93 protein-coding genes and 6 tRNA genes (1 of these 99 only partly in view) are annotated in these 115,343 nt (G+C 40.0%); 52 read left to right on the top strand and 47 right to left on the bottom strand.

Features of this window, described 5'->3' with window-relative positions; genetic code table 11:
* Both F1644_RS16645 and F1644_RS16640 read right to left on the bottom strand, forming a co-directional pair.
* On the bottom strand, window positions 1-836 hold the 5' portion of the coding sequence (locus tag F1644_RS16645) for a 2-oxoacid:ferredoxin oxidoreductase subunit beta (protein ID WP_087420809.1). 181 nt of this gene lie to the left of the window's left edge; the window shows 836 of its 1,017 coding nt (coding positions 1-836); its start codon is at window positions 834-836; the stop codon falls past the left edge of the window.
* A 2-nt stretch (window positions 837-838) separates the two neighbouring features.
* On the bottom strand, window positions 839-2,683 hold the full coding sequence (locus tag F1644_RS16640) for a 2-oxoacid:acceptor oxidoreductase subunit alpha (RefSeq protein ID WP_087420808.1): 1,845 nt from the start codon (window positions 2,681-2,683) through the stop codon (window positions 839-841).
* Window positions 2,684-3,076: 393 nt separating this feature from the next.
* Between F1644_RS16640 and F1644_RS16635 the strand changes: the two genes are divergently transcribed.
* The gene (locus tag F1644_RS16635) at window positions 3,077-4,615 is read left to right on the top strand and encodes a mechanosensitive ion channel family protein (protein ID WP_209279494.1); all 1,539 of its coding nucleotides are present in this window, start codon (window positions 3,077-3,079) and stop codon (window positions 4,613-4,615) included.
* Between the two features lie 60 nt (window positions 4,616-4,675).
* The gene (gene corA, locus F1644_RS16630; RefSeq protein WP_118305292.1) at window positions 4,676-5,737 is read left to right on the top strand and encodes a magnesium/cobalt transporter CorA; all 1,062 of its coding nucleotides are present in this window, start codon (window positions 4,676-4,678) and stop codon (window positions 5,735-5,737) included.
* Window positions 5,738-5,792: 55 nt separating this feature from the next.
* Here corA and F1644_RS16625 read toward each other — a convergent pair whose 3' ends face one another.
* The 24 genes from F1644_RS16625 to F1644_RS16510 form a co-directional block, all read right to left on the bottom strand.
* Entirely contained in the window at window positions 5,793-6,107 is a 315-nt protein-coding gene (locus F1644_RS16625; protein WP_087420806.1) for a DUF3467 domain-containing protein, read from the bottom strand.
* Between the two features lie 64 nt (window positions 6,108-6,171).
* Window positions 6,172-10,416 carry a DNA-directed RNA polymerase subunit beta' gene (gene rpoC, locus F1644_RS16620; protein WP_087420805.1) on the bottom strand — a complete coding sequence of 1,415 codons (4,245 nt, stop codon included), beginning with the start codon at window positions 10,414-10,416 and terminating at the stop codon, window positions 6,172-6,174.
* A 73-nt stretch (window positions 10,417-10,489) separates the two neighbouring features.
* Window positions 10,490-14,302: a DNA-directed RNA polymerase subunit beta gene (rpoB, locus tag F1644_RS16615; protein ID WP_118305291.1), complete on the bottom strand. Its 3,813-nt coding sequence runs from the start codon at window positions 14,300-14,302 to the stop codon at window positions 10,490-10,492.
* A 93-nt stretch (window positions 14,303-14,395) separates the two neighbouring features.
* Window positions 14,396-14,773, bottom strand: a complete 378-nt coding sequence (rplL, locus tag F1644_RS16610) for a 50S ribosomal protein L7/L12 (RefSeq protein ID WP_018339636.1) — start codon at window positions 14,771-14,773, stop codon at window positions 14,396-14,398.
* Window positions 14,774-14,815: 42 nt separating this feature from the next.
* Window positions 14,816-15,334, bottom strand: coding sequence for a 50S ribosomal protein L10 (rplJ, locus tag F1644_RS16605; protein ID WP_087420802.1), 519 nt, complete (start codon window positions 15,332-15,334; stop codon window positions 14,816-14,818).
* A 29-nt stretch (window positions 15,335-15,363) separates the two neighbouring features.
* Complete coding sequence (gene rplA / locus F1644_RS16600; RefSeq protein ID WP_027200808.1) at window positions 15,364-16,059, bottom strand: 50S ribosomal protein L1; 696 nt, start codon at window positions 16,057-16,059, stop codon at window positions 15,364-15,366.
* Window positions 16,060-16,083: 24 nt separating this feature from the next.
* Entirely contained in the window at window positions 16,084-16,521 is a 438-nt protein-coding gene (gene rplK, locus F1644_RS16595) for a 50S ribosomal protein L11 (protein ID WP_027200807.1), read from the bottom strand.
* 23 nt (window positions 16,522-16,544) lie between these two features.
* Window positions 16,545-17,093, bottom strand: a complete 549-nt coding sequence (nusG, locus tag F1644_RS16590; protein WP_087420801.1) for a transcription termination/antitermination protein NusG — start codon at window positions 17,091-17,093, stop codon at window positions 16,545-16,547.
* An 18-nt stretch (window positions 17,094-17,111) separates the two neighbouring features.
* On the bottom strand, window positions 17,112-17,303 hold the full coding sequence (gene secE, locus F1644_RS16585; RefSeq protein WP_027200805.1) for a preprotein translocase subunit SecE: 192 nt from the start codon (window positions 17,301-17,303) through the stop codon (window positions 17,112-17,114).
* Window positions 17,304-17,322: 19 nt separating this feature from the next.
* Window positions 17,323-17,395, bottom strand: a tRNA-Trp gene (locus tag F1644_RS16580).
* 90 nt (window positions 17,396-17,485) lie between these two features.
* Window positions 17,486-18,673 (bottom strand): elongation factor Tu, encoded by a 1,188-nt coding sequence (gene tuf, locus F1644_RS16575; protein WP_087420800.1) that lies wholly within the window; start codon window positions 18,671-18,673, stop codon window positions 17,486-17,488.
* A 171-nt stretch (window positions 18,674-18,844) separates the two neighbouring features.
* Window positions 18,845-19,141: a ribosome hibernation-promoting factor, HPF/YfiA family gene (gene hpf / locus F1644_RS16570; protein WP_027200803.1), complete on the bottom strand. Its 297-nt coding sequence runs from the start codon at window positions 19,139-19,141 to the stop codon at window positions 18,845-18,847.
* A gap of 18 nt (window positions 19,142-19,159) precedes the next feature.
* Window positions 19,160-20,071: a tyrosine-type recombinase/integrase gene (locus tag F1644_RS16565; RefSeq protein ID WP_118305290.1), complete on the bottom strand. Its 912-nt coding sequence runs from the start codon at window positions 20,069-20,071 to the stop codon at window positions 19,160-19,162.
* A gap of 66 nt (window positions 20,072-20,137) precedes the next feature.
* Window positions 20,138-20,329 carry a 30S ribosomal protein S21 gene (gene rpsU / locus F1644_RS16560; protein WP_118305289.1) on the bottom strand — a complete coding sequence of 64 codons (192 nt, stop codon included), beginning with the start codon at window positions 20,327-20,329 and terminating at the stop codon, window positions 20,138-20,140.
* Window positions 20,330-20,671: 342 nt separating this feature from the next.
* Window positions 20,672-22,291: a PKD-like family lipoprotein gene (locus F1644_RS16555; RefSeq protein WP_118305288.1), complete on the bottom strand. Its 1,620-nt coding sequence runs from the start codon at window positions 22,289-22,291 to the stop codon at window positions 20,672-20,674.
* A gap of 2 nt (window positions 22,292-22,293) precedes the next feature.
* On the bottom strand, window positions 22,294-23,058 hold the full coding sequence (locus tag F1644_RS16550; RefSeq protein WP_158572027.1) for a DUF4843 domain-containing protein: 765 nt from the start codon (window positions 23,056-23,058) through the stop codon (window positions 22,294-22,296).
* Window positions 23,059-23,069: 11 nt separating this feature from the next.
* Window positions 23,070-24,140: a RagB/SusD family nutrient uptake outer membrane protein gene (locus F1644_RS16545; protein ID WP_317147135.1), complete on the bottom strand. Its 1,071-nt coding sequence runs from the start codon at window positions 24,138-24,140 to the stop codon at window positions 23,070-23,072.
* Window positions 24,128-24,457 carry a hypothetical protein gene (locus F1644_RS16540; protein ID WP_317147134.1) on the bottom strand — a complete coding sequence of 110 codons (330 nt, stop codon included), beginning with the start codon at window positions 24,455-24,457 and terminating at the stop codon, window positions 24,128-24,130. The genes F1644_RS16545 and F1644_RS16540 overlap by 13 nt, the downstream gene beginning before the upstream one ends.
* A 12-nt stretch (window positions 24,458-24,469) precedes the next feature.
* Window positions 24,470-27,856: a SusC/RagA family TonB-linked outer membrane protein gene (locus F1644_RS16535; RefSeq protein ID WP_158572028.1), complete on the bottom strand. Its 3,387-nt coding sequence runs from the start codon at window positions 27,854-27,856 to the stop codon at window positions 24,470-24,472.
* A 169-nt stretch (window positions 27,857-28,025) separates the two neighbouring features.
* Complete coding sequence (locus F1644_RS16530; protein WP_168044146.1) at window positions 28,026-29,147, bottom strand: FecR family protein; 1,122 nt, start codon at window positions 29,145-29,147, stop codon at window positions 28,026-28,028.
* Window positions 29,148-29,281: 134 nt separating this feature from the next.
* Window positions 29,282-30,514, bottom strand: a complete 1,233-nt coding sequence (locus tag F1644_RS16525; RefSeq protein ID WP_118305283.1) for a thioredoxin family protein — start codon at window positions 30,512-30,514, stop codon at window positions 29,282-29,284.
* 70 nt (window positions 30,515-30,584) lie between these two features.
* A complete protein-coding gene (locus tag F1644_RS16520; protein WP_118305282.1) occupies window positions 30,585-31,184 on the bottom strand; it encodes an RNA polymerase sigma factor in 600 nt (199 codons plus the stop codon).
* Between the two features lie 496 nt (window positions 31,185-31,680).
* Window positions 31,681-31,956, bottom strand: coding sequence for a tetratricopeptide repeat protein (locus tag F1644_RS16515; protein WP_118305281.1), 276 nt, complete (start codon window positions 31,954-31,956; stop codon window positions 31,681-31,683).
* 8 nt (window positions 31,957-31,964) lie between these two features.
* Window positions 31,965-33,638, bottom strand: a complete 1,674-nt coding sequence (locus tag F1644_RS16510) for a M23 family metallopeptidase (protein ID WP_118305280.1) — start codon at window positions 33,636-33,638, stop codon at window positions 31,965-31,967.
* Between the two features lie 88 nt (window positions 33,639-33,726).
* On the opposite strand from F1644_RS16510, the gene F1644_RS16505 reads away from it, so the two are divergent.
* The 3 genes from F1644_RS16505 (at window position 33,727) to rny (ending at window position 36,115) form a co-directional block, all read left to right on the top strand.
* A complete protein-coding gene (locus F1644_RS16505; RefSeq protein ID WP_087420795.1) occupies window positions 33,727-34,017 on the top strand; it encodes a hypothetical protein in 291 nt (96 codons plus the stop codon).
* Between the two features lie 2 nt (window positions 34,018-34,019).
* Window positions 34,020-34,307 (top strand): cell division protein ZapA, encoded by a 288-nt coding sequence (locus F1644_RS16500; RefSeq protein WP_027200797.1) that lies wholly within the window; start codon window positions 34,020-34,022, stop codon window positions 34,305-34,307.
* Between the two features lie 272 nt (window positions 34,308-34,579).
* A complete protein-coding gene (rny, locus tag F1644_RS16495; protein ID WP_087420794.1) occupies window positions 34,580-36,115 on the top strand; it encodes a ribonuclease Y in 1,536 nt (511 codons plus the stop codon).
* A gap of 73 nt (window positions 36,116-36,188) precedes the next feature.
* Here the strand turns inward: rny and F1644_RS16490 are convergent, their stop codons facing one another.
* Together F1644_RS16490 and F1644_RS16485 are read right to left on the bottom strand one after the other, a co-directional pair.
* Window positions 36,189-36,734: a hypothetical protein gene (locus F1644_RS16490; protein ID WP_118305279.1), complete on the bottom strand. Its 546-nt coding sequence runs from the start codon at window positions 36,732-36,734 to the stop codon at window positions 36,189-36,191.
* Between the two features lie 20 nt (window positions 36,735-36,754).
* On the bottom strand, window positions 36,755-38,203 hold the full coding sequence (locus F1644_RS16485; protein ID WP_147344502.1) for a hypothetical protein: 1,449 nt from the start codon (window positions 38,201-38,203) through the stop codon (window positions 36,755-36,757).
* 463 nt (window positions 38,204-38,666) lie between these two features.
* On the opposite strand from F1644_RS16485, the gene F1644_RS16480 reads away from it, so the two are divergent.
* From F1644_RS16480 to F1644_RS16460, 5 genes are all read left to right on the top strand, one after another.
* The gene (locus tag F1644_RS16480; RefSeq protein ID WP_118305325.1) at window positions 38,667-39,545 is read left to right on the top strand and encodes a nucleoside phosphorylase; all 879 of its coding nucleotides are present in this window, start codon (window positions 38,667-38,669) and stop codon (window positions 39,543-39,545) included.
* Between the two features lie 13 nt (window positions 39,546-39,558).
* Entirely contained in the window at window positions 39,559-40,020 is a 462-nt protein-coding gene (locus F1644_RS16475) for a DUF4293 domain-containing protein (RefSeq protein WP_087420792.1), read from the top strand.
* A 32-nt stretch (window positions 40,021-40,052) separates the two neighbouring features.
* Window positions 40,053-41,750 carry a dipeptidase gene (locus F1644_RS16470; protein ID WP_118305277.1) on the top strand — a complete coding sequence of 566 codons (1,698 nt, stop codon included), beginning with the start codon at window positions 40,053-40,055 and terminating at the stop codon, window positions 41,748-41,750.
* Window positions 41,751-41,898: 148 nt separating this feature from the next.
* Window positions 41,899-42,252: a 50S ribosomal protein L19 gene (rplS, locus tag F1644_RS16465; protein WP_027200792.1), complete on the top strand. Its 354-nt coding sequence runs from the start codon at window positions 41,899-41,901 to the stop codon at window positions 42,250-42,252.
* 164 nt (window positions 42,253-42,416) lie between these two features.
* Entirely contained in the window at window positions 42,417-44,159 is a 1,743-nt protein-coding gene (locus F1644_RS16460; RefSeq protein WP_118305276.1) for a phospho-sugar mutase, read from the top strand.
* A gap of 187 nt (window positions 44,160-44,346) precedes the next feature.
* Here the strand turns inward: F1644_RS16460 and F1644_RS16455 are convergent, their stop codons facing one another.
* Entirely contained in the window at window positions 44,347-45,768 is a 1,422-nt protein-coding gene (locus F1644_RS16455) for an ATP-dependent DNA helicase (protein ID WP_118305275.1), read from the bottom strand.
* A 185-nt stretch (window positions 45,769-45,953) separates the two neighbouring features.
* On the opposite strand from F1644_RS16455, the gene F1644_RS16450 reads away from it, so the two are divergent.
* The 31 genes from F1644_RS16450 (at window position 45,954) to F1644_RS16300 (ending at window position 84,400) form a co-directional block, all read left to right on the top strand.
* Window positions 45,954-46,598 carry a hypothetical protein gene (locus F1644_RS16450; RefSeq protein WP_118305274.1) on the top strand — a complete coding sequence of 215 codons (645 nt, stop codon included), beginning with the start codon at window positions 45,954-45,956 and terminating at the stop codon, window positions 46,596-46,598.
* 26 nt (window positions 46,599-46,624) lie between these two features.
* The gene (locus F1644_RS16445) at window positions 46,625-47,467 is read left to right on the top strand and encodes a DUF3822 family protein (protein WP_118305273.1); all 843 of its coding nucleotides are present in this window, start codon (window positions 46,625-46,627) and stop codon (window positions 47,465-47,467) included.
* Complete coding sequence (locus F1644_RS16440) at window positions 47,455-47,994, top strand: RsmD family RNA methyltransferase (RefSeq protein ID WP_118305272.1); 540 nt, start codon at window positions 47,455-47,457, stop codon at window positions 47,992-47,994. The genes F1644_RS16445 and F1644_RS16440 overlap by 13 nt, the downstream gene beginning before the upstream one ends.
* Before the next feature lie 121 nt (window positions 47,995-48,115).
* Window positions 48,116-49,102: a porin gene (locus tag F1644_RS16435; protein ID WP_087420785.1), complete on the top strand. Its 987-nt coding sequence runs from the start codon at window positions 48,116-48,118 to the stop codon at window positions 49,100-49,102.
* Between the two features lie 99 nt (window positions 49,103-49,201).
* Window positions 49,202-50,260 (top strand): phosphate ABC transporter substrate-binding protein PstS, encoded by a 1,059-nt coding sequence (gene pstS / locus F1644_RS16430; protein ID WP_118305271.1) that lies wholly within the window; start codon window positions 49,202-49,204, stop codon window positions 50,258-50,260.
* 75 nt (window positions 50,261-50,335) lie between these two features.
* Window positions 50,336-51,187 (top strand): phosphate ABC transporter permease subunit PstC, encoded by an 852-nt coding sequence (pstC, locus tag F1644_RS16425; RefSeq protein ID WP_087420783.1) that lies wholly within the window; start codon window positions 50,336-50,338, stop codon window positions 51,185-51,187.
* An 8-nt stretch (window positions 51,188-51,195) separates the two neighbouring features.
* Complete coding sequence (pstA, locus tag F1644_RS16420; protein WP_087420782.1) at window positions 51,196-52,059, top strand: phosphate ABC transporter permease PstA; 864 nt, start codon at window positions 51,196-51,198, stop codon at window positions 52,057-52,059.
* 78 nt (window positions 52,060-52,137) lie between these two features.
* Window positions 52,138-52,905, top strand: a complete 768-nt coding sequence (gene pstB / locus F1644_RS16415; RefSeq protein WP_027200782.1) for a phosphate ABC transporter ATP-binding protein PstB — start codon at window positions 52,138-52,140, stop codon at window positions 52,903-52,905.
* Between the two features lie 90 nt (window positions 52,906-52,995).
* Window positions 52,996-53,673: a phosphate signaling complex PhoU family protein gene (locus tag F1644_RS16410; protein WP_118305270.1), complete on the top strand. Its 678-nt coding sequence runs from the start codon at window positions 52,996-52,998 to the stop codon at window positions 53,671-53,673.
* Window positions 53,674-53,684: 11 nt separating this feature from the next.
* Window positions 53,685-54,368, top strand: a complete 684-nt coding sequence (locus tag F1644_RS16405; protein ID WP_087420780.1) for a response regulator transcription factor — start codon at window positions 53,685-53,687, stop codon at window positions 54,366-54,368.
* 24 nt (window positions 54,369-54,392) lie between these two features.
* Window positions 54,393-56,153 carry a sensor histidine kinase gene (locus tag F1644_RS16400; protein ID WP_118305269.1) on the top strand — a complete coding sequence of 587 codons (1,761 nt, stop codon included), beginning with the start codon at window positions 54,393-54,395 and terminating at the stop codon, window positions 56,151-56,153.
* A gap of 158 nt (window positions 56,154-56,311) precedes the next feature.
* The gene (locus tag F1644_RS16395; protein ID WP_118305268.1) at window positions 56,312-56,989 is read left to right on the top strand and encodes a NigD1/NigD2 family lipoprotein; all 678 of its coding nucleotides are present in this window, start codon (window positions 56,312-56,314) and stop codon (window positions 56,987-56,989) included.
* A gap of 172 nt (window positions 56,990-57,161) precedes the next feature.
* Window positions 57,162-57,243 (top strand) — tRNA-Tyr (locus tag F1644_RS16390).
* Between the two features lie 7 nt (window positions 57,244-57,250).
* Window positions 57,251-57,323 (top strand) — tRNA-Gly (locus F1644_RS16385).
* Between the two features lie 172 nt (window positions 57,324-57,495).
* Window positions 57,496-58,641, top strand: a complete 1,146-nt coding sequence (locus F1644_RS16380) for an IS256 family transposase (protein WP_273493712.1) — start codon at window positions 57,496-57,498, stop codon at window positions 58,639-58,641.
* A gap of 49 nt (window positions 58,642-58,690) precedes the next feature.
* Entirely contained in the window at window positions 58,691-59,899 is a 1,209-nt protein-coding gene (locus tag F1644_RS16375; protein ID WP_118305543.1) for a site-specific integrase, read from the top strand.
* Between the two features lie 81 nt (window positions 59,900-59,980).
* The gene (locus tag F1644_RS16370) at window positions 59,981-61,018 is read left to right on the top strand and encodes a BAR domain-containing protein (RefSeq protein WP_118305542.1); all 1,038 of its coding nucleotides are present in this window, start codon (window positions 59,981-59,983) and stop codon (window positions 61,016-61,018) included.
* Window positions 61,019-61,234: 216 nt separating this feature from the next.
* Window positions 61,235-62,503, top strand: a complete 1,269-nt coding sequence (locus F1644_RS16365; RefSeq protein ID WP_147344527.1) for a hypothetical protein — start codon at window positions 61,235-61,237, stop codon at window positions 62,501-62,503.
* Window positions 62,504-63,090: 587 nt separating this feature from the next.
* Entirely contained in the window at window positions 63,091-64,965 is a 1,875-nt protein-coding gene (locus F1644_RS16360; RefSeq protein WP_118305540.1) for a DEAD/DEAH box helicase family protein, read from the top strand.
* A gap of 307 nt (window positions 64,966-65,272) precedes the next feature.
* Complete coding sequence (locus F1644_RS16355) at window positions 65,273-65,470, top strand: hypothetical protein (protein ID WP_118305539.1); 198 nt, start codon at window positions 65,273-65,275, stop codon at window positions 65,468-65,470.
* Window positions 65,471-65,894: 424 nt separating this feature from the next.
* On the top strand, window positions 65,895-66,398 hold the full coding sequence (locus F1644_RS16350) for a JAB domain-containing protein (RefSeq protein WP_158581835.1): 504 nt from the start codon (window positions 65,895-65,897) through the stop codon (window positions 66,396-66,398).
* A 643-nt stretch (window positions 66,399-67,041) separates the two neighbouring features.
* A complete protein-coding gene (locus F1644_RS16345) occupies window positions 67,042-70,731 on the top strand; it encodes a BACON domain-containing protein (RefSeq protein ID WP_118305537.1) in 3,690 nt (1,229 codons plus the stop codon).
* A gap of 58 nt (window positions 70,732-70,789) precedes the next feature.
* Entirely contained in the window at window positions 70,790-71,425 is a 636-nt protein-coding gene (locus F1644_RS16340) for a hypothetical protein (RefSeq protein ID WP_118305536.1), read from the top strand.
* 36 nt (window positions 71,426-71,461) lie between these two features.
* The gene (locus F1644_RS16335) at window positions 71,462-72,151 is read left to right on the top strand and encodes a leucine-rich repeat domain-containing protein (protein ID WP_118305535.1); all 690 of its coding nucleotides are present in this window, start codon (window positions 71,462-71,464) and stop codon (window positions 72,149-72,151) included.
* A gap of 464 nt (window positions 72,152-72,615) precedes the next feature.
* Window positions 72,616-72,688: transfer RNA gene (locus F1644_RS16330), tRNA-Gly, on the top strand.
* 583 nt (window positions 72,689-73,271) lie between these two features.
* A complete protein-coding gene (locus F1644_RS16325; RefSeq protein WP_118305534.1) occupies window positions 73,272-73,865 on the top strand; it encodes an RNA polymerase sigma-70 factor in 594 nt (197 codons plus the stop codon).
* A 106-nt stretch (window positions 73,866-73,971) separates the two neighbouring features.
* Window positions 73,972-75,216 (top strand): FecR family protein, encoded by a 1,245-nt coding sequence (locus F1644_RS16320; RefSeq protein WP_118305533.1) that lies wholly within the window; start codon window positions 73,972-73,974, stop codon window positions 75,214-75,216.
* 35 nt (window positions 75,217-75,251) lie between these two features.
* Window positions 75,252-78,566: a TonB-dependent receptor gene (locus F1644_RS16315; protein WP_118305532.1), complete on the top strand. Its 3,315-nt coding sequence runs from the start codon at window positions 75,252-75,254 to the stop codon at window positions 78,564-78,566.
* A gap of 24 nt (window positions 78,567-78,590) precedes the next feature.
* Window positions 78,591-80,054 carry a RagB/SusD family nutrient uptake outer membrane protein gene (locus F1644_RS16310; protein ID WP_209279553.1) on the top strand — a complete coding sequence of 488 codons (1,464 nt, stop codon included), beginning with the start codon at window positions 78,591-78,593 and terminating at the stop codon, window positions 80,052-80,054.
* A gap of 140 nt (window positions 80,055-80,194) precedes the next feature.
* Complete coding sequence (locus F1644_RS16305) at window positions 80,195-81,217, top strand: hypothetical protein (protein WP_118305531.1); 1,023 nt, start codon at window positions 80,195-80,197, stop codon at window positions 81,215-81,217.
* Between the two features lie 12 nt (window positions 81,218-81,229).
* Window positions 81,230-84,400 carry a S41 family peptidase gene (locus F1644_RS16300; RefSeq protein WP_118305530.1) on the top strand — a complete coding sequence of 1,057 codons (3,171 nt, stop codon included), beginning with the start codon at window positions 81,230-81,232 and terminating at the stop codon, window positions 84,398-84,400.
* 122 nt (window positions 84,401-84,522) lie between these two features.
* Here F1644_RS16300 and F1644_RS16295 read toward each other — a convergent pair whose 3' ends face one another.
* Window positions 84,523-86,115 carry an ABC-F family ATP-binding cassette domain-containing protein gene (locus F1644_RS16295; protein WP_118305529.1) on the bottom strand — a complete coding sequence of 531 codons (1,593 nt, stop codon included), beginning with the start codon at window positions 86,113-86,115 and terminating at the stop codon, window positions 84,523-84,525.
* 487 nt (window positions 86,116-86,602) lie between these two features.
* Here F1644_RS16295 and F1644_RS16290 point away from each other — a divergent pair, with 487 nt between their 5' ends.
* Together F1644_RS16290 and F1644_RS16285 are read left to right on the top strand one after the other, a co-directional pair.
* A complete protein-coding gene (locus F1644_RS16290) occupies window positions 86,603-86,779 on the top strand; it encodes a hypothetical protein (protein ID WP_158572066.1) in 177 nt (58 codons plus the stop codon).
* Entirely contained in the window at window positions 86,776-87,258 is a 483-nt protein-coding gene (locus F1644_RS16285; RefSeq protein ID WP_118305528.1) for a nucleotidyl transferase AbiEii/AbiGii toxin family protein, read from the top strand. Before F1644_RS16290 ends, F1644_RS16285 begins: the two co-directional genes overlap by 4 nt.
* Window positions 87,259-87,778: 520 nt before the next feature.
* On the opposite strand, the gene F1644_RS16280 is transcribed toward F1644_RS16285, so the two are convergent.
* The gene (locus F1644_RS16280) at window positions 87,779-88,126 is read right to left on the bottom strand and encodes a HepT-like ribonuclease domain-containing protein (RefSeq protein ID WP_168044472.1); all 348 of its coding nucleotides are present in this window, start codon (window positions 88,124-88,126) and stop codon (window positions 87,779-87,781) included.
* Window positions 88,110-88,406, bottom strand: a complete 297-nt coding sequence (locus tag F1644_RS16275) for a nucleotidyltransferase family protein (RefSeq protein ID WP_013613503.1) — start codon at window positions 88,404-88,406, stop codon at window positions 88,110-88,112. The genes F1644_RS16280 and F1644_RS16275 overlap by 17 nt, the downstream gene beginning before the upstream one ends.
* Before the next feature lie 363 nt (window positions 88,407-88,769).
* Between F1644_RS16275 and F1644_RS16270 the strand changes: the two genes are divergently transcribed.
* Complete coding sequence (locus F1644_RS16270) at window positions 88,770-88,949, top strand: hypothetical protein (protein ID WP_168044473.1); 180 nt, start codon at window positions 88,770-88,772, stop codon at window positions 88,947-88,949.
* A gap of 109 nt (window positions 88,950-89,058) precedes the next feature.
* On the opposite strand, the gene F1644_RS16265 is transcribed toward F1644_RS16270, so the two are convergent.
* The 5 genes from F1644_RS16265 to F1644_RS16245 all read right to left on the bottom strand — a co-directional run bounded on the left by F1644_RS16265 (window position 89,059) and on the right by F1644_RS16245 (window position 93,101).
* On the bottom strand, window positions 89,059-89,415 hold the full coding sequence (locus F1644_RS16265) for a hypothetical protein (protein ID WP_189021508.1): 357 nt from the start codon (window positions 89,413-89,415) through the stop codon (window positions 89,059-89,061).
* A 13-nt stretch (window positions 89,416-89,428) separates the two neighbouring features.
* The gene (locus F1644_RS16260; protein WP_168044475.1) at window positions 89,429-90,268 is read right to left on the bottom strand and encodes a leucine-rich repeat domain-containing protein; all 840 of its coding nucleotides are present in this window, start codon (window positions 90,266-90,268) and stop codon (window positions 89,429-89,431) included.
* Between the two features lie 400 nt (window positions 90,269-90,668).
* On the bottom strand, window positions 90,669-91,721 hold the full coding sequence (locus F1644_RS16255) for a DUF3871 family protein (protein ID WP_168044476.1): 1,053 nt from the start codon (window positions 91,719-91,721) through the stop codon (window positions 90,669-90,671).
* A gap of 251 nt (window positions 91,722-91,972) precedes the next feature.
* Window positions 91,973-92,404 (bottom strand): JAB domain-containing protein, encoded by a 432-nt coding sequence (locus tag F1644_RS16250; protein WP_168044477.1) that lies wholly within the window; start codon window positions 92,402-92,404, stop codon window positions 91,973-91,975.
* Window positions 92,405-92,621: 217 nt separating this feature from the next.
* Window positions 92,622-93,101, bottom strand: a complete 480-nt coding sequence (locus F1644_RS16245) for a hypothetical protein (RefSeq protein ID WP_018339015.1) — start codon at window positions 93,099-93,101, stop codon at window positions 92,622-92,624.
* A gap of 285 nt (window positions 93,102-93,386) precedes the next feature.
* Between F1644_RS16245 and F1644_RS16240 the strand changes: the two genes are divergently transcribed.
* Window positions 93,387-94,781, top strand: coding sequence for a KAP family P-loop NTPase fold protein (locus tag F1644_RS16240; protein ID WP_168044478.1), 1,395 nt, complete (start codon window positions 93,387-93,389; stop codon window positions 94,779-94,781).
* Between the two features lie 20 nt (window positions 94,782-94,801).
* Here F1644_RS16240 and F1644_RS16235 read toward each other — a convergent pair whose 3' ends face one another.
* Window positions 94,802-95,737, bottom strand: coding sequence for a response regulator transcription factor (locus tag F1644_RS16235; RefSeq protein WP_168044479.1), 936 nt, complete (start codon window positions 95,735-95,737; stop codon window positions 94,802-94,804).
* Between the two features lie 932 nt (window positions 95,738-96,669).
* Between F1644_RS16235 and F1644_RS16230 the strand changes: the two genes are divergently transcribed.
* The 4 genes from F1644_RS16230 (at window position 96,670) to F1644_RS16215 (ending at window position 101,556) form a co-directional block, all read left to right on the top strand.
* The gene (locus F1644_RS16230; RefSeq protein WP_168044480.1) at window positions 96,670-97,668 is read left to right on the top strand and encodes a hypothetical protein; all 999 of its coding nucleotides are present in this window, start codon (window positions 96,670-96,672) and stop codon (window positions 97,666-97,668) included.
* A 379-nt stretch (window positions 97,669-98,047) separates the two neighbouring features.
* The gene (locus F1644_RS16225; RefSeq protein ID WP_168044481.1) at window positions 98,048-99,127 is read left to right on the top strand and encodes a hypothetical protein; all 1,080 of its coding nucleotides are present in this window, start codon (window positions 98,048-98,050) and stop codon (window positions 99,125-99,127) included.
* A gap of 90 nt (window positions 99,128-99,217) precedes the next feature.
* Window positions 99,218-99,568 (top strand): hypothetical protein, encoded by a 351-nt coding sequence (locus F1644_RS16220; RefSeq protein ID WP_168044482.1) that lies wholly within the window; start codon window positions 99,218-99,220, stop codon window positions 99,566-99,568.
* Window positions 99,569-99,714: 146 nt separating this feature from the next.
* The gene (locus tag F1644_RS16215; RefSeq protein ID WP_168044483.1) at window positions 99,715-101,556 is read left to right on the top strand and encodes a hypothetical protein; all 1,842 of its coding nucleotides are present in this window, start codon (window positions 99,715-99,717) and stop codon (window positions 101,554-101,556) included.
* A gap of 253 nt (window positions 101,557-101,809) precedes the next feature.
* On the opposite strand, the gene F1644_RS16210 is transcribed toward F1644_RS16215, so the two are convergent.
* The 9 genes from F1644_RS16210 to F1644_RS16170 all read right to left on the bottom strand — a co-directional run bounded on the left by F1644_RS16210 (window position 101,810) and on the right by F1644_RS16170 (window position 109,454).
* Complete coding sequence (locus F1644_RS16210) at window positions 101,810-104,134, bottom strand: AAA family ATPase (protein ID WP_168044484.1); 2,325 nt, start codon at window positions 104,132-104,134, stop codon at window positions 101,810-101,812.
* A 199-nt stretch (window positions 104,135-104,333) separates the two neighbouring features.
* Window positions 104,334-105,551, bottom strand: a complete 1,218-nt coding sequence (locus F1644_RS16205) for a site-specific integrase (protein WP_168044485.1) — start codon at window positions 105,549-105,551, stop codon at window positions 104,334-104,336.
* 101 nt (window positions 105,552-105,652) lie between these two features.
* A tRNA-Pro gene (locus F1644_RS16200) sits at window positions 105,653-105,726 on the bottom strand.
* Window positions 105,727-105,746: 20 nt separating this feature from the next.
* Window positions 105,747-105,836, bottom strand: a tRNA-Ser gene (locus tag F1644_RS16195).
* 103 nt (window positions 105,837-105,939) lie between these two features.
* Entirely contained in the window at window positions 105,940-106,401 is a 462-nt protein-coding gene (locus tag F1644_RS16190; RefSeq protein ID WP_046451355.1) for a hypothetical protein, read from the bottom strand.
* A 23-nt stretch (window positions 106,402-106,424) separates the two neighbouring features.
* Window positions 106,425-106,811, bottom strand: coding sequence for a hypothetical protein (locus F1644_RS16185; RefSeq protein WP_118305527.1), 387 nt, complete (start codon window positions 106,809-106,811; stop codon window positions 106,425-106,427).
* A 27-nt stretch (window positions 106,812-106,838) separates the two neighbouring features.
* On the bottom strand, window positions 106,839-107,408 hold the full coding sequence (locus F1644_RS16180; protein WP_027202215.1) for an RNA polymerase sigma factor: 570 nt from the start codon (window positions 107,406-107,408) through the stop codon (window positions 106,839-106,841).
* 68 nt (window positions 107,409-107,476) lie between these two features.
* The gene (locus tag F1644_RS16175; RefSeq protein ID WP_118305526.1) at window positions 107,477-108,484 is read right to left on the bottom strand and encodes a glycosyltransferase family 2 protein; all 1,008 of its coding nucleotides are present in this window, start codon (window positions 108,482-108,484) and stop codon (window positions 107,477-107,479) included.
* Between the two features lie 97 nt (window positions 108,485-108,581).
* Window positions 108,582-109,454 (bottom strand): lysophospholipid acyltransferase family protein, encoded by an 873-nt coding sequence (locus F1644_RS16170; protein ID WP_118305545.1) that lies wholly within the window; start codon window positions 109,452-109,454, stop codon window positions 108,582-108,584.
* A gap of 147 nt (window positions 109,455-109,601) precedes the next feature.
* On the opposite strand from F1644_RS16170, the gene F1644_RS16165 reads away from it, so the two are divergent.
* From F1644_RS16165 to yidC, 3 genes are all read left to right on the top strand, one after another.
* Window positions 109,602-111,461, top strand: coding sequence for a DUF349 domain-containing protein (locus tag F1644_RS16165; protein ID WP_087420766.1), 1,860 nt, complete (start codon window positions 109,602-109,604; stop codon window positions 111,459-111,461).
* A gap of 187 nt (window positions 111,462-111,648) precedes the next feature.
* Window positions 111,649-113,256 carry a CTP synthase gene (locus F1644_RS16160; RefSeq protein WP_370818997.1) on the top strand — a complete coding sequence of 536 codons (1,608 nt, stop codon included), beginning with the start codon at window positions 111,649-111,651 and terminating at the stop codon, window positions 113,254-113,256.
* Window positions 113,257-113,301: 45 nt separating this feature from the next.
* Window positions 113,302-115,152 (top strand): membrane protein insertase YidC, encoded by a 1,851-nt coding sequence (yidC, locus tag F1644_RS16155; RefSeq protein WP_118305525.1) that lies wholly within the window; start codon window positions 113,302-113,304, stop codon window positions 115,150-115,152.
* Window positions 115,153-115,343 lie beyond the last annotated feature (191 nt).

Below are 115,343 nucleotides of genomic sequence, written 5' to 3'. Positions count from 1 at the left end.
TGCATAGAAGGATTTTCGCTGTGAGCATCATGTACCATAATATCATCCAACGTGATACCATCCTTACCGATCTCAACAACTTTCAACTTACCGGCCTTCATATCAAACATGATACCTTTATCCTTGTTCTTTCCGAAAACCATCGGTTCGCCATGTCTCAAGATCAATTGACGCTCTTCCTTCATCTCTTTATCCGTGATAGCGGAGTGAACCCCGTCAGCAAAGATCACGCAATTCTGAAGAATTTCCACGACAGCAGTACCTTTATGACGCACACCGGCCTCGATAACTTCTGCACTCAAGTTGATATTCATATCCAACGTACGAGCGAAGAATCTTCCTTGCGCACCGATTACCAACTCTCCCGGGTTAAACGGAGTTTCGATTGTCCCGTAAGGAGAAGTTTTAGTTTTCGTACCCAACTTCGTGGTCGGAGAATATTGTCCTTTCGTTAGCCCATAAATCTCGTTATTAAACACCAAAGTGGTAATATCGATATTACGACGAATAGCATGAATAAAGTGGTTACCACCAATAGCCAAAGCGTCACCGTCACCGGAAACTTGAAGGACATTCAATTTCGGATTAGCACTTTTAGCTCCGGATGCGATAGCAGCAGCCCGTCCATGAATCGTATGAAAACCATAAGTATTCATGTAATAGGGGAAACGGGAAGAACATCCGATTCCGGAAATAACTGCCCACGATTCTTTCGGGTACCCCAATTCAGCCATGGCTTTCTGTACGGAGTTAATGATACCATGGTCACCGCAACCCGGACACCAACGAATCTCCTGGTTGCTCTTAAAATCTTTCGGTGTATATTGTTCTGCCATGATTATTTTCCTAATAATTCGGTTATTTTTTCTTTCAGCTCAACTACCGTGAAAGGTAATCCGGCCACTTTGTTATATTGATAATACGTGTAATGCGGGAATTTAGCTCTCAAATACTGAGCAAACTGTCCCAAGTTCAACTCGCAAACGATAATCTTCTTGAATTTACCAAGAACCTCATCCGTGTTCTTCGGAAGCGGGTTGATAAAGTTGAAATGAGCCAAGCTCACGTCTTTACCTTCTTCTCTCAATTCACGAACGACCGAGTACAAGTGACCGTAAGTACCACCCCATCCAACAACAAGAACATCTCCACCATCTTGATTTCCGAAAATCTCCTGTTGAGGAATACTGTCAGCGATCTTAGCCACCTTAGCATCACGTAAATCCGTCATAATTTGATGGTTTTCCGGCACGTAACTAATCTCTCCCGTTACATTTACCTTCTCCAAACCACCGATACGGTGTTCCAAACCTTTCGTTCCCGGTAAAGCCCACATTCTGGCCAAAGTCTCCGGATCACGTGCATACGGTTTATAATCATCACCTTCTTTAGCCACTCTCGGGGTAATAGAAGGATAATCTTTCAATGAAGGAATCTTCCACGGTTGAGCGCCATTACCCAAGAACCCGTCTGTCAACAGGACAACCGGAGTCATGTGTTCTACAGCTATTTTAGCAGCCCAGAAAGCATAGTCGAAACAGTTACCCGGGGTACTTGCAGCTACAACAGGCATAGGGCTTTCACCATTACGTCCGTAAAGAGCCTGCAACAAGTCGGATTGTTCCGTTTTCGTGGGAAGACCGGTTGAAGGACCACCACGTTGTACGTCAACAATTACCAATGGTAACTCCGCCATTACGGCTAAACCGGCAGCCTCGCTCTTCAAGGCCAAACCGGGACCTGAAGTTGTCGTGATGGCCAGATTACCCACGTAACTTGCACCGATAGAAGTACAAATTCCGGCAATCTCGTCCTCTGCCTGATAGGTCTTCACGCCTAAATCACGTCTCAACGCCAACTCTTGTAAAATATCAGTTGCCGGAGTGATAGGATAAGAACCGCAGAACAAAGGTAAATTCGCTTTTTCAGCAGCAGCTAGGAATCCCCATGCCGTAGCCTTATTACCGGTAATCGTCCGGTAACGTCCTTTCTCGATCTGAGCGGGAGCCACGTTGAAGTGTACAGCCAAAGCATGAACGTTAGAAGCATAGTTAAAACCACTTTCCAACACTTTCACGTTAGCACTTGCAATCTCCGGTTTCTTGGCAAACTTCTGGTTAATAAAATCTCTCGTGTGATCCACCGTACGGTCGAACATCCAGTAAATCATACCAAGAGCGAACATATTTTTACATTTAACGATAGACTTCTGATCCAGACCACTGTCTTTCAAAGCCTCTTCCGTTAAAGTCGTGATCTTCACGGGGACCACGTTATAATCTTGCAAGACTACATCTTCCAGCGGGTTTTCTTTATACCCGGCTTTTTCAATGTTCTTGTCTGTAAATGCATCCAAGTTCACGATAATCGTTGCACCTTTTTTTGCCCAACGCAAGTTAGCCTTTAAAGCGGCAGGATTCATCGCCACGAGCACGTCTGCAAAATCACCCGGAGTTTTAATGGGATCATTCCCAATATGTACTTGGAACCCGGAAACACCACCAACCGTACCTTGCGGGGCGCGTATTTCAGCAGGATAATCCGGAAACGTTGATACACCGTTTCCAAATAAAGCAGCAGCATCCGAGAATTGCTGGCCGGTCAATTGCATTCCATCTCCCGAATCTCCCGAGAAACGAATCACAATGTCTTTTTTGTCGATAACTTCTGTCTTTTCACTCATGACTTAGTTACTTGTTCTTAAATATTAAATTATAAATTATATTCTATAATATCACGCAAATTTTATGTTGTAAAACATGCGTAAAGGTAGCCAATAGAAATATCTAAACAAGTTTGTATCAGTATTTTTTTCTTTTCAGATATTGCCTTGACAATCAAGTCAGAGCATGTCAAAAAACATATTTTTCGACACAAATAAAATAAAACAATTCTAAACAACACATCTTTTTCCGTCGTTTTTCGGTTACTTTCTTGTTACGATTGAAAATTCCAGCGATAAAATCTCTTTCAATATGGAACAAAATCAGTCTTTAAATTGTATAGATAATAAGTTTTGTATAATTTTATCAAGTAAACACCTACACGGCTATAAGTTATTTAAAATACACTTACTATGAAAAACCATTTGATTCTACTCTGCCTGCTACTTGTACTGATAAGTTGTGGAAAGAAATCATCTATCACCGATTTCATTGATAATCCGGATGATTCACGAAATCCTTACACCATCAGTTCTACCCATGTAGGAACAATTGCAAGAGGTACGAACATCCATCAGCTCTACTCTATATTCCCAGCGAAACAAATCAAACTCACCAAAAACAAAGGTGGGTTCTTCAATCAGGAATTTGATGACTATAATGTGTATGATGCAAACGGGAAACTATTATTCACAGCGACTCCGGAAGTTGCCGGAGATACCAGTTCATTCATTAATCGCATCATCATCCGGGACACGTCATTCAAAACACCGGAAGGAATCGGCCTAAACTCCAACCTGGGACAAATACGGGATGCTTATCACAACATCGACTATCTTCCCGCCTCGGGAGAGATTGTTGTTTCCGTTCCGAAAGTCAGCACCAGTTTCTTAATCAACAAAGCAACTTTGGATGATTCATGGTGGGACAACAACACGAACCAAATCATAGCAAAGAACATCCCGGACAGTGCAAAGATCGACGGGGTTGTCGTATTTTGGAACACGAAAGAATCTCAGCAGATTCCAGCCGTCTTCACGGCAACATTCTGGAATGAAATGCTGACAAAACTAATTACTTGGTGTGTTATTCAACTTCCATCAATCGTGATTCTTATTATTTTATTCGTTTCATTACTCCGAGCCTTACGATTCACAACCCGAAAAATGAAAAAGCTCGCTATCAACAAAGCCTACAAAGCTGAAAATATTGACAACAACGAGGCAGAAAAACGAATTAACACACTCACAGGAATCATATATGGCATCGGAAGAATCTTCCTATGGGTAATCTTTTTGCTAATCCTACTCGGGAAATTCAATATCAACATAGCCCCTATTCTGGCCAGTGCCGGAATTGTCGGGTTAGCCGTCGGTTTCGGAGCCCAGGAATTAGTCAGGGATTTCATATCCGGTTTCTTTATTCTACTGGAAGATCAGCTACGCACCGGAGACTGGGCGGTAATTAACGGAACGGAAGGATTGGTTGAAAAAATAGAATTAAGAACCGTTACTCTACGAGATAGTTCAGGCACCGTACACATTTTCCAAAACGGGAAAATAGACACGCTCTCCAATATGACCAAAGAATGGTCTGCCATTGTCCTGCAAATCGGGATCGGTTACAAGGAAGACACGGATAATGCCGTCATGCTCATGCAACAAGTCGGAGACGAAATGTTCAATGACCCTGTTTACAAAGAAATGATGCTCGAACCCGTGGCCATCAGCGGGGTAAACGACTTTGCCGATAGTGCCGTGGTCATTCGCCTTGTTATCAAGACAAAACCCATGCAACAATGGGCCGTTGGCCGGGAATATCGCCGTCGTCTGAAAAAAGTATTCGACGCTAAAAACGTGGAATTCCCCTTCCCGTACCGTACACTAACCTGGGGTGACAGTTCTAACCCTATAAAACTGAAAATAGAACCGGCAGACTCGGACTCGAAATAACTTTTACCTTTTAGTTATTAACTTTTATCTTTTAGTTTTTAACTTTTAATTCGCACGCACATGGCCCGTTTCCTCAAAGACCGCACGAAATCACAAGGAGCCGCACCCGGCTCCCTGATCTTCATCGGCAAACAAAAAATGACGAAAAACTCCATTCAGGTGATTCAATACACTTCAGAAGGAATTAAAGAGTTCTTTCCCGAAACCATGGAAAACATTGTAAATGTAGTATCCAACGACCACATGACCTGGATCAACATTTCCGGTCTGCAAAACACGAAACTAATTGCAGACATGGGAAAGGCTTTCGATATATCTTCCTTGTTTCTGGAAGACATTCTAAACACGGATCAACGCCCCCGGTTCAGTGAAGAATCCGACCATTTATATATTATTGCCAAATCCTTCTATTTCGGTAAAGACGACGGGATTGTTCACATGGAACAACTCTCTTTTATTGTCGGTTCCCATTACCTGATCACCATTCAGGAGACAGATGCCAATTATTTCAAGGATGTAAAAAAACGCCTATACGACGGGAAAACCCGCATTCGCTCTTTCGGAACGGATTATCTCTGTTATGCACTACTGGATACGCTGGTAGATAGCTACATCATTAACCTGGAAATACTAGGAGCTGCCATAGAAGAACGCGGTAAAACAATTTTAGAGGCGGACGTTAAAGTCGTAGAAGACCTTTACCACTATAAAACAGAACTTTCATACATCCGAAAAAATGTACGCCCGTTCAAAGAAGTCACAACTCGTTTCATAAATTGTGATTCACCCTTGATAAACCAAAACACGTACACTTATTTACATGATTTGGACGATCTGGTTGTACAAGCCCAAGAAGCCATCGAGATATACTATTCCATGGTCTCCGATCAAATAAATCTCTATCAAACTAATATTGGAAACCGACAAAATGATGTTATGAAAGTGTTGACAATCTTTTCAACCATTTTCATCCCACTTACTTTCATCGCCGGTATCTACGGAATGAACTTCGAATATATCCCAGAACTAAAACACCACTACGCCTATTTTATCCTCTGGGGCATCATGGTGGTCATCACCATCACCATGCTCCTCTACTTCAAAAGAAAAAAATGGCTCTAATAATTTCAAATTTTAGATTTTAGATTTTTATCACACAATCTAAAATCTAAAATTATCAAGCTTGTCCCTGCGGTTCCAAATCCACCGGGAACATGGGAGCCATAGGGCCGCCTTCCGGTAAATTGATTTTCCCGAAATCAATCTCGAATCTCCGAACATTATCTTGTAATGCCAGTAACAAACGTTTCGCGTGTTCCGGGGTCAAAATAATACGGCTTTTCACTTCAGCCTTGGGCATCCCCGGCATAATACGGATAAAGTCAATAATAAACTCGGAGGAAGAATGAGAAATAATTGACAGATTCGAATAAGTTCCTTGTGCGACATCTCGATTTAATTCAATATCAAATTGTTGTTTTTTCTCTTCCATAATAGTCATTGGTTAATAGTTTATACAAACAATAAAGGCGCCCTGCGGCGCCTCTATCTATTCTTTATTTTTCCATCCTTTCGAGGTCCGCCTTAGAACCTACAATCAGACTTCTAAATTCTTTCATACCTGTTCCCACCGGTATCAAGTGACCGCAAATCACGTTTTCTTTCAAGCCTTCCAATGGATCGACTTTACCATAAATTGCAGCTTCATTCAATACTTTCGTGGTTTCCTGGAATGATGCGGCAGAAATAAAACTTGCCGTCTGCAATGCAGCACGGGTAATACCCTGTAATACCTGAGCTGAAGTTGCGGGTACAGCATCTCTAGCCTCTACCACTTTCAAGTCTCTACGTTTCAATTGTGAGTTAATATCTCTCAACATACGTACAGAGATAATCTGTCCCGGTTTCACCCGATCCGAATCCCCGGCTTCCAGTACGACCTTCTTACCGTAAATTGCATCGTTTTCTTCCATGAACTCACTCTTATCCACCACTTGATTCTCTAAGAATCTCGTATCTCCGGCATCTTGGATCAATACCTTACGCATCATCTGGTGTACAATGATCTCGAAATGTTTATCGTTGATCTTCACACCCTGCATCCGGTATACATCCTGTACCTCGTTCACGATATACTCCTGAACCTTAATCGGTCCCTCGATATTCAAAATATCAGTCGGGGTAATTGCACCGTCAGATAGCGGGGTTCCAGCACGTACATAATCGTTCTCCTGCACCAAAATCTGTTTTGATAAAGAAACCAGATATTTCTTCACCTCTCCGGCTTTTGATGTCACGATAATTTCACGATTACCGCGTTTGATCTTACCGTAAGTTACCTCACCGTCAATTTCCGATACAACGGCCGGATTCGACGGGTTACGAGCCTCGAACAACTCGGTAACACGCGGAAGACCTCCCGTGATATCGCCTGCTTTACCAACAGCTCTCGGAATCTTGGCAATGGTACTACCGGCAACAACCTCAGCTCCTTCCTTCACGACAATGTGGGCGCCTACCGGCAAGTTGTAACTCTTCACCGTGTTTCCTTCCGCATCATTGATACACAAAGCAGGCGCTTTCATCTTGTCACGGAACTCGATGATGATCATCTCCCTAAATCCAGTGGTTTCATCGGATTCTTCCTTATAGGTTTCACCCTCGATCAAGTTTTCCAACCCAACCGTACCGGAGAATTCGGTAATGATCAAAGCATTGAACGGGTCCCATTCGCAAAGCAATTCACCCTTGCTGATCTCCTGTCCATCCTTCACGAACAACTTAGCACCGTAAGGGATAGCATGAGAAATCAATATAATATTCGTGTTCTTATCCAATATACGCAACTCCGTCAAACGTCCTACAACCACGTCACAGGTCGTTCCGTTATCTTGCGTGTACTCAACAGAACGTAATTCTTCATACTCAACGTAACCATCATACTTCGCTTTCAAAGAGTTTTCGCTGGAAATATTTCCCGCAGTACCTCCCACGTGGAAGGTTCTCAATGTCAACTGAGTACCCGGCTCACCGATAGACTGTGCAGCGATAACCCCGACAGCCTCACCTTTCTCAACCATGCGGCTGGTAGCCAAGTTACGCCCGTAACATTTAGCACAAACGCCCTTCTTCGCCTCGCAAGTCAATACAGAACGAACTTCAACACGCTCGATCGGGGAGTTCTCGATAATATCGGCAACTACCTCCGTGATCTCATCTCCTGAAGCTACGATCAATTCACCCGTATTCGGATGATAAATATCATGCACGGAAACACGTCCTAAAATTCTCTCTGACAAAGAAGACACGATCTCCTCGTTATTCTTGATAGCCGAAATGGTAATACCTCTCAACGTACCGCAATCTTCCTCGGTAATCGTGATATCGTTCGCCACGTCAACCAAACGACGAGTCAAATATCCGGCATCTGCAGTCTTCAACGCAGTATCGGCCAAACCTTTACGGGCTCCGTGGGTTGAAATAAAGTACTCCAACACCGAAAGTCCCTCTTTAAAGTTCGCCAAGATCGGGTTCTCGATAATCTGTCCCCCGGTAGCACCTGATTTCTGCGGTTTTGCCATCAATCCACGCATACCTCCCAACTGACGAATCTGCTCACGAGATCCACGGGCTCCGGAATCCAACATCATGTAGATAGAATTGAATCCTTGGTCGTCCGCTGCCAATTGTTTCATCAACGTGGCGGTCAGGTTCGCATTCACGTGTGTCCAAATATCAATAATCTGGTTATATCTTTCATTATTGGTAATGAATCCCATGTTATAGTTCGCCATTACCTCTTCAACTTGGTCATATCCTTCTTGTAACAAATCTTGTTTGTTCTCTGGAACGATAACGTCTCCCAAGTTGAAAGACAAACCTCCCTCAAATGCCTTACGATAACCCAAATCCTTAATATCATCCAAGAATTTAGCCGTCACGTCCACACCGCAACGTTTGAACACGTCACCGATAATGTCACGCAACGCTTTTTTCGTAATCAACGTATTGATATAAGGATAATTTTTCGGGGTGAACTGGTTCAAAATCACACGACCAACCGTTGTTTTGATCATATGCCTGATCGGTTGACCGTCCTTGTCCACGTTATCAATCTTCACCTCGATTTCAGCATGCAAGTCTACGGCTCTCTCGTTGAAAGCGATAATCACTTCCTCTGGAGAATAGAACTTCAATCCTTCACCCTTCACGCCCTTTCTCGGTTTCGTGATATAGTACAAACCGAGTACCATATCCTGAGAAGGCACAGTGATAGGCGCACCGTTAGCCGGGTTCAAAATGTTATGAGAACACAACATTAAAATCTGAGCTTCCAGCACGGCCTCATTACCTAATGGTAAGTGTACGGCCATCTGGTCACCGTCGAAGTCGGCGTTGAATCCGGTACAAGCCAACGGGTGCAAACGGATTGCCTTACCCTCGATCAATTTCGGTTGGAATGCCTGAATACCCAAACGGTGCAGGGTCGGGGCACGGTTTAACAATACCGGGTGACCTTTCAACACGTTTTCAAGAATATCCCAAACGATCGGATCACGACGATCCACGATCTTCTTGGCACTCTTCACCGTCTTCACGATACCACGCTCGATTAGCTTACGGATAATAAACGGCATATACAATTCAGCCGCCATATCTTTCGGAAGACCACACTCGTGCATCTTCAAGTCCGGACCTACAACGATTACCGAACGTGCAGAGTAGTCAACACGCTTACCTAACAAGTTCTGACGGAAACGCCCTTGTTTACCTTTCAAACTGTCGGAAAGAGACTTTAACGGTCTGTTATTTTCAATCTTAACCGCGTTGGATTTACGAGAGTTATCGAATAATGAATCTACGGCCTCCTGTAACATACGTTTTTCATTACGCAAGATTACATCCGGAGCCTTGATTTCGATCAATCTCTTCAAACGATTATTACGGATAATCACCCGTCTGTACAAATCGTTCAAATCGGAAGTAGCAAAACGACCTCCGTCCAACGGAACCAACGGACGCAATTCAGGCGGTATCACAGACAACACCTTCACGATCATCCATTCCGGCTTATTAATTTCTTTACTTTCACGGAAAGCCTCTACGACTTGGAGACGTTTCAACGCCTCGTTCTTTCTCTGTTGAGAAGTCTCCGTGTTTGCTTTATTTCTTAAATCGTATGAAAGATCATCCAAATTCAAACGTTCCAACAACATGGAAATAGCTTCCGCTCCCATCTTGGCAATAAACTTGTTTGGATCATCATCATCCAGATATTGATTATCCGTCGGAAGCTTATCCAGAATATCCAAATACTCTTCTTCCGTCAGGAAATCCATCGTTTTGATACCGGAATCCCCCATGATACCCGGGTTTACAACCACGTATCTCTCATAGTAAATAACGGTATCCAGTTTCTTGGAAGGTAACCCTAACAAGTAACCGATTTTATTTGGTAACGACTTGAAATACCAGATATGAGCCACCGGAACCACCAACTGGATATGTCCCATACGCTCACGTCTAACCTTCTTCTCCGTAACCTCAACACCACAACGGTCACAAACGATACCCTTGTAACGAATACGTTTATATTTACCGCAATGACATTCATAATCCTTCACCGGACCGAAGATACGTTCGCAGAACAAACCGTCGCGTTCGGGTTTGTAAGTACGATAGTTAATCGTCTCCGGTTTTAATACAGCACCACTGGACCGTTCCAGAATTTCTTCCGGGGAAGCCAATCCAATAGCGATTTTAGTAAAATTTTTTACTTTATTGTCTTTTCTGAAGGCCATATTCTAGATTTTAGATTTTAGATTTTAGATTTACAATTACATGGATCGTAAATCTAAAATCATAAATCAACAATTATATTAAATTAACGCTCAATCCCAACCCACGAAGTTCATGCAACAACACGTTGAATGATTCCGGAATTCCGGGTGTCGGAAGAGGTTCACCTTTCACGATATGCTCGTAAGTTTTGGTTCTACCCATCACGTCGTCAGACTTCACGGTCAAGATTTCCTGCAAGATGTGTGATGCTCCGAAAGCCTCAAGAGCCCAAACCTCCATCTCTCCGAAACGCTGACCTCCGAACTGAGCTTTACCTCCAAGAGGTTGCTGCGTGATCAACGAGTAGGGTCCGATAGAACGAGCATGCATCTTGTCATCAACCATGTGTCCCAGTTTCAGCATGTAGATCACACCCACGGTTGCCGGCTGGTCGAAACGTTCTCCCGTTCCTCCGTCATACAGATAGGTGGTTCCGAATCTAGGCACACCTGCCTCGTCCGTGTATTTGTTGATATCGTCCAAAGAGGCACCATCAAAAATAGGAGTTGCAAACTTCAATCCCAAATTCTTTCCGGCCCAACCCAACACGGTTTCGAATACCTGTCCCAAGTTCATACGGGAAGGCACACCCAGCGGATTCAAACAAATATCAACCGGAGTTCCGTCAGACAAGAACGGCATATCCTCTACCCTTACCACGCGGGATACAATACCCTTGTTACCGTGACGTCCTGCCATCTTATCACCGATTTGCAATTTACGTTTCTTAGCCACGTAAACCTTAGCCATCTTGATAATTCCGGAAGGAAGCTCGTCACCGACGGTAGCGTTATACTTCTTACGTTTAATTTGTCCTTCGATCTCCTTGTACTTGATGATATAATTATGCAACAAGTCACGGATCATATCATTTCTTTGCTTATCGGTCGTCCACTTGTTCGGGTTGATTTGCAAGAAGTCCATGTTCTGCAACATCTTGTAAGAGAACTTCACTCCCTTCGGAACAATATCCTCGTTCAAGTAATTCTTCACGCCTTGTGAAGTCTTACCATTTACCAACTCGAATAATTTGTCGATCAATAAAGTAGTCAAATCTCCGACTTTACGTTGGAATTGTTCATCCAGTTCGGCCAAGAGGTTCTTGCCGGCAGCTTTCGTTTTCCGATCACTTACCGTACGCTGGAACAACTTCTTATCAATAATAACACCTTTCAATGAAGGAGAAGCTTTCAATGAAGCATCTTTCACATCACCGGCTTTATCACCGAAGATTGCTCTCAGCAATTTTTCCTCCGGACTAGGATCAGACTCTCCTTTCGGGGTAATCTTACCAATCAGGATATCTCCCGGTTGAACACGAGCCCCCACGCGAATGATTCCGTTTTCATCCAAATCCTTCGTGGCCTCCTCACTTACGTTTGGAATATCTGCCGTCAACTCTTCCAATCCACGTTTCGTTTCACGAACTTCCAGAGAATACTCGTCCACGTGAACAGATGTAAAGACATCATTCCGCACGATATTCTCGGAGATCACGATAGCATCCTCGTAGTTGTATCCTTTCCACGGCATGAATGCCACTTTCAAGTTCCGTCCGAGTGCCAATTCTCCCTTTTCTGAAGAGTATCCTTCCGTCAATATCTGCCCTTCTTCCACACGTTGACCTTTTCTCACGATCGGTTTCAACGTGATCGTCGTACTCTGGTTTGTACGTTGGTATTTCGGCAGGTAATATTCTTTCGTATCGGGTTCAAAGCTTACAAAAGCCTCTTCTTCCGTACGGTCATATTTAACAACAATTTTGCGTCCGTCAACAAAAGCGATCACTCCCGGGCCCTCTGCAACAACCTGTGTTCTGGAATCCTTGATCAAATTGGCCTCCAAACCGGTTCCCACGATCGGGGATTGCGGGGAAATAATCGGAACTGCCTGACGCATCATGTTCGATCCCATCAACGCACGGTTGGCATCATCATGCTCCAAGAACGGGATCAAAGACGCCGCGATAGATGCAATCTGATTCGGAGCAACATCGATCAGATCGACATCCTCTCCGGCTGCCAACGGGAAGTCCGCATCTTTTCTGGCTTTTACCCATTTATTCGTAAACTTGCCATCTTCATCGATAGCAGAACTTGCCTGGGCAATCACCAACTCCTCCTCTTCCTCTGCCGAATAGTAGCGTACCCCTTCCTCGGAAAGGTCCACGATGCCATTATTCACCTTACGGTAAGGTGTTTCGATAAATCCAAGATCGTTGATCTTAGCGTACACGCAGAGAGAAGAAATCAAACCGATATTCGGTCCCTCCGGCGTCTCGATCGGACACAAACGACCATAGTGAGTATAGTGTACGTCACGCACCTCGAATCCGGCACGATCTCTGGAAAGACCACCGGGTCCCAAGGCTGACATACGTCTCTTGTGAGTAATCTCGGCCAATGGATTCGTCTGATCCATGAACTGAGATAACGCATTCGTTCCGAAGAACGAGTTGATCACGGAAGACAAAATCTTCGAGTTGATCAAATCAACCGGGGTGAAAACCTCGTTGTCACGCACGTTCATTCTTTCACGAATCGTACGGGCCATACGGGCCAATCCCACGCCGAATTGATTATATAATTGTTCACCGACAGTACGTACACGACGATTACTCAAGTGATCAATATCGTCCACGTCAGTCTTAGCGTTCAACAAGCGAATCAAATATTTGATGATCTCGATAATATCCTCTTTCGTCAAGACACGGATATCCGGATCTGTTGCAAGTCCCAATTTCTTGTTTAACTTGTAACGTCCCACGTCACCCAAATCGTAACGTTTATCAGAGAAAAACAACTTGTCGATCACATCGCGGGCAGTAGCCTCGTCAGGCGGCTCCGAACTACGCAATTGCCTGTAAATATGTAATACAGCCTCTTTCTCCGAGTTACAGGGGTCTTTTTGTAACGTGTTATATATAATGGCATAATCTGCCAGATTTTGCATCTCCTTGTGAAGAAGGATCGTCTTCGCACCTGACTCGACAATCGCATCAATATGCTCAGGCTCCAGTACTGTTTCACGGTCAACGATAATCTCGTTACGCTCGATAGAAACAACTTCACCGGTATCTTCATCAACGAAATCTTCAATCCAAGATTTCAAAACACGAGCAGCCAACCGTCTACCAACGACTTTCTTCAACCCCGTACGGGAAACATTCACTTCATCAGCCAGACCGAATATTTCAAGAATATCCTTATCCGTTTCAAAACCGATAGCTCGTAAAAGAGTAGTTACCGGTAATTTTTTCTTCCGGTCGATATACGCGTACATCACGTTATTGATGTCCGTGGCAAACTCGATCCAGGAACCCTTGAACGGAATAATTCTAGCGGAATAAAGCTTCGTACCATTCGCATGAATACTCTGCCCGAAGAAAACACCGGGAGACCTGTGTAACTGAGAAACGACCACTCGCTCTGCTCCATTGATCACGAAAGTACCTTTCGGGGTCATGTAAGGAACATTTCCTAAATATACATCCTCGATAACGGTATCAAAATCTTCATGTTCCGGATCTGTACAGTACAACTTCAGTTTCGCCTTCAAGGGTGCGCCATAAGTCAATCCCTGACCCAGACACTCCTCGATCGTGTAGCGAGGCGGATCTATAAAATAGTCCAAAAATTCCAAAACAAAGTTGTTCCGAGTATCAGTAATAGGAAAATTCTCCTTGAAAACCGTGTAAAGGCCTTCATTCTTTCTGTTCTCAGGCGTGGTACCTAATTGAAAAAAGTCCTTGAAAGACTTTAATTGCACTTCAAGAAAATCAGGGTATTCCAACTGATTCTTTATCGATGCAAAGCTTATTCTATTGTTTGAATTATATGAAGACATCTATTATTTTTTTTGAACCTAAACAATCATAACAACAAAATGGTTTAGAGTCCACATGAGACTCTAAACCTGGAAAAACCAACCGGTTTTATTTTATTTAAGTTCAACTTCAGCTCCTGCTTCTTCTAATTGAGTCTTCAACGAGTTAGCCTCTTCTTTAGAAACTTTTTCTTTCAATGGAGCCGGAGCCTTGTCAACTACTTCTTTAGCCTCTTTCAATCCAAGACCGGTCAATTCTTTCACTAACTTAACAACAGCTAATTTAGCAGCACCAGCTGATTTAAGAATTACATCGAATTCAGTTTGCTCTGCTTCAGCGGCAGCAGCACCACCAGCTGCAGGAGCAGCAACAGCTACAGCAGCAGCTGCAGGTTCGATTCCGTACTCTTCTTTTAAAATGTCAGCTAATTCTTTTACGTCTTTTACGGTAAGGTTTACTAGCTCTTCTGCAAGTTTTTTCAAATCTGCCATTTCTATACTATTTAAAATTGTTTGTTTACTAAACTATAAAAATTATTCTTTTTCAGAAAGTGTTTTAACAACACCAGCGATGGTATTTTGTCCGGATTGCAATGCGGAAATAACATTCTGCATCGGTGCCTGCAACATTGCGATAATGTCCGCAATCAACTCCTCCTTAGACTTGATACTGATCAACGATTCAAGCTGATCCTCGCCAACATAAGCACATTCTTCTACGAATGCGGCCTTGAATACCGGTTTGTCTTTAGTCTTACGGAATTCTTTAATCAGTTTTGCAGGACCGTTTCCGGTGTCGCTCAACATGATCGCACTATCGCCTTTCAACGCGGAAAAAATTTCCTCGTAGTTGTTGGTAGCGTTTTCCAAAGCCTTTTTCAACAACGTGTTCTTCACTTGCACCAGTTTGATGTTAGCATCAAAGCAAGCCCGACGCAAAGCCTGAGTGTCTACCGCGTCAAGACCGGAAATGTCACTAACATACAAGTGCTTGTAAGAATTCACTTGCTCCGTCAAGGTTTCTATTACGACTTTTTTATCTTCTTTTTTCATACTACTGAAGTCCTTTTTAGATTACTACATTAATCAAGTAAAGTCTTTTGGTCTACTTGAATACCGGGACTCATCGTACTTGACAGATACACGCTCTTGATATAAGTACCTTTAGCGGCAGCCGGTTTCAATTTATTGATCACGTTCAAGAATTCTCTAGCGTTCTCCATAATCTTGTTCGGCTCGAATGTAACTTTACCAATAGAAGCGTGAATAATACCGAATTTGTCAACTTTAAAGTCGATCTTACCAGCCTTCACCTCGGTTACTGCTTTCCCGATTTCCGGGGTTACAGTACCACTCTTCGGGTTTGGCATCAATCCACGAGGACCCAAAATTCTACCAAGAGCACCTACTTTACCCATTACAGAAGGCATCGTGATGATAATATCGATGTCGGTCCAGCCGCCTTTCAATTTTTCGATATATTCATCCAATCCAACGTAATCGGCTCCGGCAGCCTTAGCTTCTTCCACCTTGTCAGGCGTACACAAAACCAAAACTCTTACTTGTTTACCGGTTCCATGAGGTAAAGTACATACACCGCGTACCATTTGATTGGCTTTACGCGGGTCTACACCCAGTCGAACGTCCATGTCAACTGACGCATCAAACTTCGTGAAAGTGATTTCCTTCACAAGCTGTGCGGCCTCGTCGATAGAATATACTTTTCCACCTTCGATCTTCGCTAAAGCTAACTTCTTATTTTTTGTCAGTTTACTCATTACGTTTGAAGTGTTACAAGTTCATTAAAAAGGTCTGTCACCGGTTACGGTTATACCCATACTTCTGGCGGTACCAGCTACCATACTCATTGCTTTCTCGATTTCAAAAGCGTTCAAATCTTTCATCTTGTCCGTAGCGATTGCTCTCACTTGATCCCAAGTGATAGAGGCCACTTTCTTACGATTGGGCTCTGCGGAACCGGATTTGATTTTAGCAACTTCCAAAAGTTGAATAGCAACAGGAGGTTGTTTTGTAATAAAATCAAACGATTTATCACCATACACCTGTATAATTACCGGGATGATCTTTCCTGCCTGCTCTTGAGTTCTAGCGTTAAATTGCTTACAGAAGTCCATGATATTGACTCCCTTAGAACCTAACGCCGGTCCTACTGGAGGCGAAGGATTAGCAGCTCCGGCTTTAATTTGCAGCTTGATAATAGCTTCAACTTGTTTTGCCATGATTGTTTTTAATCAAATAATTGTTATTCTTTTTCTACCTGCATGAAACTTAATTCGAGTGGTGTTTTCCGTCCGAAAATCTTGACAATTACTTTCAAGCGTTTCTTGTCCGTATTCACCTCCTCTATCACACCGGTAAAACCATTAAACGGTCCGTCAGTCACTTTAACTGACTCACCAACGAAATAAGGGATACTTATTTCTTCTGGTTGTTCCGCAAGTTCATCTACTGTACCCAAGATCCGGTTTACCTCTGCTTGTCGCATCGGTACAGGGTCTCCTCCTTTGGTTTCCCCCAGGAAGCCGATCACATTCGTGATGTCACGAAGTATGTGAGGGATTTCTCCAACGAGTGCGGCCTCGATCAACACGTAACCCGGATAAAGATTTCGCTCACTGCTATACTTTTTCCCGTTACGCACCTGATACACCTTCTCTGCAGGTACTAAAACCTGTGAAACGTAATCCTGAAGCCCTAAACTGGCGATTTCGTTCTCGATGTACTCCTTTACCTTCTTCTCTTTTCCTCCAATGGTCCGAAGTACATACCATCTTTTTTTCATTTCAGCCATGTTAGACCTCCAAGATTTTTAGTAAAACAAATTATATATACCGGTCACGATATGTCTGAACGAAAAATCCATTGCAAAAATGCACAACGCTATGATAACGGAAGCAATCATCACAATTGTTGCACTACTCTGGAGCTCAGACCACGTGGGCCAAGTTACTTTATTCACCAGCTCGTTATAAACATCTGATATATAACTTTTAATCTTCATTTGTTCTATATTTAATTTGCACGGGAGGAGAGGTTCGAACTCCCGACCCTCGGTTTTGGAGACCGATGCTCTACCAACTGAGCCACTCCCGTGTGTGAGCCGACCGAAGCCGGCTCATTATTTTAAATTTTAAATTTTAAATTGCGAATCTACAATCTAAAATCATTAGATCTAAAATTGTATTAGTCTAAGATCTCTGTGATCTGACCAGCACCTACAGTTCTACCACCTTCACGGATAGCGAAACGCAAACCTACGTTACAAGCAACCGGAGTGATCAACTCAACAGTGATTGTCAAGTTATCACCAGGCATTACCATCTCACGTCCTTCTGGAAGAGTGATTTCACCGGTAACGTCCAAGGTACGGATATAGAATTGAGGTCTGTATCTGTTGTGGAACGGAGTGTGACGACCACCTTCTTCTTTCTTCAAGATATAAACCTCAGCTTTGAATTTATCGTGCGGTTTAACAGAACCCGGTTTTGCCAATACCATACCACGTTTGATCTCGTCTTTGTCGATACCACGAAGTAACAAACCAACGTTATCACCAGCCTGACCTTCGTCAAGAATCTTACGGAACATCTCAACTCCGGTACATACGGTTTTCTTACCATCAGCACCCAAACCGATAATTTCCAACTCATCACTCGTGTGAACGATACCAGTTTCGATACGACCGGTAGCAACAGTTCCACGACCAGTGATAGAGAATACGTCCTCAACAGGCATCAAGAACGGTTTATCAACGGCACGTTGCGGTAACTCAATCCAGTTGTCAACTGCATCCATCAACTCCATTACTTTCTCTTCCCATTTTGCTTCTCCGTTCAAAGCACCAAGAGCAGAACCTAAGATAACCGGAGTATTATCTCCATCATATTGATAGAATGACAACAACTCACGAACTTCCATCTCAACCAACTCCAACATTTCCGGGTCGTCCACCATATCCACTTTGTTCAAGAACACAACGATTCTCGGAACGTTTACCTGACGAGCCAAAAGGATGTGCTCACGAGTCTGAGGCATCGGACCATCAGTAGCGGCACAAACTAAGATAGCACCGTCCATCTGAGCAGCACCAGTTACCATGTTCTTTACATAGTCGGCGTGTCCCGGACAGTCAACGTGTGCATAGTGACGATTTGCAGTCTGGTATTCAACGTGAGAAGTGTTAATGGTGATACCTCTCTCTTTTTCTTCCGGAGCGTTATCGATAGAATCGAATGAACGTAATTCAGAAAGACCTTTTTTTGCCAATACCGTAGTGATAGCAGCCGTCAAAGTAGTTTTACCGTGGTCAACGTGACCGATAGTACCAATATTTACGTGTGGTTTGGACCTGTCAAAATGTTCTTTAGCCATAACTCTAAAACAATTTTATTATTAAACAATTTATCTCAATAACTCAATTTCATGCAAGTAACTCGCTGTTTACCTGAAAATTACCCAGACAAGTGCGAGAAAACCCATTTAATTTGGCTTGCAAATGTACAAATTAAAAATCATATCTCACAATAAATGAGATCATTTTTCTTAATTTTCTCTTTTTTCTTTCGCTTTAACAAGTTGTCTCTTTAATACATCGTACAACTCGTCCACTGTTTCTTCAAAAGTTTTCGCATTCTTTTTAGCGAACACGTCTTGCCCTTTGACATCAACATGCACCTCGGTCAACTTATTTTCCAGATGATCGTCTTTTTCCAATTTCAACGTAACATCTATACTCATAATTCCGTCGTGATACTTCTCCAATTTCGAGAATTTCTTATTAATGAACTCCTCCAGCACTGGATTTACTGAAAAACCTACAGGATTAATTCTAATGTCCATATCGTTTCCTCCTATAATTTATGCTCGTGGGTGAGCTTGTTTAAAAATCTTCAACATCTTCTCCACAGAGTTGTGAGTGTACACCTGGGTTGCCGCCAGACTGGAATGTCCCAACAATTCTTTAATTCCCTGAATCGGCGCACCGTTATCCAACAGATGCGTGGCAAAAGAATGTCGCAACACGTGCGGGCTGCGTTTTGCTAAAGAAGTGTGTGATTCCAGTTCTTTCGTCACCAAACGATAAACGAAATTAGCATAAAGCGGCTTTCCCTTATCGGTCACGAAAAACAGATCATGCTCCCCTTCCACCACGCGGCTCCGGGCATCCAAATAACATTCAATGTCCTGTATCAACTCGGTCATGATCGGGATTTCTCGCCATTTTCCACCTTTCCCGAAAACACGAATACAACGCCGTGAAAGATCAACATTCCCAACCTTCAATCCAACAATTTCAGAACGCCTCATTCCCGTATCATAAGCCATCAACAAGATCAAGAAATCTCTTAATCCGGAAAAACCTTTCTTTTTTTCCGCATCATCCAGCGTACATTCCATATCCTCTTCCCTCACGAAAACTGGCAATCGCTTCGGCAATTTCGGTCCGCTGATATTCTCGGCGGGATTCATCTCTATCACTTTCTCTTTTACAAGGAAACGAAAAAACGCCTTTATACTGCTCAACTTACGCTTACCGGAAGCAGCACTTAACTTCCCTCTGGTACCGTTCACCCTCAAATCTCCCCTCATCTCTGCCACGACCCATTCTCTAACGAGCTTGGTCGTCACTCGAGAAAAATCCTCATTATTCCTTTCCAATCCACAAAATTCGTAGAACTGATACAAATCCGCCTTATATGCGATGATCGTATTTTCCGAATAACGTTTCACGCTACTCAAATACTTCAAGAACAATTCTATCTGCATCATTTCTACTATTTTAATAACGTAAGCAAGTTACGTTTTTTGTTTGGAAAAACAAAGAAAGTGATCGATTTATTCTTCCGCTTGTTGCAAAGATTGACGATAGACAGCCTTCATCCGGGCCATTCTATTTCTAATAGACGGTTTGGTGAAAGCCTGACGATCTCTCAGCTCTTTAATCACGCCGGTTTTTTCGAATTTTCTTTTGAATTTTTTCAGTGCTCTCTCGATATTTTCGCCTTCTTTTAATGGTACAATTATCATGATTTATAATTTAAAAAAATGAATACTTATTTTATAATAAAAAAATCCGGCAACACCATAATGTGCTGCTTACTAATTAAATATATGTATATTTTTTACTATCTCAAAAATAATTGACCACCCCCTTTCAAGCGGATTGAAGTTCATATTTAACAATTCGAAAACTGGGCGCAAAGATAAATCAATTAATCGAGATATAAAAATAAAATCTTACTTAGCCACACGAAATTATCATCGTTCTCAGTATCATTATGGATAACAAAAGAAAGCCTGCCGTTGATTGGTTTAAATTCAACAGCAGGCTAATCTGGCTGTTTTCTGTATTACATCAAAGACTTTCTCCTAAATAAACACAAAATCAGTAATTTTTCCAAATCCAGTATGCACTTGTTTCGCCGAATAATGTTCACTATCAGATCCGATATTACCCGTCGGGGCTAAATTTAATACCACAAATTCTCCGGTTCCGTCTTCCATTTCAAAAGCGATTCCCAGGCTATAAAATGTATCAAATTCATATTCGTCATAAGTACTTTTATCATCTTTCTTACATTGTCTGGCAAACTTCATCTTAACTGCTTTCCCTCCCGGATGGGAATAGATCGCAAGCGCCTGTCCTCCTTTCTTTTTAAAATCCAAACGATAAATCGTATTACCTGAACTATAAAATATAATTCCATTATATAGCGCACTAGATGCAAAACAACTATTTTCATCCAAACCACTAGGTATGTTGATTGAATAGTAACCGGTAAAATTAGGATCCATACCGTAAATTATACCATAAGGGTAAAACTCATAAATAAAACATTGCTCCTCATTTTTCGCCAAGCCATAAGCATATACATCTTCGTAATATCCATCAATACCCCCCAATAGATATCCACTACCTACCCACAAAACCTTTTGGTCAACAGGCAAATTATTAGGATCTACATCCTTTACATTCTCATCATGCTCAATAACTGCCTTGATTTTCTTTTTATTATGCGAGCTATTAAACGCAGGCTTTCCCCAAGAAGAGCTGGGCTTATTAGGTTCATAAAAAGCAAAACGATGCCCAGCCTCGTCATACAGCAAAGAGCCCGTTCCCGCTTTCGTTGCCAAAGTAATTCTCGTCATTCCGATCAATTCTGATGTTGGCTTATAAATATGCCCTCCGGCAGGCGTTTGATACAAATTTTTACCGGATATTAAAAGTGCTCCCGACCTACCGGAACCATCTGCCAAGGTAATATTTTGAAAACCAAAATCAGTTATTTGATTATAAACCATATTGCGAAGAGAATCCATCTTTTGAAAACGTTTCCATTGACAATAGATTCCAGCCTCATCAGGGTCATCCGTGAATACGGTAAACGTATTTTGATAAATCCCCGATCCATACTCCGGATAATATGTAAGATATCTCATTAAGGCAAGTGGCTTTCCGGCCAATTTTTCTCCGGTTTCAGCATAATAGGCATCCTCCTGCACCAGCATTTCACCTCCAACATACTCAATAGCTCCTAATTCCGTTTGCCCATCTTTACTATGTAACACCATCCATGCCCCATCGTAAGGTTTCACAAACTTAATTTTCGTATTTCGCCGATAGCTCAAGCCTGTTGTTTTGTCATGAACAATCAATCGGAAATAATGCTCATATTTAAAATCATCCGCTTCGGTATCCCAGCGAAAACGTAATGTACGCTCCATACTGACCGTATCATACTCCTTATGTCCCCACATCGACTCGTTTAACGTCGAATGTAACCACATAAACTCCAAATTATCCTCATCTTTCAATAAAGACTGGGATAAGTCTGGATCTAACGTAAAAACCGTATCAGTCAAATGCACAGGATATAAATCCTTCAAGGAAATCGTCAAGGCATTCACCTCCTGATAATCATAATTCCCCTTATCCTCATAACAGGCCGCCAAAAGCAGACCGATCACTATATAAAATAATCTTTTCATAATTAAACATCTAAATTAGGAAATTCTATTTCTCTACCCGTATTTTCATCAATTAAAGGCTTATTCTTAGGATCTTGTCTATAACTCTCATAATCCGTATAAAAAGAATTACCTTTTCTCAGTTCTGTAAAATTCGAACTATTCTCCCACTCATTTAAAGAGACCTCATGATAACGGGTGATCAAATAACGTATTTTTGTCTCGCTATATTCCCCCAAATAATTGCTATAATAATCTCTCCACTCCTCTTCACTTGTCCCCCATAATTTCAGACTTACCGAATCCCGAACCGTCAATCTGAATACCTGCCGCTCTGAAATTCCGGCTTCAAAATCCGACTGATCATAGTCAAACTCTAGATTCGTCGAATAAACTGTTCCTCGTGTTGCCGGACGTCTTATCTCCACACTGAATGTGGCCACACTACTATCAGCAGATACATAATAATCATCCAAAAACGCCACATCCACACCATGTTCACCAGAAGATACCGGTTTAAACACAACTCGACGAGGATAATCCGTCGTCACTCCACTGACTTTTACCCCGATAACAACTGTATCTGCTCTCAGGGAATCCCCATCCACATTAATACCGAAATTCTTATTATAGTGAAAGAAAGAAGTATCATCCGTCCAAAGCTTCCCATTCTTTCCCATAAAATTAATCTGACCACCTTCTCCGTACTCCACCATTTTATATTCCTGACAACTACACACCCAAACGATAATTGTCACCCAAAGGGTATATCTTAAAATTCTTTTCATATTCCAGTCCATTAATTCGTTTGACCAAATAAAACCTCATTTTCCGGCCACGAAAACATGTAATTACTCTCAGTCATATTTTCCAGCGGACAATGTAAGAAAGTCCGGTAGCCATGACGTTTATAAAAATAAAATAATTGTCCTTCTCCATAAAACTCTTTCCGGTACTCTTTTTCAATCTCATCCAATAGATTCTGTTCCGTACACTCCACTGGTGAAAGAGCACGCATATTCCTCACTTGATTCAGCCAGACTTCCGCATCTGCAGGCTCATCCTCACATTCAGCCATGATATAATACATTTCCGACAAGCGCACTAACACGATCGTTCCCTGCGTGGAAACCCACAAATTTTCCTGTTCATACTTTTTCATCGTGATACCATTTGTCGAATAATTAAATGCCACCCCCGGACGCACCCTTACGTCCTGCGCTCCTTCGTTATCGATATCAAACAATTCATTAAAAAAATCTTCTGATTTAATAGAATAGTGCCCGGCCAGCTTATTATCTTTATTGAAATCATCCACGTAAATAGAAAAAAGAATCTCCTTTGACCTTAGCGGATCGTTTGTATCACCTATTAAGTCAAAATAAGAACTGCTAATCACCTCGTTTGCGTATTTCTTTGCCTCGGTTTTATTCCCGACATAAAGATAGGCTCTCGCCAACAACGCTTTCACAGCATACAAGTTCATCCGTTTATGACGGTAGGTCAAAAAGCGATCACCAGCCATACTTTCCTCTTCCGACTCTTTGGTCGGGAAATCGAAATTCAAAGGATCTGTTCCGGTCAACAAAATCTCAGCAGCTTTCAAGTCTGCAATAATACTATCCATCACCACGTTCGTTGGCTGTATTACAGCAACTTCCGAATCGAACTGAGTCCGGTAGGCTATTCGTTTCGTTGCTGAATTACAATTTATCGGCCCATACATACGTAACAAATCAAAATGCAGGAATGCACGTAACCCTAACGCCTCACCTTTGATAATCTCATAATAGTTTTCCGTCGTCAACACTTGTTTCTTTGCGTCACAATAATATAGGAGGTTATTCACATTGGCAATCAAATTATACATATTTCCCCAAATTCTCTCTGTATACTTTTCCGTCTTTGTCGAGGGAAGGAATACCACAATGCATTCTGATATCCATCACTTGTTGTGTTCTGATAGCGTTGTCCTAAGACATCCATAAAACCTATCGTCAAATCTTCTCCATACAAGCTGGATTGAGCCATCTTGATATACAAACCGGTCAAGGCCTCTTTAAATCCCAACTCCCGGCTAAACAACTCTTCTTCTTCAACCATGGTCTTTGGTTCGACATCCAACCAATTCGAACAAGAAGAGAAGAAAATCATTCCCAAACAAATACTAATTATATATTTTCTCATATTCCATCATTTTTAAAATATCAAACTCAATGACATTGAAACCGAACGAGAGAATGGATAGTTAATACCACGTTCCATCTTCACGGTAGAAAAACGACAAATATCTTCCATATACATCCCGATCGTCGCTGAAGTAATTCCCAAACGATTCATCCAACCAAATTTTTGACTATCTGCCCTGTAAGACAAATTTATCGTGGAAAAATAAAATTCATTGTCATCCATCACAAAACGTGAACTTTCCTTGGTCGCCGTCTTGTAAATATTACCATCTATCGCTTTAAAAAGCACCTGATCTCCGGGTTTCTGCCAACGGCTATATAAAGCTCTCCGATCCGCATTCAAACGTAAGTTAGCATTTTCAACCTTATTAATCAATGTCGAGTTGAACACCTGACCGCCAAAATGATATTGCCCCGCTAAAGTCAGGCTAAACCCTTTATAAGTAAACGTCGTGGATATCGTTCCGGCAAGTTTGGGCTCCGTATCTCCCACCGGAACCTGATCTACTGAAGAATATTCATTCGTTAACCGACCGTCTCGTGTCAGGAATACTTCTCGTCCGGTCTGGGGATCAATTCCCATGGAACGTACAGCCCAAATAGTAGTTTGTGAATAACCGTTTTCATACCGAGGTAATGGTTTACGCTCTGCTCTTTGAGTTCCATCCTCATTCGTATCCCCATCAGCAACAGCCATTTGTTTCTCATTCAACACCTTCAATGCGTTTGAAATCTCTTCAATCCGGGATTTATTATGCGCTCCATTGACAATTATATCCCAATAAGCTTGCTTAGAAGGATCACTATAAGGCCTTACACGCAAAGATATTTCATACCCCTTATTGGAAATCTTTCCTAAATTTTCCTTCATCGTGGAGAAACCGATAGAAGGAGCCATTGAATAATCCAACAAAGTATTCTTCGTGTATTTCTCGTAATACTCCAATTTTGCACTGAAAATATTATTGAACAGGGTAAAATCTAACGACACGTTATAATTTTGAGTTTGTTGCCATTTCAAATCCGGATTTCCCAGCCCATAAATTTCCGCACCAACAACATCCGACCCCTTATAAGTCTGCATCAAATTGGAATAAGTATACATCTGTAACGACTGATAAGGTGTAAAACCCTGCGACCCGGTGATTCCATAAGTACCTCTCACGACCAGCTCATCAAATATTCTCAGATTTTGAATAAAACTTTCTTTGTCCGCATTCCAACGTACACCGGCAGACCAGAAGGGAGCATAACGATTATTCTTACCAAACTCCGAAGAAGCATTGACACTCATACTGTAGTCAACCGCATAGCGCTGTTTCCACGCGTAATTCAAGGTCATGATATAAGCCAAAGACCGAGTTGTATTCTCACTACCTGATGTATTCTCGTATTCCGCTCCCATATAAACTTCACTCAGCTTATCATTCGGAAAACCTTTCATAGACAATACATTCGACTTTGAAACATTCTCGTTAATACTGTAACTAACATTCGCCGACAACAAATGATCTCCCCACACTTTATTATAAGCTCCGGAAATTCTCAATCGATAAGTCGTATTTTCATTCTTAGTCCAATCATAACTTCCCTTTTCTGCCGGATCTTTTACCTCGTAGAAGTCATTATGTGCGGCAGATTTGAACACCTCTACTGTACCGTCCCCCCTTGATAAAGAAAAATCCAAGCTCAAACGTAAAGCCTCTATCGGCAAATACTCCACTCTCAACGCTTCCCGTAGTTGAAAACTCCGACTCTCGTTCTTAGATTCGAACAATTTGTTATAAAGTGGATTCAATATGGGTTTTGTATATTGTCCAACCCAACTATTAACCGTCTGACCATCTCCAACCCGTCCATCATCCAACACCTGCTTAATATTACCATTTTCATCCGTTTTACGGTAGTAAGGATTCACCAATGCATAATCAGAAAAACTTCCGTAAGGAGATTCCCGTGTTCCATTAGAGTAATCCACCGTCAATGAATTATTAATCATAATTTTACCATTACGGTAATTCAAATCGATTTTTCCGGTTTTTGTATCTAAATTCGTTTCCTTCATTACGCCGGGAGCCAAGTTTGCCCCTACATAAAGTTTATATCGCAAAGTCCTATCACCCCCCTCTACCGTCAGTCCGTGACGATGTGCAAAAGCAGTCTGCACCGGCTCGGCCAACCAATACGTGTTCACCCCGCTCAACACATCCTGTTTTATCTTATTATAATAACTCTGTAACCCCATATCATCCATACTCTGGTAATATCCGGCCAATTCTTCTACCCTCAACTTTTCCTCTGCGTTCATCAAATCGTAAACGCTCAAATCCGACCATTCTAACTTATAATTACCGTTGTAAGTAAACCGCAATTTTCCGGGAACCGGAGCCTTCGTTTCTACTACGACAACTCCATTGGCCGCTTCAGACCCGTAAATAACAGTCGCTGCGGCATCCTTTAGCAAGGTAATTGATTCCACCTGTTCCGGATCTAAATCCATAATAGCTGTTGCACTTACTCCTATCACGCCATCCAACACGAATAAAGGCTGATTAGGGCGACTATTAGCATCACCACGCAGCACAACCACATCATCTGACGTGTAATTTCCTAAACTAGCCTGTCCACGCATCTGAAAATCAGGCACGGCATTAGGATTGGATCCTGCTATATTGCTTACATTCATTTTAAATCCAGGATCCATCATCCCCAAAGCTTTCAAAACATTTCCAGAGGACATCTTTTTAAGCTCCTCCCCGGAGACCTGCGTTGCCGAACCGGTAAATCCTTCTTTTTTACGCATGAATATACCTGTTACCACCACTTCCTCCATCTCTTTCGTATCCTCTTCCAAAATGACATCAATCTCCGTACGAGAACCGGGACGAATCTCCTGTGATTTCATCCCAACAAATGAAAACACCAACACCACTTCTTTCATTTCCGGAATCTCCAACACCCATTTCCCATCAATATCCGTAGCGACACCCAAGGAAGTTCCTTTAATAGTTACAGTCACACCCGGTAATGGTTCTCCATTTACATCCTTCACCGTCCCCTTCAAGCTCGTCTTTTGCTGCTGCACCTCACTTTGCGCTTGCTGAAAGGGCTTTATGATCACGATTCCATCCAAGAACTCGTACGTGTACGTCTTTCCCAATAAACGTTGTAACGCCTCTTTCAACGACACGTTTTGCAAGTCCAACGATACCAGTTGATCCACGTCCACCACTGAATGTGAAAAGAAAAAATCCATTTTCGTTTGCTTCTTCAGTTGAGAGATGGCTTCAGCTAGCGAAACATTTTCCACTTTTAATGATACCGTTTGATTCTGAGCTTCAACCGCAGCCTGCAGTTGAAATACAAAACAACACATCAAAAACAAAGTTAATTTCATACTCAAAAGAATTTTTCGGCAAGGAATTTTAAGTCCAACACCATCGATTCGAAATTTATTCATATTTTTGTAATTAAAGTTTGACATCTTCCGGATGTACTTCCAAATCAGCCGGAAAATTATTTAAGCTCACCGGTATCTGTTACCAGCAAATACCGGTTTTCTTTTTTTAATTCACCACCACAGTCTGCCCCTCAACCGAGAATTTCACATTCGTCGTCTTTTCTATTATAGATAGAATTTGTTCTATCGTATAATTTTTCAGAACCACTCCTGTAAATTTTTCCTGTTTCAACTTTTCACTCACAAAGAAAAAATGCATACCATACCATCTTTCCAGCTGAGCCGCAATTTCCTGTAAAGACTCTTTCTCAAAATAAAATTTACCATCTACCCACGAAGTGTATAATGAAACATCTACATCGTATACAGACAAATGTCCATCCTTTAACCGTGCCTGCTGGTTCGGGAAAAGAATTACCCGTTTCGTCACGGCACGATCACTCACCTCTACTTTTCCATCCACCAAAGTCGTTTCATACACACCATCCACACGGTGAGCGTTAATATTAAAACGAGTTCCTAACACCTTTACGCTCATCGAACCAACTTTCACAACAAAAGGATGTTCAGTATCTTTCACAACATCAAAAAAAGCCTCTCCCTTCAAATATACTTCTCGTGTACTATCAGAAAAAGTAACCGGGAACTTCAGCTCACTTCCGGCATTCAAATGAACACAGGTACCATCTGCCAGTATTACCTGGTATCCTCCTCCGACAGGTACAGATAAAACATTATATTTTACCTTTTTATCCATTGAGACCTGTTGTTGGGTTGAATAATCCACCTTCCCTTTATTTACTTGTATTTTCCACGTGTCCTCCCGTAAGCTTACACTATCCTGTCCGTTTAACACAACTTGCTTACCATCGCTCATTCTCAATACAACTTGCAGTGAATCTTCCCGTCTTCCCTCGGTTAAATGAGCCTCAACATCTTCATTATACACCCTTAACATCCAGACACTTCCCAACATCACACCCAACATACAAGCCGCCGCACCCAAACGCAAGCCGATTCGCTGATATCTTGCTCGTCGAATCTTACCAAATGCTTTTTTATAGTCATACTTCCTACGCTTTTTCCACTCATTCTCCAGATCATCAACGAAAAAGAGCCTATGTTTCTCTACTTCTGACATTTCTTCCTTTTCCTCGTCTTCAGTAGCCTCCTTTATCATCTGCAATAACTCTCGTTGAGCTTTCCGATCTATATCTTCCCATTCCATGATTTAATTTTTTGTACTAATAAACGCAAGAATATTAAAAACGGGTGACAAGATTGAGAAAAAACAATTAAAATTCCGATGGTTATTTTCTCTTCACTTATCTACCGAACAAGAAAAATGCATAAATCAATCCATTAACTATTATTTCGGATTCGCATCAGGCGTTCATTTCTCTTTTTTTGCCCCTCCTGCATATATTGTTCCTCTTCCACTTTTGACTTGGCCGCACCCTCGGTATCCCCAATTTTAATTTGTAAAAGAGCTTTAGAATTCATCAATTTAGCCTTAGAAGAATACTCATTTGTTGACATACATAGCAAATCAATCCACTTAATACCCTCTTCTAATAATGCCTTGTCCTCACTCCGAGACAATGCCTCAAAATTACGCTGCAAATATCGTCCTTTACTAACAACACTACGGAACATATTATAACCTAACACCTCCTTCATTTTGTTCAACAATCCCCGGAAATCTCTTTCACGGACATAACCCGCCGTATAAAGGTTTGCTAACCCGGTAGGAGCTGCAACAAAGAAATCAATATTTTGCAAGTAGTCTATTAATGCCCTATTACGGCCTTCATCAAAAGCAACACCCGATTCCGGATCCCAATCTACTAATTGTCCCACAGCCACATTAATACAATACTCCAGCTTATCATCAATTACAACTTTACTTGCCACCGTATAAAATTTCGAACGATTTTCCATCACCTGCTTTAATGGGGCAGACAACGGATCTTTTACATATTGATTGATTAACCCCCATCCTTCTTTCGTCATTAATTCCTCCAGAGACAAGGTATTCAAATATTCCACCGCAACCTTATCAACTTCATCTTTCTGATACGCCGCAGCCAGCGTGGACATATAGGCTATTAAAAACTCCGCACTTCTCTCCCCCGCAGCATAACGTTTCATCATACCACGAAGATTATTTTCCCTGTCTTTCGCCTTTTCACCCTCAGCAATCAGTTCTTCAGCCTTCCGGGCCCCTACGATACAATGAGCAATTTCTTGTGTCTCGGGATCAACGAACACCAGCGTCGGAAAAGCCTTCACTCCAAATTTGTCTTTTAGCATAACACCATCGACATCCTTTTCCATGTCATATTTCGTATTCACAAAATTTTCATTAAAGAAATCCGCAACAGCATCTTGAGTAAATATCTTACTTGCCAACATCTTACAGGGCCCGCACCAGGATGTATAGCAATCAATAAAAACCAACTTCTTTTCCTTCTTGGCTTTTTTTACAATTCTTTTCCACTCTTTCGTTTGTTCAAAATTAATACTTCTATTCTGAGCATTAACACTCCATGTTACTGCTACCAACAACAGCACTAAAAAAACTAATTTTTTCATCTTTCCTATTTTAATCATTACGCCTTTAAACGCAAGAAAATTAAAAACGGGTGACAAGATTGAAAAAAAATTAGCAATCCAGAAACGACTTTAACGATTCTGGCTTATGGCCGAATAACAAGAAAAGTAGAACGGATAAATCTCCTTCATCAAAATGCTCCCTCACAAACAGATATGCTCTTTTTTTCTGTGTCTTTACAGAATTTTCACTGATTCCCAACTGAACGGCAATTTCTGCAACTTTCAATCCCTTCAAAGATGCCCGCAAAACATCCTGTTGTTGTTGAGGCATCAGAGCTAACACCTCATAAAAATGACTAATGATCTCCTCACGTAAAGCCGCAACACGAGCCTCCTCTTCATCGTCCTCAAAACTATCCGGTAAATCCTGCAACACTCGTTCCCGAGTCCATTTTTCACGCAATACACTAATGGACGCATTGTAAACGCTCTTGTACAGCCATGCGGTCAAGGATGCCAATTTAGGAAACTTTATTGGTGCATGCCACATACGAATTAGACATTCTTGGACAATATCCTCTCCCACCGCCACATCACCCGTCAATCGTTCTGCATAGCTGCATAAAGACGCATAATAATAACGATAGAGTTCTTCCCAAGCCTTTTCACTCTTCCTGTTCACTTCATCCAAGAAAGTCGCATCTCTCATATCAACACGCTAATTTTCCGACAAATATAGAAAACAAATTTGCAAGAAAAAAAAGAATCAATATCAAAGAGTGTAAAGCCAAGTAACATTGGGGAGGGAACTCGCTCGCCGCTGTCATCCCCCTTCTCATAGACTTCCCCCTCCTTACCTGCCCAACAAGTCTATTTTTCCAGATAGCTAATATACTACACCACACACTCAAATTACAAATACAATCGTATAAAAAATCAATTTTATCGAAGATAAATGCAGGACGAATGCTCTGTGGTTTAAATGAACTATCAGCAAACAACCAAGAGAAGCATAGATTGGCATAGCTTAAAGCCAGTGTAATACCAAACTTTTACCAAAGTAATAATCTCCTCACGCCCTTTCAACTCCCTTCCATCGCCCTTTCATAACCCATTCCCAATAAGCGAGCAACGGAGCGAAAAGTTGGATGAAAGAATCATGCGAGATTATTACTTCGGTATTTCAAGAGAATTACGGGGGTACATCAGGGATTCAACAAGTCCTTACAATAATAATCAAGAATCCCGTTAATCATATCCAGATAGGCCTTCGCCTTTGTATTTTCAGGATTTATACGCATCACCTCATTCAGATGGTTTATCGCTTGCGTTGTCTCCCCCATGGCATTATACACCACTCCCAGTTCCAACAGCACGAGTTCCCGTTCTCCTTCATTCTGTTCCAACATTTGCCGGAGCATGGCAATTGCACCTTCCCGATCGCCTTGTTTTGCCAGTTGTTTTACTTCTTCTATATTCATTGTTATTTCTACTTTTTATAAATATCCGTCTCAAAGGTAGCAATATTTTTCACGGCATCCTCCACCTTCAAGACAAGCCTGTTTTTTCCTTTCACGAAAACGGGTTCATTTATGTTACCTTCCAACAGGCGATTTTTCGCATCATACGCGAACAAACACCATTTTCCATTCACCTCCACCCGATAAGAAGAGATACCCGACAAGTCGTCAACCATTCGGAACCGGATTTTCTGCCCGGCCCTCCCCGTGTAAAAAATAACCGGGGCAATCGTGTCCTGACGAACCGTGTATTCACCCAACACCCGGGGGAATGCCTCAAGCCCCTCTTCCGTCCAATGGGTCTTCAAGGCAGAAAAACGATTATTTTTCTCCAGCAAACAGATCACGGACTTTTCCGGGAACTTCCCGCCAACCACCAACCGGGCATTTTTCATCAACGGGTATATTTGTTTCCCGGTAGAAAACACCTCGATTGTCTCTATACTATCTCTCAAGCGGGAAGACACCTCCGGCTTGCACACGATCGGATAGGATAAAGCATCTGCCTCCAACCACAGGGTATATTTTCCTTTTTTCAAGCTATCGTTTTGGTGATTCATCAATAATTTTTCCCCATCTGCCAATACCAATTCCCGCGAGGGAGATTTACCCCATAACTGGAACATGATCCTAGAACGATTCCCATTAATATCCGATAAATCAACCGTAACATCCACCACGCTATCTTTCTCAACCGGGATAAATCCCCCGTTCTGATTACTAACGGACAACAATTGCTCCTGATAGTTCCCAAAAGTCAAGTAAACCAAGCGGTTTTCCCTGTAATGATGAAAATCCTTCAACTCGTTAACCAAAAACGTCTGGTCAAAAGAAAGCTCGTTCATGGTCATTTTAAAGACCTCCTGTCCGTTGGTACTCACGCTCAAATCATATACGCCTAATTTGTTCCAAGAATCTTTCATGTAGTCATCAGATTGTATCCCAATCCCGACCATTCCGGCAGGCACCCCGACCTTTCCTCCCCGGAATACCCGGTTACCCGTATTTTTCACCTCCACCCGACGTGCAGCATTCCGCACCCCCTCGTTTGAAATCGGATACACGTAAACCCCTCGCACGCTCGGTCCCGTTTGATCCTTCACCGAAAGAAAACGTAAAGGATTTAAAGCACGCTCGCTTTTCGTGTCTCGCACCTCGAAATGCAAATGAGGACCACCCGAAGAGCCACTATTTCCGCTATAAGCAATCGTGTCACCCGCACGAAAACGGAGTTCATAGCCCGACATATTCTCGTCCACCTCGAATGACTCCTTATTATATTGTATATTTCTCACGACTTTCGTAATTCGGGGTACAAAACGGCTCAAATGACCATACACCGTGGTTATCCCCCCCTCGTGTTCCAGATACAGGGCATTCCCGTACCCCGTGGCAGAAACCTTTACACGTGCCACGACACCGTCTTTCACGCAAATCACCGGTAGTCCTTCCCGTCCTCCGGTTTTAAAATCCAACCCGGTATGCAGGTGCGTCGCTCTCAATTCTCCGAAATTCCCACTCAGTAGCGGAACATTTTTCAACGGGTAAAGCAACGTGTCAGTTTGCGCGCAAACATTTGATGATAAAAGAAGTAACATCAACAACAAAGCTCCAATCCCTCTCCACATTATTTTGTTTGTCATAAAAAAACCATTAAATCCATTGCAAAATTAATAACACTATTGATATTTAAAAGAAATTATTCTATCTTTGTGGTGTAAAGATTATGTTATGACAGCAAAACAAGATGCCGTTATTAACGAGCTAAACACAAAAGTTGAACGACTGATAAAACTATATATATCCTCACTGGACAAAAACAGAGAGATGGATTCAGAGATGAAAGAACTCAGGATTCAAATCGAGCGGATGAAAAGTGAGAACATGAAATTACATGAAGAAATCAAGACATTGAAGGTGGCTGCTGCTATCTCGACCGGAGAAGGAAGTTCCGAGGCCAAAAATAGAATAAGCCAACTTGTGCGGGAGATTGATAAATGTATTGCTCTTTTGAATAATTAAATATGAATGATAAACTTACTATTACGCTAAATATAGCCGGTAGGCCCTGCGTTCTGACCATAGAGAGAGAGGAAGAAGAGGAGATCAGGAAAGCTGCACAGCTGATTAATAGTAAGATTGCAAAATATAGGGAAAAGTACGCAACTGCTGATCCCGTTGATTTTCTAGCTGTTACCGCGTTACAATTCACGGTAAAGATGCTGGAGGCTGAAAGGCGAAACGACGTGGAGCCGGTATTGGACGAGGTGAAGAAGATTAGTAGCAGGCTCGACGAAGTTGTGAAAGAGTAAAAAAGAAAGAGTTCTTTGAAAAGGAAATAGATATACCCGCATTATTTCGTATTTAACTGGAAAACTCAACACTTAACCAATTAGAGTGAAGCTTAGTTAGCCAAAGACAGGCCTCAACCCTTCGGGGTTCCTTCGGGACGGTGGAAGTTTGAATCTGACGGCAGCTCTACCCGTGTCTAACAGGGGTTTTTTAAAGAAGAAATGATGCGGGTTTTTTGTATAAACAAAAAACACCAAAATATATTATATAACTATAAATTCAAGTTACGAATATGATAACAATAATAATTACCGGTGTTATTGCTCTGATAGTGGGATTCGTTCTAGGATACCTGCTAATCAACATGACCTTGAAATACAGGAGCAAAAACATCATCAAGGAAGCGGAAGCAGAGGCGGAAGTAATTAAAAAAGACAAGATTTTGCAAGCAAAGGAGAAATTCCTGCAGATAAAGGCCGAACACGAAAAACAAGTGAATGCCCGCAATAGCAAAATCCTTCTCGCGGAAAATAAGCTAAAACAAAAAGATGCCGAATTGGCTCGTAAAATGGAAGAATGTCAACGCAAGATCAAAGACGCGGAGACACAACAGGAGACGCTAGAGGCCCAAAAAGAATTACTGGAAAAGAAACACGCCGAACTGGATAAATTCAAAAAACAACAAATCGAGCAATTGGAAGCCATTTCCGGGATGTCTGCCGATCAGGCAAAGGAAAAACTCATCAGTTCTTTGAAAGACGAGGCCGAAACCGAAGCGATGTCATACGTGAACGAGATTATGGAAGAGGCAAAAATGACGGCAAACATGGAAGCGAAAAAGATCGTAGTAAAAACCATCCAACGGGTGGCCACGGAAACCGCTACCGAAAATGCCGTATCTATATTCCATATTGATTCGGATGAAATCAAGGGACGTATCATCGGACGGGAAGGACGTAACATCCGGGCGCTGGAAGCAGCCACTGGTGTTGAAATCATCGTGGACGATACCCCGGAGGCAATTGTTCTCTCCGGATTTGACCCGGTAAGACGAGAAATCGCTCGCCTTTCACTTCACCAATTAGTTACCGACGGACGTATTCACCCGGCACGGATTGAGGAAGTCGTAAACAAGGTGAAAAAACAAATCGAGGAAGAGATCGTCGAGACTGGAAAACGCACCACCATCGACTTGGGTATTCACGGGTTGCACCCGGAATTAATCCGGTTGGTCGGCAAAATGAAATACCGTTCTTCTTACGGGCAGAACTTGTTACAACACGCTCGCGAAACAGCCAACCTCTGTGCCATCATGGCCGCAGAATTAGGCTTGAACGTGAAGAAAGCAAAACGTGCCGGATTATTGCATGACATAGGTAAAGTGCCCGATGACGAACCGGAATTACCGCACGCAATCCTCGGTATGCGCCTAGCAGAAAAATACAAGGAGAAACCGGATATTTGCAACGCTATCGGTGCTCACCACGAAGAAATTGAAATGACAACGATGATCGCCCCGATCGTTCAGGCTTGTGATGCCATCTCAGGCGCACGTCCGGGAGCAAGACGGGAAGTAGTTGAGTCATACATCAAACGACTGAAAGAGATGGAAGACCTTGCACTTTCTTATAATGGAGTGGTCAAGACCTACGCCATCCAAGCAGGCCGCGAATTACGGGTAGTCGTTGGTAGTGAAAAGGTATCTGACACGGAGGCAGAGAAAATTTCATACGAGATCGCTAAAAAGATTCAGGATGAAATGACCTACCCCGGACAGGTGAAAGTCACGGTGATTCGAGAAACACGCGCTATAAACTACGCAAAATAATTACATTACCAATAAAAAAAAGAGGATTGATAATAAAATCAATCCTCTTTTCTTTTACCATATATAAATAAAATCATTTCTTCTTCGGTTGCCAGGTCTCGGCCATATCCCTATATTCATCCATATTCACGTTAATCGAATAAACAAAAAGAACACTCTTTCCAACCTGCACGCATCGGAAAGGAGGGCAATAAATAGGTATATTCATCGTGTACTTTTTACATGTCATCTTAGCTTTTTCATACACCGCTTTTGCCTCGGCTTCTGTTTCAAAACCAACCTCAATAATCCCGAACCCCTCTTGCCAATCGCCATTATCATATATTTTACCACCTAACAGCTCCACAATAAAAACATGATTGGCAGTGAAATCCACCCCTCCAATTTTCATTTTTCTCTTTATTCTATCCAATGTATTAGAAATAGTGATTCGAGATTGTACCCCATCATATAAGCCTTTTGACTTCAAGTAATTCTCCAACTCATAGGCAAAGACTGTACATTGTTTTCTCGAGACATTAAATTTTTCAGTCACACTCTTTTGCGCTTGAGAGAACAAACACGAACTTATCATTAACAATGTGACAAACAGCAGTAATTTAATCTTTACATTTTTCATATCTTACATTATTTAAATTATTAATCTTTAGGAATTAAAGGAGGTTTAACAGCCGCTTCCACATGCACTTTAAATTTACCTGATTTTGCTAACTCCTCATTTGTTTTAGCGTTCGAATATAGCAATAACTTCTCATTTAGTTCTACAAATCTAGCATTACATATACCAACACACCCATACATGCAACACCCAAACTCTGGATCTCTAGGCCCTGCATGTAACAAGTGGCCTCCAAATATTCGCCAAGCATCTCCGGCTGGACTTTCCCCACAATATGCTGGGATAAAATCACTTATGGTATAAGTCTTTTCATCCTGTAATCCTTTAACAACAGGAATATCATTTTCATATTTTACACCAAACCGTATTGCCACATAATCCACCACAACAGCATTTCCAGAATCATCTGTTCCCTCAAGGACCACATTATAAAGAGGAACATAATATTGCTCTGTTGTCGTTCCTATTCTAACGACAGCCATTTCTCCTGTTGTCGTACTTTTAATTGTTAACAGGACATTTCTTATACATTCACACGGATCTTTATGGCAATTTGGACATTTACAAGGGCCTTGGCATATAGAACAACATGTACAAGGATCTCCTGAACATTTTCCGTATGGACATTTTACTTCATCCTGCTTTGACTCGCTTCCTGAATCTCCATCAGAATTTACGATACCCTCGTTCATGTTCACAGCATAAATATCAACATCAGTTACACCATCTATCGACCTTAATTCAAGTTCTAATCGCTCATAACAAGCATAAAATATATTCATTGCTTCATCAAAAGGCATTGTCGCAGCATCTATGTAGGCACATATATAACCATCTGCACCCTTCATAGTAAAACCATACTCGGACATCGCAAATCTATATCTGGCACAAGCCGCATACTGTTCTGAAATACACCTACGATAATCCTCTTCACTATAGTAATAAAACGTTATATCACCTTCAAGGCAAAACATATGTGTATCTTGATATGAAATATGCCGTGTTAATGGCAAATCTTGTATTAAAACTTTGCGATTTTCTTCAAAATTAATTGAATATCCATTGGCTTTCCAAACAGAGAATAAAGTAGATTTCAAAAGTCCTTGTAACAAAATATTGTTTTTTGCCTCTTCTTTGCTTATAATCGTAGGAGATGTTGTTACCAAATTCTTTCCCCCATCAACTAATATGGGATAGAGCGCAATACTCGTAATTTCTTTCTCTCTCACAATCGGCACTATGTAATATGAATTTTGTGAAAGAAAGAATCGAATGGCCGCTTCATTAGGCAACGGGGTACCCATTTTAGTTACAGTTTGCCAATCAGTTTGCCAATTTTCATAAGTAGAAATTAGTGTCATAAACTGTTTCCCCTCTGAATTCAAAGGCTCCATCTCATCAAGAACATCTGTTTGACAAGAAAAAAATAGCAACTGAATTATTACTATACAGAGAAATTTCATTTTCATAAGCATCGTATCAAACTAATACATTAAAAACCTGTCGGTTCCCTAACAAAACATTCCGTATTATTGTTTTTCATAGCAACATACAGACAGAGGCACTCCCAATAGGATCATCTAACAACCGACATATTAGAGATATATGCTCGATTTTCGTCAAGGACGCCCTCGAATGAATATTGCCTCAAACAAGATACTTTTCTTTTGCATAATAACACACGCTAAATAACAAACCTCCTTACAAATATGATAATAAATATTCACTTTATAAAATATTATTAAAAATAATCATTTAACAACACTATGTATCTGCAAAATACACAAATTGCCAAACAAGCTTACACCCTATTCTGAATTGATCTACATACTAAGCATACCCCCTATCTCAACATTCCAATTTTAAATACGACTTTTTTTTGTATATCCGATGAACATCATTAAATTTGGTTGCTCAAAAAGTAAACAGTATATGGAGCCAATAAAATCATCAGAATTAATCACGAACGATGACGGGAGTGTTTTTCACCTCCACCTTCATCCCGAAGATCTGGCAAAACAAGTGATCCTCGTGGGTGACCCTTCCCGAGTAGAAATGATTGCCTCGTATTTCGAGAAAATAGAAGTCAGGAAAAGCGACCGGGAGTTCTGTACCATCACCGGATATTACAAGGGACACCGCCTGTCAGTTATCTCTACCGGAATCGGTGCGGATAACATCGACATCGTGATGAATGAACTGGATGCTTTGGTCAATATCAACTTGCACACCAAAGAAATAAACGCGGAAAAGAAAACATTAAATATAGTACGAATCGGGACTTCCGGTTCCGTGCAAGCAGATGTACCCGTACATTCATTCGTGATCTCGGAAATGAGCCTCGGCATAGACGGGGTATTGCGTTTCTACCGGGATAACGAAATGGTATGTGATGCCGCTTTCGAGGAGGCCTTTATCAATGAGTGTCACTGGACATCCTTAGCAGCCCGCCCGTACGCGGTAAAAGCATCTGACGAACTGGTGGACAAATTACACACGGAAGGCGTTACCGTGAAAGGCGTCACGTTGACGGCAAACGGATTCTACGGGCCACAGGGCCGAGTGCTTCGCTTACCGATCGAGATGCCGACAGTGAATGACGAGATTGCCCGTTTCGAATTCGGGAATTACAAAATTGTCAATTACGAGATGGAAAGTGCCGCCATTGCCGGGCTGGCCGCTCTTATGGGCCATCGGGCCACCACGATTTGCCTGATCATTGCCAACCGGGCCAACGGGGATGCCTCGGCCGATTACAAACCGCACATGAAGAAACTTATTGAATATACATTAAATTCTCTCATACGTTAATCACTTATTAATTATGATTCAAAGGATTCAAACTATTTACTTGCTCGTGGTAGCTATCATCATGACGATTCCGTTGTACGTGCCGATCGCCCAATTGCTTATCCCGAATGACGCGAGCTATAACTTTTTTACTTATGGCGTGGTTCTCATTGGAGAAAACAGCGTGCTACAAGCCCACTACTGGGCCTTATTAATCATGAATATTTTCACGATCGGGGTTCCCTTAGTGAACGTGTTCTTGTTTAAAAAACGTTTCCTCCAATTGCGTTTATGTATCGTGGAAATCATCTTATTGATCGGTGCCATTATCTTGATGTGGTATCACATCAATCAATTCGCGGACAAAATGAACGCCGAGATTCTTTATAAATTCAGCCTTATATTGCCCGTGATCTGTATTATTTTCACGTACCTAGCCATAAGGGGAATACTTAAAGACATCAAATTGCTCAAATCTTTTGACAGAATTCGATAATTATCAAAATAATCATAAACCAATAACTAAAAATGAGAAAAGCACATTTACTGGTTACACTAGCGTTAGTTTGCTGCACCACGTACACGATGGCCTGCACGAACTTTTTATTCACGAAAGGAGCAACGAAAGACGGGTCGACAATGGTCACTTATTCTGCCGACTCCCACGTTTTATACGGAGAATTGTATCACTGGCCCGCACAAGACTGGCCTGCCGGAAGTATGCTCGATGTCTACGAGTGGGACACCGGCAAATTTATGGGTAAAATCCCGCAAGTAGCCCACACGTACAACGTGGTAGGAAACATGAACGAGCATCAGCTCGCTATTTCCGAAACCACTTTCGGGGGACGTAAAGAATTGGAATCCCAAACGGGAGCTATTATAGATTATGGTAGCGCTATATATATCACGTTACAACGTGCGAAAAACGCCCGTGAGGCCATTGTGGTAATGACCGACTTGATTGAAAAATACGGTTGGGCAAGTAGTGGAGAGTCTATCTCTATCATTGACCCGAACGAAGTATGGATTATCGAAATCATCGGTAAGGGAGAAGGAGAAAAAGGAGCTGTTTGGGTAGCACGTATGGTACCGGACGGGTATGTTTCCGCCCACGCGAACCAAGCTCGTATCACGACTTTCCCGCTAGAAGGTAAAACTTCTATCTCTTCTGACAAAATGAACAAGATTTACGATCCGAATATCACCACCGTGTATTCCAAGGACGTGATCTCTTTCGCGAAAGAAAAAGGATTCTATCCTCAAGACGGGAAAAATAAAGATTTCAGTTTCTCTGATACTTACGCTCCGGTTGACTTCAGCGGGGCTCGTGCCTGTGAAATCCGTGTTTGGGCATTCTTCAATGCCGTGAACCCGGACATGGCTCAATACTGGGATTACGCCACGGGAAGAAACATTCAACGGGATAGCAAAGGTTACGCAACCAACCGTATGCCGTTATGGATTAAACCCAGCGAGAAAGTAGACGTGATGCAAGTGATGGATTTCATGCGCGATCACCTGGAAGGAACAGAACTGGATATGAGCAAGGATATGGGAGCCGGCCCGTACGAATGTCCGTACAGATGGCGTCCGATGAGTTTCAAAGTAGACGGGAAAGAATATGTTCACGAAAGAGCAACAGCAACCCAACAAACCGGATTCACATTTGTAGCACAATGTAGAAGTTGGTTACCCGATGAAATCGGAGGAATCCTTTGGTTTGGTGTTGATGATGCAGCCAGTTCCGTGTATTTCCCGATGTATTCAGCAGCCACGGAAGTACCTTTTGCTTTCGCTGTTGGTAACGGCAGCATGATGGAATTCACCAATAAAGCAGCCTTCTGGGTATTCAACCAAGTAACAAACTTCGCGTACACACGCTATAACTTGATTCACCCGGAAATTCGTGCAAAACAAGTTGCGCTGGAACAACAATACGTGAATTTCGTCCAAATGATCGATGCCGGAGCAAAAGAGATGTTAGCTCAAGACAAAGAATCAGCGATTAAATTTATCACGGACTTCTCCTGTCGCACGGGAAATCATCTGGTGGACACGTGGAGAGATTTCTACGGCTACCTGTTCTGTAAATTCATGGATGGTAACGTGAAAACCGCAATCCCGGGAGAGAAAAACCCGAAAGTGGAGCAGCCTGCTTTACCGGAATGGTATCTCCGAATGATTATCGAACAAACGGGTAAAAAACTTGAGGTGGTAGAATAAACACTACAAAATAAATATTCCGATGCTTGCATCGGAATATTTATTTTTCTACCTTTGCCACTCGATTTTGAAACGTACGTAGTCTCTTACATAAAAGACAAAAGTCGTAATACTGCGTTCGATAAATAAACTTTTTAAAATAAAGACAATGGACTTAATTAAAATTGCGGAACAGGCTTTTGCTCAAGAAAACGCTATCGAAATTCCTTCATTCAACACGGGTGATACCATTAGCGTACACTACAAAATTAAAGAAGGAAACAAAGAACGTATTCAGATTTTCAAAGGTGTTGTTATCCAAATTAAGGGAACAGGAACTACCAAGACTTTTACGGTTAGAAAAATGTCTGGTAACGTGGGCGTAGAACGTATCATTCCTTTCAATTCTCCTTACATTCATGCAATCGAGGTGAACAAGAGAGGTGTTGTTCGTAGATCCAGAATTTTCTACTTCCGTGAGCTTACCGGAAAGAAAGCAAAAATTAAAGAGAAGAAATTTTAATTTAAGCTTTAGCCATATAAAAAAGCCTCGTTTGAAACGAGGCTTTTTTATTTAAACATTTTCTCAAAATTTCTTCGTTGAAACGTAACAATTTAATTCCAAAATCCATACTATTCATTTAAGAAAATCCTAACTTTGCAAGAAGGTAAATAAAATGAGTACTTATGGAAAATAATGACATCATAAAAATAGCCAAAGCCAAAGCTGAAAAATGGTTGGACAAGGCATACGATGAAAAAACACGCGAAGAAGTAAAACGCATGTTGGAAAACACGGACACGACAGAATTGATTGAATCGTTTTACAACGATCTGGAATTCGGAACCGGCGGTTTACGGGGAATCATGGGAGTGGGAACCAACCGCATGAACATTTACACGGTAGGCGCTGCCACGCAAGGTTTTTCAAACTACATCAACAAGATGTTCCCGAATGAAAAAAAAGCCGTATGTATCGGTCATGACTGCCGTCATAACTCCCGGCTCTTTTCAGAAACAGCCGCCAATATTTTCTCGGCCAACGGAATACACGTTTACCTGTTCGAAGATTTGCGCCCCACGCCCGAAATGTCATTTGCTATCCGGGACTTAGGCTGCAAAGGTGGTGTTATTCTTACCGCCTCTCACAACCCGAAAGAATATAATGGTTATAAAGCATACTGGGATGACGGATCGCAACTCGTTCCCCCGCATGATAAGAACGTGATCGATGAAGTAAAAAAAGTACAAGTCTCGGATATTAAATTCGAAGGAGTACCGGAAATGATCACCATTTTAGGAAAAGATTTTGACAAAAAATACCTGGATAAAGTGAAAACGTTAAGTCTTTCACCGGAAGCCATACAAAAAGAACACGATTTAAAAATCGTCTTTACCCCACTACATGGAACTACCTACGAACTTGTTCCTGCCTCTTTACGTAACTGGGGATTCACGAACATTCATACCGTACCGGAGCAAAGTATTCCCGACGGGGATTTCCCGACCGTGGCATCTGCAAACCCGGAGGAACCGGCAGCTTTCAAAATGGCTCTAGACTTGGCTCGCAAAATTGATGCAGATTTGGCTATGGCTTGTGACCCGGATGGGGACCGTATTGGTATCGCCGTAAAAAATGACGCGGGAGAATGGACGCTATTGAACGGAAACCAGACCAATATTATTTTCACGGAATACATCATCCGCAGAAAAAAAGAACTGAACCAACTTAAAGGTGGTGAATACACGGTAAAAACCATCGTCACTACCGAATTGATTAAAGATATTGCAGAAAAGAATCACATCATCTGTTATGACGTGTACACCGGATTCAAATGGATTGCCGACGTGATCCGCAAAGAAGGCGGGGAGAAATTCATCGGTGGCGGGGAAGAATCCTTTGGCTATATGCCGGGAGCATTTACCCGGGACAAAGACGGGGTTTCTGCCACGTCATTAATGGCCGAAATCGCCGCTTGGGTAAAGATGCAAAATAAAACACTGTACTCTTTCCTCAAGGAAATCTACGCCAAATACGGATTCTCACAAGAGAGGATGATTTATATCGTGCGCAAAGGTTTAAGCGGGGCGCAAGAGATCAAAGCCATGATGGAAGAGTTCCGCCACAACACCCCGAAGGAGATCAATCATAGTCCGGTTGTGTTGAAAAAAGACTACCTCTCTTTGGAAGCGACCAATTTACAAACCGGAGAAAAAACGCACCTCAATTTCGAGACAAAAAGTGACGTTTTGCAATTCTTCTTGGCCGATGGTAGTAAGATTTCCGTTCGTCCTTCCGGTACCGAACCTAAGATTAAATTTTACTTTGAAGGTCGGGCCCAGATGAAAGATATGAATGACTATGAACGGGCGCAACAGGATGCGAACGCCCGTATTGATGCTATTATCAAGGATTTGAAACTTCAATAAAAAGCATAAAGGTGTCAAAAGTCATTTATTAAACTCCTCCGTCACTTCGTGCCACCTCCTCTATAAACAGAGGAGGAGCTGGTGATTTTTCCTGAAAATAGAGAGTATTTCAGCTCTCCCTCTGTTTATAGAGGGAGTACCCCGAAGGGGGGAGGGAGTTTGAAAAATGACTTTTGACACCTCTCTTTTATCCCTCCATTTCGATCATCTCATCCTTGAAATTAATCAGATATAATTTTTTGCGGGCCCGGGTAAATGCCGTGTATAGCCAACGCCAATACTCATCGTCATAAGAATCCTCTCCCAGCCATCCCGGATCAACAAATACCGCATCCCATTGTCCCCCTTGGGCTTTATGACACGTGACTGCATAGGCAAATTTAATTTGCAGGGCATTATAATATTCGTTCTCTTGAATTTTCTTAAACCGTTTTTGCTTGGAAGCAATATCCGTATAATCCTCTTCCACGGCCATATACAAGCGCCGATAATCTTCATAACTCAATGCAGGTTGTTCCGTGGTCAAGGTATCCAACATGACCCATGCCGTGATCTCTTCCTCGTAACCGTAAATACTTAGACGAGTGTTGACAAAATGGAATCCGTATAAATCCTTATATTTCCCGACCTTCTCCACAGTGGCAATATCCCCGTTTGCGATAAAATCCACCTTATCGTACTCCGCTCCCCAGAAATAATTATTCTTCACGATCATAACTTTATCCCCACTACTGAAAGCATCTTCCCGGTAAAGGATTCTGGCCCGTATCCCTTCATTAAAACGATTGGCCCGTTTATTCGACCGACAAATCACCATCGTTTCGTCCATCCCAAAAGAGCTATAACATTGATCTAACTCTTCCAGTAGTTCACTCCCACTTACCCGTACAATATCCGGAAAACCCGCTACCCGAAGCAAGAGTTTGGCAAAAGGTCCCGCCCCGATCATTTCTCGTACCCGAGTAGCATTGTACAGGATTCCGGATTGTTCCGACTGCCGCATGATATCGGTCAAATTTGCCTCATATATTTCCATCCCATAACTCACTTGTAGAAAATCAGCCTCCAAGGCCGGGCTGACATCCACGCCAATCGGGGGTAACTGGGCTGTATCCCCGATTAACACCAAGCGGTTATTCCTCCCGTTGTACACGAACTCAATCAGATCATCCAGCAAAGACCCCGTCCCAAAATTCGAATCCTGAGAACCCATTGAGATCATGGATGCCTCATCCACGAAAAAAAGCGTGTTAGCATTCCCGTTAAATCCCAAGTTGAATATCCCGACTCCCTCCTGTGCATTTTTCTGCCGGTAAATCTTTTTGTGAATCGTAAAAGCAGGCTGATGAGAATAACCGGAAAACACTTTCGCCGCTCTCCCCGTCGGTGCCAATAAAACAACCTGCTGTTCAAATTGCAGTAATGTATTCACGATGGCCGCCACCAAAGAAGTTTTCCCCGTTCCGGCATATCCTTTCAATAAAAACAAACTTTCAGGATGACGATCAAAGAGAAAAGCTAAAAAATTCTTCATTGCCGCCTGTTGCGTGGGCGAAAAATCGAATCCAAACTTCTCTTTTACAATACGTTCAAAATGTTCATTTATCATCACTAAATTTAATAGACAAAAGTGTGCTGTGATCTTTTTTTTTTTTTATATTTGCCGACACGACAATCCATTAAGGATTTGTTCACGGTATCGTCAAAAAATACCGTGTAAAGATAGGAAAAAACAGCTTAAATAATAACGAGAACTAACTTGTTTAATACATAATAAATATACTGACGAAAAAGATGAAAAAAATTATTATTCAAATTCTTTTAGCAGCTGCCGCTCTCTATCTGGGATATATGTGCTACCAAAGCGTGCAGAATCCTATTCAATTTCAGAAGTTGAAAAAACAGAGATATGATAGGGTTATCCAAAAACTGAAAGATATCAGAACAGCTCAAGATGCTTTCAAGAGTATTCATGGAACATACACCAGTAGTTTCGATTCATTAATCAATTTCGTGAAATACGATTCATTGAAAACCGTACGTTCTATCGGAGAACTTACTGATGATCAACTTGAAGAAGGTATGACGGAACAAGAGGCTCTGAAAAAAGGGTTGATTATCCGTGACACGATCAGAGTTGCCGCATTGGGACAATTATTCGGGGAGAACTATCCGATTGATGATCTTCGGTATGTTCCTTTTACTAAAAAGAAACATGAATTCTTGATGGGGACTAACATGATCTGGACGGATTCCGGTATTGAAGTACCTGTTTTCGAGGCTCGTATTTCAAACATGGTCATTTTTGAAGACTTGTTTGATGAATACGAAGATGCCATTTTGGAGGAAAACGGTGAAAGAATAAGATTAAACAAATACCCGGGATTAAAAGTGGGTAGCGTACAAGAGGCAAACAATAACGTGGGTAACTGGGAGTAATTTCCGGTTCGTAAACGAATAAATACATGCAGAGCATTTATTTTGTTGACTCCAATTTTACTTACGAATCATCTAAGAAATCGATATTATCCATCCGTTATGCAACGGATGGATTTTCATTTTGCGTGCATGATGAAACGGAAAAGCTAGTCGTGTTTGTACACGAACCCTATGCAGCGGATTCCAGAGAGGCCGCCGTGGACAGGTTAAAAAATTACGTGGTGAATGATGCGATCTTGAACCTTCGTTTCAAGAAAGTATATATCATGCCGTGTTTCAAGGAAAAACTACTGGTTCCGGGAGCCTTTTTCGACAAGGCCAATATTGCCACCCTTTACACGGTCAACCAAGAAGTAGCACCGGATGACACGATCCTCTACCACCACATAGAGGGGATAGAAGCCTATCTCGTGGAGACGGTTATTTCATCGTTTCATGATTTTGTACGGGAACATTTTTCCGTGGTTCAAATCGTGAACGGGGCATACCCTTTTATACTAGGTGCCATGGCCAAAGCACTACGAGACACGGAGCAAATCTTCCTAGACATTCAGGACAATTATTTTGATCTGTTATTTATCCGGGACTCCGGCATTCAGCTATTTAACACGTTTAGTTACAAAGCGATGACTGACATCGTGTACTTTTTATTAAATTGTATCAAAGAGTGCGGAATCAACCAGGAGAAAGCACATCTTTCGATATGCGGCCCGGCGCTCAAAGATAATAAACTGAAAGAGCTACTTTCGCTCTATCTCCCGAATCCCTATTTTGCTAAAGAACCCCTGTTAAACGGCATTCTTCACGATAAAGAATTCAACAGTTCTCATTTTACTCACTTGTTAAATCTTCATCGATGCGGATTATAAGCGGTACACACAAAGGTAAAATCATCACACCCGACAAAAATTTCAAAGCCCGTCCGACAACGGATTTTGCCAAAGAGAATTTATTTAATGTCCTCAACAATTATATAGATATTGAGGATGCCTCCGTACTGGATCTTTTTGCAGGAACGGGAAGTATCAGTTACGAATTCGCATCCCGGGGTGCAGGAAAAATAGTTTCTATCGAACTGAACTATAACCATTACGCCTTTATAAAAAAGACGGCCGTCCAATTGGGATTCAAGAATATGACCATTTTCAAAACAGACGTGTTTATCGCTTGTAAAAAACTGAACGGAACGACCTTTGACATCATTTTCGCGGACCCTCCTTACAACCTGGAAAAAATCAACGAGATTCCGGCTGCCATTTTCAATAACGATCTACTGGCCCCGGACGGAATCGCCATTATCGAACACCCCAGCACCGTGGACTTCTCCTCGGAACCCAACTTTTTCGAACACCGCCGGTACGGTAGTGTTAATTTCTCGATCTTCAAAAGACAATAAACAAACCTAATAAATGTAACATTGATGTAACGGAATCGTATTATTTAGGAAACCTTTTCAGTCTACTTTAGCTGCCGAAAACAAGAGGTATTTATTTTAATATTAACTAAAAGTTTGACAAATGAAAAGGATTTTAATTAGTGTGGTTTTAGCTGCTATTTGTTTAAGTAGTTTCGGGCAGAAACAAGAAGAAAAGAAGAAATTCCAAATCAAGGGACAACCGATTGTTACCGTTTTCGCGAACTATCATGCCGGAATTGGAAATGCAAATAAAGAATCCGGATTCGCTCTTGATCGTGCTTATCTTGGGTACCAATTCTCCTTGACAGAAAAATTAAGCGGAAAAGTTGTTTTTGACATGGGTTCCACCAAAGTTTCAGGTTCCGACCTCGAAAGAGTGGCGTATATCAAGAATGCCATGTTAAGCTGGAAGACGGGTAATTTCACGCTGGATTTCGGTTTGATCGGTTTGGAGCAATTCAACGTACAGGAAAAATTCTGGGGATACCGTTATATCATGAAATCCTTCCAAGACGAGTATAAATTCGGTTCCAGCGCAGATATGGGTATCTTGGGTAAATACAAATTTACAAAATGGCTCTCTGCCGACATCACGATCAGCAACGGGGAAGGTTACAAAAAATTGAACGGTGACAACAAATACAGGTATGCCGTGGGAGCAACAATTCTTCCCGTTAAAAATTTGACTCTTCGCGCTTATTACGATCTTGCCAGTAAGAACATTGAAGGAGACGAGACGAAAGATCAACAGAATTTAGCCTTCTTCGCCGGTTACAAACACGAGTTATTCTCCATCGGAGCTGAATACAACCAAATGTATAACACCAAGTTCAAGGAAGACAACGACCAATCCGGATTCTCCGTTTATTCTACTATCAAGCTGGAAGATCAATTCAACCTCTTCGGAAGATATGATAACCTAGGTTCCAAAGATGATTGGAGCAGTGCTGACGGACAACGAATCTTAGTAGGTGTTCAATATGCCCCGATCAAACAACTAAAAATCGCCCCGAATTTTTCCACTTGGAACCCAAGAGACGGTAAATCAAGCTCTTTCGTCTATCTAAACATCGAATTCAAGTTGTAACATTAATGTAACAAATGCGCAACATTCGTGTAACAAGATTCATCTAAACTTGCAGTGTAATAAATGAATCAGAAGACGTTGAAATTAATACTATCAGAAATGAAAAATTTATTGATCCTTATTTTAGCTATCGCTATTGCATCTTGCGGGAACTCGAAGAAGAACAAAGAGTCCGAAAGCAAAAAAATGAACATCGCTGCAGCCGGGGCTACTTTCCCCTTACCATTCTACAACCTAGCATTCAAGACCTACCAAGAGAAAACGGGTAACGCCGTGACTTACGGGGGTATTGGTAGTGGTGGTGGTATCAGAAGCCTGAAAGACAAGATTGTTGATTTCGGGGGATCGGATGCCTACCTGTCTGATGCTGAGATGCAAGAGATGCCCTACGCAACGGTACACATCCCGACTTGTATGGGAGCCGTGGTTATGGCTTACAATTTACCGGAAGTGAAAGAATTAAAACTTTCCGGAGAAGTTGTTGCCGACATCTATCTGGGCAAAATCACCAAATGGAATGATGCTAAAATTCAGGAATTAAATCCCGGAGTAACTCTTCCGGACAAAGAATTAACCCCGGTATACCGTTCAGACGGTAGCGGAACCACCTTCGTTTTCAGTGATTACTTGACGAAAGTAAGCAATGATTGGAAAGAAAACGTGGGTACAGGTAAATCATTGAAATGGCCGGCAGGCTTGGCAGCTAAAGGTAATCCCGGTGTAGCCGGAACAATCAGCCAAACCCCCGGAGCGATCGGATACGTAGGATCAGAGTACGCATTTTCTCTGAACATCCCGATGGCCCAGATGAAGAACTCTTCCGGTAATTTCATCACACCGAACACGGAAAGTATTTCCGCGGCAGCAAAAGGTGAAATGCCGGCAGATACTCGTACCATGATCACGAACTCTTCCGCACCGGACGCTTACCCCATCAGTTGTTTCACCTGGATTATCCTTTACAAGGAACAAGCTTATGCAAACAGAACCCTAGCACAAGCACAAGCAACCGTGAAATTACTCGATTGGATGTTAAGCCCGGAAGCACAAGCATTGACTACAAAAGTTCATTACTCACCCCTTCCTCAATCAGCCGTGGCTAACGCCAAAACACTATTAAACTCTATAAGTTTCGAGGGCAAAAAAGTCCTGAATTAATAAAGTTACAAGTTTACAGGTTGCAAGTTGAATCTTGCCAACCTGTAACTTGTAACCTGTAACTTGTAACTAACTATGCGTGATCTTATTTTTAAACGGCTACTCTCTATTTGTTGTATCCTGATTCTACTGATTAGTGCCGGCATGATCTATTCACTGGTCAGCGGCTCGATCCCGGCTCTCAGCCATTACGGATTCTTCCAGTTTATCGGATCAACAGAATGGGATCCCCATCCGGACAGAGAAACTTATGGAGCCCTTTCCTTTATCGTGGGAACCCTCCTAACCTCTTTTCTGGCACTTATATTCTGTATCCCATTTTCTCTGCCCGTGGCACTTTTCACGGGTGAATTCTTTCGAGGTAAAAAAATTGCCACGTTCATCAGTTCCATTATAGATTTACTCGCGGGAATTCCCTCGATCGTGTACGGATTATGGGGATTTTATACCTTCCGCCCGATCATCATCGAGATGGGTGTCAATTCACAAGGATTCGGAGTATTGACCTCATCCATTATTCTGGCAATCATGATCATCCCCTATGCATCCTCCCTCAGTGGCGAGTTCATATCCATGGTTCCCAACGAACTGAAAGAGGCTGCATATAGTTTGGGAGCCACCCGCTACGAGGTGATCAGAACAGTCACTTTTCCCTCTGCCGGTTCCGGAGTATTTGCCAGCTATATCCTAGCCCTGGGACGGGCTCTTGGAGAAACCATGGCAGTAACCATGCTTATCGGCAACACGAATAACCTGCCCACCTCACTGGCAGACACGGGTAACACGATGGCCAGTATCATCGCGAACCAGTTCGGAGAGGCAGACGGGTTAAAATTAAGCTCCTTGATTGCCATCGGGTTACTATTATTCCTGATCACGGCAATCATCAATCTAGTAGCAAAACTCATCATCAAGAAACTTAATTGATTGCAACAATGAGTAGTTTAAGATATAGAACGATAAAAAACAAGGTCTTTTTCTACACGACCTGTTTTCTGGCCTCTCTGACGGTAATCCCGTTATTCGCCATCATCTGGGAATTGATCAAAAAAGGCTACAAACAGATTAATTGGAACTTTTTCACGGAGAGCGCTCCAAGTACTTTGGACGCCATGCTGGCCAGAGGTACGGGAGACATTATTCCGGGCGGAATTGCAAACGGAATTACCGGAACATTACTCATGGTTGTCCTAGCCGCAATTATTGCTATCCCTATTGGAATCATGGTCGGCATCCACCTCTCGGAACACCCGAAGACCAAATTTTCGAACATCACTCGTTTCTTGACAGATCTGATTCAAGGTAGCCCTTCCATCGTAATCGGCATTATCGCTTATGCCTGGGTCGTGAAACCCCTAGGTAGTTATTCCGCCCTCGCGGGAAGTGTCGCCCTTAGTATCATGATGCTCCCGTTAATCGTGCGTTCCACGGAAGAGACGTTAAAGATGCTCCCGGGAAGTTTGAAAGAGGCCGGACTTGCATTAGGAGCCTCCTACACCAGTGTCATTCTGAAAGTATTGTTACCCGCAGCCTTCGGGGGATTGTTCACGGGTATCTTGCTAGCTATTTCCCGGGTTATGGGAGAAACCGCTCCCCTGATGTTAACAGCCTTGGGTAGCACCGCCATCAACTGGGACGTGTTGAAACCCACGAGTGCGGTTCCCTTGTTGATCTGGGAGTTTTACAATGACCCGAACCTGATCGACATGATCTGGAGTTCCTCCCTCTTCCTGTTAATGTTAATTCTAACCCTCAATATTATAGCAAAACAAATTGCAAAAAAATGGAGAGTTCAATAATTGTAAATTTTAAATTTTAAATTGCATTACAAACAGACTTTCAATCTAAAATTTAAAATCTAAAATCTAAAATTAATCATGGTTATCACAAATCCTATATTACAACTTAAAAAAGTTTCCATTTCGTACACCCCGGGAAAAAACGCGGTAGAAGAAGTTAGCGCAGATATTGCAGAAAAGAAAATCACGGCTATCATGGGCCCCTCCGGATGTGGAAAGAGTACCTTGTTACGGGCGATCAACCGGATGCACGAATTGTACCCGGACATCAAGACCACGGGAGAGATTCTCCTGAACGGGAAAAATATATTAAAGACAAACCCCATGGAAGTACGACGCATGGCGGGAATGGTATTCCAACGCCCGAACCCGTTCCCCACGATGAGCATTTATGACAACGTGATTGCCGGGTATAAATTGAACGGGATTTCTCTTCCCAAGCAGGAAAAAGACCAGTTAGTAGAGGAAAGCCTTAAAAACGTGGGGTTATGGGACGAAGTGAAAGACTCCCTATTCAAGAAAGGGACCTTCCTTTCCGGTGGTCAGCAGCAACGGCTATGCATTGCCCGGGCTCTTTCACTAAAACCGAAGGTTTTACTAATGGATGAACCGACCTCAGCCTTGGACCCGATTGCCACCAATCGAATCGAAGAGTTGTTGCTGGATCTGAAAAACGAATTCACAATCTTGATTGTCACACATAATATGTCACAAGCTGCCCGTATATCGGATTACTCGATGTTCATGTACCTCGGTCATTTAATCGAATACGACGAAACCCAGAAGATGTTCACAAACCCAAGTGACAAACGCACGGAAGAGTACTTGACGGGGCAATTCGGATAAAATAATTTTTGATTTATGAGTTTAGATCGAACTCTCTCTATAAACACATTCCTTATTAACTTTTAGCTTATAACTTTTAGCTTACACCACATGACTACCATAAGAGAAAAATACCTGGAAAAGATTAAAGAAGACTTTGAAGTCTTATCCACCATCGTACTACAACAGATGGAACTCGTTATCACCGCAACCCACGACAACAAAGACGGTAAATTATACACGAAGATCGAACATAATGAAGTTATCATTGACGGTCTGGAAGTAAAAATCAGGGATGAAGTCATCAACTCCATCGTACTTTACTGCCCCAGAGCCAGTGATTGCCGAAAGATCATGTCCTATCATGATATGACAGCCTATCTGGAACGCATCGGTGACCTGTTGCTCAATATTGCCGACTTCCTCCGGGAAGTTGAATTACAGGGTTCCCTTTACGCATCTTTCCACCCAACCATTTTATTACAATTGGAAACGGTAAAAAAAATGACACAAAATGCTATCTTTGCCTTTACGTGTGAAGACGAGAATTTGGCAAAAGAGATTATCCGGACGGATGACCTCGTGGACAACAACCACAAAGAAATCATTCACGGGATACCTCTTCACTTTGTCGGCAAAACGATCAAAGATCAAGATATGCTGGATGCCCTTTCCCTTAGTGGGATGTCATACAACATTGAACGAATCGGGGACAACGCCACAAACATTGCTGAAGCGGCCATTTACTTGATGGAAGGGAAGAACGCAAAACATATTCATAACAACTAAATTTTAGAGCAATGGATAAACAACGGATGTTAGTGGTTGACGATGAAGAGGACCTGAGAGAAATTTTAAAATTCAACTTGGAGAGCGAAGGTTACCTAGTCGACACCGCGCCCTCCGCAGAAGAGGCTCTAAAGATGCTGACCGAGGAATATGATCTAATCCTGCTGGACGTGATGATGGGAGGAATGTCAGGGTTCAAGATGGCGGAGAAACTTCGGAAAGATCTTCACAACTCGACCCCGATCATCTTTCTGACGGCCAAAGACACGGAAAATGACATGCTCACCGGTTTCAATATCGGAGGTGACGATTATATATCCAAACCTTTCTCGATTAAGGAAGTTTCGGCAAGAGTGAAAGCCGTCTTGAAAAGAGCAGGTTCGTTGAATGCTGCCAATAAAAAACAGGTGATCGATATAGGCGAGATGCACATCGATTTAAGCACAAAATGTGTCTCCATCCACGACCGGCTCATCCCGATTACCAAAAAGGAATTTGAAATATTAAACATGCTGGCACAATCTCCCGGAAAAATATTCTCCCGCGAAGACATACTCAATAAAGTATGGAGTGACGACAGCTACGTGCTTGAACGTACCGTCGACGTACACATCACCCGACTGAGAAAAAAACTGGGCGAACAGGGAAAACACATCGCAAATCGTTCCGGGTACGGCTATTGCGTGGAACTTTAAACGTTAATACAAAAACTATTTCCAATGAAATTATCCTATAAACAGAAGTTGTTCATTTACTTCTTCATTGTATTCGCCGTCTTCACGGTTGTCATTACCTTTTTCCAACAGAACCGGGAAAAAGCCTATAAAACGGAGACCTTGCGTACCACGCTGGACGATTACTCCGACATCATCGCCCGCTATGTTCAACAATATCATCTGATAAACAACGGGCAAATGGATTCTTTAAAGAATGTACTCGTACTTATGCCCTCCAACTTACGATTAACGATAGTAGATCATGATGGTAAAGTCCTTTATGACAATAGTCTCGACAAGGAACAAGGGATCGAAAACCATTTACTGCGCCCGGAAATCCAGACGGCATTAATCCAAAAAACAGGAACTGCCATCCGGCTTTCTAAAAGTACCGGGGTCGAGTACTATTATTTTGCCAAAGACTACATGAATTATTTTATCCGGGTGGCTCTCCCTTACGACATCGAGATCCAGAACTTTTTAAAGACGGACAACATATTCCTGTATTTTATCACGCTACTATTCTTTATCACGCTGATCTCGCTGATTTATATCTCCGATCGTTTCGGGAAAGCGATTTCCGGACTGAAAGATTTTATCGTTTCGGCCGACAATCACAACATTAATTACAACAATATCCATTTCCCGAACACGGAACTGGGAGAGATCGGTGAAAAGATCATTCATAACTATCAACTTTTAGAAGAGAGCAACAAGCAGATCAACGTGGAACAGGAGAAACTTCTTCGTCACTTCCACTATTCCGACGAGGGAATTGCCATTTTCTCCGCTAACCGGGAAAAGATATATGCCAACACGCATTTTATCCAGTACTTGAACATTATCCTAGACGAACCGACATTCAAAGTCGAAAAACTTCTGGAACAACCGGATTTCAAAGAACTGAATGAATTCTTGCAAAAGAACACCCCGGTAAACCCGAATACCACCAACATCCCCGTGTACCAGAACAAGATCAGCAAGGGAGGCAAACATTTTGCCGTGAAACTACTGATTTTCACGGACAACAGCTTCGAAATCACCCTAAACAACATCTCTGATAATGAGAAAAACAGGCTCCTAAAACAGGAGATGACGAATAATATCGCCCACGAGCTAAAAACTCCTGTAAGCAGTATTCGCGGTTATATCGAGACCCTTCTGGAACAACCCAATATTACCCCGGACAAGCAACATTTCTTTTTGGAACGTACGTATTCACAAATCGTTCGCCTATCCGACTTAATCCGGGATATTGCCCTGATCACCAAGACGGAAGAGGCTTCCGAACTTTTTGACAAGGAACGAGTGAATGTTCATAACACTTTGCAGGAGGTCATTGATGACCTGCATGACCCGATCATAGCACACGGGATCAACGTGAAGAACGAAATAAATCCCCAGACAATTATCGAGGGAAATAAAACGCTGGTTTATGCTATATTCCGAAATCTCATTGAAAATTCCATCAATTACGCCGGAGACAATATCTCGATCGGGGTAAACAACTACATGGAAGACAAGGAATTTTATTATTTCTCCTACTATGACACGGGGCAAGGAATAGAAGAAAATCACTTGAACCGGATTTTCGAACGTTTCTATCGTGTATGCGAAGGACGCAGCAGGCAAAACGGTGGTTCCGGCCTGGGGCTCTCCATCGTGAAGAACGCCGTTCTTTTCCATAAAGGAGACATCTCGGCAAAAAATAGAAAAGACGGGGGATTGGAATTCCTGTTCTCACTGAAAAAAACTCTTTTCTAAATTCATAAATCCCGGCAAAAACAAGGGATCAAGGCTATCATGCGATGTATGATAGCCTTTTTCCATTGATTTTAACATTATTAGACGCAACCATTCACGCAATTATCCATCTAAGTAATGAAAACTAAAAAACAACGAGTAATAAAAAGGGGTTTAAAATGAAGAATCAAAAAGTAGTGACACTAATTATTCTTTTGCTCTCGGCAACATTCGCCTTCACATCTTGTAATGATGACGGGTATAGCTTGGACAAATTCTGGTTAGAAGTCGGTACAATTGAAAAAACAAGTGATCAGGATTACAGAATTATACTGGACAAAGGCCCTGTATTGTATCCATCCGTTTCAAATGTACCGGTACGTTACTTAGAAAATAATATGCGTGTGTACGCGGATTTTACCATCTTGCAAGATGCAAATCCGGGAAGTAGTGTAGATCATTACGTGCGAGTAAACGACCTGCAAAAGCTTCTTACCAAACCTATTGTACCCTATACCGAAGCCATTAATGACAGCTTAGGTATGGATCCGATTGAATTACCGGAATACTGGATTGCCAACGACTTTATCACCTTCCGATTCTTTTATGCCGGAGGCGCTAAAGAACACATGGTCAATCTGACAAAGCATGAAGAATTAACAGCGGACGAAAAAATCCTGTTAGAATTCAGACATAATGCATACGGAGATCCGGAAAACAAAAGTCTTTACGGTTATGTCAGTTTCCCGCTAAAAGAAGTATTTAACGAGGTAACAGATTCCGTACAGCTACACATCAAGTACAAAGGTTTCGACGAAGAAAGAACCATTGACATTACTTATCGTCCTCGTAAATAGGTCTCATAGTGACGATAAGATGTAACGAGGAGTTTTCGGTACCGAAAACTCCTCGTATTCTTTTACACTCGAAATACATTTTTTTCAAGATTTTTCCACGTAATATTTGGTAATTCCGCAAAACTACCTATCTTTGTACCCGCTTAAAACAAGCAACTGTTCTTTGAACAAAGGGGAGATACCAAAGTGGCCAACTGGGGCTGACTGTAACTCAGCTGACATCGTCTTCGTAGGTTCGAATCCTGCTCTCCCCACTTATTTGCGGAAATAGCTCAGTCGATAGAGCACTAGCCTTCCAAGCTGGGGGTCGCGGGTTTGAGTCCCGTTTTCCGCTCTCATTTTAAAGCACTTACAATCGTAAGTGCTTTTTTCATTTCAAGCAATTTTCATGGTTTTTACCCCCTCATGTAAGCAATGATGTAAGCAAATATGTAGATAGTGTTTCAAAAAGTGTGTAAATTCCGAATTGATTATTTTTGTAATGCAATTTTCAAAAATGGATAATTATGGAATTTACACATGAACAAATCTCGGAAATAATTTCCGAAATCACAAACGGTGAACTAGGTTTACAAGGCTTGGTTAAACAAGGTTTAGAGAGTTTAATGTTATCGGAACGTGATCTTCATAACGAGACACGTGGTGACGTGAGTAACGGTTTTCGTGGTCGTCGAGTATGTCATGGCGGTAAGGTCTTCGAACTTCGGGTCCCGCGTAGTCGTAACAACCATTTTTACCCGATGTTACTGGGGGTGCTAAAAGACCAGGAAGAAGAGGCTCAAAAGCTAGTGAGTAGCCTTTATTGCAGCGGTTTAACCACGGAACAGGTGGGTAAAATTTACGAGCAATTTTACGGCAAACATTACAGTAAAAGCCAGGTTAGCCGCTTGTTGAACACGGCCCGCGAGGATGTAAATGCCTGGCTAGGTCGTGAACTGGATAATCGTTACCCGATAATTTACATCGATGCCACCTATGTCCTCACCCGTCGTGATGATTCCGTTTCCAACGAGGCTTACTACACGGTTTTGGGGGTGAAAGAAGACCGAACCCGCGAGGTGCTGGCCGTGGTGAATTTCCCCACGGAAAGTGCCACGAACTGGAAGGACGTGTTTGAAGACCTCAAGGAAAGAGGCGTGGCCGTGATTGATCTCCTGGTGTGTGATGGATTGCCCGGTATTGAAAACGTGCTGGCAGAAACCTTTCCAAAAGCAGATTTACAATTATGTACCGTGCACCTGAAGAGGAATATAGCTGGGAAAGTCAAGCCCAGGGACAAGAAACAGGTCATGGAAGAACTCAAGCAGGTTTGCGCTCCCGACCAGTGGGAGATCTCCCCGGAAAAGGCTTTCGAAAAATTTAAAGAGTTTATTGCCAGGTGGCAGAAAAGTTATCCCGTTTTGAAAAGATATTGCCACGACAGGTACAGGTTCTATTTCACCTACTTCAAGTACGAGAGGGAAATCAGGGGGATGATTTACACCACAAACTGGATCGAAAGGCTGAACAGGGATTACAAGAGGGTCATCAACATGAGGGGCGCCATGCCAAACCCCCAAGCCGTTATTCTCCTAATGGGAACGGTAGCCCAAAATGCAGATATTTATAAATATCCTATTTATAATTTTTTAGAATCAAGATTATTTTATTGAACTATTTATAATTTTGCAGTCATGAGAAAAGAAGGTATTTACACACTTTTTGAAACACTATCTTTGTTACAAAATTAGGCCATTAAAAAATGGAGAATACCCCTTGATGGTTAGAATTACCAAAAATGGAAAGAGGAAATATCAGAATTTAGGTGTCTCTATCCAGCTCAAATATTGGGACTTCAAAAAGAACAAACCAAAACCCAATTGTCCAGATAGAGATTTAATCAACAAGCTCATTTTAGCGAAAGAAACAGAATACCAGCAACAGATTTTAGAACTAGCTGCAGCACAAAAACAATATACTGCGGCATCGTTGGTGGAAAACAAGCAAAAGAAGTTTCAACTAAAAACTGTGAAGGAGTTTTATCAACAACTGATCAAGGAGTTTGAAGAAAACAATAAAGTTGGCAATCGACTTATTTACAAAACATCATTCAACTCTTTAAAAGCGTTCACTAAAAGCGAGCTGAATTTCTATTTCAGCGATATTAACAAAGATTGGTTACAGGCTTATGAAAAATGGCAAAGGAATAAAGGTAATAAAGAGACAACAATCAGCTTGCAATTCAGAACCCTCAGGAGTGCATATAATAAAGCTATTGAGGAGAAGGCTGCAAGTAAAAATGATTATCCTTTTGATGATTTCAAGATCGGAAAATTTAAAACAAAAACAAGGAAGAGAGCCATATCCAAGGATGATGTGAAACAAATTATCACAACAGAATCTAATAAGGATACCCCTTTGCGGAAACTTGCAAAAGATATATTCACATTCTCTTACTTGTGTGGAGGGATTCCTTTTGTTGATATATCTAATCTAACGATGAAAAATATCCAGAGAGGAAGGCTTTTATATACCCGCCAGAAAACACATGGAGATATAAACATCCAATTGTGTGATCAAGCTAGGGAGATTATAAAGAGATATTCCTCACACCAGAAGAATGCGATTTATCTCTTCCCCATCTTGGATGCTAATATTCATAAAACTGAATTACAAAAGCAGAACAGGAGGCATAAAGTGTTGGCACAAATTAATAAAGAACTGAAAGAACTAGCCTCTGAACTTGGAATTGAATCAAAAGTGACAACCTATGTTGCAAGACATTCATTTGCAAGTGTTTTAAAGAAATCTGGGGTTAATGTAGCCTTGATTAGCGAGGCGTTGGGGCATACAGATTTAAAAACAACCCAAATTTATTTGGATAGCTTTGAGAACACCCAGATTGATGCAGCAATGCAAAATTTATTATGAACACAAATAACCTCTTATCTTCGGATTTGAGGTTATTTTTTTTACCAACAAAAAAATTTATATTTGGAAAAATCTTAGGCTATGTGTAAAGTAAAAGGAATCGCAGAAAAAGACCCTTTCTTGGGATATGTTGTTTGGATAAACGGGAATATTGTAGGAGCCCTGTACCCACTCTTGAATAAATATTTCAGGCTAGAAAAAGAAATATTCTTTCCCACCTTCTTTTATTACGAGACACAAAAACTTAATCCCTCCGCAAATGAAACTATCTACACCGCAAAATCATTCGCTGAATACTGGCAATATTACATCGAGGAAAATAACATATTCCCGTTAGTGTTTCATAATTCCACGATCCCAGAAAATTATAACACTATCCTTCAAGCAAATCATGAATATTTTGAATGTAACCAAACATTACTTTGGATATACTGGCTATTGGCTTATTTCATCACCCGTAACCCGGCACAAGAAACAATTGAACGTTCCATGAAAGATGAGAAGTTGGAAGAATTTCTATTAAACGTGAACCCTGATATGAATAACCTTCTCCGGTTCATCCAAGAGAATCAGCAATGGCTTACATATAAAAATAAAAATTCCCAACCGATACAAATAAAAACAGCCTACGGGGACATACATCTATCTAACAAGAATAATTGGTTCTGGCAGCATTTAAAAGAGTACATTCAAGAATATTGTGAACCGGAACTAGTGGATGATAATTCTCCACGTAGAGGTGCGCCACAAGACAAGGTTACGAACACCATCATTATTCAACTTTATCGGTTCTTCAAAGATCGTAGCACTGCAAAAGATGATAACAAAATATCGAAAGGAGTTTGCCTTCTCATTATCATGTTCCTTCACATAATCCACAAGATACATTGCCACACTGAAAAAGAGATAGAAGAACTTCGACAACTAAAAAAAAGAAGTGAAGGAGAAGAGAAAGAATACTATTCGAACTACCTTGACATGACAAAAATGCAGTCTGAATGGATTAAACTTGTCAGGGAACGCATTCGTGACAATATGACAGTGACAGATGACAGTCTCGTTGACTGGAACTTCAACATCCTTGTAAACCTCTCTAGCAAAGAAACAAAATACTGGTAATCAATCACTTTACTACACTTTTACAAAAGTCAGATAAATACCGGGATTATCCCCTATTTATCTGATTTTTTTATTTATCGAAAGGTTTGGCATTTGCTGCATGGAGGGTAACAAGCTGATCACTGACAAAAGACATGACAGCTTGCCCTCAAACGGGATAAAAAGGATCCGTTATTCTGAATGGGGATTATTGTTAAACAACTAATTTCAAACATTATGCTAGACAGTACAGATAAAATCGTTGATAATAATCAACAAACAGAGAGTGAGGCAAAACTAGTAATTAACAATTTAAATCCAGAAAAAATGGAAGACAAAAATAATAGTGAAAAGAATTCAGAGAGAAGTAATACAATAGTAAATAGTTTAAATAATAGTGATAGGAAGATTTCATTGGAAGAATTAATTAATGAGTTTGACTTATCAGCTACAATTAAGAGCTTATATCAAGAACTCAAAAAAGCAAAAGAAAAATTGGCGCAAGCCAAAGAAAACAGGCAAAAAAACGCACTGAGAAAAGTTGCGCGAGCCAAAAAGGCTCTAAAAGAAGAGTTACAAAAAAATCTTCTCCCCACTCCTATTGAAAAATGGAAACCAAAAGAAGAAGAGGGGAAACTGGTAATCGAAAGAAAGATAGAAATGGTCATACTAGGGTATGCTCCCTCTATAATCAACTTATCCACAACTAATGACAAGCTGGCAATGGATATTGTGAATGATGATCTACTAGAAAAAGATTCAACAAAATATCTAGCAACAGCGGATATTTTCTATCAAGAAAATATCGAATTAAGAGATCTTAACGGGAATATCATTCCTGCAAACACGGCAGATGTTTGCTATATGCTTGGAAGTGTAAAAGATCAAAGAATTATTCAAGCTATACACAAATTAAATATCGATGCTCTAGTTGAGGGGACTGATTTAAGAATCATCAAAAACATACAAAAAAGAGAATTTACCTCTATAAAAGAGCTTGCTAAATATTGCAGTACCAATACACTACTGGACAGAAGTTTAAAGGGCAAGGAAAAATTATCCTTGGCAGTTTTAGCCACAGAAGATGAATTCATCAAAAAAATTAGTGAAACTTGTGCGTCGGAAAAAATGCCAGCAAGTACAGCTATAAAGTACTATAATCTTGGAAAAAGATTTACAAACACAGAACTATGCAATGCAGCTAGAGGAATCCTCACAGGGGAATTCAAATATGATTTATCTTGTGGAGACAAGATAATAGCAGTTTTGCATGAATTAAATTTTGGAGAAGAGATCAAGAAAAGGTACATTATAGATGCTTTTGCAAGTTTCACAAAACTCCAAAATGAAAAAGAAGAACCATATGGTTTTCACACTGCATTAGAAGCTCTTAGAGCTTTTAATACCTCTGATATAAAGATAATACAAGCAACTAAAACAGATAAAGTAAACCTAATAGTTTCAAGGCTGACAGCAAGAATTCCAAAAGAAGAAATGAAAGCTTAGAATTATCAAAAGGGGACTGGCTCAACTCCTAGTCCCTTTTATCTAAATCATAATACAATGCCCTTGTTTATCTCAAAAAACAAGGTGGGGAATTATTATCCATGAGTGACCTTTCAGGGAGTTATTCAAGGTTGGATCACTATTATTTCATATCTACCCCCACCTGTCAACAAGGCAAACAAGGGGAATCATCCTTTAGCCTGTTAAATCATCAAACCTCTATAATCACGCCATCCAAAAAACAATAAAACCTATCCTCCCCTCATTTCTTAACAAATGTAAAATTTTCCCTGCATTTCACTTGGAAATGTTGTGAAGGTTATATATCTTTGTAACATAATTAAAGGATATTCTACATCCTTCCTAGATACCATTTTACAGGGCAAATTTCCATTTCTACCTGTAAATAACACCATCCAGATAGATTATATCAAAATAGATAAACCTTTACATACAGGCTTATAAGATGTTAAAAATAACTCACTAGAAGTGATGTTTACCTTCAACACTTCAACCTGTTTTATATAGTAAAAATAATGATCGAAGTGTTGAAGGAAAATTAAGAATTAACTAAATCTTAGAATTTTATGGAATGTAAAAAGTTTACATTCAAGGAAAAGTTATCAGAAACAAGGTTTCTTGATGACTTGGATTTTAATGAAGAGTTTAAAATCTACGTGGATTGTCCAACAAGTGGTGGGAAATCCTATTACATTCTCAATCATCTAAAAGAGAGGGAGATAAAAGCTGTTTTTGTTGTTGATACCATTAACTTGGCAAAACAACTATCAGCTCAGTACCAGATACCATATTACACAGCAGATCATAGAGAAGATTTCAATTCAAGTTTGATCATCACCATACAGCACCATATCCCTAAATTTGAAAGCAGGGAGACCGTGATTATTGATGAGGCTCACACTCTAGTCACACAAATTGGCTGGAAAGGGAGTACTATCGAAGAAGTGATGACTTCTCTAGAATTTTACAAGAGGATTATATTCCTCTCAGGTACACCTGTCACCAGTGATGATAATATATTTAAAGGGATGCAGGTGCTAAAAGCAAGGAAAGAGATTCCAGACAAAAGAGAGCTAGGGTTTGTCCCCTATAAAGATTTAGCAGGTGGGATTATTGAATTATGCTTGTTTGCAAGGAGGAACAACAAGATCCCTGTTATTTCTTTACTTGATAAATCCACCCTACTCCCCGAGGTTATAGGAGAATTGAAGAAGAGGGGGATTAAAAGAATTGCCGCTATTAATTCAGAAACAAAGGTTATCAAGAAAGAAGGGCAAAAGGTAGAGGAAGAGGATAAATTAATTGTCAAGGACATGGGAGCTGAAAGTGAAGGGGATAAAACCGATTACCTCTCCCAGCTAGTTAATGAATGCAGGATTGATGCAGAGGTGATCTTCACCACTTACACTCAAGGATATTCATTACTGGGAAAGAATTATTTCCTTGTTATCGCACCGGGGAAGAATAGACATACCTATGTTGACATTGTGCAAATGATGAACAGGTTTAGAGAGGATACTAGTGTTACATCTCTCATCCTCACCAATGCCACATGGGTAAAAGAAGAAGATAGTGGGATATATAATTTCCCTTCTATTTTTGATTTTCTAAAAGACCAGCTAACAACTGGTGCCAAAAAAAGGATGGATGAACTGGTGAAAATAACTAAAAGCACTAGGAAATTAAAAAGGCAGCTAAAATTACAAGCTAATGAATTTGACCAGTACATAAATGTGACCAGAGAGATTGATCACCAAGGGATAGCTTTTAGCGCTTTCAAGAAGATTAATTATACTATTTATGAACAATTACACAGGATGAATAAAGTCCTGCAATATTACAATATCACCCTATGCAATTCTGGACTTGAATCCAAACTAGTACTAGATTGTGATAATGAAGAGAACAAGGAAAATAATAATGATAATAACAAAATTGATCATGACATGAAAAAACAAGAAACATTGAAAGCTATTGATTTGTTTTACAAGTCAAAACAACACGAGACAACTACCTTCATGGGCAAAGAGTACTCTCATCCAGTCTTGGGGGTGAAGATCGACAAGGATTCCCTGCAATATACTGTGGAAAGAACTTATAAAGAACTACTTACCCTAGGTTTACAGGATGAAGAGATTAGAGAATTGCAGGAACAACACCTGCACAACACTAAAAAGATGAATCAAGTGATCGCTTGCAAGAAGATCAGGCATAGCACTGATCCCACCTTGATCACCTTCAGAACCCTCCTACTCTCAGAGTTTAAAGTGGGTGAAAGGTTAACTGGTGATGAGATCACTGAAAGGATGAACAAGTTACTTGTTAGAAACAGGATGGAAAAGATGTTACATAATAATGCTGTCCAATATTTTAGATTGTTGTTTCACACTAAAGAGTATAACAATCATGGAAGAAGTTACGAGATTATTGAAACCTTCTAACTAGTTTCAATCAATGAAAATCTTGTAAACCATCCAGATGAAAAAGTCAATGAAACAGGTGAATTTCTTTACCCCCTGTTTTGGAATAATATAGAGATTCTAATAGATAAATCTATTCAATATAAAATAGACCTCCTAGATAAGCATTTACTATATAAAAGAAGTGAAGATCACACCTATATTTAATAACTGGTAGCTCTTCACTCTTTCCCTCTCCCTACACTTCTACATGATTATTACTTTAAAAATAACAGTTTGAAATGTTGGGAGAGAATTATCATTTACTACAAACTTAAAACAAAACAACATGAAGAAAAAAGAAAAAAAAGAGAAGGAGCAATCTCCAAGTTTCGTTCCATTTAAAATAACGGAACATTACAATCATTCAACTGATATTGAATACCTCAATCATGATCTACTTCGAGAAGGTTCAGCGAAGTTATGGCAGCATTTACAAGAACTGGCAAGGAGTGGGAAACTAAAAACAATTCTAGTTGATATTTAATTCATCAAGCAATCACTGCAAAGTGGTTGCTTTTTTTATACCCATGCTATACTTCTGGTAAATAAACCTTATCCTTCTTCACCCCTCTGGCATCCATCTCTCCCATCCTTTCCCTTTTAGAATGATGATGATAAAAATTAAAAAGGAAACATTCATTCCCCCTCCTACACTTTGATTGATATATATACTATAATATATACCATTGAAGTGTTGGGAGAGGATGATTGATTAGCTTGTTATTTTTATAAAGATGGTACAAGTTGAAAATTTATCAAGCTAGATGAGTGATTAGACTATTCAACCTCACATCCCCCAGTATGACCTTAATTAAAAACAAAATGGAAGTGGGTAACTTGTTATGATATTTCATTCATGTTATCCAATTCTATTTAAAACCAGTGTCTTATCAATTAAATTTATAATCATGAATGAAAAGAATCTATCATCACCAGTTATCAATGAAACTAGAACAGGAGAAGATTATAATGATCTAACACTATTATCAGAGGTGGAGATTAAATACAAGCCAGAGGTTAAACCCAAGGATAGACCAAGGGTCACGATGGCGATGGAGGCATATAAACTCATCAAACCCTTTTTTGAAGGTTGTTTATATCACCATGAAGAGGCATGGGTGATGCTATTAAATACAAGCTGTAAAGTGTTAGGTGTCGCAAGATTGAGTGTCGGGAATCAAGAGCATACGATTATAGATCCCAGAACCACCTTGCAATTGATGATAAAAACCAATGCAGTCAATCTAATTATATTCCATAACCACCCAAGCCAGAGTTTGGCTTTCAGCCCAGGGGATATAAAAATAACCAAGAACATGATGGAGGCTTGCAAGCTGTTAAACATGAATTGTCTGGATCATATTATCGTGGGGGAAGATGGTTATTCCAGCTATTCAGAGGAAGGTTACTAGGAGGAATAATTATATTCAAAATAGATGAGAGATAAGAAATTTGAAAGGAATTTAAAATGGTACATGGTGATGTTTCTGATCACTTTCATGGGTTATATTATTGCCTTGTTCACCATCTATCCCAGATCAGCAATAGTGGAATCTTGTGCTGTTTTTATCTTTTTTATAATCCTGTTACTATCCAAGAGAGGGTAAGGATTTTCACCTCTCTGGTTGTTTATATTGAATAGACAGCCATAGAGGTGAATTGTAGAATGGTTATATATTAAGAGTGAGAGGAAGTTATTCACATTGAAATTTAATACTTTTGCCATACAGCCACCCCTGTTGAGCGTTTGTAGAATGCTAATTATTATTTACATTTGTGGTGTCCTTTGGAGTGATCTAGAGGGCAGACATATTAATAAGAAGTGTTTGGTTTTATCCTTTACAAGAAAATCGCCAATTTTTAAGTTACAGGGATAAACGGTACAAACGCTCATGCTTGCCATATATAATTTCTCAATATATAATGGTTTAGTGTGGGGTGGCTGTTTATTTGTAACTGGGTGTTTGGCGATACCTCTTGTAAAATAAACCAGCAATTCCCACACTTCTTTTTATATTAATTACTCTTGGGGGATTGGAGTAAAAATATAAAAATATGAACAAATTCATTTTCTCTTTTATCCTATTAGCCACATTTTTCATCAGTTGTGGCAAAGATAGTGGAACAAACGATCCTAACAATCCAAATGGAAATGGAGGGGAACAACCAACTCTAACTCTCTCTCTTACTGAACTCACTTTCAAATCAGCAGGAGAAGAAAAAACATTCACCATTACTTCCAATTCAAACTGGACTATTACGAACCCAAGTACATGGTGTAAAATTGATCCAATACAAGGCAATAGCAATACCACAATAACAGCTATTGCTGATCCCAGTGAAGAATATGATGATAGAAACTTCAATCTAACTATCAAAGCTGGGGAGATAACAAAAGCTGGGGAGATAACAAAAGTTGTGACCGTCACCCAGAAGAAAAAAGATGCGATTATTCTAACCAAAGAAAAATATGATATTCCAACAGAAGGAGATAACATTACGGTTGAAATTAAAAGTAATATTACCTATTCCACCATTATCCCAGAGGAACACAAAGAGTGGATTAAACAAGTGGAAACAAATCAACTTGGAAGAGGATTAGAAACAAAGAACCTCAATTTTGAAATATCAGCAAACCCCAGTACGGACAAAAGAGAAGGGATTATTGTAATTAAAGACAATAGTAGCTCTTTGGCTGATACAATTCATGTTTATCAAGCCCAAAAAGATGAATTGATTCTTACACAAGATACATATTACGTTTCTTCAGAGGGAGAGAATATAAATGTAGAATTAAAAAGTAATGTAGATTATGATGTAATCATTCCAGAAGATGTAAAAGATTGGGTTACACAAATTACAAGTCGAAGTTCAAGAGTTGATAGGTTGATATTTAATATTGCTCAAAACCAGACATATGATAACCGCTCTACAAAAGTAATTATCAAGGATAAGAATAGTGAACTTGCAGATACATTATATATAAATCAAACCCAGTTAAATGCCCTTATTTTAACACAAAGCACATATGAAATCCCTGCAGAAGGACAAAATATTAAAGTTGAGATTAAAAGTAATATTAAATATGAATTTATCATACCAGACAAGACAATAGAATGGATTAAACAAATTCAATCCAGAGCATTAACAACAAATATTATCAACCTAAGCATATCTGAGAACACATCATATGAACAAAGGACAGCAGAAATCGTTGTAAAAGATAAGAATAGTAATTTATCCGATACCATACGAATTACCCAGAAACAAAACAACGCAATTATACTAACACAAAAAAAATACAATATTCCAGCAGAAGGGCAACAAATATCTATTGAAATAAAGAGCAACATTGAATATGATATTTGGCTTTCTCCTGATGCAGAAAAATGGGTAGAAAAAATTGATCTATCTAGAGCTTTGACAACAAACACTCTAAATTACAACATATTACCTAATACTACTTATAATGAGCGCAAAGCAGAAATTATTATAAAAGATAAAGGTGGTGATTTGTCTGATACAGTGAAAATTGTACAATTGCCTAAAAGTGATACTTTTATAGGAGATGTGATATTTATAACAGAGCAAGATTTGATTGATTTCAAGGAAAAAGGATATAAAAAAATAAAAGGGAATCTGACAATTGAAGGGGAAAAATTAAAAACATTACAAACTCTTGATAATCTTATTACAGATATTGAAGGAGATCTTACCATTCAATGTGATAACTTAACCACATTTGACGGATTAAAAAATCTCACCAAAATATCTGGAAATTTCAATCTATACCGAGGGAACATCGCAAATATGGATGGCTTAAATTGTTTAAATTATATTGGTGGGGATTTTGAAATTTCTCCTGGAAGTTTAGGAGCTTTAATTACATTTGACGGATTAAATAAATTAAATACTATCAATGGAAGTTTTGAAATAAAAGCTATCCCCACGAAATATGATACCCCGCAACTAAAACTAAATTCTTTTAGTGGTTTAGAAGGCTTAAAGGTCATTGGTGAAAATTTCTACATAGAAGGAGGGGCAAATAAGAATAATTTATCAATAAATTCATTTGGAGGCCTAGATAACCTATCTACAATCGGAGGCGATTTTAGCATAAAAAATGCCCAAATTCCAAAATCTTTTGATGGAATAAGTAACTTAACAGTTATTGGACTAAGTTTCCGACTTCAAAACTTAAACTTAAAAGACTTTACAGGATTAAAAAGTCTAAATTCAATTGGAGAAAATTTAATAATAGATGGCATTAATAATGATTTCGAATCTTTTGGGGGATTAAATAAATTGAAATCAATTGGAAAAGATTTAGAACTTATAGGAGGTTCCTCCGTGCAATATGAAAATACATTTCTTTCCTTTATATCATTCAATGGCCTCAATAATTTAGAAACAATAGGAGGAAATTTCAAACTTAGAGGTAGTTATCACGAAGGATATTCTTCTTTTAATCAATTGAATTCATTTAAAGGATTAGAACAATTAAAAAACATTGGAGGAAACTTTACTATTACAAGTGGAAGTCAAAAAGCTTTTAATTCCTTATCTTCTTTTGAAGGATTAAATAATTTAGCATCTATTGGAGGAAATTTTGATTTATCTTTTACCTCTGATGCAATAACTTCATTTGGAGGATTAGAAAATTTAACATCAATTGGTGGTGACTTTATTGTTGGAGGTAGTTATAACAATAATAACACATTCCATTCACACAATTTCACTTCATTATCCTCATTTAAAGGTTTAAGCCAATTAATAACTATCGGACACAACTTCATAATTAAAGGGGATACTGGATACAATTCAAATTCTACATTAAATTCATTAACTTCATTTGAAGGATTGGAAAAACTAACCTCTATTGGCGAAAATTTTATTATTCAAGCAAGTAATTACAACAAAGCCTCAAAAGGAAGTCTGAATAACTTAACCTCGTTCAATGGACTAAACAATTTACACCATATCGGAGGAATATTAAAAATTATCGCTTCAGGCAAAGATGAATATAATCCATCTTTAAATTCCTTTACATCATTTGAAGGATTAGAAAACATAACTATGCTTGGAGGATTAGAATTAGACATCAGTGCTCCTCTTAAAAAATTCACTTCATTCAAGGGTTTAAACAATCTAGAAACAATTAATGGTAATTTCATTATTACTGCCGACACATGGAATAGTCAATCTGAATTGGCATCTCAACCTATGCTTTCATTCACATCGTTTAAAGGACTAGAGAAATTAACTTTAATAAATGGAGACTTTGAAATTAATGCTTTAGATTACCATTGTTTGAATACATTGTCATCTTTCGAAGGATTGTCTTCTTTAAATAGAATTAATGGCAATTTCAAAATAAATTCAAAATACGGTGGTTCTTTAACCACACTCACTTCATTACAAGGTTTAGAATCATTATCATCCATAAAAAACCTTAGCATTAACCAATATTCATTACTAACATTAAATGGTCTTGACAACTTAAAAACAATAGATGATAAACTAATAATAACAGGATGCCATAGTTTAAATAATATTGCAGCTTTAAAAAGTTTAATTACAATAAAAGATATTACTATAATCCAATGCCCATTATTATATAATTTCTGTGCAATAAAAAACGTAGTTAAAGACACTGATTGCAATTTTTACACAGAAGGTAATGGATACAACCCCACTAAATACCAATTATTAAACGGAGAATGCTCCAAACTACCAGAAGAATAAAAATTACCACTCCTAACTTTATTAAGGTTAGGAGTTTATAACATTCAAATTCACCATTATGTCCTATCAACAATTTAAAAAAGATATTGAAACAAGAAAAGAGGCAATACTAAGCGCATATAACTCAGTTCAAGATTGCCATATAAAGCCATTAGAACTAATTTACATACACCCTGATTTAAAAAAGATTTTCCAAAATACAAATCCCAGTAATCCAAATGAAGTAAAATATATCATTGCCTTACTTCCTTATAATCATTTATGGGGTTCATATCGCCATTCACACATTGAATTATTTGGATTTTTTGATGCAGAATACAATAAAATTCCAACCATTCCACTTGTAGATGAATGGGAAATATGTGGGATAAAAGAACATGGAGGTTTAAATGCTTGGGAATGGGTAAGAGCTAATTTAGTAATTAGAAATTTACCCTTGTTTACTGAAAAAGAAATTGAAATCCCTAACAATAACAATGGAGTGACTGATGTACAAACTTCTTTTAATATTATCTGGGAATATATTGGTAAAGATAAAATTCCCACTTCTGTTACATCCATAGAAGAACTTCAAGCAACAATCGAACAACTACAATCTGAAAATCAAAAACTCAAAGAAAATTTATCCATATCCAATGGGAAGTTTGAAAAGATTCTCGCTATTATAAATGACCAAAGGAATATTAATATCTAAATAATTATATCTATAACCAATTTAAAATTACACATCATGAAAAAGATTTTTACTTTATTAGTTATGGTTGCTTTAGCAGCTTGTTGGACATCATGCTCTGATGACGATGACAAAAATGAACCAGATCCAACAATTCCCACAATGAATGAGATTATTCTCTCTATTGAAACTGGATCTCATCCTATTAAGTTTTTTAAACCAGACTATATTGGTGAGTTTGGAGAGGAATGGGAAGAAGAAATATTACCATATATCCAAGTTCCACAAGATTTAGAAATAAACTGGGGGGATGGGCAAACAACCAATTCAACAACACATCAGTATGAGATAGAAGGAACATATCAAATCACAATTAAAGGAACCAATCTAACTTCTTTCATTTTTGAAAATGAACAAGTGAAAAATATTGATGTGACCAAAGCACCTAATCTAGTAGTTTTGTCGCTTTACCTCAATGAAATCAATAAACTTGATATTAGTAAGAATACAAATCTAACCTATCTTATGTGTACTAATAATGAATTATCTTCATTAGATATAAGTAATAATCTCACATTAAAACTTCTTGATTGCTCTGACAACAATCCTTTCTCTGAAACATCTTTCAAGGAATTACTAAATGATTTGCCTAATAGAAATAATAGTAGTAAAGGATATTTATACATTGATAATCCTAATAATTGGGATGTTTCCACTGCAGAAAATAAAGGTTGGCAAGTAAATTAACACCAATATAAAATCTACTCCCAATACTCACACTATTGGGATTTTTTTTCATTAAATCCCTATTCCCCTTCACAACAATCAAAACCAATCAATAACTTTAAAAATAATAATCTATGAGCAACACTAGCTAAATACCAACCACCAACACTTCAATCTGTAATATATAAGATATAAATACCATTGAAGTGTAGAGGATGAGATAATTAGTAGAACATCATTTTTACTCATTTTTAGTAAAAAAATTTATCATAAAAATTATCTTCAACTAGGTAAAAACATCACAAATTTTGCATGATTTTGCCCAAAAAACGAGGTAAAAAGCACACCTATCAAACAATTGATTTACAAATAATTATATTATCAATAACCAGATTTCTATTTTACATTTGATGTAAGCAATCATGTAAGCAAAAGAGGGAAAAAAAAGTTTAACTCATTTGTAAGTGGTTATAAATAAATAGATTGCGGAAATAGCTCAGTCGATAGAGCACTAGCCTTCCAAGCTGGGGGTCGCGGGTTTGAGTCCCGTTTTCCGCTCTCATTTTAAAGCACTTACGAAAGTAAGTGCTTTTTTCATTTCTGGCCATTTTCATGGTTTTTACCCCCTCATGTAAGCAATGATGTAAGCAAAATCCCCCCCCCATGTAAACCAAGATGTAAACCAAATCATTATCCGGCTCCCCATGTGAGCATTAAAATAAAAGAAGTAATGGTAATCCTACCGAGAATGAAGAGAGAAGGTTCCTCTTTTTCGAAACTGATTCAGAGCTTACTCGTGGCTCATGCAGCCCGGATAGAATAAACTCCGCTTAAGCTCTGAATAAGCAACGAACGAGAGGTAGTTTCTCGATTACTTCACGGTTAGATTACGCCTAGTTCTCTACATAAACTGGAAGGCTAAACAAAATAAATTCGTGCATTGTAGTTTCCTGAAATTGGTTTACTCGATTTCAGGAAACTACAGGGAACTTCAAAGGAACTTTCTACTGTACAGAGGTCCGATCGGAATGATGCTACCTAGGAATACTTATTTCCCCTTCATTTTTCATTACAACTTAATTATTTACTCATTATTATCAAATTTTAGTATATTTGTATCCAACCTAATATATAAATCAAGATGCGGGAGCATACTGAACAGCCGGAATCAATCTATATCCTTCAACTCCAACATGGAGATAAAAAGAGCTTTGAAACTCTTTTTAATCAATATTACATTCCGTTAGTAGACTATGCCTACCGTTTACTACATGACCGGGATGCGGCCAAAGATATTATTCAAGACATATTCTTTCAACTATGGGATAAGCACTCTGACCTAAATATAAAAACCTCCCTGCATTCCTACCTGTATAAAATGGTTTACACCAAATGTATCAGTTCTATACGCCACCAAGCGGTGATTCAAAAATATATCGAACATTCCATGCTAGACATTTATTTCCAAGAACTGATTCAAACACCGGAATCCGAACTAGAATTAATAAACAAAGATATAAACCATTTTATCAACGAAGCAATAGACCAGCTCCCACCCCGTTGTAAAGAAATTTTTATTCTTAGCAGGATCGAACACAAATCGCATCAAGAAATTGCCCGACAATTAAATCTATCCACGAAAACAATTGAGAACCAATTAACAATTGCTCTTGCCCGCCTACGTAAAGAGCTTGAATGGTTACTCGTAGCCATTCTTTTCTTTAAACATTTTTAACTATTATTTTTTGGGGGATACTGAAATTCAATGCGTCATATCGTTAAATGACTCATTAATGAATCGGCATTATGGGTGATTCATAGATTTCTTTAAAATTTCAGTTATGCACGACAAAGACAATAATATAAAAAATGGTGATTTCGATCAAAAATCTACCCCTGACAAATCATCAAGGCCTTCCCCAACGAACGACTTTGGGACGCAAAACTCCATCGAGGATATGCTATTTAATATACTGAATGACACGGCATCCCCCGAAGAATTTTTGACATTTAAAGAATGGATCAAGGATGATTCACACGAGAAATATTTCCAACAGTTCAAACAGCTTTGGAACGCAACCACCCACGCATCTATTTCCGCACAGGAAAAAGCAAAGGCATTCCGGCAATATCAAAAATACATTTTATCGACGCCACACGGGAAACGCCACAACTATCTTCGCCAAATTCCCAAATATGCAGCGATCATCATTTTTTCTCTATCTATCGGGTATTATCTTGCCACTCAACAGGAATCGCCCGTACAGCCATTACCTTCCGCACAAATACAACATTTCCAATCTCCTACACTTATACGTGCAGACGGTTCGATAATTAACCTGATTACCACAGATACGACTCTTCAAGAAAAAGATGGAACACAATTACACCGATCCGGAGATCGCCAGATAAGATACCAGAAAAATAATAGCGTTGCCACTCAAGAAATTTACAACACGTTAAATATTCCTCGCGGGGAGCGATTCAATATCACGTTAGCGGATGGAACCAAAGTATGGTTAAACTCCGAAAGTTCCTTGATATTCCCCGTGAACTTCGTGGGCAAAGAGCGAGTCGTGCAACTCACGGGACAAGCCTATTTCGAGGTGCAAAAAGACTCACTTCATCCGTTTATCGTCAAGAGTCGTAACTTGGAAACACGAGTTCTCGGAACCTCTTTCGATATATGCTCTTACCCAGATATGGCAGAAACCAGTATAATCCTTGTCGAGGGATGTATTCAAGCAACCGCTTATCATAGAAAAGCCATTCTCCACGCGGACCAGCAACTCACGCTAGATACCCTACAACAAAAAATGTCGATCACGGACATTGATGCCAAGTTAATGACCCAATGGAAAGACGGCATTCTCCGCTTGGACAATCAAAATTTTAACGAAATGCTGGACAAACTATCTCGATGGTATGGCATCACATTTGTCAACAACGCCTCGATCGATTCCTCCGATCGTTTCAATGGTAAATTCCATCGGGAAGACATTCAAGAGGCCATGCACATCATCTCATTAAGCGCCAATATCACTTATACCATAAAACAAGATACCATTTTTATTCATCCGAAATAAAATCCACAAATACAAACTAACAAAATGACAAGCCTATGAAAAAAAATCAAGCACAAGGACATCGTTCCTCAAGGATTTTCAGGATATTCTTTATTTCCTGGATGACATGTATGCTCTACATTATCCCCTACCCGTCCATGGGGCAAGACAAAGGCATCACGTTGAACATGAAAAATGCCGAGGCGACACTCATATTCCTCAAAATAGAGCAACAGAGTTCTTACAAGTTCTTCTACAAAACAGAGCAGATCAAACAATTGAAGAACATCTCCATACAAGTCAGAAACGCCCCGATCAAAAACGTTCTGGACGAAATTTTCAACGGAACAAATTTCACGTATGAAACCACCGGGGAACAGATCGTTGTTTTAGAAAAGAAAATAGAAAAGAAAGAATTGATTACCGTCACGGGAAACGTGAAAGACACGAAAGGAGAAACAATTATCGGCGTTGCTATCGTGATCAAAGGAACCACGTCCGGCGTGGTGACAGACATCAACGGGAACTTCTCCATCAAAGCGGCCCCGGACAACATCTTACAATTCAGATTCTTAGGAATGAAGGATAAAGATCTACCGATACCTGCAAATCACCAACTTAATGTTATCATGGAAGACGACTCGCGGGTCATTGAAGAAGTTGTCGTGACCGGATACGGGGATTTCAAAAAATCATCCTACACGGGATCGGCTTCCGTGGTAAACATGGATAAAATGAAAAGTCTCCCGGTAGTGTCCGTTACCCAAATGCTGGAAGCCAATCTCCCGGGAGTATCTCTCTATTCAAACTCCGGACAACCCGGTTCGAACGTGAGCATGAGAATCCGCGGTATCGGCTCGTTCAATGCATCCAATGAACCCTTGTACGTGCTGGACGGTGTTCCGATCACATCGGGCAACATGAGTAGTAATGACATGAACACGGGCGGACTTGGCTTTATCTCCACGTTAAACCCGGCCGACATCGAAAACATCACGGTTCTGAAAGATGCCGCTTCCGCCTCGCTTTACGGGGCAAGGGGAGCCAACGGGGTCGTTCTGATTACCACGAGAAAAGGATCACAGGGGAAGACAACATACAGCCTGAAAGCCAGCTACGGTATTTCTGATCTCGCTTACACTTTTCGGGAAACCATGGGAGGAGACGAACGCCGGGAATTAATCCGGGAAGGTTATCTCAATGCTCAGCTAGATGAAGGGGCTACCCCGGAAGCCGCGGCAGAATACGCGGACCAACAAGCTGACATTTACGCGTCAAAACCGGCAAACGGTTATTCCGACTGGTTTGACGAGCTATTCCGCAAGGGCCACCAGCAGAGCTATGATTTCTCCGCAATGGGTGGCAACTCGAATACTCAATTCGCCGGAAGTATCAGTTATACCAAACAGGAAGGTGTGTCCATTAATTCGGGATTCGAACGCCTGGGAGGACATTTCAATTTTTCCAACACGTATAAACGTTTCGATCTGGCCATGAACGCCCTATTATCCGTCACCAAATCCAAAGCGACGCCCGAGGGACAGTGGTATTCCAGTGCCATGTACACGTCCAAGTACAGCTTGACGCCTTCTGTCCCGATCTACAACGAGGACGGGACGTATAACACGAATATCCCGTTAAACGGCAATCTAAACCCTCTTTACGAGAACACAATCAACGATTACTACACGCAGGTTGCCCGAACATTCGCATCACTCGAAGCCGGGTACACAATTATCAAGGGCCTCAAATTGTCCACATCATTCAACGTGGATTACACCTACACGAAAGATTTCCGTTACTTCTCCCCGCTCAGTTCCGACGGACTTGCCATGAATGGACAAGGAGATATGTGGATGGTTGAAAATATCCGGTACAACTCGAATACCCGGTTAGCATACTCCAACTCGTTCGGTTTACACAACGTCGATGCGACCATCGCCTACGAGGTACAACACTGGGATCACGATGACCTTTTCGGAGAGGCTAAAAATTATGCGAACACGAAAAACAATACCCTATCGAACGCCTCGACACCGGTATCCGTGGGCCAAACCAAGAAGGGAGATGCCATGCTGTCCTACGTTGCAAGCGTAAACTATGACTACAATCAAAGATACTATTTGAGTTTCAGCTTCCGTAGGGATGGTTCCTCTCGTTTACAAAAAGATAATCGTTGGGACAATTTCTGGGCTCTCTCCGGCTCGTGGCGTATCTCGCAGGAAAACTTCATGATGAGCCTCTCCTCGTGGTTAACGGATGCCAAGATCAGATTATCTTACGGTGTTAACGGAAATATTCCCGTTTCCCTGTACGGATTCTACGGTTCTTACTCCACGAGCTGGTCATATAACGAGAAACCGGCCATGGTAGAATCGGTCATCGCCAATGATAACCTGAGTTGGGAGAAGAACTATTCCCTGAATTTCGGCATCGATTTGAGTTTATTCGATCGAGTGAATATTTCATTCGACTACTACAAGAGAACGACAAAAGATTTATTACTAGATCGCCAAGTAAACTCAATCACGGGCTTCGGTACGATCCTCGATAATGTCGGAGAAATGGAAAACAAAGGTTTCGAGCTGGATATAAAATCCGTCAATATTCAAAAGGCAAACTTCTCGTGGTCCTCAGCCTTGAACATGGCATCCAATAAAAATAAAATCATCAAACTGGCAGACTTATCCGAATTTTACGCTGCCAACTATTACATCCGCAAAGAAGGTTATTCCTATGGCACAATTTGCTTGAGAGAATATGCCGGGGTCGATCCGGACAACGGGAAACCGATGTATTATTCCAATCAAGAGGGGAAGGACGGAGTACGTTCACGAGAAAAAGTGTATGACCCGAACGACGCAGCATCCATCCCGCTGGTAGATATCTACCCGAAACTAACAGGAGGTTTCACAAATACATTCCGGTATTATTTCGCAGACCTGTCTTTCAACTTCTCATTCTCGCTCGGCGGACATTCATACGACGCTGCCATGTGGGCATTACAGGATGACGGACACGCGGCAAACACAAATAAAAGCGTCGAGTTACGGAGACGCTGGCAGAAACCGGGAGACAAGACCGACATACCCCGATACGTGGCAGGACAAGAGTACGGTGGCTGGTGGCATTCTTCCAGAGGGATACACAGCACGGATCACCTGAGATTGAAAAATTTCACCCTAGGAATCTCCGCACCCAAACGTTGGACCGATGTTCTTGGTCTTTCGATGGCACGTGTTTATTTCTCCGGGACCAACTTGTTGACGTGGGCTTCTTATGACCAATACGATCCTGAATTAACCGGAACCGTAGAGTTCAATGTTCCCCCGTTAAAGACGTATGCTTTCGGTATAGAGATCGGATTATAAAACTAAACTTTAAACGTGAAAATTATGAAACGACTATTCATTATATCTTGGATCACCCTCCTTTTTATATCCTGCGGGGATGATTTCTTAACAAAATTTCCAGACGATGCCGTCGTCACTGAAAATGCAATCACGACAATTGCTGAAACTCAAACGGCTGTTAACGGTCTCTACGCACTCATGGCTTCTCAATACTATTATGCAGCCTCGCTCTATTTTTACGGAGAAGTAAAGGGAGACGATATGCAATGCCTGTACATTTCAGGAAGAACACCCTACACCATGTATACTTTCGACCAATCAACCCAATCGACAGGGAACGGAGGGCTCTGGGGACGTCCGTGGTACACGATTCGTAATGCCAGCAATATCATCCAAGCTATCGATAATAACAAAATTACCGATGCCCAAAGCGACCCGGACCAATTGAACGATTACAAAGGGCAGGCTATAGCGATTCGCGCCCTAGCACATTTCGACCTATTACGCACCCACGGCTACCCGTATGCAAAAGATCAAGGAGCTTCTTGGGGAGTTCCTATTCTGGATCACGCAATTTCCTTAACGGAACAACCCATCCGTAATACTGTCGCCGAATGTTATGATTTTATTATCAAACAATTGAAGCAAGCGATTCCCTTGCTTTCTTCCGAGAAAAACAATGGACAGATCAATGCCTACGCGGCACAAGCCCTGTTAGCCCGGGTATATTTATATCGCGAACAAAACAAGGAGGCCTTCGAAACGGCGCGAGACTTGATCACGGAACTAGAAAAAAATCGACAATACTATTTGGCCCCCCGGAACAACTATGCCGCTCAATTCGCATTAAACAACAAATTCGGTAGCGAATCACTGTTCGAAATCGCTTTTTCCGCCTCGGATAACCCGGGCCGTGATGGACTCGCATACAGTATGCACTGGTGGGGATACGCAGACATCGTTGCAACGAAAGACTTCGTGGATCTCATGGCCGAAGACCCGGATGACATACGCTGCCAATTACTCGATCAAGTTTATAACGGGCAAGAGATAGAACAAAATATCCGTTACTGGCTAATGAAATATCCCGGCACCTCTTACGGCGTTCCTTCCGTTGAAAACAATTACATGGTATTCCGGCTCTCTGAAGTATATTTGATTGCAGCAGAAGCCGGACTGAAAGCGGGAGGCGAATACAGAAGTCCGGCATTAAGCTATCTAAACGACATCGTTTCACGTGCCAACCCGGATAAATCTGTCAGCGATGCTGAATTTACACTGGACAGGGTCCTGAAAGAACGCAGGAAAGAACTGGTTGGAGAAGGACATCGTTATTTCGATGCTCTACGTAACAATCAGACAATTATCCGTAAAGGTGGTTGGCATTTAGACGGGATCCCGGAAGAAATCAACTGGGATTACACAAAGTGTATATTGCCTATCCCCAAAGAACAATTCCAAATGAATCCGAATATGCAACAGAATCCGGGATATTCCAGAGAATAAACTTTCACTCGAAATTGTGGTTATCGGCATCAAAGATGACGGTATAAACAAAGCATCAATTGTAGGTTCCCGGGAAGTACAAAATCACTTCCCGGGAATTCTTGACACATCCGTAACGACCTGATCTAACAAATCATCCCATGAAAAAGAATACTTTATATTTCCTGAGTTTCATCACGGCAGCATTTCTCTTTTCTGCCTGTCAAGATAAAGATGATAACGAGACTCAAGATTTATCAGGAACCGATATGCTCACCTTCTCCGTCAACGGTTATTCGGGAGAAGGGATTATCGACACCGACAACAAAACGATCTATTTACAGGTCCCGGTTTCAATCAAAAGCGGTACCAATCTCTGCCCCCGCTTCACCCTTTCCGAAGGAGCAACGGCCACGGTTAATAATCAAGAACAAATCAGCGGAAACAGTAAACAGGACTTCAAATCTACCGTTACCTACACCATAACAGCCGGCAACAAAACCGATCAGTCCCAATGGAAGGTGACGATTACCAACAACGACCATTCTATCCCCTGGGGACTCGGCTATTTTATAGCGGAGGAGCATTCCAATAACGGTAATTCCTCGAACGGCTATTACCTCCAACAACACGACACGGGACCATATTCCAACGACAACTGCGGACCGACATGTGCGGTCATGGCCGCTTTATGGACCGATCCTTCTTTCCCCTACTCGGTTGAAGAAGCAAGAAACGAATTCCCGAAAAGTACCATCGACGGCTCCATTCCCTGGTACCCTCAAGACGTGCAAGCCTATTTGAACCACCACGGCATCACGACCTCCATGATAACCTTGGAGACAATAGAAGATAAATTCGTCACGCAAATCACGAACGAGCTAAAGAACGGGCATATTATCATTATTTGTCTTGATATGCAATACGTGACATTCGATAAGAATGGAAACTCAGAATACCATATCCATAAATTCTATAACGGAACTATCGGGCATTTTCTTGTCGTTAAAGGCTACAAAATCGTGGATGGCACGGTATGGATGGAGGTTAACGATCCTTGGGGAATGAACCTGAAATACGCGGACGGTTCCTACAAAGGCAACAACCGGTACTATCGGGCAGGAGAGCTATCCATCGCCACGTCTAAACACAACACAAATGCAATTATTATATTCTCAGAATAAAACATTTCCGATATGATAAAACCATTATTCCTTTTACTGGTAGCTTTGCTATCTTGTATGCTCCCTACTCTCGGAACATCGCAACATCCTTTATGGATACGCTACCCGGCCATTTCTCCAAACGGTCAGACCATCGCATTCTCGTACAAAGGTGACATTTACACGGTCAGCATCTCAGGAGGGCTGGCCAAACAATTAACCACCCACCCCGGATATGACTCGCATCCGATATGGTCCCCAGACGGCAAACAGATCGCTTTTCAATCTGACCGGGAAGGAAGTCAAGACATTTATATCATGCCCGCACTTGGGGGAACCCCTTCCCAACTTACTTTTCAATCTGGCTCGGAAATTCCCTGTTGTTTTAGCCCGGACGGGGAATCAGTCTATTTCACGGCATCCAACGGCTTTGACAAAGAATACGGACAATTTCCGTTCCCGAACATGCAACAACTATATCGTGTCCCGGCAAAAGGCGGCCGGATAGAACGTATTATCTCTCTTCCCGTGAACAACGTTTCAGTCAACCAAACCGACAATTTGTTTCTCTATCATGATTATAAAGGTTACGAAGATGCATGGAGAAAACATCACACCTCATCTATCGCCAGAGACATCTGGATCTACAACAAGAAAGAACGGAAGACACGCAAGCTATCTTCCTTTAAAGGAGAAAACCGAGAACCCGTATTTTCTCCTGACGAACAAGATGTTTATTATCTTTCAGAACAATCCGGTGATTTCAACATTTGGAAAATGTCGTTACAACATCCGGACACAACTATCCAGATCACCTTCCACGCAAAAAATCCTGTCCGATCGCTCTCTATCGCTGTAGATGGAACGCTTTGTTACTCCTTTGACGGAGAAATATACACCATCCGGGAAGGCGAAAAAGCTCGCAAAATAAATATCTCCATCCTGACGGATCAAGTAGAATCACGGGAGATATTAAAAAATTTCACGACAGGAGCGCAAGAAATTGCAGTTTCGCCCAAAGGGAAAGAGATTGCATTCATACAACGAGGAGACCTATTTGTTACCTCTGTTGATTATTCAACCACCCGTTGTATAACGAACACGCCCTCCCAGGAGAGGCAAATAGATTTCAGCCCGGACGGACGTTCCATTGTCTATGCCGCCGAGAGAGATGGCATTTGGAATATTTTCTGTTCCACGCTAACCAATCCCAAGGACAACGCATTCACGTATGCCACGAGCTGGGAAGAGAAACAACTCACCCATTCAAAAGAGGCTCCCTGTTTCCAACCCCAGTATTCTCCGGATGGGAAATACATCGCTTACATCGAGAACCGTACCACACTGAAAGTACTGAACTTGCAGACAAACAAATCCATTACCATACTCGACGGGAAGTACAACTATTCTTACGTTGACGGAGACCAATATTATTGCTGGGCCCCCGATAGCAAACACATTCTTGCCAGTTTTTTTGAAAACGGGGGGTGGAACAATTCCGACTTGGCCTTACTTCCCATCTCTGAAACCCGACCTCCGATCAATCTAACCCGGAGTGCATACAACGACAATACCCCCAAATGGGTGATGAAAGGAAACGCAATTATCTATCGTTCGGATTATAACGGGTACCGGAATCACGGAAGTTGGGGAACAAATAGCGATCTTTACATCCTTTTCCTAAACTCCACGGAATGGAATAACTGGAAGAAAACGAAGGAAGAACGGGAATTTTACGGACAAGATACCCTAAAAGACAAAAACGCACCCTTCGAGCTGGAGCATCTATCCGACCGCCTTCTTCGCCTGACGTGGAGTGCATCATCAGTAGGAGATTTCTATCTTACTCCTGATGGTAAAAAACTGTACTACTCGGCCCGATCGGAGGAAGGATATGACCTTTGGGTTCAAGACCTACAAGAACAGAGTACTCGCCTCTGCCTCAAAAACGGAGGTGGGCAACTTATTCCTCACGAGGCAAGTCATAAACTATTCATTCTGTCACGAGGGCGCATCCAAGTTCTGGATCTCAATTCCGGACAAAACAGACCCGTTACTTATAATGCAGACTTCAACTGGCGCCCTGGAGAAGAACGGCATTACATATTCGAACACATCTGGAAACAGATGGCAGATAAACTCTACGACCCGAATATGAACAACACGGATTGGCAATATTATCATGACACCTACCAACGTTTCTTGCCTCATATCAATAATAATTACGATTTCAGTGAAATGTTGAGCGAAATGTTGGGAGAACTGAACGTATCGCACACCGGAACCCGATATACCCGACAAGAAAACAATATCACAGGAAAACTGGGGGCTTTCTTTGACGAGAAGTTTCAAGAAGATGGCGTGAAAATAACCGAAATATTACACCAAGGTCCTTTGGATCTCCCGCAAAAAGGGGTAAAACCGGGCGTTATCATCCGAAGGATAAATAATAAACCCATACGAAAAGGACAAGATTGGCAACATCTGTTAAACCGAACTGTCGGGGAACGTACCCTACTAACTCTTTACGATCCTTCCACCCGCAATGAATGGAACGTGTTCGTCAAACCGATCGCCTCCGACCATGCCTTACGTTACAACCGTTGGATTGCACAACGCCGTTCCATCGTCGATAGTCTCTCGAACGGACGCATCGGCTACGTGCATGTCGAAGCCATGAACACCCCCAGTTTCCGCAGAGTCTTTTCCGAAGCGCTCGGGATGAACCGGAATAAAGAGGCAATCATCGTAGACACCCGTTTTAACACGGGCGGTTGGCTACATGAAGACCTGCTTACGCTATTCAGCGGCAAAAAATACATGGACATCTCTCCCCGCGGACAACACGTTTGTGTAGAACCGTTCAACAAATGGAGCAAACCTTCTATCTTATTAGTCAACGAGGGGAATTATAGCGATGGTCATGGATTTCCATACGGGTACAGGACTCTAGGTCTAGGAAAAATCATCGGAATGCCCATCCCCGGCACGATGACACTCGTGTGGTGGGAAACACAGCAAGACCCGACGTTGGTGTTCGGCATCCCACAAATGGGTATCAAGGCAAACAACGGCCAATACCTAGAACACCAGCAACTGGAACCTGACACCCGTGTTGAAAATGACCCAAACAAACTCCTGCAAGGAATAGACCAACAATTGGAACAAGCCGTCCGGGAGCTACTGAAAGAGATCAATCAATAGGACATTTGAAAAATACAAAAAGGAATAATCGGGGCGAATATTGATAAAGTTCAAAAGAGGTTTATGACAATAAAACAAAATACGAGAACCTAGTCAATATTCCCCCCGATACAATTGGAAATTTATACTTCTATATACCTACTCACTCCAATTTCATTCATAAAACTCCGGTCATGCGAAACAGCAATCACTGTTCCCCGATAATCCTTAATGGTCGAAATTATAATTTCAATATTCAATATATCCAGATTATTCGTAGGTTCATCCAACACAAATACGTCAGGCGTGTTATTACCGATCATCAGACAGCACAACACGAGACGCATCCGCTCTCCTCCACTTAATTTACAACAAGGTTTATCCCAGACCTCCCGGGGAAACAAGAAACGATTCAATCGCATCTTCAACTCATGCTCCGGGATATTCTGCTCGTTAAAACATTCTGCCTGCTCATAGACCGTCAAATTGTCCCGCAACAAAGAATACTCCTGGTCCACGTACACATATTTAAAATCCACCCGGCTCAACACGCCTTCCGTCGGCTCCAATTGTCCGAGTAGTAATTTTAATAACGTCGTCTTTCCCGAACCGTTTTTTCCATCCAGACCGACACGTTCTCCGCTCTTGATCTCGAAACAAAGCGCCTGTTTCCACAATAATTCCATGCCATAGCTGAAATTAACGCCACGAGCCGTGACCAAGGTTTTTCCCTCGTGTAATCGCGACGGGTTGAAATCTACTTTCATTTGTTCCACACCCGGCAAGGCCGCCCGGCTTTCCGAAAGAGTCGTGGAAATCGCATCTATTTTTCCCTCATGCACATCTCTCAAATGGGAAGTACACTTTTCCGCCTTATTCTTTAACGTATTCATCATAATCCGGGGAATTCCTTTCTTCAAACTTTGCTTTTCTCCCCGAACTTCCCGTTTCTGCTGTCGTTCTGCCGCATCCTTGGCAATCTTTTTAGCCAGCCGTAGCTCTTTCTGTTTCTCCTCGACCTGCTCACGCAGTGCATTCAAATGTATCTCTTTCTGCTCTTTATAAAAATCATAATTCCCACCATAAAGCACTATCCCTTTACGTTCCAACTCTAGCATCGTCGACAGCAAATTCAACAATACCCGATCATGACTCACCACGAGTACGGTTGCACTTCCCCGACAAATCAAATCATACAATTTCTCTCGACTCCCTCTATCCAAATGATTCGTCGGTTCGTCCAACAAAATCACCCCCGGTGAATGTACTTGAATCCCTGCCAGAAAAACCTTCGTTTTCTCTCCCCCACTCAGTGAAGACATCTTTTGATCAAGTTTCACGTTCAGTAATCCCCAATACTCCAACGCCGAACGACTCCGCTCCTCTATATCCCAGTCATCTCCTAGAATCGTGAAAGACTCTACATCAACACTCCCGCCAAGTATCGCGTGCAATGCTTCTATTTTCCGCTCCACCTGCAATGCCTCAGCCACGGTCCACGAATCGAATTGTCCCATGTGCTGCGGGATATAATAAGGCTTCTCCGAGACAATGATCTCTCCCGATACGGGTTGCAAATCACCCGCAATCATCCGCAACAGCGTTGACTTCCCCGAACCATTATTTCCAATCAACGCAACCTTACTTCCATCCGGAACCCGAAAACTAATATTCTGAAACAAAAGTTCCTTATCTGTATGGCTATACATAACCTGTTTCACTATAATCTCACTCATAAAACTTCAAATAAAAAAAATGAATACCGGATTGACTTATTTCGGGCGGAAACATGTACACGAATCTCTCACAAGTTCTTTTAAAAACTTGTTTTCACGTAACCTGTTCGGAATAACAAATGAATACTTTGGATGGTACACATGATTCCTAAATTAAAAGTCGGCACACTACAACTTCAAGACAATTGTATGCTGCACATAAAACAATTAATAAAACCCGCTGCTCCTATCACGTAGACTTTGGAGACTTTACCGGTTTTACAACCGACTTGTTTATTTAGACATCTTCATTCGTGTAAGTATTAAATTTATAGGGACAAAGATAGGAATTTTATTCAAATAAAAAAACAGTCACTCTCGTGGCTGTCTATTGACAGAGAATAGAAAGTAGAGAGTGTGTTTATAGAAATAAGGTACATTTTCAAACATGATGATCACCACGAACCAGAATATTTTGTAACTTTGTATATCAATCAACACGAGAAGCATGGAAATACGGTTTGAAACAAAGGCTGAAAGCCAAGCTAGACGAGACAAAGAAGCTAGGGAGAGAACCCCTAACGAGAGGTTCCTGTTCTTCTTGCGTTTAATGGTGGAGATTAACAAGTTTCAAACCAAGCGAGAAAAGCATAGTAATAACTTTATCCTAGAACGCAAGGTATGAGTCTCGATTTCGATGAAGATGTATGGATGTTCATATCCCTAGCCCAAAAGCACAACGTGGAGATGTTAATGGTCGGTGGGGGTGCTGTAAACTTTTACGGTTATCAACGCCATTCGGCTGATGTGGATTTTTGGATAGACACGACACCTTCAAACCTCGTGGCTTTACGAGAGGCCTTGAATGAACTTGGTTACGAATTTGATGATTTCCCAGAGGACGTGAAACGAGGCCAACAGAACATATCTATCAAGATCAGTCCCGTCATCGACATTGAATTGATCACATCCTTTAATCCTGGCAGAAGTTTCTCCGAATGTTACGAGCAAAGACTCACGGCAACAAACACGATAAACGGTCAAACCTTCTCTTACGAGGTAATCGCATTTAATGATTTAATTAATAGCAAGATCAAGGCTGGACGTCCAAAAGACTTGTACGACATAATAGAACTAAGGAAAATACAGGAAAACAAGAATTAAAGACATAAAAAAACAGTCACTCTCGTGGCTGTCTATCTGTCGGGGTGACAGGATTCGAACCTGCGACCCTCTGCTCCCAAAGCAGATGCGCTACATTTTTTCATGTGCATCTTCAAGGTTGCATTAGAAACTGATTAACAGCTACATATAAGCAAATCTTCTTATATCTTACTCTGCCTATTTTTCTTTGGTTTAAGCATCAGTTTAAACAAAGGCTAGTTAATACTATTAATGAACTCACTCTTATTTTATACTCAAATATAAACAACATATAGCTTATATACAAGCAACTTACCGCTAAATTATGGTGGTTGGGATATGATTTTTATACACATACTTCCTGTTATTAATTGGTTATACATTAAATTTCAACTTCATTTATTACTTAGCTTATGATATTGTTGTTGGTGAATAATATTTTTATTGGGTATATATAACTAAATCAGCTACAATTTTCCACCAAATAAAAAGGGCAACAGAAATGAATCCATTGCCAGTATATTTTATCTATGATGATATTTTATTCTAGTTCCCGTTTGTATAACTCAACCTTTTCTTTTAATGGATATAATTCTGTTTGAATTGTAGCCCACACCATTTCATCACTGATTTGATAATAACCATGTACCAAAACATGACGCATTCCAATTATAACTTTCCATTCAACTTCTGGATGCTTTTCTTTAAATTCATTTGTCAGTAAATATGCCGCCTCTCCAATTATCTCTAAATTTTTGATAACGGCAAAACGGAGTATCTTATTTCCCTTGTACTCGTCAAAACTGATACCTTTAGTAAACTCGAACAAGTTATCAATAGCCTCTATTATATGGGATAAGCGGTTAATATCTTTAGGCTTCTCTCTCATAGATCAATATTTTATCCTGTTCTGCTGATTCTTTAGCGAAATCTTTCAATTGTCCCTCTTCCACCAAATCAATTTTCTTGTGCAGAAGAGATTGTAAAGCGTTCACGATACCAATATACTTGAAAAGAGTAACATTAGCATTCTTGTCAAAGCGTACAAGTATATCAATATCACTCTCCCTTGATTCTTCTCCACGAGAATAAGAACCAAACACCCATGCTTTCTCAACTGGTTGTAGCGTGAAGAACTCTCTTAGTTTATTGATAATAGCTTGTTTCATATTTGCTCTTTTTGCAAAAATAGTGAATGTTGATGAGAAAACCATGATGTTACGAGCAACTAATGGTTAAATATTTGAGTTGGTGATTTTTCTACTGAATTGGCATATAATGCCTAAAATGAAGATAATTACTCACTAACTAAAATTCTGTTATGAGGAATATCTAAAATGCAATATTCTTTATCTTCAAAGCTGTCAACATAACAATAAATCAATATATTATCATACATATAAATATTTGATATTCTAGTATATTTACTTTGTTGTATCCTATTTGATAAGTACCTTTGTACATGTAAATGATTGGTCTGATGTGCTTTCCTGAATTAGATACTCTTTTGTTTGTTAGAAAAATTTGTTCCTATGAAATTACGTGAGAAAGGAAAAACCTCCAATTCAGAATGGTTTGGTGTAGAACATTATCGAATTTTCCATGAAATGGATTTATTCAGGCATGTAAACATGGAGAGATTAAAAATGTTATATCCTGAAATTTTTGGAAGTTCCAAACCGAAGCTTCTCAAGAAAAGACAGCGCAACTAAATGATTGAAGCCAGTACCTACAAGTGCTGGCTTTCTTTATTCGCACACAAAAAGGGATGACAAACCGAAGTCTATCATCCCTTCACACCATACTAGCACACGCTAACTATTATTTTATGATGTATATGTATCTTCGTGGATCGCTTTTTAATGTCCTCTCTTCGTCAATTTCAATTAATTCTTTTTCTACCATATCCATTAATTCCGTATCAGAAATCAAATGAATGGATGCAATATCGTTTTCCTTTTTTAAAGCGTCAATCAATTTCTCAGCCCAATAAGCATTCTTTCCATTCCTATCATCAATATGTATATCCACATATTTATTGTCTGCACAACCGAATGAGAATACTCCATTATTATCCTTGTTTTTCATTGGTGCCCATTCATTGCACTTGAAAAAAGATTTAGTTAATTCTATCGGTGTCTTATCTGATACTTTCCAACGAATCTCTATTGTGATCATTTTATCTCTAATATTATTCCACGTTTACAGTCCAATATTTATTTTGAGCAATTGTGATGTCACCTTTTGCATTATCTTTATACAATGTAATTGTTCCCTTATCTTTTCCACTTTTGCTAGGTAAGTTATTGTAAATAGAGTTCATTGCATCGTCATTGAAGTGATTATCCCCGCAAACTAAATTATGAAGATTTGAACAAGCTGTAATATCTAATGAAACTAATTGATTATTATCGCAATATAAGCGTACAAGTTTTGTACATTCATTAATATTCAATAACGTCAATTGATTATTGTGACACCTTAGATCTATGAGTTTTTGACATTTACTTGCATTTAAAGATGTTAAATTATTGGAGCAACAGTCTAAATAATTAAGTTCGATACATTTACTAACCTCTAAAGAAGTCAATTGATTGTCGTTACATTCTAGCCGATAAAGCTTTGTACATTTACTAATATCTAAAGAAGTCAATTGATTGCTATTACAAGATAAATGGACTAATGTCGGACATTTTGTAACATCCAATGCTGTAATAATATTTTGATTAGTAATATTCAATCCTATTTCTCCCTTACCTTTTATCGTAATAGAGTATGTTCCCGCATTGTAATAATGTTCTAAATATTCACGGTTTGCATCTGTATCACCATTTCCCCAATCAACAATGGTTTCTGTTGCTATTGTTTTGCCATTTTTATCGGTTAGGGAGGCAGAAAATTGAGTGCCGTTTTCTTCGACCTCAATTGTCATTTTAATCTCCCAAGGTGTCCCGTTGTCTTTTTCATCATCATCAGAACAAGCCACAAATACCGTAGCCAGTAACATCATCAATAAATAAATCTTTTTCATTTTAAACTGTAATTTATCTTTTACCCAAGATTCCCAGAAAGGTAAGTTATTATAAATAAAGAAGCATGGGAACTTACTAGATTATCTATCAGGAGGTATCGCCAAACACCTACAGGAAAATAAACAGTCATCCCATGCTAAACCATGTATATAGAGTTATATATACGGCAAGCATAGCATTTGTATCCTGCTTATCCTTTCCTGTAAAAATTTGGCGATTTTCCTGATAAGGATAAAGCTAAATGCTTCTATTTTACTAATATGTCTGTAACCCAGATGTTACTCTGGATAACAATACAAAGATAGATAAATATTAACATCCTACAAACGCTTTCAGGGATGACTGTAATGCAAAATTAGACTAATAGCTAGAATAAAAAGAATTTATTCCCAACGGTTTTCATTCAATAAACCATTTATAGGTGTTGTCACCATGTAACGCCCTATCTATTCCTTCCGTTAATTGCGTGGCGTTTAATGCCCTATCAAGGAAATTATCAATGTAACTACTTTTGTTCGCACCTGTCAACATGTTGTAGAATTTCCATAGATTTATTTCATTCTCTCCATGCTCCCTCTTGAAATTGTCATCGTTGTAATACGCTTTAGCCACCATGTTAATCTGGCTATCCGTCAACTCCATGCATGGTAAACGTTTCTTCTCTCTGGCAGGTAAACATTGATACAACCTGCTTTTACCCAAGAACTGTGCGAATTGATGTTCAGTAAGGTAAGAACCCGTGAAACTCTTCATCAATCGTAAATGCTTTTCCGCATCATAAGCCTGAAATAGTTTCATCACACCTCTAAATAGATCATGGCAACTCATCGCTCTTAAATCAGTCTGGAATCCATCAGTAAACGTACACAGGTTACAACATACCTTGTTCTGGAATCCAATAGCAACACTGAATCTCTCTGATGTCTTCTTTGAATAGAGGTTCTCCCTGTTATACGCCCTAACGCCAGTAACACATAGATTGACCCTGTTACCGTTTATAGATTCATAAATAGTTGGAATCTCAAATGCAAACGCCATTCTTTCATAATAGATGGTCTTGTCACTTTCCAGTAATTCTGCCACTGGTTTATATATGGCTTCTGGAATCCTACCTTTTATAACATGGCTAACCATTATATCAGGTTCATCTATGCTTTCCCCTCTAAACAATTCACTAGCCACCTTGTGCACTGTTTCAATAAATGCTGGATGAGATATAGTCATCTCGTTATCCTTGCTGAACACTGGCACGATACAATCATTCTTTAAATGCTGCATATCTACTGGCGTGGTGTTAGCCTCTATGAAATGCTTTCTCCTTTCCTTCTTGGTAGGTTCATTTACCACTTCATAAGGAGTGTAGGTAGGTTCTTCTTGCTTGACGTTATCACTGCCAAATAAAACTGGCAACAACCCTTCATTCTGGCTTGGAATTAATATTGCTGTACTCATAATCTAGTCTATTTAACGGTGGTGGAAATATTTGAAATTTCAGTTTATATATACAATTCATAAATTCTTCACCAACCTTGATTTATAATGTTCATTATCACTTTCACTTGATTTATTCATTCTCTAGCATCATGCCAGTTAAAAAATAGAACTGGAAATGTATTTATAGTTTACTTTCTATTGGTGGTGAGAATTATTGTCCTTATTGGCTATATATACCAATCCAGACAAAAATTCACCAACCTAAATTTTCATATCTTACCGTTAGCTGAATAGCTGTAATAACCCTCTTCATAGTAAAGAACGTGATCTAGCAAGTCTACATCTATATATGAAAGTGCGATCTTTACCTGTTGTACCAGTTCATCATCCTGTTTAGTTGGTTCTATATCACCAGAAGGTTGATTTATACAAACTATCACGCTTTTACAATTAGAGAGTGCTGCCAGTTGTACTATAAACCTAATATCCGTGATGTTGTAAGATAACGCTCCTTCATTGATTGTGGATATACCCAGTACTTGATTCCTTCCATTTAACAGGATAACTCTAGTTGAGATATGGTGTTCAATGGTAGCTTTAAACGGGGAAACCAGTAACTCGTGAACGTCTTTAGCGGTTACTATTTTATACCTTTTAGAAGGTTTGGTATTATTCCTGTACACCAGTTCCACTACTGGCACTTTTATCAATTCTTCTTTCATGATATTGTTTTACTTGATTTTTAATTTGAATACATTAATAGTAATGAAATTTAGAGAGTTGTAAGTTTATCAGGTTTGGCAATGGAGAGGAAAGATTTTTGTTTATACTGCCTGTTTAGAAAGTCAATGTTCTCTTCACTTTGGTATAACAATATCTTTCCCCTATCCACTGCGCTCCCTGTCCCTGTATCTTTTACTACTCTTCCAAGTAGGCGAATTTTTTAATCTGCATCTTTGTTTTAGTTCCAGCGTAAACGGCAGGAGTTTCAACCTGACCACACAACACTATGGTTTTGCCTTTAAGCGCTAGGATAAGCTGGTCTAGCATCATGTTCTTGGCGAAAGAGTAGATGAAACGTAACTTGTCACCATGTTTCTGTTCTATGGCAGGGTCACAGGGAATGTCATCTGGCGTGATGTCCCCTTTCTGGCTAGCACGGACGAGTTGAGTGTATTTAATCTCTTTCACCTCTTCCTCTCCCAAGGCACAAACCAGTTGTAATTGTTGAGGGTTTTCCCCTTTAAAGTCAATAACGGTCATTTCATCACCCACCTTAACGGGAGTGGGTAATACCGCCACCTGATTTTTAAACTTTTCAATCAACTCTGGATTGAGTTCAAGGGAATTGTTAGGTTGGGCAACCTCCAAATTTTGATAGTAAGTTTTCAAGTTCATAATTGATGAGTTTTTTAATTGATTAATTTGATTTTCTTCACTCTTGGGGTGGGGGTATAAATGGTTACACTACCCTAGCGTGGAACACTTACCAATATATAATGGCAACCTGAAATTGAAGGGGAGGGGTTGTTTTATAGAGGGTAGGTATATATGTTTATGATATAAGGCTTCACTCAATATAGATGGGGAAAATATTGCCATAGAATAATTACGATAAACAATAAGTATTCATTAAATTTGTACAATAAACAGCTATAAACACCACAATTCAATATAATTGATATGAAACATGAAGATATTGTTATAGATAAAAAAAATCCTTTCGCAAATTGTAAATTGGGCAGAGAGCCTTATGCAAATATTTTGTCATCAATAGTTGATAGCTATGCAAAGGGATTTGTGCTTGCAATTAATGGAGAATGGGGAGTTGGAAAAACAACCTTCGTAAAAATGTGGATGCAGAAGCTAAAAAATGAAGGACATAAAACCATATACTTCAACGCTTGGGAGAATGACTTTGTTTTAGAACCTATGGTTGGTATTTTAGGAGAGTTGAAATCATTAATAACCTCTGATCCAGAGAAGCGTTTTGATTCTATTTTAAAAGGATTCGCAAAGTTCTCCAATAAAATAATTCCAGCTTCATTAAAATTTGTTGCAAAAAGTATTGGTTTAGGGGGTATTGCTGATGTGATAGAAAAAGGAGGAGAAGCAATGGCAGCATTTTTTGAAAATGAAATAAGCAATTATGACCAAAAAAAGGAAAGTCTCCAATCATTAAGAAATGATCTTTGTAATCTTGTTGCACAAAACAATGGAGGTAAACCTGTTGTTTTTATTATTGATGAGCTAGATAGATGCAGACCAGATTACGCTGTGGAAGTTCTGGAAAAGGTTAAGCATTTCTTTTCAGTACAAGGAATAATTTTCGTGTTATCAATAGATAAAAAGCAACTCGGCAACTCTATTAGAGGATTCTATGGTAGTGAAAATATTAATGCAGATGAATATTTAAGAAGATTTATTGATATTGAATATAGTTTGCCAGAGCCATCTATTAAAGATTTTTGCGAGTACTTGTATGATTATTTTACCCTTAATGAGTTTTTTGAAAATGAGTGGAGGTGTACCTATGATACTTTTAAAGATGATAGCCTGTTGTTTAAAAGGATTTCGGTTATATTATCAACAGAAAAACATCTTACTTTAAGAAAAATTGAAAAGTTATTTGCGTACACTCGTTTGGTGCTAAAAACATTTCGTGTAGAAGGATGTGTTCTTCCTGAAGTTGTGTTCATGTTGATTTATTTAAAATACTATGAGAACGACTTATATAATGCTATCAAAAGAAATAAGTTAAATATTCATGATATTGTAAATCAGATCAATTCTATTTTTACTATTTCATTGAAAGATAAAGAACAGTACGAGTATCGAACTCTTATTTTTGCTATGGCGAAATTGATTTACTGTTACAATAATTCTTATAGAGGAACAGGATATTATCAATCATTATTCTCTAGAGAAAACGAAGAATTATCTTTTGATACTGGTGAGATTGACAAAAATTTTCTTTATTTGGCATTAGAGCATTGTGACCAAAAATATACTAGATTTGAATTATCTACAAAATCATTAATACAGAAAATAGATTTATTAGAATCATTGAAACAATAGATAATCCATATTATCTATAATTAAAGGTATAATATAGTCTTCTTTACTTCTTTTGGACTAGAAGCCCTCTCCTTGTAAACTTTGGTGTTTATCAACGAAGTAAGGAAATATTGTAAACTATGTATTTGAGGTGGCAGGTTAGGGCATAATTTAGGCAGGTTATATTTCAATGAATAATAGTTATAATGCTTCTTGGCATTTCTATCTCCATTTCTAACTGCCGTTTCCAGTTCCTCTTCTGGTTGATCGTACCTGTGGATACATAATACTTCCATTAGCTTGAAATCGTATGGAGGTGGGATAACATTCTTCTCTATACAATAGTTATATATAATATCGTATTTCTCTCTAGCTAACTTGTCAAAAGTTCTCAGTCCAAAATTACTTTTAGCATGTGGGGTATCCAGTATGATATTATTATCCGTGATAAGGAAGAAATTATTAACTTCCACCAGTTTATGATGCTTTACTGCCAAATCTATATATTTCTTTACCGTTTTGGGAGATAAATTTAATCGCCTAGCTATTTCTGTTTTGTTATAGTAAATAATATTGGTATTATTGATACATAAACATTTAAGTAGTACTAGGAAGGCTTTTGATTCATCAGGAATATCTTCCAGTAATAAATCTTTCTTGAACCTGACCCAGTTACTCTTTGGAATGTTTACATGATATGTAACAGGTGTGGTAAACTGTCCTTCATTGTTCCTGTAATTATACTCTTTACGCAGGAAGCCTAAATCTTCAAATTTGGCAGTGTACTTGGAAATGGTATCTACATCTTTAATGCCAGTAACCTCACGAAGTGTTTCCCTCAGTACATGGGATTCTCCTGTTTCGTAATCTGATTTAAAAAGTAACCATGTAAATGTATAAGTTTCATCTAGGTTCAGTTTACCTGCAATATCTCTCGTTATGATTCTATAATCCTTCTTTTCTTCTTCATTCGCCATTATTAATTCCAGTTTGAAACAACCATCTAAAAATGATCTATGGATTCACTGGTTCTACTTTTATTTAGTGGGATAGGCTGGCAAGCCTGTAACACCAGTACTAGTTATTAGTTTACTAGTTAATAGTATGTACCCTGTCAATTCCCTAAAAGCATACCCCGTCAAATCCCTAATTTTTAAATATTGATCTTCATGGTTGGATAATCTCTCTATTTCAGGTTGGAATCTCTGGTTACATGAAATACAGTTATATCATGTAGCTTTATAGATTAATCTTTAGAAGGTGGTAGTATCTGGATTCTAGTATTCTCATCTGGGACGTAGTATATTTTCCTTACTTTATCTACCTGTTTTTTAATCTTTTTCAGCCCTTTAGACTTTATCCAGAATCCTATGGATACCTTGTTATCTGGAATACCTGATTGTATGGCTAAACGCCTTAATCGCTCGTAAGTGTACATGATTTAATAGTTTGATTGGTTAGTACTGTGTATCTAAACTGGTGCCACTTGAAGACCAAAAATTACTCCTTACAGGTGGACTTGCAAGGAGTAACAGGATAAATCTAAATCCTTATATGATTGTTTCAAATGGTATACATTGATCTTTAAGATGATACAAAGATATTAAACATCTGGGATACCGACAAATAGAGTATAGGTATTCTTTAAAAATAGAGTTGAGATATGTATAAAGTGAGAATACTGAAGATAAGGGTAGCTAACAGGCAAGTTTTCAAGTTATAGATATGCTTGTACTGGATATATTCAGGTTGGTGAGTTTTTAACGGATCGGGTATATAACAGTAAAATGCTTCAAATTTTTCACTACATGATAAAATATTAACTGGGGATAATACCTGTTATTTTTCTTGTCACCTCTTTTAGGTAGGGGGAATATTTCCTACTTTTAAGCGGCTAAAAAGAATGATTATGGAAGCAAACGAGATGATTTTAATAGAAACGTTGAAGGATATTGAACCTGCATTAAAAGAATACTTCGCCTATAACAGGACAATGTTATATCCAGAAATAGAAAGAATGTATCTAGCCACGTGGGGATTCATGGGTAAGGTAGAGGATAAATACATGATAGAAGTTCCTAGCACGCTAGATGAACTGGCAACAAGTGATACCCCGTTTGATTGGCAACGTTACGCTCCTAGAGAGCAAAAGATGATAAAAGTGGTTGATACCTTAGCTTACATGACAGACAACATAAAAGGAATCCTTTTTGAAGATGATGGATTGAAAAAGAAAATAGAGGAGTTGACTAGTAAATTGCCAGATAAAAATAGGGATTCCATATTCTACACCCTCTGGATGCTAGCCATTATCTACAAGAAACATGAAGCGTTCAAACCTATCCTCGATCCAGAATTACTGGAAGAAACGTATAACATGGATACCTATTTCCAGCAAATAAGACCTGAAATGTTACAACTCTACCTGTTCCTTGAAAGGGATAAAAGGAAGAGAGATAAATCCATCACTTTAAGTAACAACCAAGAAAAGATTATCATTAATAATGCCATGGAGAGCTGGTTTACCAATCTCCTGGATTCCTACCTTCATATATACTTGGGAGTAAATTCCATTGAAGAAGCGGAAGAAGAATTAAAGGAAGTCTATTCACCGAAGAAAGGGCGTAAGGCAGATAACCCAGCACAGAATCTCGTGATGGTAGGGATATACCGTTTACTGGTAAACCGTTCTGGCATGGAGAGAAAAAGTGATATATATAAATTTATCCTCGATTACATGGAATTGATAGGACTGGTAAAGGATGAAGATAAACAAATCGACGAGAACTACATAAACGCCAAGATAGCTTACCTTGAAAAACATGGTTACAAACCAGAATGGATTCCTGTCTCACAAGGTAATTATAGAACCTCCCCTAACAATTCCTCCAAACTTTATTTCTGGTAGTATTACCACGTACATGCTTGATTCATAGCCAGCTAAAGAATACCCCTTGAACTGGCTATATTTCTTTATAATTCCCCTCCTTTTTTTGCCGCATTTTTGTCTTGGCGAACAAATTGATAAAGAGAGAACATCTAAAGAATAGACCTCTAAATGACCTCCATTCTTTATGGTTTAACCTCTCGATTTGAAGTTAGTTTGCCACGTGAAAATAGAGTTCTTGAAGGAAATGGAAAGTCTAAAGAATAGCGTTCGAAATGGCGATTATTCTTTATGGCACACCTTCTCCCTGAACTCTACTTTTGTGACAAATCAATCTTAACGGTGCGCACCTCATTCAAGATTGAGAAAATAAGTTGAATCATTTTTAATTTTTTTATTTATGAACAATTTCGTAAAAAATCAAAAAGAAGTAATCAATCAAGTTGAAGAAGTAAAAGTGAACGTTATGGATTTGATCGAATTAAAGAAGAAGTTGGCTAAAGCTAGAAAAGATTTAACCAGCTTGGAGAACAAGAACATGAATCCTGCCGTTATCGAGGCGCAGAAGAAGATCGTGGAAGAGCTGGAAGTGGAAGTTGCCAATCATCCTGAAATGAAGGCAAGCGAGATAAAGGTTAAACCTGATTTTATCACCTTTGAAGTGGTGGATGGCGATACCTACCAGAAAACAGAGGTAAGCAAAAAATTGGCTTTTGTTGAAAACAATCGTCCCATTGATTCCAAGAAGGTGGGTACTTTTATCTCTATCATTTCAGATGGAAAGTACGAGAAAGCCTATCCCGTTATCGTGATTCCTGCCGCTTCACTTGTGGAACAGGGATACACGGTAAAAGATATTGAAGGTAAGCCAATCCCTCAAGAAGAGGTAAAAGATTATTTTGTTGTTCTGGACGGTCAGCACCGAAGCATAGCTTTCGCCAGAATAAACGCCACTGGTGAAACTCGTGTTATTCCTAACGTTAGGATTAAGGAGAAAGAGAATGTAGGGGAATATCTTGTTGATATAAACAGGGTAGGCAACTGGAATACGAAGGATAAAATAACAGTAGCGGCTTTGGTGAATAAAGAGGATGAATTACTGAATGTTATGGCGAAACGCATGGAAGAGGGTTTTAATCCTTCCACGTTGGGGTTAATCTACACCAAGAAAAAATTATCTGACAAGGCAACGAGCTTGGCGTTGAAAGGGGAAGAATATACCTTACCACAGGGAGCGGAAATTAATATAGAGAGAGGCAACAAGTTCATCACGTTCTGTCAAATGGCAGGAATTGAAGTGAAAGATATTACCAAACGATACTTCATCGAGGGATTTGAAGGGTATAGTAGTGCGACAAGTGAAGAAAAAGCTTTCGAGGCTCTGGGTAAACTGGGAAGCTTGGAAGATAAAGCGAAGAAGTTTAAAGCGGTGAAATCTGGTAATGACTTTATCACGCTATTAAAAAAGGCTAGCAAGTAATAAAAAGGTTCTGGTTTTAGCTAAACACGTGTGAAGTCTGACAATGGCTAAAACCAGAAACCTTCATTGTTTAATTATAATATTAATAACATGATTGATTTAGAAAAAAGAAGAGAGCTGGGTAAAGTTCCCAAATTAATAACTGAAGAATTGTTGTGGTATATCAATCATCATTACAATGATGCAGAGATACTGGCAATAACATCCGAGTTGCGAACCTCCTTGCAAAAAAGGATAAACGCCTACAATGATGAATGCTTCAAGGTGGTGAACGAGGGTACGGAAGAAGAGGATGAAGAGTTTGACGAGGGGGAATACGATTCAATGATTGCCAAGTTGCAAACAGGTGCTAAAGAAATTCTAGTGAAGGAACTGGAACGGGGAATCAGTGAAGACGGTTGGAATCCAGATTTGTTGAACGAGTTGAGGATTGAATACTAGTTCTAAAGTGAGGTTTCTGTGGTTGTTTCAAATAACGACCACGGATTCCTTTAATCACCAAAATTTGAAGTCGGTGAGAAAATAGCTGGAACGGTATATAATACCTAAACGACAGTAAAAATTCACCACCTGTAAAATTAGATCACATGAAGAGATTATTTCAAAAATTGAAGTTTGAAGTTATCCCAGCGATATTGAAAAAGGGACAACGTTTGATTAACACTTTAAAAACGATAGGATATAAAGACATTCCAAGTAACGTGATACTGGATAAAACGCTAACGGGAATTGGTGCCACTTATCAGGAATTACACGCAAAACGTCATTCAATTATCATAGAACCTACCTTACCAGTGATACATGATAAAGCGTACGGTAAAGATGAGATATTGCCAGTTTATGAAAATTGTAAAGTTCCTGACGTGAAACGGTATTTGCAAAGGGCAGAGATTAAGTACAAGAAGATTCTTACCACGCCAGAAAGTTTCTGGAAGGTAAAGAAAGCGTGTGAAGAGTTGAAACTGGATATGTATGGTATGTTCTTTTGCCTGTTTGATGAATGTGAAAAGGTGACGGAGGATAGTGATTTTCGCAGGAAGATAACGAAACCGATGAAAGATTTTTTCCAGTTTGAAGGTAAGGCGTTCGTTTCAGCGACACCGCTAAAGGTGAGCGATCCTCGATTTGAAAATTTCAAGTGGATAAAGGTCAAACCTGATTTTGATTACAAGAAATCTTTGAATCTAATTATTACTAATAGCTATGAAATGTCCGTTCGTAAATTGTTACTGGATGATCTAGCAAACAGTTCTTGCGTGTTCGTCTTCCTGAACACAACGGATGGCATTGATAAGATCGTGAACACTTTAGGTATTGAAGGACAATCAAAGATATTCTGTTCTGGTAAAAGCGTGAAGAAGCTAAAGAAGAAAGGTTACGCTAATGTCGCAAGTTTATATTCAGAACCTATCGCCAAGTATAACTTTTTAACCTGTCGATTTTACTCTGCACTGGATATAATATTGAAAGTGAAACCAGATATAGTGATGCTTACCAACTTGTACGAGGCGGAACATTCAATGATTGACCCGTACACGGAAGCGGTACAAATATGCGGTCGCTTTAGAAAAGAGATTAACGGTAGTACATTTAATTCAATTACTCACGTTACTAACGTTCGTAACACGTTAAAGGTAAAAACGGATGAAGAAATTGATATTGAACTGGAAGAGAAGTTGAAAACTTACGAGGATTTACAAACTAGGTACAATACAGCCACAGATAAAACACGGAAGGAAGCTATACTTGACGATATAAGTAGATTAGGTCTAGCAGAATTTGCCACCCAACTTGATGATGGATTGCTTGAAATAGACTACTTCGCCATTGATAATTATTACAACAACGAGAGGGTAAAACGGTATTATCTATCTGGGAATGCTTTAAAAGAATCTTACGAGCAAACAGGGCATTTTACGGTTAATTACAGGAGCGTGTTTTATGCGGTAAGTGACAGTGTCAGGATGGAATTGAAACAGCTTCCAACATTCTCTGAACGCTGTAAATTGATGCTTGATAAATTGAACAAGTTACAGGGTGATCCAGATCGTAATTTTTATACTGGCATACTTAAACAGGAAAAAGATGGAGAATTGATAGTTGAAGCGTACGAGAAGTTAGGTGTTGAAGTATTTGCAAACAAGAAGTACCAGAGAGCGGAGATAAAAAAGGCTCTGGATAAATATAATATAGAATTATTACGTTTTAGCCCAATGGTATTACAGGAAATAAGAGAAGCCTTTCCTTTAAACGTGCCAATACCACAAGAAGATATTAAAAACCAGTTACAGGATATATACAAACGGTATGGCATTGATTATAAAGTGAAGAAGAATACCGTTGAAGATTATTATGATGTAAGCCTTTCATACAGCAAGAAACCGTACACGTACACGCTTAAAGCGATAAGAGAGAATCTATCTAAATAACCACAACTAAAGGATTTGTTAATGAACTTTAGAGAGTGTGCCTGTTGACGAGATTGATTTTTAATTGCTTGAGGGATGTTTCTAGTTGTAAAATTGTAGTTGGTGAATTTTTTACAGAATAGGTATATAAAAGGAATTAGATAGTATTTTTCCACTCGACATATTTTATTTGAATTTAGATTTTTAAAAAGAAAAAGTAGTATCTCCTTTGAGATGGAAATACTACTTTGATAACAATATAAATTTTGTAGCATTACAAATCTTTATAAATTAATTGTAATGTTTGTGGAATATAAATTTGTTGAAGCTCTGCTAATTGAATATGCAGTTCTGTCATTGTTTCACATTCTTCTATAGGGGCATGGTGTGCTCTCCATGATATGTTGTTTAATTCATACAATTGTCTTATAATATCAGACTTTTTATTATTAGAAAAATTGCAATTTCTATCTGTTTCGAGAGTGCTTATTATTGCTCCAAATGTTTGATTCATATCAGGTATATATTTACAATATTTGAACTTCAAGAAGCTTTCTAACACTAATCTAATGCAGCTAATTGCTTTTTCTTTATTTTCTTCATTAGGATTTTTTTGAAATTCTTCTAAAGTAATAATCGCTTTATAATATCCACTAAGCCAATCTTTTTTTAAATCATATTCAACGATGCAAGATTTACCATTATTGTTTAAAATTTGAAGAGTTCTTTTTTCAGACTTTTTAATTTTGTTGATAGAGTTGATGTCAAGTAAAAAATGTAAGTTATGACTAAGAATTATAATCTGTTTAACTCTTTCTTTTAATTGTGTCAAAAGCGATATAGTTCTGTTACGCCGATTTAAATCCAAACTCGAAAGAGGATCATCAAAAATTATAGTTTTCATATTTAATTGAGAAGATAAATCAAGTTTTGCAAGAAAAAAACTGAAAGCTATCGTGTTTTTATCTCCTTCACTTAGAGAATGTTTAATGCTTAAAGAATGATTTTCTTCAAATGAAATTTCTTCTCCATCAAAAGTTAATGTATAATCAATTAGCGGTTCTTTAGATTGACCTCTATATCCAGCATCTCTCGTGTTTGTTATTAAAAATTTTGTACAAAAAACATCTCGTAGATAGTAATTTATTTTATCACCATAAGTACTAAATAATGTGTTCGATATAGTCTTCTGTTGTTTTTGTAAATTTGAATTAATCTGATTTATTTGGGTTAATCGTTTTCGTTGAACTTTAAGCTTATTACATAAATCCCCAAGAGGTAATTCATATCTCATCTTTTTTATTTTTAGTACCTTGAGTTCCTTTTCAACTATTTCTTTGGAACGAATGTTTTGTTTCAAAGCTTTAATATGTTCATTATATGAAGCTACGATGCTATTTATTGTTCTAATTTGTTTGTTTATTATTTCAATTGTATTTTTGAATTGTATAATAACATCTATTGATTGTTGCTCTATTGGATTTATCTGCTTTTTATTTATTAGATTCTTCATTTGGGTAAAAGTACTCAAACATTCATTTTCATCGTTGATAAATGGAGGAATTGTAGTCTTAATATCGAAGTAACGTTTCCAAAACTCTTCATTCTCTTTGATAGATTTATAAGAATTTTTTAATTTGGATAATACAAGAGGTAAATTATAATTTTCTATTAAAGATTTTTCTTGTTTTATGCTTTTGATCAAGGTGTTGTATTCTTCATTAAAGTATTGTGAATATGCTTTAACTACTTGTTGGGCATTATCTAGTGATTGCTTACAAAAAGGACAGATGTCATTTTGAAGTGATAAGACTTTATAACCAGAGTAGAGCCATTTACTTGCATTGTTTAATCCTTTGTCCTCAAGTTGTTTAATGTCTCCTTGTATCGTTTCTAAATAATGTTGTTCTATGTTGTTTATATCTGTACTTAAAATATTCCCTAAATTTACCAAATCAAAAGGTAAACTAATATATTCGATATTTGATAGGTTTTCCTTTTTAAGGATAATCTCATTAGATTTTGCAACTTCTAATTCTCTTTCTTTGGTACAAATCAAAATATCTATATTTTTCTCTTTCTCTAAAGATAATATTTTCTCGACATCATTATATCCTGCTTGTAATTTTATCTCATCTTCTATTTGAGTAATAGTAGCTTTTTGTATCGATATTAAGGTCTTAGCTTTATTTATTTTATTCTTGATCCTGACTCCATCTTGCCCAAGAATGAACTGATGCAATTTCTTTTTGTGTTCATTATTTATATCAAAACCAGAATAAATATTTTCATTAACAAAAAAAGTATCAAATATTTCTATATCTGGCTTTAACTGATTCCATTGATTTGAATTATATTGGAATTGACAACTCGTGTCTTTAATTGAAACAATCTGTGGCATTAATGTTTTAACCCTCTTGCGTTTTAAAATTAGTGATGTTTCTCCTGATGAAAGAGAGCGAAAAATTGATGTTAATGTGGTTTTTCCTGCGCCATTTTCAGCATATATTAAATTAAACTCTTTGAGAGTAACGTCACCAACAGCCACATAATCTTCAAAATTACCAATAGCTTGTATTTTTTCTATTTTCGTTATCATGGTTCAGTTTTGATTTTAACACAAAGATATGTATTTAAAGAAGAAAATAATATTTAAAGATACACTTTGAGGATTGAATATGTAAAAATGGGATGATTATTTACGAATAACATTTAAGTGAATTATAGCCAGAAAATACATTGTTATATACCATTCTGGCTAAAACTCACCTTACTTGATTTATCAACTTTAGATACATCTAAAGTAAATTACTCATAGCTTCATCCATTTGCTTATCATCAAACTTACTAAGATATATTTCTGTTGTCTTTATATCTTGGTGTCCTAATGCTTGGGAGATTAGAGCTATATTAACACCTGTATTCTTCAAAATGCTAGCAAATGAATGCCTAGCAACATAAGTTGTTACATCTGCATCTATTTCCAATTCCGAAGCAAGAAGTTTCAACTCCTTATTGATCTTAGCAAGCATCTTGTGGAGCCTATTTTTCTTTTGTACCGATGTTTTATGCACTCTATTATCATAGATTGGGAAAAGATAGCCAGCTTCCTTCTGGTAAGGGGCATACTTCTTTATTATCTCTTTTGCCTGCTCACATAACTTAAAATTAATCGCTCCATGAGTCTTCTGCCTGTGATAACGAAGTCTTCCCCTGTGTACATTATAGGAGGTCAAGTTAGCCATATCTACTAGTGAAATACCGCCACTCAAATAAGCAAAAGTAAATATATCACGAGTAAATTCCCTTATGAAAGTAGCATTTATGGTTTCCGTGGTAATAATCCTCATCATATCCTCTTTAGATAATGCCCTCTTTCTGGTTGAGGTATCAAACTTACTCACCTTATATTCATTAAAAGGATAGTATTTCTTATTTACTATTTTAGCCTCGATTGCCTTATTAAATGTACTCCGTAAAGTTCTAAAAAGTACACTTAAAGTTGTCCCCTTACACTTCTTTCCTACAAGCCAACTTTCATACCGTTTTAACCAAGCAACATCTATTGAACTAAAAGGAATATCTAAATTAGAAGAAGTGAAATCTCTTAACGAATTATAGGAATATTTATAAACCAATCTATTCCCCTCATTTCCAGAATCCCTAAAACTAACCAACAACTCTTTATAGAACTCTCCCACCGTCTTATTTACTAGCTTTACTTTCTTACTTTCCACTAGCAATGCTGCCGTGTACTCCTTTTGCTCTGCTACAAATTCCAGTATCTGACGCTGATACTCAACTTGTTTATCCAAAATAATCTTCTCTATTAATTCCTTATCAGGACATCTAGGGGTTGGTTTATTCTTTTCAAAATCCCAATATTTAGGAAAGATAGCAATACCCAAACTTACATACTTTGGTTTTCTATCTTTTGTAACCCGAAGCATTAAAGGGGATTTTCCATTAGAAAGCACCTTAGATTTGTAACAAACCACTGATACTGAAGCATTCATACTAAATTTCTGGTTTAAACCTCAGTTTAAACATTTGCTCAAATCCACCCAAAAATCAAGGCAATAAAAAACAGCTACTTTCGTAACTGTCTCATTTTCTGTCGGGGTGACAGGATTCGAACCTGCGACCCTCTGCTCCCAAAGCAGATGCGCTACCGGACTGCGCTACGCCCCGAAAATGAGCTTCAAAATTGGTGGCGGAGAGAGGGGGATTCGAACCCCCGGTACAGTATCCCGTACGACAGTTTAGCAAACTGTTGGTTTCAGCCACTCACCCATCTCTCCAATTGCGCTGACAAAAGTAGTGCTTTTTATTGTTCTTGCAAGCTTTTGGCGTGATTTTTTTCTTTTTTTTCACGTTCAGCCACGAATTTCCCCACTTGATCGACTATTTCTGTGCGGGTGCAGGATATTTCCCCATCTTCTTCCACAATTGATGATGGAATTTCTGCTCGGCCTCAATCATCATCCACACTTTCTTGGCGGACAGAGCCTTGGTCAACTTCTCGATATATTCTTTCTTAATATCTCGTACAGCCTGTTCGGCAGATAACATAATCTCCAAATTCTTCAAAGCTTGTTGTTCCGTCACTTCCGGGACCTCTTTTTTATCTTTCCGACAGGTCAAATCTCGTATTTTATCATTCTCGACACGAATTTTCTGCTGCATCTCGTTATATAAAGGCCAGAACTTAGTGGCCTCTTCCGGGGTCAAATCCATCTCTTGAGTAAAAAAGGCTACTTTTTGAGCCTCGAACTCTTTCCGTTTGTCTTCACTCAATTTCCCGCTTTGGGCAAATAAAGAAAAACCAAACCCGACCATCAATATAATCAAACTTATCTTTTTCATATATCTTGCTTGTACATTCAATTCTACCTACGCTCCGCGTATAAAAACTCAATCGGATCAGTCTCTTGTGACAGATACTCGATGATCTCTTCACGAGATGGGTTAAAATCCGCATCGAAAATATTCTCATCCTCTGCTTGTGGCGTCATGTTCGCCTGCTCTCCATTTTTTGACAGCATCCGATTTTCATCCACCAGATTAGGAACTAGCAACTGTATGACGATCATTGCGAAAGCGAATAATCCCGCTAAACCGAGATAAGGTTTTAACGTCTGAAACAAACTCGTTTTCCGCGTCTTCCCTTCCTCATCCTTTATCCGGTCCATCACCCGATCGCCCAACGTGTCAAAATAACGATCAGGCACCGTGAACGGGTTCTTTGATTTATATTTCTCATCCAAATTATCCATAACCTTCCATTTTCTATTATCCAATAACTATTCGAACGAGGGTAAAGTATCCGAAATCTTCAAACTTTCCTCTATTTTCTTTACCGCATTGTGATAAGTTGCCTTCAGCGTTCCCACGGCGACATCCAGTACCTCGGCAATATCCTCATATTTCATGTCATCAAAATACTTCATATTAAATACCAGGCGTTGACGCTCCGGCAATTTCAACACGGCTTTCTGCAATTCCCGCTGGATCGAATCCCCACAGAAAAAACTATCACTTTCCAACTGATTTTCCAACATGGGAGTAATCTCCTGCGAGTTTCCATAAGTCTTCCGACGTTTTTCGCTCAAAAAATTAATCGCCTCATTCGTCGCCACCCGGTACATCCATGTAAACAATTTCGCCTCGTAACGAAACTCCCTCAACCCCTTCCAAATCTTGATAAAGGTATTCTGCAACACATCGTCGCTATCTTCATGCCCTATCACGATTTTACGGATATGCCAGTAAAGCCTCTCGCTATACTTTCCTACAAGTAACCGAAAAGCTTTTTCCTCTCCATTTCCGGAATGAAACATTCTTACAATATCTTCATCACTTATCTCGTTCATGCTTTCTAATCATATCGTTAAAGCCTACACCCCTATGACAACATTTTATGTCAAAGGTTTATTTACCATCATTTAAAATTTAAATCCGAGAACTTCTTTTTACCCCGCAAGAAATAATCCAACACGATACTCCGGGGATATATTCCCGAAAGACTCATGGAACTTTCAGGAACCGGATAGACTTTTCTCATCTCCCGGAAAGCCTTGTATGCCCGGATTACCGAACGGGTGTTGGACCATTGACCTTTCAACAGGAAAAGCCCTCCCGCCATCGTGTCCAGCAAAACTCGTGCAAAAAAGATTTTCTTACGCTGTTTAGCACACAGATTCTTATGCAACATCAATAAATTATTCCGGTAATTCAAAAACAATTTTTTCGGATGATTCATCGGCAACGAGCCTCCCCCCAAATGGTAGACGACAGAAGAAGGAACCACCTTTAAAGTATACCCTCCATTTTTCAATCGCCAGCAAAGATCAATCTCTTCCATGTGCGCGAAAAAAGCCTCGTCCAACCCTCCGGTCGCACGGTACACGTCCCGCCGAATACATAGAGAGGCCCCCGTTGCCCAAAAAACATCGACCTCATCATCATACTGCCCATCATCCTGCTCCGTGGTATCCATCACACGCCCGCGGCAAAACGGGAATCCTAAATAATCAATATATCCCCCGGCTGCTCCGGCGTACTCGAACTTCTTTTTATCCCGGTACGCTAATATCTTCGGCTGCACGGCCGCCACCCTCTCGTCCCGGTCCAACACGGCGACCAACGGTTCCAACCAACCGGGAGCGACCTCCACGTCACTATTTAAAAGAACCACGTATTCCGCCTCGATCATCTCGATTGCCCGGTTATATCCCCCGGCGAATCCGAAATTATCCTCGAACAGCACCCGTTCCACGTCCGGAAACTCTTGTTCCAGACATATCCAGGAACCATCCGTCGAATGGTTATCCACCACGACGACACGCCCCAAATCTGTATTCGTGTTCTTCACGACCGAAGGTAAAAACTCCCGTAATAACTTCTCCCCGTTCCAATTCAATATAATAACAGCTACCCGTTTCGCCATTCTAATTTTAGATTTATGATTTTAGATTTCCATCGCACAAGGACAACGCTTTTTGATTCCCTATTTTAAATTTCCTTTAGTTTTTAACTTTTAGCTTTTAGTTTTCAACTCTCTTATGTTTCCATCTTTTATGCGACCACAACCAAAACTCCGGCTCTTCTTGTATAAAAGATTCCAACAATCGAGTATGCATTTCCGTCAACTTCCCTTGGGGTAACTCGGACGGGTTGGCACACACATCCACGAACTCGACCTCGTAATACCCACGTTTCACCTTACGCATACGCACCGAAACCACCGGAATATTATACTTCCGGGCTATCCGTTCCGTACCGAGTAGAACCGGGGTATCTTGATTTAAAAAGCGCGTCCAGAAATTCAAATTACGCCCGTTAGGAGTCTGATCACCAATAAAACCAGCCAGAAACAAACGATTCTCCGAACGGTAACGAGCGATAACCCTTAACGTGTCATCCTTTGCCACGAGTACCGCCCCGAACCTTGAACGGATTTGTTTCATCATACGATCCGTCACTTTATCACGAATCGGTTTATACAAGGCCAGAAAATCCGCACCTGTTTCCCACAAACTGTAGGAAGACATCCACTCCCAGTTACCATAATGCCCTAACACCCCGATCACGCTCTTTCCCTCGTCAAAATACGACTGCGGTAACTCCGTGTTTTTAAACACACAACGTTTTCGGATCGAGCCCTCGGACATGTGCCACAGTTTATATAATTCGATAGACAAATCAGCCAAATGCTTGTAATATTTCCGTTCAATCGCCTTGATCTCCCGCAAGCTTTTCTCCGGGAAAGAATTACATAAATTCGTCCTCACAACCTTACGCCGATAATGAATCACGTAGTAAAGCAACAAATAGTTCAAATCCGCCACCAGATAAAGGACCCGGAACGGAAGAAAACTAATCAACCATACAAAACCATACAGAATATACGAAAACATAAGCATCAATTATAAATGTCAAAGATACGTGCTTTACAATTGAAATCCAAAAAGAACTTCCTCTCGCTTTTTTTACTCATTATAAATTGGCATTATCAGAATTAATCATTAATTTCGTGAGTTGAATGCGTAAAAATACGAACAGTTATGGAGCAAGAAAACTTACAACAAGCCGAAGAGTTGAATAACAACGAGCCAATTTCTCCGGATACTTTAAATGATGAAACACAAGAAGAGGTTTCAGTTCAGGGTCAACCTACACCGATAGAGAAAGCCCCCGAAAAGGAAGTTCCGGCATGGGATTTCTCCAGTTTTAACACGGACGAGATTATTTCTCACATGAAGTCTTTAATCGACGATTTCCCCGTGCAACGCCTGAAGGTGCTGGATTCCCTACCCCAAGTTTTCGAGGCCCAGTACCAAAAAGAATACGATAAAGCATTAGCCGATTTTACCAAAGACGGGAGTCCGGCTGAGGCATTCGACTATCAGGACAATTCTAAAGAACGCTTTTATAGCGTGTACAGAACTTACCGGGAGAAAAAATCGGAATATTACAAAAAACTGGAAGGAGAGAAAGAACAGAACTTGAAAGAAAAACTCCAGATTATCGAGGAGTTAAAAGATCTGATTCAACACGAGGAATCACTGAACAAAACATACCAAGATTTCAGAAATTTGCAAGACAGATGGAGAAACACGGGTATGGTTCCGCAAGCTCAAGCAAGTGATTTGCTGGAAACGTATCACCATCACGTGGAGAACTTCTTCAATTATATCAAAATTAACAAGGAGTTGCGGGATCTTGATCTGAAAAAAAACCTAGATGCCAAGAATGCCTTGATTGAACAAGCCAACGCTTTACTCGAAGACAATAACATCGGGAATGCCTTTCGACAACTGCAATCACTCCATTCGCAATGGAAAGAGATCGGACCGGTTGCCAAAGAAGTTCAAGAAGAAACCTGGAACCGATTCAAAGAAGTGACGGACAAGATCAACAGCGCTTACCACCGTTTCTTTGACAACCTCCGGGAAGAACAGGACAACAACTTGAAAATCAAAGAAGAGATTTGCGTGAAACTGGAAAATTACGCATCTGTTTCCTTCGAAAAACTCTCCGAATGGAACGTGGCCACGGATACCGTTCTTGCCCTGCAAACCGAATGGAAACATGCCGGGACAATTCCGATCAAGGAGCGTAATCGCCTGTATAAACGTTACCGGGCTGCTTGCGATGCTTTCTTCGAGAGAAAACGTCAATACTTCCAGGAAATACAGACCTTGCAGAATAAAAACCTGACCAAGAAAATAGAACTTTGCGAGAAAGTCGAAGCGTTAAAGGATAGTACGGATTGGGCTACGACCACGAAGAAAATCATCGAGTACCAAAAAGAATGGAAAACAATCGGCCCCGTATCCAAAAAAGTATCCAACAAGATATGGAACCGTTTCCGGTCTGCCTGTGACCATTTCTTCGATCGAAAATCAGCTCAATTCAAACATGTCTCTTCCGATCAGGAAAAGAATCTTGAACTGAAACGAGAACTGATCGAAGAAGTACGCAATTTCAAATTGACCGGTAATAACGATGATGACATCGAAGCATTGAAAGCCTTCCAAACCCGCTGGGCTGAAATCGGATTTGTTCCGATCAAAGAAAAAGAAACCGTTCAAAACGAATTCCGTAAACTAATCAACGATCACTTTGATCAGCTTGACATCGACGAATTCGAGAAAAACATCGAACGATTCAAGTCCAAAATCAACACGTTCGACAACAGTGATGACAAGGACAGCAAGATCATTCAAGAAAGAGAAAAATTAGTCAACAAGATCAAGCAACTGGAAACAGACCTTCACGCTTGGGAAAACAATATTGGATTCTTCTCCAAATCAAGCAATTCCGAGAGTCTGGTCAAAGAATTTTCCAACAAGATCGAGAGCGCTCGCCACAAACTGGCATTAATGCAAGAAAAGCTGAGACTCATCGATGGCATGATTTAAGTTGAGACCATCAAACACAAAAAGAGGCATTTCAAAAGTGCCTCTTTTTATGTTTGTATGATATTTTTTCTTACTTTTGTCGTTAAGTTTCAACATACTTGTTCCATTTGATTGTTATTCATTGAATAACAAAAAGTTCAAGTATTTTCAAACCGTTGGATGTATAATATAGAAATAACTATAAAATATTTATATCGTGTCAACAAAATATGTTTTCGTTACGGGTGGAGTTGCTTCTTCTTTAGGAAAAGGAATTATTGCTTCCTCATTAGCAAAACTGCTTCAATCAAGAGGTTATAAAGTTGCAAACCAGAAATTGGACCCGTATATCAATGTCGATCCCGGAACCTTGAATCCTTATGAACACGGCGAATGTTACGTGACCAATGACGGGGCAGAAACCGATCTGGACTTGGGACACTATGAAAGGTTCACCAATATCCCGACGTCCCAGGCGAACAACATCACGACAGGGCGTATCTATCAAAACGTGATCACGAAAGAACGTCGCGGTGATTATCTAGGCAAAACAGTACAAATCATCCCGCATATCACGGATGAAATCAAACGAAATATAAAACTCCTCGGGGCAAAAGGGGATTACGACGTGGTAATCACGGAAATCGGGGGTACGGTAGGAGACATTGAATCCTTACCGTTCATCGAGGCCGTTCGCCAGTTACGCTGGGAGCTGGGCGAAAAATCCGTGTTCATCCATTTGACTTTGGTTCCCTACCTGAGTGCCTCAGGCGAGTTGAAAACCAAACCCACGCAGCACTCGGTTAAAGCCCTTCTCGAAAACGGGGTACAGCCGGACATCATCGTGTTGCGCACCGAACATGAACTGGGTTCTGATCTGAGAAGAAAAGTTGCTCTTTTCTGTAATGTTGACCCGAAAGCCGTTATCCAATCCATAGACGTTGACACGATTTACAAGGTACCGATCAAAATGCGGGAAGAAAAACTGGATGAAATCGTTCTTTCCCAGCTTGGATTACCTTTAAAACACGAACCGGACTTGGAATCATGGGAACGTTTCCTGTACAAATTCAAAAACTATAATCGCAAAGTCACCATCGCCCTCGTCGGGAAATACGTGGAGTTACACGATGCCTATAAATCTATCGTGGAATCATTTATCCACGCCGGGGCGGCTAACGATTGTAAGGTAAATATTAAATGGGTACACAGCGCACACGACATCAACGTGGAAAACGTATGTGACATATTCAAAGATGTTGACGGTATTCTCGTGGCTCCCGGATTCGGACAACGAGGAATTGAAGGAAAACTTCTTGCCATCGAATATGCCCGTACCAACAATATCCCTTTCCTGGGAATATGCCTGGGCATGCAAATGGCCGTTATCGAATACGCTCGTAACGTGCTGCACTTGGACGGAGCCGATTCCACGGAAATGGCCCCGAAAACCAAATACCCGGTCATCGACTTGATGGAGTCTCAGAAAGAAGTTACAGACAAAGGGGGAACCATGCGTCTGGGAGCATACAAATGCGTGCTGAAAGAAGGATCTAAAGCAATTGAGGCCTACGGGACAAAAGATATTGAGGAAAGACACCGCCATCGTTATGAATTCAACGGCAAATACACCGAACAATTCGAACAAGCCGGTATGATCACGACAGGAGTTAATCCGGACACGGGATTAACTGAGATCGTGGAAATCCCGACCCATAAATGGTTCGTGGGTACACAGTTCCACCCCGAATACAAGAGTACGGTAACAAACCCGCATCCTCTATTCGTGGCGTTTGTGAAAGCCTGTCTATCATAAAAGTTAAAAGATAACAGTTAAAAATTAAAAACCTAAAACTAAAATATGGATAGAAATACAATAACCGGTTTAGTAGTCATTGCGCTCATACTAATCGGCTACTCTTATTTCATGAGTCCTTCCAAAGAGGAACTGAAAGCCATGCATGTCCGGGACTCCATTGCACGGGTTGAAGCCCAACGGGCCGCTGCATTGGAGAAAGAACGTCAGGCAGATTTTGCAGCACAACAACAAAATACAGAAACGCAGCAAGCCGGAACAGAGGCCATCTTCAAACAAGATTCTCTGCCGGTAGAACAATACACCCTGGAAAATAATAAAATCAAATTACACATCAACACCAAAGGGGGATGCATTGACTATGTTGATCTAAAAGGATACCGCACACACGACTCTCTCCCGTTGATTCTGTGGAAAGACCACAAGAGTTCCATGGGCTTGAATTTCTACGCCCGGAACAAGCAAATCAACACGGCAGATCTGGTTTTCGTTCCAAACACGAGTCAAAAAGAACTGAATGCCGAGGGAGCTGAACAAGTACTCACGATGCGAGCTTACGTGGATGAAAATAAATACCTCGAATTCGAGTACAAATTAGCCCCGGATTCTTACATGGTTGATTTCAACATCAACACGTACAATCTGAATGACGTTATTGCCTCGAACACGAACTTTCTCACGCTATACTGGGGAGTGGATATGCCTCAACTTGAAAAAAGTAGAGACTTTGAAAGCCGCTATACCGGGGTGTACTACAACTTCTCAAACAATGATGTAGAACATCTTTCCCTGACCGGAGACGAGAAAGTAGACTTGCCGACGAGCGTGAAATGGGTGGCTTACAAACAGCAATTCTTCTCCTCCGTACTTATCGCAAAAGAGTCATTCCCGAACGTGTTGGTCTCCACGGCCAACAACACGAACCCGGGCTTTTTGAAAACGGCAGATGCTGAAATTTCATTACCTTACTCCGGGAAAGCCATTGAAAAATACGATATGCGTTTCTTTTTCGGTCCGAACTCCTATCCGGTCTTGAGAGAATACGGCAAAGATATTGAACTTCCCCAGTTGATTAACTTGGGTTGGAAATGGATCGCTTGGTTTAACCGTTACGTCGTAATTCCAATCTTCAACTTCTTGGAATCGCACGTGACCTTGAACTACGGTCTTATCATTTTACTGTTGACCCTGATCATTAAACTTGTTCTTTTCCCGCTGACTTACAAATCGTATATGTCACAGGCCAAGATGCGAGTTTTGAAACCGCAAATTGACGAGATCAACAAGAAAATCCCTGCCGATAAGGCCATGGAACGCCAGCAAGCCGTCATGAAATTGTACAAAAAGGCAGGAGTGAACCCCATGGGAGGATGTTTACCGATGCTTTTGCAGATGCCGATCTTGATCGCCCTCTTCTACTTCTTCCCCGGAGCCATCGAATTGCGCCAGAAGAGTTTCCTGTGGGCCACAGACTTGGCATCATACGATTCCATCGCCACGCTGCCCTTCACCATTCCGTTCTACGGAAACCATGTCAGCCTGTTCTGTTTGTTAATGACGATCACGAACATCTTGTATATGTGGTACAACAGTAAGAACCAACCGCAGAATGACCAGATGAAAGGAATGCAGACGATGATGTACATCATGCCGATCATGTTCCTGTTCATCTTCAACAGTTATTCATCCGGTTTGAGTTACTACTACTTCATCGCCACGTTGATCACGATTGTTCAGACTTGGGCTATCCGGAAATTCGTAAACGACGAGAAATTGTTGAAACAAATAGAACTAGCCAAAACGAAACCCGTGAAAAAATCCAAATTCCAACAGAAATTGGAAGATATGCAACGGATGCAGGAACAACGGATGAAACAAATGCCGAAAAAGAAATAAGGTACGACAAATAACATTAACGAGGGAGTGACTAAATATAATCACTCCCTCGTTTTATAACTCACTAATTCAAAAAACTCCTCCGTCACTTCGTGCCACCTCCTCTATAAACAGAGGAGGAGCTGGTGACTCTTCCCGAAAAAAGAGAGTATTTCAACTCTCCCTCTGTTTATAGAGGGAGTACGGCGAAG

It is taken from the genome of Butyricimonas paravirosa, assembly GCF_032878955.1.
GTDB classification, from domain to species: domain Bacteria; phylum Bacteroidota; class Bacteroidia; order Bacteroidales; family Marinifilaceae; genus Butyricimonas; species Butyricimonas paravirosa.
Note: the sequence above shows the minus strand (reverse complement) of the source record. Positions and strands in the feature narration are given on the sequence as shown.

Excerpts from the sequence above, each read along its gene's own strand:
- F1644_RS16225 (WP_168044481.1), top strand. The coding sequence starts at position 98,048 with ATGAACAATTTCGTAAAAAATCAAAAAGAAGTAATCAATCAAGTTGAA.
- F1644_RS16480 (WP_118305325.1), top strand. The coding sequence starts at position 38,667 with ATGGAGCCAATAAAATCATCAGAATTAATCACGAACGATGACGGGAGT.
- F1644_RS16400 (WP_118305269.1), top strand. The coding sequence starts at position 54,393 with ATGAAATTATCCTATAAACAGAAGTTGTTCATTTACTTCTTCATTGTA.
- F1644_RS16290 (WP_158572066.1), top strand. The coding sequence starts at position 86,603 with ATGGAAATACGGTTTGAAACAAAGGCTGAAAGCCAAGCTAGACGAGAC.
- F1644_RS16170 (WP_118305545.1), bottom strand. The coding sequence starts at position 109,454 with ATGTTTTCGTATATTCTGTATGGTTTTGTATGGTTGATTAGTTTTCTT.
- rny (WP_087420794.1), top strand. The coding sequence starts at position 34,580 with ATGATAACAATAATAATTACCGGTGTTATTGCTCTGATAGTGGGATTC.
- F1644_RS16455 (WP_118305275.1), bottom strand. The coding sequence starts at position 45,768 with ATGATAAATGAACATTTTGAACGTATTGTAAAAGAGAAGTTTGGATTC.
- F1644_RS16175 (WP_118305526.1), bottom strand. The coding sequence starts at position 108,484 with ATGGCGAAACGGGTAGCTGTTATTATATTGAATTGGAACGGGGAGAAG.
- F1644_RS16445 (WP_118305273.1), top strand. The coding sequence starts at position 46,625 with ATGCAGAGCATTTATTTTGTTGACTCCAATTTTACTTACGAATCATCT.
- F1644_RS16235 (WP_168044479.1), bottom strand. The coding sequence starts at position 95,737 with ATGGCGAATGAAGAAGAAAAGAAGGATTATAGAATCATAACGAGAGAT.
- F1644_RS16350 (WP_158581835.1), top strand. The coding sequence starts at position 65,895 with ATGAATGAAAAGAATCTATCATCACCAGTTATCAATGAAACTAGAACA.
- rpoC (WP_087420805.1), bottom strand. The coding sequence starts at position 10,416 with ATGGCCTTCAGAAAAGACAATAAAGTAAAAAATTTTACTAAAATCGCT.
- rplS (WP_027200792.1), top strand. The coding sequence starts at position 41,899 with ATGGACTTAATTAAAATTGCGGAACAGGCTTTTGCTCAAGAAAACGCT.
- F1644_RS16435 (WP_087420785.1), top strand. The coding sequence starts at position 48,116 with ATGAAAAGGATTTTAATTAGTGTGGTTTTAGCTGCTATTTGTTTAAGT.
- F1644_RS16265 (WP_189021508.1), bottom strand. The coding sequence starts at position 89,415 with ATGATCACAATAGAGATTCGTTGGAAAGTATCAGATAAGACACCGATA.
- F1644_RS16505 (WP_087420795.1), top strand. The coding sequence starts at position 33,727 with ATGACAGCAAAACAAGATGCCGTTATTAACGAGCTAAACACAAAAGTT.
- nusG (WP_087420801.1), bottom strand. The coding sequence starts at position 17,093 with ATGGCTGAAATGAAAAAAAGATGGTATGTACTTCGGACCATTGGAGGA.
- F1644_RS16550 (WP_158572027.1), bottom strand. The coding sequence starts at position 23,058 with ATGAAAAGAATTTTAAGATATACCCTTTGGGTGACAATTATCGTTTGG.
- F1644_RS16280 (WP_168044472.1), bottom strand. The coding sequence starts at position 88,126 with ATGAGAGAGAAGCCTAAAGATATTAACCGCTTATCCCATATAATAGAG.
- F1644_RS16565 (WP_118305290.1), bottom strand. The coding sequence starts at position 20,071 with ATGATGCAGATAGAATTGTTCTTGAAGTATTTGAGTAGCGTGAAACGT.
- F1644_RS16410 (WP_118305270.1), top strand. The coding sequence starts at position 52,996 with ATGACTACCATAAGAGAAAAATACCTGGAAAAGATTAAAGAAGACTTT.
- F1644_RS16220 (WP_168044482.1), top strand. The coding sequence starts at position 99,218 with ATGATTGATTTAGAAAAAAGAAGAGAGCTGGGTAAAGTTCCCAAATTA.
- F1644_RS16525 (WP_118305283.1), bottom strand. The coding sequence starts at position 30,514 with ATGAAAAAATTAGTTTTTTTAGTGCTGTTGTTGGTAGCAGTAACATGG.
- F1644_RS16460 (WP_118305276.1), top strand. The coding sequence starts at position 42,417 with ATGGAAAATAATGACATCATAAAAATAGCCAAAGCCAAAGCTGAAAAA.
- F1644_RS16380 (WP_273493712.1), top strand. The coding sequence starts at position 57,496 with ATGGAATTTACACATGAACAAATCTCGGAAATAATTTCCGAAATCACA.
- F1644_RS16515 (WP_118305281.1), bottom strand. The coding sequence starts at position 31,956 with ATGAATATAGAAGAAGTAAAACAACTGGCAAAACAAGGCGATCGGGAA.
- F1644_RS16475 (WP_087420792.1), top strand. The coding sequence starts at position 39,559 with ATGATTCAAAGGATTCAAACTATTTACTTGCTCGTGGTAGCTATCATC.
- pstS (WP_118305271.1), top strand. The coding sequence starts at position 49,202 with ATGAAAAATTTATTGATCCTTATTTTAGCTATCGCTATTGCATCTTGC.
- F1644_RS16370 (WP_118305542.1), top strand. The coding sequence starts at position 59,981 with ATGTGTAAAGTAAAAGGAATCGCAGAAAAAGACCCTTTCTTGGGATAT.
- corA (WP_118305292.1), top strand. The coding sequence starts at position 4,676 with ATGGCCCGTTTCCTCAAAGACCGCACGAAATCACAAGGAGCCGCACCC.
- pstB (WP_027200782.1), top strand. The coding sequence starts at position 52,138 with ATGGTTATCACAAATCCTATATTACAACTTAAAAAAGTTTCCATTTCG.
- F1644_RS16360 (WP_118305540.1), top strand. The coding sequence starts at position 63,091 with ATGGAATGTAAAAAGTTTACATTCAAGGAAAAGTTATCAGAAACAAGG.
- F1644_RS16285 (WP_118305528.1), top strand. The coding sequence starts at position 86,776 with ATGAGTCTCGATTTCGATGAAGATGTATGGATGTTCATATCCCTAGCC.
- F1644_RS16325 (WP_118305534.1), top strand. The coding sequence starts at position 73,272 with ATGCGGGAGCATACTGAACAGCCGGAATCAATCTATATCCTTCAACTC.
- F1644_RS16535 (WP_158572028.1), bottom strand. The coding sequence starts at position 27,856 with ATGAAATTAACTTTGTTTTTGATGTGTTGTTTTGTATTTCAACTGCAG.
- F1644_RS16440 (WP_118305272.1), top strand. The coding sequence starts at position 47,455 with ATGCGGATTATAAGCGGTACACACAAAGGTAAAATCATCACACCCGAC.
- hpf (WP_027200803.1), bottom strand. The coding sequence starts at position 19,141 with ATGGACATTAGAATTAATCCTGTAGGTTTTTCAGTAAATCCAGTGCTG.
- rplL (WP_018339636.1), bottom strand. The coding sequence starts at position 14,773 with ATGGCAGATTTGAAAAAACTTGCAGAAGAGCTAGTAAACCTTACCGTA.
- rplK (WP_027200807.1), bottom strand. The coding sequence starts at position 16,521 with ATGGCAAAACAAGTTGAAGCTATTATCAAGCTGCAAATTAAAGCCGGA.
- F1644_RS16295 (WP_118305529.1), bottom strand. The coding sequence starts at position 86,115 with ATGAGTGAGATTATAGTGAAACAGGTTATGTATAGCCATACAGATAAG.
- F1644_RS16230 (WP_168044480.1), top strand. The coding sequence starts at position 96,670 with ATGGAAGCAAACGAGATGATTTTAATAGAAACGTTGAAGGATATTGAA.
- F1644_RS16470 (WP_118305277.1), top strand. The coding sequence starts at position 40,053 with ATGAGAAAAGCACATTTACTGGTTACACTAGCGTTAGTTTGCTGCACC.
- F1644_RS16640 (WP_087420808.1), bottom strand. The coding sequence starts at position 2,683 with ATGAGTGAAAAGACAGAAGTTATCGACAAAAAAGACATTGTGATTCGT.
- pstC (WP_087420783.1), top strand. The coding sequence starts at position 50,336 with ATGCGTGATCTTATTTTTAAACGGCTACTCTCTATTTGTTGTATCCTG.
- pstA (WP_087420782.1), top strand. The coding sequence starts at position 51,196 with ATGAGTAGTTTAAGATATAGAACGATAAAAAACAAGGTCTTTTTCTAC.
- F1644_RS16500 (WP_027200797.1), top strand. The coding sequence starts at position 34,020 with ATGAATGATAAACTTACTATTACGCTAAATATAGCCGGTAGGCCCTGC.
- F1644_RS16190 (WP_046451355.1), bottom strand. The coding sequence starts at position 106,401 with ATGAAAAAGATAAGTTTGATTATATTGATGGTCGGGTTTGGTTTTTCT.
- F1644_RS16345 (WP_118305537.1), top strand. The coding sequence starts at position 67,042 with ATGAACAAATTCATTTTCTCTTTTATCCTATTAGCCACATTTTTCATC.
- F1644_RS16310 (WP_209279553.1), top strand. The coding sequence starts at position 78,591 with ATGAAACGACTATTCATTATATCTTGGATCACCCTCCTTTTTATATCC.
- yidC (WP_118305525.1), top strand. The coding sequence starts at position 113,302 with ATGGATAGAAATACAATAACCGGTTTAGTAGTCATTGCGCTCATACTA.
- F1644_RS16635 (WP_209279494.1), top strand. The coding sequence starts at position 3,077 with ATGAAAAACCATTTGATTCTACTCTGCCTGCTACTTGTACTGATAAGT.
- F1644_RS16305 (WP_118305531.1), top strand. The coding sequence starts at position 80,195 with ATGAAAAAGAATACTTTATATTTCCTGAGTTTCATCACGGCAGCATTT.
- rpoB (WP_118305291.1), bottom strand. The coding sequence starts at position 14,302 with ATGTCTTCATATAATTCAAACAATAGAATAAGCTTTGCATCGATAAAG.
- F1644_RS16270 (WP_168044473.1), top strand. The coding sequence starts at position 88,770 with ATGAAATTACGTGAGAAAGGAAAAACCTCCAATTCAGAATGGTTTGGT.
- F1644_RS16485 (WP_147344502.1), bottom strand. The coding sequence starts at position 38,203 with ATGAAAATGAAATTTCTCTGTATAGTAATAATTCAGTTGCTATTTTTT.
- F1644_RS16245 (WP_018339015.1), bottom strand. The coding sequence starts at position 93,101 with ATGAACTTGAAAACTTACTATCAAAATTTGGAGGTTGCCCAACCTAAC.
- tuf (WP_087420800.1), bottom strand. The coding sequence starts at position 18,673 with ATGGCTAAAGAACATTTTGACAGGTCCAAACCACACGTAAATATTGGT.
- F1644_RS16540 (WP_317147134.1), bottom strand. The coding sequence starts at position 24,457 with ATGAGAAAATATATAATTAGTATTTGTTTGGGAATGATTTTCTTCTCT.
- F1644_RS16625 (WP_087420806.1), bottom strand. The coding sequence starts at position 6,107 with ATGGAAGAGAAAAAACAACAATTTGATATTGAATTAAATCGAGATGTC.
- F1644_RS16260 (WP_168044475.1), bottom strand. The coding sequence starts at position 90,268 with ATGAAAAAGATTTATTTATTGATGATGTTACTGGCTACGGTATTTGTG.
- F1644_RS16185 (WP_118305527.1), bottom strand. The coding sequence starts at position 106,811 with ATGGATAATTTGGATGAGAAATATAAATCAAAGAACCCGTTCACGGTG.
- F1644_RS16335 (WP_118305535.1), top strand. The coding sequence starts at position 71,462 with ATGAAAAAGATTTTTACTTTATTAGTTATGGTTGCTTTAGCAGCTTGT.
- F1644_RS16355 (WP_118305539.1), top strand. The coding sequence starts at position 65,273 with ATGAAGAAAAAAGAAAAAAAAGAGAAGGAGCAATCTCCAAGTTTCGTT.
- F1644_RS16555 (WP_118305288.1), bottom strand. The coding sequence starts at position 22,291 with ATGAAAAGATTATTTTATATAGTGATCGGTCTGCTTTTGGCGGCCTGT.
- secE (WP_027200805.1), bottom strand. The coding sequence starts at position 17,303 with ATGAAGATTAAAAGTTATATATCAGATGTTTATAACGAGCTGGTGAAT.
- F1644_RS16545 (WP_317147135.1), bottom strand. The coding sequence starts at position 24,140 with ATGTATAATTTGATTGCCAATGTGAATAACCTCCTATATTATTGTGAC.
- rplJ (WP_087420802.1), bottom strand. The coding sequence starts at position 15,334 with ATGAAAAAAGAAGATAAAAAAGTCGTAATAGAAACCTTGACGGAGCAA.
- F1644_RS16255 (WP_168044476.1), bottom strand. The coding sequence starts at position 91,721 with ATGAGTACAGCAATATTAATTCCAAGCCAGAATGAAGGGTTGTTGCCA.
- F1644_RS16210 (WP_168044484.1), bottom strand. The coding sequence starts at position 104,134 with ATGATAACGAAAATAGAAAAAATACAAGCTATTGGTAATTTTGAAGAT.
- F1644_RS16165 (WP_087420766.1), top strand. The coding sequence starts at position 109,602 with ATGGAGCAAGAAAACTTACAACAAGCCGAAGAGTTGAATAACAACGAG.
- F1644_RS16205 (WP_168044485.1), bottom strand. The coding sequence starts at position 105,551 with ATGAATGCTTCAGTATCAGTGGTTTGTTACAAATCTAAGGTGCTTTCT.
- F1644_RS16490 (WP_118305279.1), bottom strand. The coding sequence starts at position 36,734 with ATGAAAAATGTAAAGATTAAATTACTGCTGTTTGTCACATTGTTAATG.
- F1644_RS16275 (WP_013613503.1), bottom strand. The coding sequence starts at position 88,406 with ATGAAACAAGCTATTATCAATAAACTAAGAGAGTTCTTCACGCTACAA.
- rplA (WP_027200808.1), bottom strand. The coding sequence starts at position 16,059 with ATGAGTAAACTGACAAAAAATAAGAAGTTAGCTTTAGCGAAGATCGAA.
- F1644_RS16180 (WP_027202215.1), bottom strand. The coding sequence starts at position 107,408 with ATGAACGAGATAAGTGATGAAGATATTGTAAGAATGTTTCATTCCGGA.
- F1644_RS16340 (WP_118305536.1), top strand. The coding sequence starts at position 70,790 with ATGTCCTATCAACAATTTAAAAAAGATATTGAAACAAGAAAAGAGGCA.
- F1644_RS16450 (WP_118305274.1), top strand. The coding sequence starts at position 45,954 with ATGAAAAAAATTATTATTCAAATTCTTTTAGCAGCTGCCGCTCTCTAT.
- F1644_RS16315 (WP_118305532.1), top strand. The coding sequence starts at position 75,252 with ATGAAAAAAAATCAAGCACAAGGACATCGTTCCTCAAGGATTTTCAGG.
- F1644_RS16510 (WP_118305280.1), bottom strand. The coding sequence starts at position 33,638 with ATGACAAACAAAATAATGTGGAGAGGGATTGGAGCTTTGTTGTTGATG.
- F1644_RS16520 (WP_118305282.1), bottom strand. The coding sequence starts at position 31,184 with ATGAGAGATGCGACTTTCTTGGATGAAGTGAACAGGAAGAGTGAAAAG.
- F1644_RS16365 (WP_147344527.1), top strand. The coding sequence starts at position 61,235 with ATGCTAGACAGTACAGATAAAATCGTTGATAATAATCAACAAACAGAG.
- F1644_RS16300 (WP_118305530.1), top strand. The coding sequence starts at position 81,230 with ATGATAAAACCATTATTCCTTTTACTGGTAGCTTTGCTATCTTGTATG.
- F1644_RS16395 (WP_118305268.1), top strand. The coding sequence starts at position 56,312 with ATGAAGAATCAAAAAGTAGTGACACTAATTATTCTTTTGCTCTCGGCA.
- F1644_RS16215 (WP_168044483.1), top strand. The coding sequence starts at position 99,715 with ATGAAGAGATTATTTCAAAAATTGAAGTTTGAAGTTATCCCAGCGATA.
- F1644_RS16405 (WP_087420780.1), top strand. The coding sequence starts at position 53,685 with ATGGATAAACAACGGATGTTAGTGGTTGACGATGAAGAGGACCTGAGA.
- F1644_RS16320 (WP_118305533.1), top strand. The coding sequence starts at position 73,972 with ATGCACGACAAAGACAATAATATAAAAAATGGTGATTTCGATCAAAAA.
- rpsU (WP_118305289.1), bottom strand. The coding sequence starts at position 20,329 with ATGATAATTGTACCATTAAAAGAAGGCGAAAATATCGAGAGAGCACTG.
- F1644_RS16240 (WP_168044478.1), top strand. The coding sequence starts at position 93,387 with ATGAAACATGAAGATATTGTTATAGATAAAAAAAATCCTTTCGCAAAT.
- F1644_RS16530 (WP_168044146.1), bottom strand. The coding sequence starts at position 29,147 with ATGGAATGGGAAGATATAGATCGGAAAGCTCAACGAGAGTTATTGCAG.